Annotated in this window: 106 protein-coding genes and 3 pseudogenes (2 of these 109 running past the window's edge); 56 read left to right on the top strand and 53 right to left on the bottom strand. The window is 69.3% G+C overall.

Annotated elements, in window-relative coordinates:
* Window positions 1-698: the 5' portion of an LVIVD repeat-containing protein gene (locus ACWEOI_RS14695; RefSeq protein WP_433666189.1), read on the bottom strand. It extends 880 nt beyond the left edge of the window; 698 of the gene's 1578 nt are visible here — the first part of the coding sequence; the start codon lies at window positions 696-698; its stop codon lies beyond the left edge, outside the window.
* 264 nt (window positions 699-962) lie between these two features.
* On the opposite strand from ACWEOI_RS14695, the gene ACWEOI_RS14690 reads away from it, so the two are divergent.
* The 5 genes from ACWEOI_RS14690 to ACWEOI_RS14670 all read left to right on the top strand — a co-directional run bounded on the left by ACWEOI_RS14690 (window position 963) and on the right by ACWEOI_RS14670 (window position 4973).
* The gene (locus tag ACWEOI_RS14690; RefSeq protein ID WP_452359896.1) at window positions 963-1568 is read left to right on the top strand and encodes a DUF4232 domain-containing protein; all 606 of its coding nucleotides are present in this window, start codon (window positions 963-965) and stop codon (window positions 1566-1568) included.
* Window positions 1569-1665: 97 nt separating this feature from the next.
* On the top strand, window positions 1666-2802 hold the full coding sequence (locus ACWEOI_RS14685) for an FAD-dependent oxidoreductase (protein ID WP_433666187.1): 1137 nt from the start codon (window positions 1666-1668) through the stop codon (window positions 2800-2802).
* A gap of 186 nt (window positions 2803-2988) precedes the next feature.
* Window positions 2989-3636 carry a hypothetical protein gene (locus ACWEOI_RS14680; protein ID WP_433666186.1) on the top strand — a complete coding sequence of 216 codons (648 nt, stop codon included), beginning with the start codon at window positions 2989-2991 and terminating at the stop codon, window positions 3634-3636.
* On the top strand, window positions 3633-4355 hold the full coding sequence (locus ACWEOI_RS14675) for an alpha/beta fold hydrolase (protein ID WP_452359895.1): 723 nt from the start codon (window positions 3633-3635) through the stop codon (window positions 4353-4355). The genes ACWEOI_RS14680 and ACWEOI_RS14675 overlap by 4 nt, the downstream gene beginning before the upstream one ends.
* 33 nt (window positions 4356-4388) lie before the next feature.
* The gene (locus ACWEOI_RS14670; RefSeq protein ID WP_452359894.1) at window positions 4389-4973 is read left to right on the top strand and encodes a DUF1353 domain-containing protein; all 585 of its coding nucleotides are present in this window, start codon (window positions 4389-4391) and stop codon (window positions 4971-4973) included.
* Here ACWEOI_RS14670 and ACWEOI_RS14665 read toward each other — a convergent pair.
* Window positions 4873-5415, bottom strand: a complete 543-nt coding sequence (locus ACWEOI_RS14665) for a DUF6817 domain-containing protein (protein ID WP_452359893.1) — start codon at window positions 5413-5415, stop codon at window positions 4873-4875. The genes ACWEOI_RS14670 and ACWEOI_RS14665 overlap by 101 nt on opposite strands.
* A 143-nt stretch (window positions 5416-5558) precedes the next feature.
* Between ACWEOI_RS14665 and ACWEOI_RS14660 the strand changes: the two genes are divergently transcribed.
* Window positions 5559-6059 (top strand): hypothetical protein, encoded by a 501-nt coding sequence (locus ACWEOI_RS14660; protein ID WP_452359892.1) that lies wholly within the window; start codon window positions 5559-5561, stop codon window positions 6057-6059.
* Between the two features lie 176 nt (window positions 6060-6235).
* Here ACWEOI_RS14660 and ACWEOI_RS14655 read toward each other — a convergent pair whose 3' ends face one another.
* Both ACWEOI_RS14655 and ACWEOI_RS14650 read right to left on the bottom strand, forming a co-directional pair.
* Window positions 6236-6640 carry a hotdog fold thioesterase gene (locus ACWEOI_RS14655; protein WP_433666180.1) on the bottom strand — a complete coding sequence of 135 codons (405 nt, stop codon included), beginning with the start codon at window positions 6638-6640 and terminating at the stop codon, window positions 6236-6238.
* A gap of 74 nt (window positions 6641-6714) precedes the next feature.
* Window positions 6715-7338: a hypothetical protein gene (locus ACWEOI_RS14650; RefSeq protein WP_452359891.1), complete on the bottom strand. Its 624-nt coding sequence runs from the start codon at window positions 7336-7338 to the stop codon at window positions 6715-6717.
* Window positions 7339-7831: 493 nt separating this feature from the next.
* On the opposite strand from ACWEOI_RS14650, the gene ACWEOI_RS14645 reads away from it, so the two are divergent.
* Window positions 7832-8158 (top strand): hypothetical protein, encoded by a 327-nt coding sequence (locus ACWEOI_RS14645; protein WP_452359890.1) that lies wholly within the window; start codon window positions 7832-7834, stop codon window positions 8156-8158.
* Window positions 8118-8414: a hypothetical protein gene (locus ACWEOI_RS14640; RefSeq protein WP_452359889.1), complete on the top strand. Its 297-nt coding sequence runs from the start codon at window positions 8118-8120 to the stop codon at window positions 8412-8414. The genes ACWEOI_RS14645 and ACWEOI_RS14640 overlap by 41 nt, the downstream gene beginning before the upstream one ends.
* 99 nt (window positions 8415-8513) lie before the next feature.
* Here the strand turns inward: ACWEOI_RS14640 and ACWEOI_RS14635 are convergent, their stop codons facing one another.
* From ACWEOI_RS14635 to ACWEOI_RS14615, 5 genes are all read right to left on the bottom strand, one after another.
* Window positions 8514-10307, bottom strand: a complete 1794-nt coding sequence (locus tag ACWEOI_RS14635; RefSeq protein ID WP_452359888.1) for a C39 family peptidase — start codon at window positions 10305-10307, stop codon at window positions 8514-8516.
* A 414-nt stretch (window positions 10308-10721) separates the two neighbouring features.
* Window positions 10722-11621: a 3-methyladenine DNA glycosylase gene (locus ACWEOI_RS14630; RefSeq protein ID WP_433666176.1), complete on the bottom strand. Its 900-nt coding sequence runs from the start codon at window positions 11619-11621 to the stop codon at window positions 10722-10724.
* The gene (locus tag ACWEOI_RS14625; RefSeq protein ID WP_433666175.1) at window positions 11618-12682 is read right to left on the bottom strand and encodes a CNNM domain-containing protein; all 1065 of its coding nucleotides are present in this window, start codon (window positions 12680-12682) and stop codon (window positions 11618-11620) included. The genes ACWEOI_RS14630 and ACWEOI_RS14625 overlap by 4 nt, the downstream gene beginning before the upstream one ends.
* Window positions 12675-14051: a CNNM domain-containing protein gene (locus ACWEOI_RS14620; protein WP_433666174.1), complete on the bottom strand. Its 1377-nt coding sequence runs from the start codon at window positions 14049-14051 to the stop codon at window positions 12675-12677. Before ACWEOI_RS14620 ends, ACWEOI_RS14625 begins: the two co-directional genes overlap by 8 nt.
* A 359-nt stretch (window positions 14052-14410) precedes the next feature.
* Window positions 14411-15847, bottom strand: coding sequence for a GuaB1 family IMP dehydrogenase-related protein (locus tag ACWEOI_RS14615; protein WP_433666173.1), 1437 nt, complete (start codon window positions 15845-15847; stop codon window positions 14411-14413).
* Window positions 15848-15871: 24 nt separating this feature from the next.
* Between ACWEOI_RS14615 and ACWEOI_RS14610 the strand changes: the two genes are divergently transcribed.
* A complete protein-coding gene (locus ACWEOI_RS14610; RefSeq protein ID WP_452359887.1) occupies window positions 15872-16051 on the top strand; it encodes a hypothetical protein in 180 nt (59 codons plus the stop codon).
* An 80-nt stretch (window positions 16052-16131) separates the two neighbouring features.
* Here ACWEOI_RS14610 and ACWEOI_RS14605 read toward each other — a convergent pair whose 3' ends face one another.
* The 7 genes from ACWEOI_RS14605 to ACWEOI_RS14575 form a co-directional block, all read right to left on the bottom strand.
* The gene (locus tag ACWEOI_RS14605) at window positions 16132-16515 is read right to left on the bottom strand and encodes a cupin domain-containing protein (RefSeq protein WP_452359886.1); all 384 of its coding nucleotides are present in this window, start codon (window positions 16513-16515) and stop codon (window positions 16132-16134) included.
* A 213-nt stretch (window positions 16516-16728) separates the two neighbouring features.
* A complete protein-coding gene (locus tag ACWEOI_RS14600) occupies window positions 16729-18165 on the bottom strand; it encodes a DEAD/DEAH box helicase (protein WP_452360149.1) in 1437 nt (478 codons plus the stop codon).
* Window positions 18166-18409: 244 nt separating this feature from the next.
* Window positions 18410-19351: a M56 family metallopeptidase gene (locus ACWEOI_RS14595; protein ID WP_357085127.1), complete on the bottom strand. Its 942-nt coding sequence runs from the start codon at window positions 19349-19351 to the stop codon at window positions 18410-18412.
* A 43-nt stretch (window positions 19352-19394) separates the two neighbouring features.
* Window positions 19395-19796, bottom strand: coding sequence for a BlaI/MecI/CopY family transcriptional regulator (locus ACWEOI_RS14590; RefSeq protein ID WP_357200740.1), 402 nt, complete (start codon window positions 19794-19796; stop codon window positions 19395-19397).
* Window positions 19797-19874: 78 nt separating this feature from the next.
* Complete coding sequence (locus tag ACWEOI_RS14585) at window positions 19875-20666, bottom strand: ABC transporter ATP-binding protein (protein WP_452359885.1); 792 nt, start codon at window positions 20664-20666, stop codon at window positions 19875-19877.
* A 37-nt stretch (window positions 20667-20703) separates the two neighbouring features.
* A complete protein-coding gene (locus tag ACWEOI_RS14580) occupies window positions 20704-21729 on the bottom strand; it encodes an iron chelate uptake ABC transporter family permease subunit (protein ID WP_433666170.1) in 1026 nt (341 codons plus the stop codon).
* Window positions 21730-21854: 125 nt separating this feature from the next.
* Window positions 21855-22892 carry a FecCD family ABC transporter permease gene (locus tag ACWEOI_RS14575; protein ID WP_452359884.1) on the bottom strand — a complete coding sequence of 346 codons (1038 nt, stop codon included), beginning with the start codon at window positions 22890-22892 and terminating at the stop codon, window positions 21855-21857.
* 134 nt (window positions 22893-23026) lie between these two features.
* Here ACWEOI_RS14575 and ACWEOI_RS14570 point away from each other — a divergent pair, with 134 nt between their 5' ends.
* On the top strand, window positions 23027-23731 hold the full coding sequence (locus tag ACWEOI_RS14570) for a hypothetical protein (RefSeq protein ID WP_452359883.1): 705 nt from the start codon (window positions 23027-23029) through the stop codon (window positions 23729-23731).
* A 209-nt stretch (window positions 23732-23940) separates the two neighbouring features.
* On the top strand, window positions 23941-24978 hold the full coding sequence (locus tag ACWEOI_RS14565; protein ID WP_452359882.1) for a helix-turn-helix domain-containing protein: 1038 nt from the start codon (window positions 23941-23943) through the stop codon (window positions 24976-24978).
* A 4-nt stretch (window positions 24979-24982) separates the two neighbouring features.
* On the opposite strand, the gene ACWEOI_RS14560 is transcribed toward ACWEOI_RS14565, so the two are convergent.
* Entirely contained in the window at window positions 24983-25942 is a 960-nt protein-coding gene (locus ACWEOI_RS14560; RefSeq protein ID WP_433666166.1) for a helix-turn-helix domain-containing protein, read from the bottom strand.
* A gap of 915 nt (window positions 25943-26857) precedes the next feature.
* On the opposite strand from ACWEOI_RS14560, the gene ACWEOI_RS14555 reads away from it, so the two are divergent.
* From ACWEOI_RS14555 to ACWEOI_RS14520, 8 genes are all read left to right on the top strand, one after another.
* Complete coding sequence (locus ACWEOI_RS14555; protein WP_452359881.1) at window positions 26858-27697, top strand: helix-turn-helix transcriptional regulator; 840 nt, start codon at window positions 26858-26860, stop codon at window positions 27695-27697.
* A gap of 61 nt (window positions 27698-27758) precedes the next feature.
* Window positions 27759-28727 carry a hypothetical protein gene (locus ACWEOI_RS14550; RefSeq protein WP_452359880.1) on the top strand — a complete coding sequence of 323 codons (969 nt, stop codon included), beginning with the start codon at window positions 27759-27761 and terminating at the stop codon, window positions 28725-28727.
* Between the two features lie 95 nt (window positions 28728-28822).
* Window positions 28823-29293: a hypothetical protein gene (locus ACWEOI_RS14545; RefSeq protein WP_452359879.1), complete on the top strand. Its 471-nt coding sequence runs from the start codon at window positions 28823-28825 to the stop codon at window positions 29291-29293.
* Between the two features lie 350 nt (window positions 29294-29643).
* Complete coding sequence (locus ACWEOI_RS14540) at window positions 29644-30033, top strand: hotdog fold thioesterase (protein ID WP_433673388.1); 390 nt, start codon at window positions 29644-29646, stop codon at window positions 30031-30033.
* Window positions 30034-30160: 127 nt separating this feature from the next.
* Window positions 30161-30463, top strand: a complete 303-nt coding sequence (locus tag ACWEOI_RS14535; RefSeq protein ID WP_357277307.1) for an urease subunit gamma — start codon at window positions 30161-30163, stop codon at window positions 30461-30463.
* Between the two features lie 6 nt (window positions 30464-30469).
* Window positions 30470-30781 (top strand): urease subunit beta, encoded by a 312-nt coding sequence (locus ACWEOI_RS14530; protein ID WP_433666162.1) that lies wholly within the window; start codon window positions 30470-30472, stop codon window positions 30779-30781.
* The gene (locus ACWEOI_RS14525) at window positions 30781-32502 is read left to right on the top strand and encodes an urease subunit alpha (protein ID WP_452359878.1); all 1722 of its coding nucleotides are present in this window, start codon (window positions 30781-30783) and stop codon (window positions 32500-32502) included. Before ACWEOI_RS14530 ends, ACWEOI_RS14525 begins: the two co-directional genes overlap by 1 nt.
* 67 nt (window positions 32503-32569) lie before the next feature.
* Window positions 32570-33241, top strand: a complete 672-nt coding sequence (locus ACWEOI_RS14520; protein ID WP_433666160.1) for a class I SAM-dependent methyltransferase — start codon at window positions 32570-32572, stop codon at window positions 33239-33241.
* A gap of 4 nt (window positions 33242-33245) precedes the next feature.
* Here ACWEOI_RS14520 and ACWEOI_RS14515 read toward each other — a convergent pair whose 3' ends face one another.
* On the bottom strand, window positions 33246-33788 hold the full coding sequence (locus tag ACWEOI_RS14515) for a PadR family transcriptional regulator (RefSeq protein ID WP_452359877.1): 543 nt from the start codon (window positions 33786-33788) through the stop codon (window positions 33246-33248).
* 89 nt (window positions 33789-33877) lie between these two features.
* On the opposite strand from ACWEOI_RS14515, the gene ACWEOI_RS14510 reads away from it, so the two are divergent.
* Together ACWEOI_RS14510 and ACWEOI_RS14505 are read left to right on the top strand one after the other, a co-directional pair.
* On the top strand, window positions 33878-34285 hold the full coding sequence (locus tag ACWEOI_RS14510) for a hypothetical protein (RefSeq protein ID WP_452359876.1): 408 nt from the start codon (window positions 33878-33880) through the stop codon (window positions 34283-34285).
* 4 nt (window positions 34286-34289) lie between these two features.
* The gene (locus ACWEOI_RS14505; protein ID WP_452359875.1) at window positions 34290-34700 is read left to right on the top strand and encodes a YchJ family protein; all 411 of its coding nucleotides are present in this window, start codon (window positions 34290-34292) and stop codon (window positions 34698-34700) included.
* A gap of 148 nt (window positions 34701-34848) precedes the next feature.
* Here the strand turns inward: ACWEOI_RS14505 and ACWEOI_RS14500 are convergent, their stop codons facing one another.
* Both ACWEOI_RS14500 and ACWEOI_RS14495 read right to left on the bottom strand, forming a co-directional pair.
* The gene (locus ACWEOI_RS14500; protein ID WP_433666156.1) at window positions 34849-37200 is read right to left on the bottom strand and encodes a sulfatase-like hydrolase/transferase; all 2352 of its coding nucleotides are present in this window, start codon (window positions 37198-37200) and stop codon (window positions 34849-34851) included.
* A gap of 231 nt (window positions 37201-37431) precedes the next feature.
* The gene (locus ACWEOI_RS14495; protein WP_452359874.1) at window positions 37432-38100 is read right to left on the bottom strand and encodes a TetR/AcrR family transcriptional regulator; all 669 of its coding nucleotides are present in this window, start codon (window positions 38098-38100) and stop codon (window positions 37432-37434) included.
* A gap of 127 nt (window positions 38101-38227) precedes the next feature.
* Between ACWEOI_RS14495 and ACWEOI_RS14490 the strand changes: the two genes are divergently transcribed.
* Entirely contained in the window at window positions 38228-39727 is a 1500-nt protein-coding gene (locus tag ACWEOI_RS14490) for an MFS transporter (protein ID WP_452359873.1), read from the top strand.
* Here ACWEOI_RS14490 and ACWEOI_RS14485 read toward each other — a convergent pair.
* Window positions 39724-40563 carry a hypothetical protein gene (locus tag ACWEOI_RS14485; protein ID WP_433666153.1) on the bottom strand — a complete coding sequence of 280 codons (840 nt, stop codon included), beginning with the start codon at window positions 40561-40563 and terminating at the stop codon, window positions 39724-39726. The genes ACWEOI_RS14490 and ACWEOI_RS14485 overlap by 4 nt on opposite strands.
* Window positions 40564-40677: 114 nt before the next feature.
* On the opposite strand from ACWEOI_RS14485, the gene ACWEOI_RS14480 reads away from it, so the two are divergent.
* A complete protein-coding gene (locus ACWEOI_RS14480) occupies window positions 40678-41574 on the top strand; it encodes an SDR family NAD(P)-dependent oxidoreductase (protein WP_452359872.1) in 897 nt (298 codons plus the stop codon).
* Here ACWEOI_RS14480 and ACWEOI_RS14475 read toward each other — a convergent pair.
* Complete coding sequence (locus ACWEOI_RS14475; protein WP_452359871.1) at window positions 41563-42540, bottom strand: zinc-binding dehydrogenase; 978 nt, start codon at window positions 42538-42540, stop codon at window positions 41563-41565. The genes ACWEOI_RS14480 and ACWEOI_RS14475 overlap by 12 nt on opposite strands.
* 167 nt (window positions 42541-42707) lie before the next feature.
* On the opposite strand from ACWEOI_RS14475, the gene ACWEOI_RS14470 reads away from it, so the two are divergent.
* The 4 genes from ACWEOI_RS14470 (at window position 42708) to ACWEOI_RS14455 (ending at window position 45037) form a co-directional block, all read left to right on the top strand.
* Window positions 42708-42929: a hypothetical protein gene (locus tag ACWEOI_RS14470; protein WP_357277261.1), complete on the top strand. Its 222-nt coding sequence runs from the start codon at window positions 42708-42710 to the stop codon at window positions 42927-42929.
* Between the two features lie 61 nt (window positions 42930-42990).
* Window positions 42991-43623 carry an urease accessory protein UreF gene (locus ACWEOI_RS14465; RefSeq protein ID WP_452359870.1) on the top strand — a complete coding sequence of 211 codons (633 nt, stop codon included), beginning with the start codon at window positions 42991-42993 and terminating at the stop codon, window positions 43621-43623.
* Window positions 43624-43689: 66 nt separating this feature from the next.
* Complete coding sequence (ureG, locus tag ACWEOI_RS14460; protein WP_357085201.1) at window positions 43690-44397, top strand: urease accessory protein UreG; 708 nt, start codon at window positions 43690-43692, stop codon at window positions 44395-44397.
* Window positions 44387-45037, top strand: coding sequence for an urease accessory protein UreD (locus ACWEOI_RS14455; RefSeq protein ID WP_433673387.1), 651 nt, complete (start codon window positions 44387-44389; stop codon window positions 45035-45037). The genes ureG and ACWEOI_RS14455 overlap by 11 nt, the downstream gene beginning before the upstream one ends.
* Window positions 45038-45192: 155 nt before the next feature.
* On the opposite strand, the gene ACWEOI_RS14450 is transcribed toward ACWEOI_RS14455, so the two are convergent.
* From ACWEOI_RS14450 to ACWEOI_RS14430, 5 genes are all read right to left on the bottom strand, one after another.
* Window positions 45193-45441 (bottom strand): hypothetical protein, encoded by a 249-nt coding sequence (locus ACWEOI_RS14450; RefSeq protein WP_433666149.1) that lies wholly within the window; start codon window positions 45439-45441, stop codon window positions 45193-45195.
* Between the two features lie 188 nt (window positions 45442-45629).
* Window positions 45630-46622, bottom strand: a complete 993-nt coding sequence (locus tag ACWEOI_RS14445) for a hypothetical protein (protein WP_452359869.1) — start codon at window positions 46620-46622, stop codon at window positions 45630-45632.
* 120 nt (window positions 46623-46742) lie between these two features.
* Window positions 46743-48194: an FAD-dependent oxidoreductase gene (locus tag ACWEOI_RS14440; protein WP_433666147.1), complete on the bottom strand. Its 1452-nt coding sequence runs from the start codon at window positions 48192-48194 to the stop codon at window positions 46743-46745.
* A gap of 217 nt (window positions 48195-48411) precedes the next feature.
* Window positions 48412-49290 (bottom strand): tat pathway signal sequence, encoded by an 879-nt coding sequence (locus tag ACWEOI_RS14435; RefSeq protein WP_452359868.1) that lies wholly within the window; start codon window positions 49288-49290, stop codon window positions 48412-48414.
* A gap of 121 nt (window positions 49291-49411) precedes the next feature.
* Window positions 49412-49618: a hypothetical protein gene (locus ACWEOI_RS14430; protein WP_357277243.1), complete on the bottom strand. Its 207-nt coding sequence runs from the start codon at window positions 49616-49618 to the stop codon at window positions 49412-49414.
* A 178-nt stretch (window positions 49619-49796) separates the two neighbouring features.
* On the opposite strand from ACWEOI_RS14430, the gene recC reads away from it, so the two are divergent.
* The 5 genes from recC to ACWEOI_RS14405 all read left to right on the top strand — a co-directional run bounded on the left by recC (window position 49797) and on the right by ACWEOI_RS14405 (window position 61280).
* Window positions 49797-53147, top strand: a complete 3351-nt coding sequence (recC, locus tag ACWEOI_RS14425; RefSeq protein WP_452359867.1) for an exodeoxyribonuclease V subunit gamma — start codon at window positions 49797-49799, stop codon at window positions 53145-53147.
* Window positions 53148-53196: 49 nt separating this feature from the next.
* On the top strand, window positions 53197-56910 hold the full coding sequence (locus ACWEOI_RS14420; protein WP_452359866.1) for a UvrD-helicase domain-containing protein: 3714 nt from the start codon (window positions 53197-53199) through the stop codon (window positions 56908-56910).
* Window positions 56907-58793 (top strand): exodeoxyribonuclease V subunit alpha, encoded by a 1887-nt coding sequence (recD, locus tag ACWEOI_RS14415; protein ID WP_452359865.1) that lies wholly within the window; start codon window positions 56907-56909, stop codon window positions 58791-58793. Before ACWEOI_RS14420 ends, recD begins: the two co-directional genes overlap by 4 nt.
* Before the next feature lie 144 nt (window positions 58794-58937).
* Window positions 58938-59780, top strand: a complete 843-nt coding sequence (locus tag ACWEOI_RS14410; protein WP_452359864.1) for an alpha/beta fold hydrolase — start codon at window positions 58938-58940, stop codon at window positions 59778-59780.
* Window positions 59781-59834: 54 nt separating this feature from the next.
* The gene (locus ACWEOI_RS14405) at window positions 59835-61280 is read left to right on the top strand and encodes an NAD(P)-binding domain-containing protein (RefSeq protein ID WP_433673386.1); all 1446 of its coding nucleotides are present in this window, start codon (window positions 59835-59837) and stop codon (window positions 61278-61280) included.
* Window positions 61281-61292: 12 nt separating this feature from the next.
* On the opposite strand, the gene ACWEOI_RS14400 is transcribed toward ACWEOI_RS14405, so the two are convergent.
* Window positions 61293-62072, bottom strand: coding sequence for an ankyrin repeat domain-containing protein (locus tag ACWEOI_RS14400; RefSeq protein WP_452359863.1), 780 nt, complete (start codon window positions 62070-62072; stop codon window positions 61293-61295).
* Window positions 62073-62223: 151 nt separating this feature from the next.
* Between ACWEOI_RS14400 and ACWEOI_RS14395 the strand changes: the two genes are divergently transcribed.
* Window positions 62224-62724 carry a DUF2199 domain-containing protein gene (locus ACWEOI_RS14395; protein WP_452359862.1) on the top strand — a complete coding sequence of 167 codons (501 nt, stop codon included), beginning with the start codon at window positions 62224-62226 and terminating at the stop codon, window positions 62722-62724.
* Here the strand turns inward: ACWEOI_RS14395 and ACWEOI_RS14390 are convergent.
* Both ACWEOI_RS14390 and ACWEOI_RS14385 read right to left on the bottom strand, forming a co-directional pair.
* Window positions 62678-62953, bottom strand: a pseudogene (locus ACWEOI_RS14390) (EamA family transporter); the annotation flags it as partial. The gene ACWEOI_RS14395 and the pseudogene ACWEOI_RS14390 sit on opposite strands and share 47 nt — an antisense overlap.
* 307 nt (window positions 62954-63260) lie before the next feature.
* Window positions 63261-63536, bottom strand: a pseudogene (locus ACWEOI_RS14385) (EamA family transporter); the annotation flags it as partial.
* Window positions 63537-63900: 364 nt separating this feature from the next.
* Here ACWEOI_RS14385 and ACWEOI_RS14380 point away from each other — a divergent pair.
* A complete protein-coding gene (locus ACWEOI_RS14380; RefSeq protein WP_452360148.1) occupies window positions 63901-65136 on the top strand; it encodes a glycosyltransferase in 1236 nt (411 codons plus the stop codon).
* Between the two features lie 72 nt (window positions 65137-65208).
* On the opposite strand, the gene ACWEOI_RS14375 is transcribed toward ACWEOI_RS14380, so the two are convergent.
* Window positions 65209-65910 carry a TetR/AcrR family transcriptional regulator gene (locus tag ACWEOI_RS14375; protein WP_452359861.1) on the bottom strand — a complete coding sequence of 234 codons (702 nt, stop codon included), beginning with the start codon at window positions 65908-65910 and terminating at the stop codon, window positions 65209-65211.
* 89 nt (window positions 65911-65999) lie between these two features.
* On the opposite strand from ACWEOI_RS14375, the gene ACWEOI_RS14370 reads away from it, so the two are divergent.
* The 3 genes from ACWEOI_RS14370 to ACWEOI_RS14360 all read left to right on the top strand — a co-directional run bounded on the left by ACWEOI_RS14370 (window position 66000) and on the right by ACWEOI_RS14360 (window position 69636).
* Window positions 66000-67571 carry a succinic semialdehyde dehydrogenase gene (locus ACWEOI_RS14370; RefSeq protein ID WP_452359860.1) on the top strand — a complete coding sequence of 524 codons (1572 nt, stop codon included), beginning with the start codon at window positions 66000-66002 and terminating at the stop codon, window positions 67569-67571.
* A 34-nt stretch (window positions 67572-67605) separates the two neighbouring features.
* Window positions 67606-68433, top strand: a complete 828-nt coding sequence (locus ACWEOI_RS14365) for an SDR family NAD(P)-dependent oxidoreductase (RefSeq protein WP_433666137.1) — start codon at window positions 67606-67608, stop codon at window positions 68431-68433.
* 312 nt (window positions 68434-68745) lie between these two features.
* Window positions 68746-69636, top strand: a complete 891-nt coding sequence (locus ACWEOI_RS14360) for an SAM-dependent methyltransferase (RefSeq protein WP_433666136.1) — start codon at window positions 68746-68748, stop codon at window positions 69634-69636.
* An 18-nt stretch (window positions 69637-69654) separates the two neighbouring features.
* Here ACWEOI_RS14360 and ACWEOI_RS14355 read toward each other — a convergent pair whose 3' ends face one another.
* On the bottom strand, window positions 69655-69807 hold the full coding sequence (locus ACWEOI_RS14355; protein WP_433666135.1) for a hypothetical protein: 153 nt from the start codon (window positions 69805-69807) through the stop codon (window positions 69655-69657).
* A gap of 18 nt (window positions 69808-69825) precedes the next feature.
* On the opposite strand from ACWEOI_RS14355, the gene ACWEOI_RS14350 reads away from it, so the two are divergent.
* Entirely contained in the window at window positions 69826-70479 is a 654-nt protein-coding gene (locus tag ACWEOI_RS14350) for a hypothetical protein (RefSeq protein ID WP_433666134.1), read from the top strand.
* 123 nt (window positions 70480-70602) lie between these two features.
* On the opposite strand, the gene ACWEOI_RS14345 is transcribed toward ACWEOI_RS14350, so the two are convergent.
* A complete protein-coding gene (locus ACWEOI_RS14345) occupies window positions 70603-70818 on the bottom strand; it encodes a hypothetical protein (protein WP_379277067.1) in 216 nt (71 codons plus the stop codon).
* A gap of 424 nt (window positions 70819-71242) precedes the next feature.
* Here ACWEOI_RS14345 and ACWEOI_RS14340 point away from each other — a divergent pair, with 424 nt between their 5' ends.
* The 4 genes from ACWEOI_RS14340 (at window position 71243) to ACWEOI_RS14325 (ending at window position 77506) form a co-directional block, all read left to right on the top strand.
* Window positions 71243-72427 carry an SPFH domain-containing protein gene (locus tag ACWEOI_RS14340; RefSeq protein ID WP_433666133.1) on the top strand — a complete coding sequence of 395 codons (1185 nt, stop codon included), beginning with the start codon at window positions 71243-71245 and terminating at the stop codon, window positions 72425-72427.
* Between the two features lie 636 nt (window positions 72428-73063).
* Window positions 73064-74365 carry a hypothetical protein gene (locus tag ACWEOI_RS14335; RefSeq protein WP_452359859.1) on the top strand — a complete coding sequence of 434 codons (1302 nt, stop codon included), beginning with the start codon at window positions 73064-73066 and terminating at the stop codon, window positions 74363-74365.
* Window positions 74366-74386: 21 nt separating this feature from the next.
* Complete coding sequence (locus tag ACWEOI_RS14330) at window positions 74387-74887, top strand: hypothetical protein (RefSeq protein WP_433666131.1); 501 nt, start codon at window positions 74387-74389, stop codon at window positions 74885-74887.
* Between the two features lie 189 nt (window positions 74888-75076).
* Window positions 75077-77506, top strand: a complete 2430-nt coding sequence (locus ACWEOI_RS14325) for a sulfatase-like hydrolase/transferase (protein WP_452360147.1) — start codon at window positions 75077-75079, stop codon at window positions 77504-77506.
* Between the two features lie 57 nt (window positions 77507-77563).
* Here the strand turns inward: ACWEOI_RS14325 and ACWEOI_RS14320 are convergent, their stop codons facing one another.
* Both ACWEOI_RS14320 and ACWEOI_RS14315 read right to left on the bottom strand, forming a co-directional pair.
* On the bottom strand, window positions 77564-78424 hold the full coding sequence (locus tag ACWEOI_RS14320) for a putative protein N(5)-glutamine methyltransferase (protein WP_452359858.1): 861 nt from the start codon (window positions 78422-78424) through the stop codon (window positions 77564-77566).
* A gap of 57 nt (window positions 78425-78481) precedes the next feature.
* Complete coding sequence (locus tag ACWEOI_RS14315; protein ID WP_433666129.1) at window positions 78482-79342, bottom strand: YdcF family protein; 861 nt, start codon at window positions 79340-79342, stop codon at window positions 78482-78484.
* A gap of 283 nt (window positions 79343-79625) precedes the next feature.
* Between ACWEOI_RS14315 and ACWEOI_RS14310 the strand changes: the two genes are divergently transcribed.
* The gene (locus ACWEOI_RS14310; protein ID WP_433666128.1) at window positions 79626-80474 is read left to right on the top strand and encodes a tetrahydrofolate dehydrogenase/cyclohydrolase catalytic domain-containing protein; all 849 of its coding nucleotides are present in this window, start codon (window positions 79626-79628) and stop codon (window positions 80472-80474) included.
* A gap of 111 nt (window positions 80475-80585) precedes the next feature.
* Here ACWEOI_RS14310 and ACWEOI_RS14305 read toward each other — a convergent pair whose 3' ends face one another.
* Both ACWEOI_RS14305 and ACWEOI_RS14300 read right to left on the bottom strand, forming a co-directional pair.
* Window positions 80586-81332, bottom strand: a complete 747-nt coding sequence (locus tag ACWEOI_RS14305) for a L,D-transpeptidase family protein (RefSeq protein WP_433666127.1) — start codon at window positions 81330-81332, stop codon at window positions 80586-80588.
* 229 nt (window positions 81333-81561) lie between these two features.
* The gene (locus ACWEOI_RS14300; RefSeq protein WP_433666126.1) at window positions 81562-82200 is read right to left on the bottom strand and encodes a cyclodeaminase/cyclohydrolase family protein; all 639 of its coding nucleotides are present in this window, start codon (window positions 82198-82200) and stop codon (window positions 81562-81564) included.
* Window positions 82201-82369: 169 nt separating this feature from the next.
* Between ACWEOI_RS14300 and ACWEOI_RS14295 the strand changes: the two genes are divergently transcribed.
* Window positions 82370-83407, top strand: coding sequence for an LLM class F420-dependent oxidoreductase (locus tag ACWEOI_RS14295; protein ID WP_433666125.1), 1038 nt, complete (start codon window positions 82370-82372; stop codon window positions 83405-83407).
* A 102-nt stretch (window positions 83408-83509) separates the two neighbouring features.
* On the opposite strand, the gene ACWEOI_RS14290 is transcribed toward ACWEOI_RS14295, so the two are convergent.
* From ACWEOI_RS14290 to ACWEOI_RS14260, 7 genes are all read right to left on the bottom strand, one after another.
* Window positions 83510-83839 carry an STAS domain-containing protein gene (locus ACWEOI_RS14290; protein ID WP_452360146.1) on the bottom strand — a complete coding sequence of 110 codons (330 nt, stop codon included), beginning with the start codon at window positions 83837-83839 and terminating at the stop codon, window positions 83510-83512.
* 148 nt (window positions 83840-83987) lie between these two features.
* Window positions 83988-86297 carry a SpoIIE family protein phosphatase gene (locus ACWEOI_RS14285; protein WP_433666124.1) on the bottom strand — a complete coding sequence of 770 codons (2310 nt, stop codon included), beginning with the start codon at window positions 86295-86297 and terminating at the stop codon, window positions 83988-83990.
* A gap of 7 nt (window positions 86298-86304) precedes the next feature.
* Entirely contained in the window at window positions 86305-86958 is a 654-nt protein-coding gene (locus ACWEOI_RS14280) for a SpoIIE family protein phosphatase (protein WP_433666123.1), read from the bottom strand.
* The gene (locus tag ACWEOI_RS14275; protein ID WP_357085914.1) at window positions 86951-87364 is read right to left on the bottom strand and encodes an ATP-binding protein; all 414 of its coding nucleotides are present in this window, start codon (window positions 87362-87364) and stop codon (window positions 86951-86953) included. Before ACWEOI_RS14275 ends, ACWEOI_RS14280 begins: the two co-directional genes overlap by 8 nt.
* Entirely contained in the window at window positions 87354-87743 is a 390-nt protein-coding gene (locus ACWEOI_RS14270) for an STAS domain-containing protein (RefSeq protein ID WP_357085279.1), read from the bottom strand. Before ACWEOI_RS14270 ends, ACWEOI_RS14275 begins: the two co-directional genes overlap by 11 nt.
* Window positions 87744-87757: 14 nt before the next feature.
* Window positions 87758-88651, bottom strand: coding sequence for an STAS domain-containing protein (locus ACWEOI_RS14265; RefSeq protein WP_357284127.1), 894 nt, complete (start codon window positions 88649-88651; stop codon window positions 87758-87760).
* A gap of 165 nt (window positions 88652-88816) precedes the next feature.
* Window positions 88817-89317 carry a MarR family transcriptional regulator gene (locus ACWEOI_RS14260; RefSeq protein ID WP_433666122.1) on the bottom strand — a complete coding sequence of 167 codons (501 nt, stop codon included), beginning with the start codon at window positions 89315-89317 and terminating at the stop codon, window positions 88817-88819.
* A gap of 216 nt (window positions 89318-89533) precedes the next feature.
* On the opposite strand from ACWEOI_RS14260, the gene ACWEOI_RS14255 reads away from it, so the two are divergent.
* From ACWEOI_RS14255 to ACWEOI_RS14245, 3 genes are all read left to right on the top strand, one after another.
* Window positions 89534-91210, top strand: a complete 1677-nt coding sequence (locus ACWEOI_RS14255) for a fumarate hydratase (protein WP_452359857.1) — start codon at window positions 89534-89536, stop codon at window positions 91208-91210.
* 192 nt (window positions 91211-91402) lie between these two features.
* Window positions 91403-91840, top strand: a complete 438-nt coding sequence (locus tag ACWEOI_RS14250) for a M15 family metallopeptidase (RefSeq protein WP_433673381.1) — start codon at window positions 91403-91405, stop codon at window positions 91838-91840.
* Window positions 91841-91948: 108 nt separating this feature from the next.
* Complete coding sequence (locus ACWEOI_RS14245; RefSeq protein ID WP_433666120.1) at window positions 91949-92518, top strand: M15 family metallopeptidase; 570 nt, start codon at window positions 91949-91951, stop codon at window positions 92516-92518.
* A gap of 12 nt (window positions 92519-92530) precedes the next feature.
* Here the strand turns inward: ACWEOI_RS14245 and cynR are convergent, their stop codons facing one another.
* Entirely contained in the window at window positions 92531-93490 is a 960-nt protein-coding gene (gene cynR, locus ACWEOI_RS14240; RefSeq protein WP_433666119.1) for a transcriptional regulator CynR, read from the bottom strand.
* 90 nt (window positions 93491-93580) lie between these two features.
* Between cynR and ACWEOI_RS14235 the strand changes: the two genes are divergently transcribed.
* The 4 genes from ACWEOI_RS14235 (at window position 93581) to ACWEOI_RS14220 (ending at window position 96643) form a co-directional block, all read left to right on the top strand.
* A complete protein-coding gene (locus tag ACWEOI_RS14235; protein WP_379271526.1) occupies window positions 93581-94189 on the top strand; it encodes a carbonic anhydrase in 609 nt (202 codons plus the stop codon).
* 28 nt (window positions 94190-94217) lie between these two features.
* Window positions 94218-94688: a cyanase gene (cynS, locus tag ACWEOI_RS14230; RefSeq protein WP_357085320.1), complete on the top strand. Its 471-nt coding sequence runs from the start codon at window positions 94218-94220 to the stop codon at window positions 94686-94688.
* A 134-nt stretch (window positions 94689-94822) separates the two neighbouring features.
* Complete coding sequence (locus ACWEOI_RS14225; protein WP_452359856.1) at window positions 94823-96202, top strand: metallophosphoesterase; 1380 nt, start codon at window positions 94823-94825, stop codon at window positions 96200-96202.
* Between the two features lie 111 nt (window positions 96203-96313).
* On the top strand, window positions 96314-96643 hold the full coding sequence (locus ACWEOI_RS14220) for a hypothetical protein (RefSeq protein WP_452359855.1): 330 nt from the start codon (window positions 96314-96316) through the stop codon (window positions 96641-96643).
* A gap of 122 nt (window positions 96644-96765) precedes the next feature.
* Here the strand turns inward: ACWEOI_RS14220 and ACWEOI_RS14215 are convergent, their stop codons facing one another.
* The 5 genes from ACWEOI_RS14215 to ACWEOI_RS14195 all read right to left on the bottom strand — a co-directional run bounded on the left by ACWEOI_RS14215 (window position 96766) and on the right by ACWEOI_RS14195 (window position 106379).
* Window positions 96766-97968 (bottom strand): hypothetical protein, encoded by a 1203-nt coding sequence (locus tag ACWEOI_RS14215; RefSeq protein ID WP_452359854.1) that lies wholly within the window; start codon window positions 97966-97968, stop codon window positions 96766-96768.
* A 222-nt stretch (window positions 97969-98190) separates the two neighbouring features.
* Complete coding sequence (locus ACWEOI_RS14210) at window positions 98191-102597, bottom strand: SbcC/MukB-like Walker B domain-containing protein (protein WP_452359853.1); 4407 nt, start codon at window positions 102595-102597, stop codon at window positions 98191-98193.
* Window positions 102597-104039 carry a TIGR02678 family protein gene (locus tag ACWEOI_RS14205; protein WP_433666114.1) on the bottom strand — a complete coding sequence of 481 codons (1443 nt, stop codon included), beginning with the start codon at window positions 104037-104039 and terminating at the stop codon, window positions 102597-102599. The genes ACWEOI_RS14210 and ACWEOI_RS14205 overlap by 1 nt, the downstream gene beginning before the upstream one ends.
* Entirely contained in the window at window positions 104039-105589 is a 1551-nt protein-coding gene (locus ACWEOI_RS14200; RefSeq protein WP_452360145.1) for a TIGR02677 family protein, read from the bottom strand. The genes ACWEOI_RS14205 and ACWEOI_RS14200 overlap by 1 nt, the downstream gene beginning before the upstream one ends.
* A gap of 217 nt (window positions 105590-105806) precedes the next feature.
* On the bottom strand, window positions 105807-106379 hold the full coding sequence (locus ACWEOI_RS14195; RefSeq protein WP_433666113.1) for a heme-binding protein: 573 nt from the start codon (window positions 106377-106379) through the stop codon (window positions 105807-105809).
* 209 nt (window positions 106380-106588) lie between these two features.
* Between ACWEOI_RS14195 and ACWEOI_RS14190 the strand changes: the two genes are divergently transcribed.
* Together ACWEOI_RS14190 and ACWEOI_RS14185 are read left to right on the top strand one after the other, a co-directional pair.
* The gene (locus ACWEOI_RS14190) at window positions 106589-107743 is read left to right on the top strand and encodes a histidine kinase (protein WP_433666112.1); all 1155 of its coding nucleotides are present in this window, start codon (window positions 106589-106591) and stop codon (window positions 107741-107743) included.
* Entirely contained in the window at window positions 107740-108381 is a 642-nt protein-coding gene (locus tag ACWEOI_RS14185; RefSeq protein WP_452359852.1) for a response regulator, read from the top strand. The genes ACWEOI_RS14190 and ACWEOI_RS14185 overlap by 4 nt, the downstream gene beginning before the upstream one ends.
* Before the next feature lie 4 nt (window positions 108382-108385).
* Here the strand turns inward: ACWEOI_RS14185 and ACWEOI_RS14180 are convergent.
* Window positions 108386-109576 (bottom strand): annotated as a pseudogene (locus ACWEOI_RS14180) (acyl-CoA dehydrogenase family protein); the annotation flags it as partial.
* Entirely contained in the window at window positions 109524-109880 is a 357-nt protein-coding gene (locus tag ACWEOI_RS14175) for a phosphotransferase (RefSeq protein ID WP_452360144.1), read from the bottom strand. The gene ACWEOI_RS14175 and the pseudogene ACWEOI_RS14180, both read right to left, overlap by 53 nt.
* Before the next feature lie 470 nt (window positions 109881-110350).
* Here ACWEOI_RS14175 and ACWEOI_RS14170 point away from each other — a divergent pair, with 470 nt between their 5' ends.
* Both ACWEOI_RS14170 and ACWEOI_RS14165 read left to right on the top strand, forming a co-directional pair.
* Window positions 110351-110710: a DUF202 domain-containing protein gene (locus ACWEOI_RS14170; protein WP_433666111.1), complete on the top strand. Its 360-nt coding sequence runs from the start codon at window positions 110351-110353 to the stop codon at window positions 110708-110710.
* Window positions 110707-111033, top strand: coding sequence for a DUF202 domain-containing protein (locus ACWEOI_RS14165; RefSeq protein ID WP_452359851.1), 327 nt, complete (start codon window positions 110707-110709; stop codon window positions 111031-111033). The genes ACWEOI_RS14170 and ACWEOI_RS14165 overlap by 4 nt, the downstream gene beginning before the upstream one ends.
* 69 nt (window positions 111034-111102) lie before the next feature.
* Here ACWEOI_RS14165 and ACWEOI_RS14160 read toward each other — a convergent pair whose 3' ends face one another.
* Window positions 111103-111696, bottom strand: a complete 594-nt coding sequence (locus ACWEOI_RS14160; protein WP_433666109.1) for a TetR family transcriptional regulator — start codon at window positions 111694-111696, stop codon at window positions 111103-111105.
* A 191-nt stretch (window positions 111697-111887) separates the two neighbouring features.
* Here ACWEOI_RS14160 and ACWEOI_RS14155 point away from each other — a divergent pair, with 191 nt between their 5' ends.
* Window positions 111888-112236, top strand: the 5' end (the start) of a protein-coding gene (locus ACWEOI_RS14155; protein ID WP_452359850.1) for an alkyl/aryl-sulfatase. Its footprint extends 1724 nt past the window's final position; 349 of the gene's 2073 nt are visible here — the first part of the coding sequence; it begins with the start codon at window positions 111888-111890; the stop codon falls past the right edge of the window.

Here is a 112236-nt window from a genome sequence, read left to right as displayed (position 1 = left end):
CCGGGGGCGATGCCCGAGGCCCAATAGGTGCGCCCGTCGGGGGAGAAGCCGCCCTCGTGGGTCGTGATCGGCAGCGGCATCATCAGATTCGTGCCCGGGCCGGGGTTCAGCAGTCGCGGGTGCGCGCAGTCGGAGATGTCGTACACCGACAGGAATCCCGCGCCGATGCCGACCGGAACGCCGGTGCCCACCAGCAGTTTCCGTTCGGCATTGACCTTGAGCGACTCCCAGGTGCCCGCGAGCATGGCGGGCTCGGTGAGGCTGCCGGTCTCCACCGGATTCGCCGGATCCGACACGTCCAGCACCTGCACGCCCTGGGCGGGCCCGAGGATATTGCCCGGGAACAGCGATCCGGTGTAGGAGCAGTGGTCGTAGGTGGTCGAGGTGATGCCCGCGCCCTTGCCGACGTACCCGCCGACGAACGACATATTGCACCGATACCCCAGCGTGCTGCGCCCGCTGTTGCGGTCGTCGGCCGGAACATCGCCCTGCATACCGGTTTCCGGCAGCGAGTCCGGTCCGCAGTCGGCGCGCGGCACCGACGTCCGTCCGACATCGAGGAACTGCTGCACCTGATTGGCGATATCGGACTGCAGATCCGCCGACGCCCCGTGCATGGGCAGCACGGCCGCCCCCATCAGCGTCACCGCCAGCACCACGGCGGGCTTGGACCGCCGGATACTCGTGAACCGCCCCATCGCGGTACCCCCGTCTTCTCGCGTGCTCGACCGGCAGTGACCGGAGGCACAGTTCCTGTGCGATGTGGTCACGGTTACATCTCGAACGCTAACTCATAAACTGACCGCTCGGTAGATCTGGAGCGAAAATTGTCTGTGACAGTCGCTGCCAGTGGGTGCTCGGGTCCGTCGCGCGCATCCGAAACCCGTTGCCGCAGCGGTTAACAGAGCCGGTCGCCCAGTCGATCTTGAAAGGCTGCGATGATTCGACGACGGAGGTGGGCGATGCGCTCTACGGGATTCGCGATGCTCTTGGCCTGCACGGTGATCGCGGGCGTCACCGGCTGCACTGATGGGGCCACCCCGACCGCGAAGCCGAGCTCGGCGACCCCGGCCGTCTCACCCAGTGCCGGCAGTCCGAGTGCCGGAAACCCCGGCACTGCCCCCACCGGGAACCCCGCGCCAGCAGACACCCCGATCGCCGCCTGCGCCCCAGGACAGGTCGACGTCACCGCCACCGGGCTGGGCGCGGCGATGAGTCACCACGGCATCACCCTCACCTTCTCCATCGCCAATCCCGCGCAGGCCTGCACCCTGAAGGGCTACCCCGGGCTCGACCTCACCACCTCCACCGGTGAGGTCATCCACGCCGAACGCACCGCCTCCGGATACATGAGCCCGCAACCCTCCGGCGACCCCGAACCCACCGTGGTCGTCAAGTCCGGTCACCCCGCCAAAGCCATCGCCGAATCGGTGGCCTGTGGTGTCTACGGCAAACCTGAATCCAAGGTCGTCAAAACCCAAGTAACCCCGCCCAACTCGACCGACACCCGAGTGGTGGACGAGGCCCTCGACACCTGCAACTTGAAGATCCACCCGGTCACGGCTTAGGCCGCCAGGCTGCGTCATCGTCGGTGGTCACGGGCCGACAATCATGTACCGCAAATTCTGAGCACACGGTCGACGCGATCGGGCGCATACTCGAACGATGCACACCGTTCTGATCCTCGGTGCGGGGTTCGGTGGGCTCGAACTCGCCGCGGGTCTGTCCGGGTCCGTACCGGACGAGGTCCGGGTGACCTTGCTGGATTGCGCCGAAGGGTTCGTCTTCGGCTTCGCCAAGCTGGACGTGCTGTTCCGGGGGCGCACCGTCGACGAGGTCCGGACTCCCTATGACGCCATCGACCTTCCGGCCGTGGAGTTCCGGCGTGAAACGGTCACCGCCATCGACCCCGCCCGCCGCACGGTCACCACCGATCGAGGTGGGTACGCGCCGGACACGCTGGTCGTCGCGCTGGGTGCGGAGTACGACTGCGCCGCCACCCCCGGATTCGTCGAGGACGGTCACGAGTACTACTCGCTCGCGGGCGTCCACCGGCTGCGGCGACGCCTCGACGCCTTCACCGGCGGCACCATCCTGATGTCGATCCTGAGCGTCCCGTTCAAGTGCCCGCCGGCACCGTACGAAGGCGCGCTGCTGCTCCATGAGGAGCTCGTGCGACGCGACCTGCGCGAGGCCACCCGCATGCGACTGATCACCCCGATGGACTCACCCATTCCGGTGTCGCCGAGCTCCAATACCGCGATCCTCGGCGCACTCGCCGACCGTGGCATCGAGTACACGCCCGGAACGCGGGTGCGTGCCCTGGACCCGGCGACGCACACCGCGTCGACGCGGGCCGGGGACCTGCCCTACGACCTGTTCATCGGCATTCCCCGGCACCGGGTTCCGGAGGTCGTGCAGGTGTCCGGGCTGACCGCCGGGGGAGTGGACGGCTGGATCCATGTCGACGCGGCCACCCTGGCCACCCCCTACCCCGGGGTGTACGCACTGGGCGACTGCGCCGATGCCCCCGTGCCCCGCGCGGGCGTATTCGCCGAGACGGCGGCCCGAACCGTCGCGGCCGACATCATCGCCCGCCTGCACGACAGTCCCCGCGACGGCAGGTATCTGGGACAGGGCACGTGCCACATCGAGTTCGGCGGGGGCCTCGTCGGGAAAGTCGAAGCGGACTTCCTCTCCGGCCCAGCGCCCGTCGCCCCATTCCTCGGGCCATCCGCCGAATTCGCCGAGGAGAAAGCCGAATTCGCGGCCGCTCGGCGGCGGCGCTGGTTCGGTTCCTGACGCCGCGGGACCGGTGCGGCGGGCATGGCCCCCGCCGGATTCGTCCGGTCCGGAAACTCGGAAAAGCGGTGTGACCGCGTCTTTTTCGATGGTTCGGAATAAATGCGTGGTGGATCGGGGGCATCGGGTTCTACCTTCGTGATCGGCGGTGGGAGAGACCGCCGATCTGTACTGGGGGAGAACTTCATGACCGACACCTTGTTCGCTGACGTGTCCACTTTTCAGGCGCCCGTCAACGACGACTATCCGTACGAAGTGCTGTCGTTTCGCAGCAATGACGGCACATTCCGCGACGACCACTTCGCGCACAACTATCGATGGGCCACCGCCGCAGCCGATTCCGGGCGACTCGCGTGCTTCATCGTCTATTTCTACTGGCGTCCGAATTGGCAGGAGACGGTGCGGACCTGCATCGACATGGTCACCGAGGCGGGGGGACCGCACCCGCGGATGATCGTGATGCTCGATGTCGAACAGGGCGGCAATCCGTCCGGCGACCAATCCGACGGGGTCAATCGCGCCTATTGGGCGGCCGCCGACTGGCTCGGTGATCCGCGCCGGGTCATCGGGTACGCCAATGCCTCCGACTTCGCATCCATGTGGCCCACCCGGCCCGAGGGATTGCGTGTGGTGGCGGCGGGCTACGGCAACGATCCGCAACTGCCGGGACAGGTCGCGCATCAATACACCGACGGACAGGGGTGGGGTGGCGGACTGCCCGAGGGCTGCGACCCGTTCGGGCCGTGTGACATGAACAGCGCCGACGGTTTGTCGCCCGACGAATTGGCGGCCGCCTGCGGAATCGTCACCGCGCGAACCGGAGTGCGGTCATGATCGACGTTCTCATGGTGCCCGGCACATTCTGCCCGCACGGCGGTGACAACATCAGCGAGGAGTTCCTGCGCGACCTGGACCCCGCGGAATTCACCACCCGCATCGTCGACTATCCCGCCGAGTACGGCAGTCCCGGCACCTACGCGGACAGCCGCGCGGCGGGGCGTGAGGCGCTGCTCGGCGCGATCGGTGCGAGCCCGAATCCCGTTGTGCTCGGCGGGTATTCGCAGGGCGCGCAGATCGCGGGCGATGTCGCGGCCGAGATTTCGGCGGGACAGCATCCGGAACTGGATGTGCGCGGCGTGGCGTTGATCGCCGACCCGTCCCGTCCGCGCGGTCGCTGCGTCGGTATCGACCCGGGCGGCTGGGGGATCTCCGGCGAACGCGACACCGGCCTGCCGACCTGGTGGGTCGCCGCCGCCGGCGACCCGATCACGTCGCTCCCGGCGGGAAATCCCTTGCGCAGCTTGGCCGATATGACCGAGTTCTATTCGCTGAGTTCCCCCGAAGCCGCCACGCGCTGGGCGCAGCACATGATCGACACCGCGACGAACCGCAGCATGCAGCCGTGGTGGAACGTCGATCGATGGCAGGACTGGGGCGGCGCGCTGGCCTGGATGAAGGGCTACCTCACCGACGGCCGCCACACCACCGCCTACCTCGCCGAGGGCCACTGCAAAGCGCTCGCCGACGCTCTGAACCAGGAGCTGCCGCGATGACCGACCGCACCGCATCGTGGCGAGGAGGATTCGATGCCGTTCCTCGGTGAACAAGCCGTGGTCGTCGAGGAGGTCGACGCGCTCCGGTGGCGATTGCAAGCACCGCTGACCTACCGCGCGGCCGCCGACACCTTCAGCGTGCCAGTCGGTTTCATCACCGACTTCGCCTCTGTCCCCAGGCCCCTGATCTGGCTGATCCCCCGCTACGGGGCCTACACCCGCGCGGCGATCCTGCACGACTACCTGTGCGAGGTCGCGCCCGTCGGCCGTTCCGATGCCGACGGCATCTTCCGGCGCATGCTCCGCGAATGCGGTGTCTCGACGCCTCAGCGGTGGATGATGTGGGCCGCCGTCCGTTTCGGCGGGCGCATGGCGGGTGCCGGAGTCCGCGAATGGCTGCGCTTCCTTCTGATCGCGTTCCCCGCGGTGGCATTCCTGGCAGTCCCGTTCCTCATCGACTGCCTGTTCCTGCTGCTGTTCCGGCTCTGCACGGCACCCGCGACGGAAGCGCCTCGGATCACCGTGGCCCGAACCGGTTTCGCCACGCTTGCAGGGCCGCCGGCGACAGATGATCCGCCGTTCGCGCGAACAGCTGATACAGAGCGGCTCCGTGCATAGCGGCGAGCTCGGTGTTGTGCACCATGACATCGAGTTCGTTGGCGGCGGTGATCTCCAGGAACGCCTGTAGCGCGTCGTCGTCCACGTCGTGTTCCCGGCCGGTGAACCGGTCGGTGAACACGGTGGGCGTCGCGCCCAACCGCGGGTACACCGCGGACCGGTCACAACTGCCGTAAAGGTAGACCAGTTCCTCTGCCCGCGAACCGATCAGGGCGGCCAGCTTCGCCCGCTCCGACACCTCGAGCAGTGACCGATCGAATCCGTCGGTGCCGTACATCGCGTGACAGAGCCCCGCGTACTGGACATCAGCGTCCGCGCCCCACCGGGCCAGCAGGTCGGCGACCCGCGCGAGATGCGTCATCAGTGTGCCCCCGGGGTGCGGAATCTGTTCCGCGCCCAGATCGCGGAGGAAAAGCTCGACCTGTTCCCGTTCAACCGCCACCGCTCCAACCTACCCGGGGTCGGTCGCGATGATCAGCGGCAATCATGAGGGTTCGGGCTGAAAGCGCCCCCTCGACTTGTTCCGGGAGCTTCTCCCAGTCATCTTGTGTGACGGAAGTATTCGGAATGTGTGAAGGATGTGTAGTGAAGCTCCGTCTGAGTGGACGTCTCGCCGTGGTGGCGTTGGCTGTCGTGACCGTGCTCGGTCTGTCGGCATGTGGCAGTGGTGAGAAGCACCCGGGCCACACCCCCGCCAAGTCCTCGACGTCGAAAACGGCCTCCGGACAGGCATACCCGCTCGCCCCGTCCGCCACGGAGCTGAACACCGCCATGCAGAAGGTCCTCGACCCCGCCGTCCCCGACGCCGAGAAGCTCGACCTCATGCAGGGCATGCAGGCCGACCCGAGCCTCCCGACCCGAATCATCGAGGCCTACAAGCAGAACAACGCCTCCATCACCGTCACCAACGTCGTCGACCTCGGCAACGGCACCCTCACCGCCGACGCCCAGGCCGCCATCGGCGGCGGCGCTCCCCAACAGGCCGTCGTCCCCTTCGTCGCCGAAGACGGCAAATGGAAAGTCCAGAAAGACTGGATCTGCAACCTCCTCTCCCTGGCCAACCAAACCTCCCCGGCCTGCGGCTGAACCCGGCTAGCCGAGCGGGCCGGGCACCACGCCCGGCCCGGTCTCACGCCTGGGCGTCGAAATCCGCGAGGGCGCGGCCAAGTGCAGGTTGTCGACGTCTCGCAACGGGGTGAGGTCGGGCATGTGCTGACCCCCGCCGCGGCAGGTGTCGGTTAGGTCCGACAAGAGCCTCGGGCTCAGTCGCGCACTTTAGCGGGGAAGACGGCGTAGGTGCCCAGGGCCTTGGCGACCAGGCGGCCTGCGTTTCGGATTTCCGATTCCAGGGTGATCACGCGTCGGCCTCGGTTGATCACGCGGGATTCGCATTCGACGACGCCGTCGCGGACGGCGGCGAGGTAGACGATTTTGATCTCGATGGTGGCGCAGGATTCGCCCTCGGCGAGCACGCAGTACACGGCCGCGCCCATGCCCTGGTCGGCCATCGAATACATCGCCCCGCCGTGCAGCACGCCGTGCGGGTTGAGATGCTGATCGGCGACGGCGATCCGGCAGACACTGCGTGCGCCGGGCTGATCGAATTCGACCATATCCAAACCGATGAGCGCGCCGAAGCCGCCGTCGAGATTCACAGGTTTCGTCATATCGTCGGGAGCTTACGCCCGGGACCGCGCGGGCTGAGTCGGCATAGTCGCGTTGGGCGCATCGAAGCTCGAGGCTACTGCCGGTCTCTCCGTCGCGGCTTGGACGTTTGTGCTCCGAGTTGGGCGAACGCGACTATGACCGCACCTACGGCGAAGATCGCGAATCCTGTTTGTCTGTCGCTGTCTGTGCCGCTGTGGTTCATCGAGGCCATCATGAAGAAGAAGCCGGAGAAGCCGATGATATAGCCGATCCAGATGAGTACTCGCGTCCAGTGCGGAGCCCTTGACAGGTCATCAGGGTCTGGGATGTCGACGTTGTTGTTGACGGTTTGGTGGTTGTCCCTGCCGACGGCGAAACCAGTGTGCACGGTCTGGGACACGGTGTGCGTCGAGTTGTCGATGTGTGCGATCCATGACCGTCCGTCGAGGCTGTCGAGCCTTCGCTGGATGTCACTCAGTTCCTGAGCGAACTTCTCGTCGGTTGCCGCTTCACGGGTGATCGCATCGGCAACCTGGTTGCGGGCCCTGACACTGTCGGGGTTCTCACGTAGCTGTGAGACAGATTGCCGCCCAATCTTCCGGATCACGGCGTCGGTCAGTGCTGTGAGCGCGAGATCGAAGTGCTTATCTACCCAGCGCCCGCCGGCGAGTCCGGCTGCACCCGCAAGGTAGGCGACGATTGCTGAAACCTCGATCATGCCGGCCTCCCCCTGTATCGACACAACAGCAACGTGCTCAGTGAATCGCTCGAACGGGTGGCGTTGTTTCATCCGAAAATCACGAGATCGTTTGTAAACAAACGTAATTCGTGAGCACCGCAACAACGAGACCGGTCGGCACACGGTCTAGTGCTCGGTGGTGAGGAGCTCGCGGAAGCGTCGAGCAGGCGGGTGCGGAGGAGGTCGTAGGGGCCGCCCTTCATGTCGAGTTCGCGGGCGGCGCAAGCCAGGCCGAGGCGTCGAAGTGGGTGCAGCGGAGCCGCATGGATTCGACGACGGCGTCGGTGCCGGAGGGGCTCATGCGGAGGGGACTGGTGGCGCGACCAACGCCGTCAAACCTGCCCGTCGATCGTGTTATGTTGCGCCCCTCCCCATTTCACTCGCCAATTATGGCGATACCGGCCCCATGCTAGAGCGAGTTCTAATTTCTGGTCGAGCAGTGAGGCATGGCGTAGGCGGTAGTCTCGCGCGCGTGTCGATGCATGAGATCGAGGATCTGGTCGAGCGGTCGGTTCGGGTGTTGGATGCTCGGCATCCGGGGGCGGATCGGCGGGTTCGGGATTGGATCGGGGAGTTGTACTCGTTTCAGGGTGGGTATGACTGTTCGTTCACGCAGTTCAGGGTGATGGAGATCTTGCTGGGGCGGGGGTACTGCTTTCGGTTCGGGATCGAGGAGCATCCGGATTATCGGGGGCGGCGTGAGTTCTTCGATGGGTTGCAGGAATTCACGGCGCTGGCGGATATCGCGGTGGATGACGATGAGGACGGGGCGGGACTGGACGGGTGGCTCGAGTCGTGAGGTCGTGGTCGCGGCCGAAGCCGAGGGGGAGGTCGAGGTGATCGGCACGTGGCACGCGTTGGGGCCGACCGCTCTGCTGCCGGACTTCTATACCGAGGAGCCTTGGGAGATGCCCGCGCTCAGGGAGATTCGGGCGATCGCGGTGCGGACGGGAGCGACGACACTCGAGTTGCCCTCCGGGCTGCGCCCGCCGCCGGAGTACTACGAGGAGGACGAACTCCAAGCGTGGTGGATGGGGGAGGACGTCGCGCGATGACTGCTGAGTGACAGTGGGTTTCACCGGATAGCAGCGCTCGTGCGGGGCGGCCGCCGCCTCGGACGGCCGCCTCGCACGAGCAGTACTACGTCGTGCGCGTCAGGGTGTTTTGGTCGCCTTTCCGATCTCGGCGAGACCGTCGACAAGGGTGTGGCCACCCAGCTGTTCCCATCCATTGCCGGTAATGCCCATGAACTGGATCTCGAGGTCCCTGACCTGGTCGGCGATCCGGGAGGGGAAGGAGACCTGGGGTGGGCCGGGAGGAGGCGCGAAGCCGTCGATTGCCAGCTTCTGGCCGATGGCGGCCACGCCGTCGACCAACGTCCGCCCGCCCAACTGCGGCCAGCCGGTGCCGCCCACACCCATCAGCTGGATCCACACGTCGGGGATCTGCCCCCCGGCGCCGGTCGGGAAGGGCACATTGGTCGCACCGGTGGGAGCGCCGAAGCCGGTGATCTTCAGCTTCTGGCCGATGGCCGCGACACCGTCGACGAGGGTGTGGCCACCGAGCTGCGGCCATCCCGTTCCCGGTGTGAAGTCGTCACCGTCGCCGAAGAATTGGATCCACACGTCGCGGACCTGACCGTCGACGCCCACCGGGAACGGCACGTTGACCGCGGCGGTGGGAGCCGCGAAGCCGCTGATCTTCAGCTTCTGGCCGATCGCGGCGAATTCGTCGACGACGGTTCGCCCGCCCAGCTGGGGCCAACCCGTTCCGGGTGCGTTGTTGCCGCCGTCGCCGAAGAGCTGGATCCACACGTCTCCGATCGGCAACGTGGGCATCGGGGCCGCGGTAGCCGAGGTATAGCCCTTCGGCGGGATCAGTGTCGCGAGCTGATCGAAGCCGATCCAATACCCGTACGGGCTGAATCCGCTGTCGGCGACCCACACCGCACGCGGGAACGCGCTGTCATAGCCCATCAACGCGATGTAATGGAATACTTCACCGCCGCCGTAGACGGGCGATACCGAACCCTTGACGCCTTGCGGGTAGTTGTTCGGCGGGGCATCGATATTCGCGACCACACCGAAGCCGGCGTCGATCGAACTGACGATGTCGTTCCACAATCGATCCTTCTGAGCGCCGGTCGGCGGATCATCGTGCATGTACGTGTCGACATACTTCGCGGCGGGCAGAATCCTGTTCAACACCGGAGTGATCAAACCGACGTAATCGGTCCCGTTCTCGGTGGTCCCGATCTCGGTGGCCAAATATTGCTCGGAGAGATTCACCCCGCACGAATTGCACACGATCTGGGTCGCCGCCGGACCGCACCAGAAGAACCTCTCCTGCGGGACGATCGACCTGTCGTACGGGAGTTCCTTCTCCGTCGGTACCCCACCCGGCGATACCGAAGCCAGCCGGTCATAGATCTCCTGGGCGTCGGCCATGCGTTCGTCGTACCGATCGGGGAATGCCGACCGCTGCACTTCTTGGGCATACGAACCGGGTGAATCCGGACCGTTGTAGTCCAGCCTCGCGAGCCGCTCGTAGAACAGCCCCGCCGACGTGGTCGGGTTCATGCAGGTCGCGCAATCCGCCCACCAGTACTCGCCGTTGTCGCCCTGCCGGATTTGTTGCTGGAACACGCCCACCGAGTAGCCGTCGGTCCCCACGGCATCGTGTTCGATCTGCATGGACTCCGGCACCGCGGGATTCGCGTAGATCGTCAAGTTCGACTCGACGAGCCCTGTCGCCAGTGCGATCACGATGCCGCGCTGACTGATTCCGCGTCGCTGCCCCTCCGCAATAATCGCTTGGGCGACTTGATCCCGTGTCATAGCTTTGCCCCTCCTATGTCGAAAGCAGATGCGCACCCTTCGAGAATTCGCGTGATCGCGAAAAGATTCCGTTGCGTGCGTCGCCGAACGAGCATTCTGAATAAACGGCATGTCGCATATTCCGTTTATTGGGCTGCATTTCGAGGTGGGGCAGCACCTCGGAGCCCCCGTGATCCCCCCGTCGTTCGTGAACGATGCCAGTCGGTCTTCTAATTGGGCGTGAGCGCGCGCGGGCGACACCAGGAACTGTCGAAGATGACGACGAGTGTGACCGATCCGCCGACCTGGGACGGATACGTGGCACTATTCCTGTCAGATGCGCCGACCAGGTGCCCTATCCAACCCTGCCCCCCAAATTCCTTAGCCGTCCGAACCTGTAGTCGAATGTGCCAATCGGCCAGCGTGCAGTCGAGATTTTCTGATAATAGTGCACGTCAGCGCCATTCGGAAGCCGGACTAATCTGTCACACCGGTCACGAATATCATTTGTTTGCAAACGCATCGAATCCGGGATGTCATTCGCGGCTATCTGCTCAGCAGCTGTCGGGCGGCGTCGAGCAGGCGAGTGCGCAGGAGTTCCGATCGAGCCGCGATATCGGCTTGGCCGCGCACGTATTCAGCTCTGCCGGAAGGTGTTTCGATGCGAATGGGCTCGTAGCCGTAGTCCAGCAGGTCGTAGGGGCTGGCCTTCATGTCGAGCTCGCGGGCGGCGCACGCCAGTTCGAAGGCGTCGAACAGCAGATCCGAGCTGATCAAGGGGGTCAGCTTGAAGCCCCACTTGTAGATGTCCATATTCGCGTGGAGGCAGCCGGGTTGCTCGCGGGCGATCTGGGAGTCGCGGGTGAGCGGCTCGATATTGAGGGGGACGGCCGCGGGGGTGAAGAAGCGGAAGGCGTCGAAGTGGGTGCAGCGGATCTGCATGGATTCGACGACGGCGTCGGTGCCGGAGGAGCCCAGACGGAGGGGGACCTGCTGGTGGCGGACATCGTCGGTGCGGTAGACCATGGCCCACTCGTGGAGGCCGAAGCAGGACAGTTGCGCGGGGCGGGCCGCGGTCGCGGAGAGCAGTGATACGACGAATTCGACCGTGTCGCGGCGCTTTTCGAGGAAGGCCGGGTCGGCGGTCCAGCCGGTCACGGGCGGACCGTCGGGGGAGTCCACCGAGATCTGGCGGTAGCCGCGAGACCCCGTGTACTCCTCGGCATCGGTCAGCGCCACACCGAAACCAGGATGCCAGCGCTTCAGCTGCGCGGGCTTGTTGCCGTAATAGGTGAACAGGAAGTCGATCACCGGGTGTTTGGTGCCCGCCGCGCGCCGGTCGAGGTACGGCCCGAGCAGCGCGTCGACGCGGGCGCGGTGGGCGGCCGCCCGGTCCCGCCACGCGGGACCGGACAGCACGGAGCAATCGATGCGGGCGTTCATCATTCGGCGAGACGGTGGGTGGCGTCGCGGACGGTGCCCACGAACTCCTCCACCAGATCCTCCAGCGCCACGATGCCGACGGTATTGCCGCGACTGTCCACCGCACGACCCAGATGGGAGTTGGTGCGGCGCAGCCGGGCCAACGCCTCGAACAAGGTGGTGCCCATGCTGACGGTGGGCAGCGGACGGATATCGGTGCGCGGGATCGGGGTGCCCGGCCCCGCGTCCTCGTCGGCGGTCAGGTCGAGCACATCCTTGACGTGGAGGTAGCCGACCAGCGAACCGTCGTCCGCCCGAACCGGGTAACGGGAGAACCCGGTCTCGGCGACAGCGGATTCGATGTCACCGAGGGTGGTCCCGTCGCCGCGCAACGGCACCGAGCGGGCCTTGGCCAGCGGCACCATCACATCGGCGACGATCCGGTCGCTCGAGCCCAACGCCTGCGTGAGGCGACGATGCTCCTCCTCGTCCAGCAGACCCTCGGAGCGCGATTCACCGAACATCTCGGCCAGCTCGTCCGACGACACCGTCGAATCCAGCTCGTCCTTCGGCTCGATCCGCAACGCCCGCAGCGAGATATTGGCCGCGAAGTTGTAGACCGCGATCAGCGGCTTGGCCAGCCGCAGCCACATGAGGTGCAGCGGAACCAGCAGCAGCGCCATGCGCTCCGGACCGGCGAGCGCGATGTTCTTCGGAATCATCTCGCCGAGCAAGATGTGCAGGATCACCACGATCGTCAACGCCAGCGCGAACGAGACCGGATGCAGCAGCGAATCCGGCACGCCCACCAGATCGAACGGCTTCTCCAGCAGATGCGCCACTGCGGGCTCACCCACCCGGCCCAGCAGGATCGAGCAGATGGTGATGCCCAGCTGCGCCGCCGCCAGCATCATCGACAGGTTCTGGCCCGCCTCGATGACGGTATTGGCGCTGCGCTTGCCCTGCGCCGCAAGCGCTTCGAGCCGGTCGCGGCGCGCGGAGATCAAGGCGAACTCCGCGCCGACGAAGAACGCGTTGCCCAACAGCAGCAGGAACGTCAACAGGACGGCGTACAGGTCACCCATGAGTCTGCTCCCAGATCGCGAGGGCCTCGGCGTCGATCGGCCGGATCAGGACGCGGTCGATGCGCCGCCCGTCCATGCGCTCGACCGTGGCGATCCAGCCGCCCCGGGTGTGGGTGTGCTCGAGCTGGCTGTTGCCGGGTTCGGGCAGCAGCACCTCGTCGCCGGTTTCGGGGATCCGGCCCAGACGGGTCAGGACCAGGCCACCCAAGGTTTCGTATTCACCCTCGGGCGGGTCGTATCCGGTGGTGCGGGACACCTCGTCGATGCGCATCAGGCCCGAGCAGTTCCAGCCGTTGGCCGTGCGGCGCACATCGAGTTCCTCCTCGTCGTGCTCGTCGCGCACGTCGCCGAGGATCTCCTCGATCAGGTCCTCCATGGTGACGATGCCCGCGGTGCCGCCGTACTCGTCGACCACCAGCGCCACCTGCATGCCGTCGCGGCGCACCCGCTCGAGCACCTCGTCGCCGTCCAGGCTGGCCGGCACCACGGGCACCTGCTGCGCGATGGACTTCAAGGTGATCTGGCGGCGGTCCTTCACCGGATGCACGAAGGTCTGCTTGATGTGCACGAACCCGAGCGTGTTGTCGAGATCGCCGTCCACCACCGGGAACCGCGAGTACCCGGTTTCGCGCGCGGCGTCGATCAGGTCGGCGAGAGTGCAGTCCTGATCGAGGGTTTCGATGGTCATGCGCGGCGTCATCAACTCCTCCGCGGTGCGATCACCGAACTGCAGCGACCGATCCACCACCTGCGCGGTGCGCTGATCGAGCGCCCCGTGCAGTGCGGAAGTCCGCACCAGCGAACCCAATTCCTGCGGTGAGCGCGCCGACCGGAGTTCCTCGGCCGGTTCGATCCCCATTCGGCGCACCGCCCAGTTGGCGGCCCCGTTCAGGAAATTGATCATCCACTTGAAGACGCTGGAGAAGGCGATCATCGGGCCCGCGGTCCAGCGCGCGGTCTCCAGCGGGGAGGCGATGGCGATGTTCTTGGGCACCAGCTCGCCGTAGATCATCGACAGCGAGGTCGCGATGATCAGCGCCAGCGCCAGGGAGATGCCCTTCGTGGTCCCGATGCCCAGCCCGAACGCGCTCAACATCGGCTCCAGCAGCCGGGCCAGCACGGGCTCGGCGATGTAACCGGTGATCAGGGTGGTGATGGTGATGCCCAGCTGAGCGCCCGACAACTGGAACGAGAGGGTGCGATGCGCCTGGCGCACCTGCCGGGCCCGACGGTCGCCGTCACGGGCGTGGGCCTCCACGGTGGAGCGTTCCAGAGCGGTGAGCGAGAATTCCGCGGCCACGAACAAGGCCGTGCCGGCAGTCAGAGCGATGAATCCGAGCAGACTGAGAATGGTGAGCAGAACCGACACGGTCAGCACCACCCGGCCGTTTCCGAAGCCGGTATTGCGGGGAAGCCGGGTTTGTCACCCGGCTCGGTAGAGGAGCCCTCCTGTGAAGCGCCCTTGGACGCGGGTGACAACTGGTTCCTTTCGCAGGGGTTGCTGGCGGAGTACGCCACGGATACCCAGTGCCTGGGTCCGGTCAGGCCATGCTACCGGGCGGCTTCGCCGGTTTCCGCACAGCGGGGCCGTATCACAGTGGACGGTCGCCGGGAATCATCCGGCGCCGACCCGGCGGTGACACGCGGAAAGGGGGTCCGCACACGCGAAACCCGGCGGATCCGAGCGGACCCGCCGGGTTCGGGCTGTGCAGTACTAGCGGGAGACGATCACCAACCGGAGGGCAGCGGACGGCCCTCGGCGAAACCGGCGGCCGACTGGATGCCCAGCAGGGCGCGCTCGTGGAACTCGCCGATGGTGCGCGCGCCCGCGTAGGTGCAGGAGCTGCGCACACCGGAGGTGATGTGGTCGATCAGGTCCTCGACACCGGGACGCTCGGGATCCAGCCGCATGCGCGAGGACGAGATGCCCTCCTCGAACAGCGCCTTGCGGGCCCGGTCGAACGCCGAGTCGGTGGCGGTGCGGGCGGCCACGGCCCGCTTGGACGCCATGCCGAAGGACTCCTTGTAGCGGTTGCCGTCACGGTCGACACGCAGGTCGCCGGGCGACTCGTAGGTGCCCGCGAACCAGGAGCCGATCATCACGTTCGAGGCGCCGGCGGCCAGCGCCAGGGCCACGTCGCGCGGGTGGCGGACGCCGCCGTCGGCCCACACGTGCTTGCCGAATTCCGCTGCGGCCGCGGCGCATTCGGCGACGGCCGAGAACTGCGGGCGGCCGACGCCGGTCATCATGCGGGTGGTGCACATGGCGCCGGGGCCGACACCGACCTTGATGATGTCCGCGCCCGCCTCGATCAGGTCCCGGGTGCCCTCGGCGGCGACCACATTGCCCGCGACCAGCGGCACACCCAGATCCAGGGTGGCGACCGAGCGCAGCGCCTCCAGCATCTTCTGCTGGTGGCCGTGCGCGGTGTCCATGACCAGCACGTCGGCGCCCGCGTCGACCAGAGCCTTGGCCTTGGCCGGGATGTCGCCGTTGATGCCGACGGCCGCGGCGATGCGCAGCTTGCCGTCGGAGTCGGTGGCCGGGGTGTAGATGCCGGCGCGGATGGTGCCGGTGCGGGTCATCACGCCCGCGAGGGTGCCGTCAGGGTTGACCAGCACCGCGAGGTGCGCGTGCCGGGCCTCGAGCAGGCCGAAGACGTCGCGTGGGGAGGCGTCGGCGGGGGCGGAGACGAAGTCGTCGTTGGCGACGGTGCTCAGCCGGGCGAAGCGGTCCACGTCGGCGCAGGCCGCCTCGGTGACGACGCCGACCGGCTTGCCGTTCTCGACCACGACGACCGCGCCGTGGGCGCGCTTGTGGATGAGGGCCAGCGCGTCGGAGACCGACTGCTCGGGATCCAGCACGACGGGGGTGTCGGCGGTGAGCGAGCGGCTCTTGACGAAGGCGATGGTGTCGGACGCCGCGGCGATCGGCAGATCCTGCGGGAGCACCACGATGCCGCCGCGGCGGGCCACGGTCTCGGCCATGCGACGGCCGGCGACAGCGGTCATGTTCGCGACCACGAGGGGGATGGTGGTGCCGGTCCCGTCCGAGGTGGACAGGTCGACATCGAAACGGGACGCCACATCCGTCCGGCGGGGGACGAGGAAGACGTCGTCGTAGGTCAGGTCATAGGGCGGGGTCTGCCCGGGAAGAAACTGCACGTTGGACCATGGTAGCTGAATGCTGTGCGTTCGCCAGCGACTTGCCAAGAAATTCCGATTGCCGCGGGCAACCAGCTCATCGAGATCACCGGCGACACCGTGCCGGCGCACGCCGACGCCATCGCCGTGCACGTGAAGACCGATGCCACCGGCGGCACCACCGGTGGTTCGTCGGCCGCTGCGTGCTGGGGTTGCGGCGACTGAAAAAGACTGTCGCATGGACTGTTTCGAATACCGGTCGAAGGTCTTCGACGGCAACGCCGACCTGATCTGATCCCGTCGGTTCAGGACGAGGTGGGGATGAACAGCGCCTCGAACGGCGGTGCCCCGACCGCGACGGTCGTATGACCGAGGCCCTCGGTGTCTTCGGCCAGCACCAGGTCTCCGGGTGCGAACCGCCGGCGCTCGCCGTCGGTGGTGGTCACCTCGATCGCGCCCCGCAACATGACCACCCATTGCCTGGTCGGTGCCGGATGCGGCGCGCTGTCGAAGCCGCCGCTGCGGAGATAGGACACGCCGGGGATCGAGGGCACCGCGCCCACCGCCATGGCGGGCACGCCGGCGGCGAGAGTCCGATCGGCCAGCGGGATTTCGGCATCGGTGAAGGCCGATCCGCCGTCCGGGGTGGAGGTGATCACGGTGTAGCGCAGGGTGTTTCGCTCGGGCATGGTCTCGATGCTCGCCGTTCGCCGCCTGGTGCGCGATTCCCCGCAGGGAATGGAGAGGGCGATTCTTGCGGCACTCGACGGGCCCTATTGTCGTTTGCCAGAAATTTGCCGAGCCTGCTTTCCGGCTCCGAGTTATCTCAATCTCGTCGGATTTGCCGGAAAGGTCGTGCCCTTTGTGCCCGCGTGTCGTAGGAACCTACAAACGTGTCGCCCTCATCGGGACGAACGGCGGGCCGCGCCCGGCTTGCGCTTCTTGTTGTGCACGCGGCTCTCGCCCTGCGGCCGCTGCTGCCGGAAGCGCGGCTGCTCCTTGTCGGCCTTCCGCTCGGGTGCGGGCGGAGCCGAGGGATCGGCGATCGGACGGCCGCTCGGGCGGCGGGCTCCCGTGATCTCGACGAGGCGGCGATCACCAGGGCGCACCTCGACGTCGGTGAGGGTCACCGAGGCGCGCTCCGCCAGCCGGGCCGCCTCCTCGCGGTCGTCGGGGGTGACGATGGTGACGACCGTGCCCGACGCGCCCGCTCGGGCGGTACGGCCGGTGCGGTGCAGGTAGTCCTTGGGATCCGCGGGCGGATCGACATGCACGACCAGCGAGATGTCGTCGATGTGCAGCCCACGCGCGGCCACATCGGTGGCGACCAGCACCGGGGCGGTTCCGTCGGCGAAGGCCGCGAGCATGCGAGTGCGCTGGTTCTGCGCCTTGCCGCCGTGCAGGGCGACCGCGCCGATCCCGATCTCGCGGAGCTTGCGCGCCAGCTTGTCGGCTCCGTGCTGGGTGCGCACGAACAGCAGCGTCCGGCCTTGCCGCGCGGCGATCTCACTGACCACCGCGCGCTTGTCGGGTCGCCGGACGTGCAGGGCGTAATGCGCGATCGTCGGTCCCGCGGCGACTCTCCCGAGGTCGCCCGTGACCGTGCCAACCGGCAAGTCCGCCGCCGACCCGGTGCCCGGTGTGTTGTCTCCCGTGCTCGAGGTGGCCGAACCTGTGACCAGCGCCGCCGAATGCGCGCCCGACGCGGAATCCGCCGCGAGCGCGTCTGAATCCCGGCTTGCCGCAGCCGTATTCGCCACGTTCCCCGTGGTCGCGCCGATCGCGTGGGTGGCGGGATCGCGGAGATACTTCTGCACCAGCCCGTCGACGGTCTCGTCCAGCGTCGCCGAGAACAACAGCTGCTGCGCGTCGTCGGGCACCTTGTTCAGCAGCGCCGTGAGCTGGGGGAGGAAGCCGAGTTCGGCCATGTGGTCGGCCTCGTCGACGGTGACCACGCGAATGTCGGCCAGCTGCACCGCTTTCCGCCCGAGCAGGTCGGTCAACCGGCCCGGCGTCGCGATGACCACGTCCACGCCGCGCGCCAGCCGCTCCTCCTGCTTCTTGATCGGGAGCCCGCCGACCGCGGTGGCCAGGCGCAGGCCCAGCGACAGCGCGGGTTCGTCCAGTGCCGCCTCGATCTGGATCGCCAGTTCCCGGGTGGGCGCGAGGATCAGACCACGCGGCCGCTTGGGGGCGCTCGGCGCACCGAACAGCCGCACCAGCATCGGCAACCCGAACGCCAGCGTTTTGCCCGACCCCGTCGCGGCCCGGCCCAGCACGTCGCGGCCCGCGAGAATATCGGGAACGACCGCGGCCTGAATCGGGAACGCCGTATCCATCCCGCCCCGCCGCAGCGCCTGCACCAGCACCGGTGGCAGACCGAGATCCGCGAATCGGGTCGGCGCCGCGGTGGATGTCGGTGCGGATGTCGGGTCGGTGTGGATGGTGGCCTCCGGATCGGGATTCGGCGTCGCCGCGGGCCCGCGGCGGATGGATGTCGGGTTCGGCGTGCTGCCGGAGCGTTCGGCGGGCACGGCGGAACCGTCCGCGCCCGAGTCGGATTCGCGGGCGGGTGGAGCGGGTTCAGGCACGGCTGACCAGGCGGCTGACCTCGACCAGCCAGGGGATCGCGACGGCGAGGGTCGGCACCACGAGGATGGCGGCGGCGGCCAGGTAGGCGGCGACGGCGATGCGCAGGTCGCCGATGGGACCGGCGAGGCGCTGGATGCGGATCAGGGTGCTGGGTCCGCCCGCGGCCATCGCGCCCTGCGGCGCGGGTGAATTCGAACAGGCCACCAGCGCGCGGGCCAGCGGGGTGGGGCCGGTGACCTTGACCGCGGAGTCGTCGGCGAGTAGTTCGATGAGCAGTTTCACCGAGTCCAGCGCGGACTTGGAGCGGACCACGCGGGGGAAGGCCTCGTGCGCGGCGGTGAAGGCTTCCAGCACCAGGTCGTGGCGGGCGCGCAGGTGCGAGCGTTCGTGACTGACGATGGCGGTGAGTTCCTCGTCGGTCAGATTGGTGACCGTTCCCTGGCTGAGCACCACGCGGCGGCGCAGCCCGGGCAGACAGTAGGCGATCGGTTCGGTGGCCGCTAGCACCCGGATATCGGCCGATTTGCGTTGCACGCTGGACTGATCGAGCAGGTCGACCAGCATGCGGTGGCGGGCGCGGCGGCGACGGGTGTGGATCCCGACCCGGATCACCGACCAGATCAGCCGCGCCCCGACCAGCAGGGTGAGCGCGAACACCAGCACCAGGCCCAGCCACAGCGGCAGGCCGAGGACATCGATTTCCTTGCTGGGGGTGGTGGTCGGCCGGCCGTCGGGGCCGGGGACCAGCAGGCGGGAGGCGATGGCGAGGCCGGAGCCGAAGGCGCTGAGCACCGCGGCCAGCGCGATTGCCTGCCAGAGCACCAGAGCGGCACGGGGACTGCGGAAGGGCCAGGTGGCCCGGGAGAGCAGCGCTGGTACCGGTCCCGCCAGTAACAAGGCGAGACCGGCGAATACCGGCGCTGTCCAGTCCATGTCCTCAGCTCACTGCGTTGTGGGGCTCGGGCCGAGGGTACAGCTATTTGGACTCGGGTTTGTCCTTGCGCGCCACCTCGGTGGCTTCGAGCTTAGCGAGTGCTGCCCGCAATGCGTCAGCCTCGTCGGCGCCGACCTGCTCGACGAAGTGCACGAGCGCGGCGCGGCGGCTGCCCACCTCGTCCGCCTGCTGCAGGGCGTCGAACATGAGGCTGGCGACGAGTTCGTCGCGGGTGTGCACGGGTGCGTACCGGTGTGCGCGGTCGTCGCGTTGCTGGACCACCAGGTTCTTCTTCGCCAAGCGCTGTAGAACGGTCATCACCGTGGTGTACGCGAGTTCACGACGCTCAGCGAGGGCTTCATGGACCTGCCGGACCGTTTGCGGTTCGTCGGCCGACCACAACTGGTCCATGACCGCTTTCTCGAGTTCACCAAGACCTGCCATCCCACCAGCTTACGGAGGCAACGACAGCAATGCGTACTACAGATCGTCGTAACCGGCGGGTTGCTGGTGTGGGATTCCTCATACGATGACGTGACGATTGCCGATCGGCACGATCATGGGCCGCCCGGACACCGGATCCTCGAGCACCTCGGCCCGCAGATTGAACACATCCAGCAGCAGCTCGGCATTGATGATGTCCGCCGGCGCGCCCTGGGCCTCGATGCGGCCGTCGCGCATGACGATCAGGCGGTCGCTGTAGCGGATCGCCAGGTTCAGGTCGTGCAGCACCATGACCACGGTCCGGCCCAGGTCGTCGTGCAGGCGGTCGACCAGGTCCAGCACCTCGAGGGCGTGGGTGAGATCGAGGTAGGTGGTCGGCTCGTCGAGCAGCAGGATGTCGGTGCCCTGGGCCAGGGCCATGGAGATCCACGCGCGCTGGCGCTGGCCGCCGGAGAGCTCGTCGAGCGTGCGCCCGGCCAGGTCCGCGATGCCGGTCTGTTCGAGCGCGGCCAGCACTTCGGTCTCGTCGTCGGCGGACCACTGCCGCAGCCAGGACTGGTGCGGGTGGCGACCGCGGGCGACCAGGTCGGCGACGGTGAGACCCTCGGGCGCGACCGGCGTCTGCGGCAGCATGCCGACCACGCGGGCGATGTCCTTGGTCTTCATGGTGGCGATGGCCTTGCCGTCCAACAGGACCCGGCCCGCCTTGGGGCGCAGCAGCCGGCCCAGGGAGCGCAGCAGGGTGGACTTGCCGCAGCCGTTGGGGCCGATGACGGTGGTGATGAGACCGGGCTCGATGTCGACCGAGAGTCCGTCGACAATGATCCGCTCGCCGTAGCCGAGAGTGAGGGATTCCGCAGCGAGAGTCACAGTGCCACCTTAGAAGTCGCGGGAGCCGACGTCGAAGTCACAGTGTCGCCTTCCGGTTGGTGCGAACGAGCAGATACAGCAGGAACGGTCCGCCGACGGCCGCGGTGACCACACCGACGGGCAGCGACACCGGAAACGCGGTGCGCGCGAGCAGGTCCGCGCCCACCACCGCGATGGCCCCGACCAGCGCGGACGCGATGACCGGTTCACCGGGTGTGCGCAGCAGCCGCCGCGCGATCTGCGGCGCGGCCAGGCCCACGAAGCCGAGCGGGCCGACCGCGGCGGTCGCCAGTGCGGTGCAGCCGACCGCGGCGGCGATGAGGATCGCCTGCTGGGTCTGGATGCGGACGCCCAGAATGCGGGTGGTGTCGGTGCCGAACCGCAGCGCGGCCAGCGTGCGCGCCGACCCGGCGGTGACGAGCAGCGCCACACCCAAGCCGATCGAGGCGGGGATCAGGCTCGACCAGTCGGCCATGTTCAGCGACCCGGTCAGCCATTGCTGGGCATGCGCGGCGTCGGTGAGCGTCGCCCGCGTCAACAGCCAGCTCACCACCGACAGCAGCGCCGCGTTGACGCCGATGCCGATGAGCACCAACCGGAATCCCATCACCCCGGCGTCCCCGGACGCGGTCCGTCCCCAGGCCAGCAGGTAGATGAGCACCGCGGTCAGCAGCCCGCCCGCCAACGCCGCCCCCGAAACTCCGAGTGCCGCAGCCGTCCCCGTCCCGGCCCCGCCGAGTCCGACCAGCACCGCGACCGCGCCGACGCTCGCACCCGAGGTGATCCCGAGCAGATCCGGGCTGGCCAGGGGGTTGTGCAGAATCGACTGCGTCACCGCGCCCGCCAGCCCCAGCGCCGCCCCGACCACCACGGCGGTCAGCGCGCGGGGCAGCCGCGAATCCATGATCACGAACCGCTGCGCCCGAGTCCCCCCGCCGCCCAGCACATCCAGCACGCGCCCGACCGGAATCCGGAACTCGCCCACCGCGATGTCCAGCGCGAACAATCCGAACAGCAAGGCCGCCAGCGAGATCACGGTGATCAGCGCCATCGGACGCAGCACGGACGAGAATCCGCCCGCCCGGACGGCGGGTCGAACCGCCCGCAATCCGTCCGCTGCTGCGGGGTTTGCCGGTGAGTCGCCCGAGCTCACGGCGTCGGGGGCGGTATTGGGAGGTGTCGGGAGTGTCACAGGCTCACCAGCTTTCGGCGGCGGACGAGCAGGAGGAAGAAGGGTGCGCCGAGGGCGGCGAGGGTGACTCCGGCCTGGAGTTCGCCGGGGCGGGCGATCAATCGGCCCGCGGTGTCGGCCAGCAGCAGGACGATCGCGCCGAGCAGCGCCGAGTAGGGGAGCAGCCAGCGGTAGTCGGGGCCGGTGAACGCCCGGGCCAGGTGGGGGACGATCAGGCCGAGGAAGGCGATGGGTCCGACGGCGGCGGTGGCCGCGCCCGCGAGCAGGACGACGGCGACCAGGCCGAGGGCGCGGCTGCGGGTGATGTCGACGCCGAGACCGCGGGCCACGTCGTCGCCGAGGCCGAGCAGGTTCAGGGTCGGGGCGCAGGTCAGGGCCAGGATCGCGCCGACCACGAGGAACGGCAGGACCTGCCGGAAGGTGGTGGCGTCGTGCCCGGCCACATCGCCGACCACCCAGTAGCGGTAGGTGTTGAGGGCCGTCCCGTCCAGCAGGACAACGATATTGGTCATGGCCTGCAGGAACGCGGTCACGGCCGCGCCCGCGAGGACCAGGCTCAGGGGGCTGGCCTTACCGCCGCCGAGGGCGGAGATGCCGAAGACGACCGCGCCCGCGAGCAGCGCCCCCGCGAAGGCGAACCAGATGTACTGCGCCGGGCTGGTGAGGGCGAGCAGGTGGATGCTCAGCGCCGCGAGGAACGCCGCGCCCGCGTTGATGCCGAGTAATCCGGCGTCGGCGAGGGGGTTTCGGGTGTAGCCCTGGATGAGCGCTCCGGCCATGCCGAGCGCGAGTCCGGTGATGAGGGCCAGTCCGGTTCGGGGGAGCCGCAATTCGCGCACGATCTGGGCGGCGGTGTCGGTGGCCGGGCACGAAAGCGGCAGTCCGCCAGGGCAGGTGAGGGCGTCGTAGACGGTTCCGAGTCCCAGATTGCGGGTACCCAGGGCGATGCTGGCGGCCAGCGCGCCGAGCAGGAGCACGGCTAGAACGAGAAGTCCGGACAGACGTCGCCGTCTGGTGGTGACTACGGCGGGCACGGTGACGAACTACTCCTGACACGTTCTATGGTCGATAAGTCTGGTAAGCCTAACCTATCTTCTCGTACGCGTTGTCCATGCTCCACGCCTTTGGTCCCCACATTGGCCGAATAGTCGATGAATGAGGAGGTTCGATGCTCGAACCCGTAACCGTGTGCCCGCCGCGCGATTCCAGGCTCGCCTTCGGGACGGCCTGCCACCGCCTGCGCGCCCTGCAACCCGACCACCCGCGTGTCTACGCCGTCGCCGCCATGGTCGACCAGGGCAAACGCAGATGGTGGCGACTCGCCGACGGCATCCGTGAGGGCCGCATCGAGCTGATGTACCGGCGCCACGCCGCGGAGATGAGCAATGCCGACATCGCCGCCGAGGTGGTGGCCACCGCGCTGATCCACGCGGTGGTGGGCCGGGTGATGGCCATGGTGGTGTCGGAGGGCCGTGCCTGGGATCCGGGCCTGGAGAACCTGTGGATCCACACCGACAACGACGGCGGCATCGACTGGGCCGGTCTGTCCGACACCACCATTCGTGTGCTGGACGGCGACCGGCTCGTCGGCGAGGACGGTGTGGTGGCGCTGCCGTGCGAGCCGGCGCTCTACGTCTGGCTCGCGCACCGCTGCTTGCCCGCGCTGACCCTCATCCAGGAGGCGATGACGCACTGCTCCGGGCTGAGCGTGCGGCGCTTCTGGGGGCTGGTCGCGGAATCGGTGGTGGGTGCGGCGACCTACGTTCCGGCCCTGGCCAATACGTCCTCCACCGAGGGCGCGCGTCGTGGCCAGGCCATGCTGGCGGCCTTCGAGGACCGGGGTCTACCGGTGCGCCGGGTGTGCGTCAGGTAGGCCTGCCGGTCCGCCCGAAAGCCACGCCACCGGTTTGCTGTAGCCGTCGATTTGATCATGCATCGCGCCCGCCGGGGTCTCGCAAGTAGACTGTGCGGCAATCGATCTTGATGCATTGACGGTGCAATTCGTGGACCGTGGCCGAGGGCGGGCGGGCAATCTGCACGATGGTGTGCTGCCCACTTGCTGCTGCTACTGTTCCGACCGCGGTGCGGGTATCCCGAGGGGTGCCCGCACCGCGTCGTCGGATCGAACTGGTGGAGGCGTGGATGGCGGTCGTGTTCGATACCGCGGCATTGGCCCGGCACGAGCGCGCGGACGCCCTGGCCGCCGTCGCCTCGGAGACCGTGGCCGCCGCCGACGTCCGCTTCGCCGATCGCGGCCGGGCCCACGGGCGCATGGAATCGTGGCTGTTCGGGCCGCTGGAAGTCTTGCGGGCCGAGACCACGGGGCTCGACGTGCTCCGGACCCCCAAACATGTCCGGACCAGCCCGGCGGGCCTGTTCTCGGTGACCAGACAGGTCGGCGGCACGCGTATCCACGAGCATTTCGGCATTCAAGAGGCGCTGGCACCGGGGGATTGCGGGGCTGTCGACCATGACAACCCGTTCGTATCGGTGATGCGCGGCGCCTCGATCAGCGTGAGCTTGCGCATGTCGGTGGACGAGCTGGAGCTGCCGGGCGACATCGTGCGCAGCGCGGCGTTGAGTCTGCGCCGCAGTCCGCTGTGCTCGCTGGTGTCGTCATTCATGGCCGATCTGGTGGCACGCGCCGACACGATCGAGAACGACCCGGGCGCTGTCGATCTGGGGCGCGCGGGCGTGGATATCACTCGCGCACTGCTGTTGTCGGCGGCCGGGGCCGAGCCGGTGGAGGGGATCGGGGCGGGACTGCCAGCTCCACTGCTGCTGCGCCAGATGGAGACCTACCTGCGCCTGAATCTGCGCCGTCGCGACCTCACCGCGGCGGAAGTCGCCGCCGCGCACCACATCTCGGTGCGCCGGATGTACCGGCTGTGGGCGGATCAGGGGCTGTCGATGCAGCAGTGGATCATCGGGGAGCGCCTGGAGCTGACGCGCCGCATGCTCGCCGATCCGCGGCACGCGGAGCGCACCATCGGCTGGATCGCGCGCGCTTCCGGATTCCGCGACGCGAGCCACTTCACCCGCCGTTTCCGCGCCGCCTACGGCGTCGGCCCGAGCGAATGGCGGGCCGAGGCGCGGGGTGTCGGCGGGTCGGTGAGCTAGCCGCTCAGGCGGTCGCGGCGGCGTAGCGCCAGTCGCGCGGGGTCATGCCGTACGCCGCCCGGAACCGGCGAGTGAAATGCGTGGCGTCACGGAAGCCGACCGTGTGGGCGATGGCGCTGATGGTGCGTCCGCCGTGGGCCGGATCCACCAGCAGGGCGCGGGCCGCGGCGAGGCGTTCGCCGATGATCCACTGCTCCAAGCGGATTCCGGCGGTCGCGCACAGCCGGTACAGGTACCGGGCCGACATGTTGTGGGCCGCCGCGATCTGCTCGACCCGCAGGTCCGGATCGTTGAGGTGGCGGCGCACATAGTTCTGCACCTCGCGGACCACGGCCTGCTGATGCGCGGGAGTCTCGTCGCCGGTGGCGGGTCCTGACGCCGAGAGCAGCAGCGCCCGCACCATTTCCACGCAGCACTGGCCGACCATGACCGCGGCCGGGTCGCGTTCCAGGGCTTCGGCGCCCTCGATGAGCTCGGTGATCTGCCCGGCGGCCATATCGTGGAGGGGGCTGTGCCGCAGCCGTCCGGTGGCGGCGGCGAGGGTTTCGGTGGACAGTCCCAGCCGATCCCGCGGCACCGCGATGCACCAGGATTCGCCGATGCCGTCCCAGCCCACCTCGAAGGGGGTGGCGAAGTCCCACAGGGCGCATTCGCCCGGGGCGGTCACGGTGTGGCGGCCGTTCTGGTAGTGATGCCGGACCGCCTGCTTCTGCAGGACGACCGCGACCGCGGACGACGGTGTCCGATGGACGTGCGCGGGTGTACGCCGCACACGGACCGCGGAGATCTGGATCCGGTGCAGGGTGGCCACGCCCAGCCGCCACTTCTCGTGGCGGGTGATGACGCGTTCGGGTGGATCGAGCAGTTCGGCGTCGACCTGGAGAGCGACCGATTTCGCGAGGTCGGTGACCAGGCCGTGCCGATTCTCGATCGGATACGACTGCGCGTCCAAAAGGACAGCCATCTCAACTCCCCTCGGAACCCGCCCCTCCCGAGTCCCAGTTTCGTGCTGAACAATTGCGAACCGCCTGATTTTAGAAAGTTCACGGCAAACTCCATGCATGCGTGAGAGGGGCATTACGAGGACCGCAGTGCTGAAAAGTCGTGCAAAAAGGACCTGCCGGTCAATCGACCAGTGAATTCGCGCCGGAGAATCGGCTCTCGGTGCCACGTGCGCGGCACGCAGAGGCGACAATCGTGCGCCCACAGCAAAACTGCGGGCCGCGTCCGACGTGTCGAAATATGCGTCAGCTAACGCTTGGCGAGCCTTCGATTCGCGTGCGCTGTGGGTCGATTCGAGGCAGGCAGGGCACGCCCGCCGCGCGGTCCGGACCGGGGACGCCCGAGCGACCGCAGGGCGCGCAGCGGCCCCTGTTCCGGATGATGATGGGGCCGAAGTACGGCGGGTTGATCCGTGAGGATCGTGCTGTGCCGGTGAGGAACTCGATCGGTTCGAGTGCTTCCGCGGGATCCGGAGGCCCGACCAGGTCGGGCCGATGTCAGGGCGTCGATGCCCGCCGCGTGGAGAACATTCCACGCGGGGTTCTTCTCGCGGCCGGCCGGGTGATGGACCCCTGCAGGTGGGTTTTCACCGACGGCCGGCCGCGGGGGTGGAACCGGGCGGGGAGGCGGCTCACTGCGTCGCCCGCCCGGATTCGACCCTAGGGTTCGCGGCCACGGGTGCCCATGACCGTCAGTGCACAGATTTCGACTCAGAGTGTCTGCGCGCCATCCGTTTCCCCAGCCGCGCCCGGTGTCAAACCGTTCTGTCGCTCTCAGCCGATTGGCTGGCACGTACAGCACCCTTTCCTCCCGGGGCGTGCACATAACTTGGTTCGTGGTCGGGGTCACAGTCATGGCCGAGAGAAGCGGGAGAAGCATGGCGAACAGGCAAGGCGTAGTGGCCATTTCGATCGAGCAGCCGGAGCTGCGGGGCCTACTGGTATCGGATGTCGACCGCGCCGCTGTGCAACCGCCCAGCTTCGGTGCGGTGCTGCGGCGGTTGCGGGACGAACGCAGGGTGTCACGGGAGCGGCTGGGTATGGCGGCGGGCGTCAGCGCCAGCTACATCACCCACCTGGAACTGGGCCGCCGCGGTCGGCCCACCCAAGCCGTGGTGGAGGCCCTGTTCGGCTGCCTGAATCGAGTCCACCCGGTCTCGCACCGCTCGCGGCGTTTCCTGTTCGACCTGGCCGGATTGCCGGACCCGGCCGCGCCGGAACTCGACGAGCTGCGTGCGGCCATCACCCCGGCGAAGCTGCGCCGGCTCGAGCGGCTCGGACCGGATCCCGCCGGATACTTCGACGCCCGCTGGCATGTGCTGGCCTTGAACGACGCCGCCCGCCAGGCCTTTCCGGGACTGACCGTCGGCGGCAACTGGCTGACCTGGCTGCTGGCGGACCCCCGCGCCAGGACCGCCCTGCTGGATCGGGATGCGGCGGCGCGTGCCTCGGTGGGGGTCCTACGGGCCCGCCTCGCGGCGTTCGACGTCCCCGACTGGTCGGGGGAGTTCCTCGCCGAACTCGGCCGGAGCCCGGAATTCCGGCGGTTGTGGTCGCAATCCCAGGACCTCGAGTCCCCCGGTGACCGCATCGTCCGATTACGTGATCGCACGGATACGTCCATTCCCGTCGACGTCCAGCTCTACGACGTCGAGAGCGCCCGGTACCCCGGCTGGATCCGCATGCTCTGGGGCATGACCGACCTCGACGCCGACTAGGGCGTGGCTGGCAAAGTCTTTGGTCCAGTCGATGACCGCGCGTGCTCGATACAGTGCTCGAATGCTCATTTCCGCTGACGTGCTCGACATCCTGGACCCGATGTCGGGTCTCGTTTTCGCCGGCGAGGCGGGCGGGCGTCCGACTTTCGCGGTGTGGCGAGACGGGGCGGTGCGTCTGCTCGACGACAGACTCGCCGAGAACGCGCAGCGGGTGCTCCCTCTGGAGGGTGACGTCCGCGTCCTTGCGGCGTCCGGACTGGATCTGCTCGTACTCTCCTCCTCCGGTGGGCTCGTCATCGCCGGAGGTGAAGTCGTCACGGTGGCCGGAATACCCGCCGACGCGGCTGCGCTGCTGGGCGGTCTACTCGTCGTAGCTGTCCCGAACGGCGAGAGACACCGGCTGCTCGCGCTCGATCCCGCGACCGGGGCGATCCTCGACGACCAGGCGATCGACGCCGATGATGCTCGCGCTTTCCTGCATCCTCATCCAGTCGAGGACACGGCGATTCTCGAGCTCGCGATGGGGCAGGATGGCGTTCTCGCTTATCGCGTCGATGTCGAGGGTTCGCGCCTACATATGACCGAGATCCTCGCAGGAGAAGACCCGGTGATCGGGGGCTTCAGCCCCTCGGGCGCAAGGCTTCTCATCACCCCGTATCCCAGTGATCCGGAGACCGTGCGGATGCTGTCGTGGCCGGATCTGAAGGAGATCTCACGGCTCGAGGCGAGTGATGTCGACGCCGAGTGCGGTTTCGGGCTCGCCGGATGTTGGATCAACGACGACCGAGCCGCCGTGTACGCGACCGAGGACGCACTGATCCTCACCGACGAGAACCTCGGCTCGCCCGAACGCATCCCACTGCCGATCGACTTCGTCGACGAGGGAGAGATCGAGAGCTTCACCCCTCTGGGTTCGGGGAAAGTCGCCATCGGCGCGTGGACGCCCGCCGGCCGACTCACTCTCGTCGTATCGATCACCGATCGCGCCCACGGCGGACACGACGCCGGATCGGCACGCCCCGGGAAGTAGGGGCAACCCGATTTATTGAAATTAGAGCTTTTCACTTCCTGTGGGGATAGCTTTCTTCGGACTCGTCGTTCGAGGTCGAAGTACAGGAGGCGCAGATGACTTCACGTGTTGGGCTGGACCGCCGGATCGGTTGGGGCGTTAGGGCTTTGGCTGCGGTATCGGCCCCGGTACTGGTGTTCGCCGCCCCGGCCGCGGCCGGATCCACCATGGGGGAGGTCACCATGAAGCAGTCGAATCTGCAGGTCGGATGCGCCTACGAGGTGAACAGCGGTTCCCTGTACCGGTTGCGCGCCGGTGACCAGGCGAGGGACAACTTCGTGGGTGGCGGCCTTACGGTCACCTTCTTCGACGATGGGGTCACCATCGGCACCGGCACGGTGGGTGGCGACCCGAACGGGTGGGGTCAGGCGAAGGTGTCGTGGACCCCGAAAACCGCTGGGCAGCACGTTCTCACCGGAACGGCGCAGAGCGGCCCCCTCTCGGAGCCCTTGGTGCCGTTGACCGTGCAGGTCGGCCCGGCCACGAGTACAGGCAGCTTCGGCTGCTTGCCCAGCATCTTCGGCTGACGCGAAAAGAACTGGCCGGCATTCGAGATGCGTCAGTTCCCCGGGTAACGCTTCGGATGGCCGGGCTCAGCCGCCACCCCAATACGAAGGTGGTGGGCTCTGTCGACCGATCACTCTCGACAGAACCCACCACCGGCAGGGGATCGGGGGCCACCGCAGCCCTCGGGGCCTCCCGCGATCCTGACGCCGCAACCGAGTATAGGTCAGGCTTACCTAACTAGCAAGCGGCTCTAGTTGCGCCCGAGCCCGGGGTCCCCGGTAGCGGGTGGGTCGCGCGGATGTGCAAATGTGTGCATATGAGCGACGACTTCTCTTCGATCAAATCGCTGGCTGATGTGACGCCCGAGCTGATGAACAAGCTCAGTGAGGGGACGTTCACCGACCTCATCGGGCTGAAGTTCACGGAGTTGAGCGGGGATGGGGTGGCGGCGGAGTGGGTGGTTACGCCGCAGCTGTATCAGCCTGCGGGGATCGTGAACGGTGGCGTGTACTGCACGGTCATCGAGACCCTGGCGAGTGTGGCCGGTGGCGCGTGGCTGGGGGATCGCGGGACCGTGGTCGGGGTCAACAACAACACCGACTTCCTGCGGGCGGTGCGCGAGGGGAAGTTGACGGGGGTCGCGACGCCCGTTCATCGGGGGCGGTCGCAGCAGTTGTGGCAGGTCGTCATCACCGATGAGCAGGAGCGGACGGTGGCTCGCGGGCAGGTGCGGTTGCAGAACCTCACTCCGCAGAACTGAGTCGGGCGCAGCCGGATTCGGCGGTCCGGACGCGGGACGGAAGATCGTATATCTCCGAAACATGCTGGTAACGCGGGTCGTGCCAGAATGACCGACGATCCGTCCCCGTGATTGCCGAGGAGCCCGCATGCGACTGACGCCGCACGAGCAGGAACGCCTGCTGTTGAGTTACGCGGCCGAGTTGGCGCGGCGGCGGCAGGCGCGCGGGTTGAAACTCAATCATCCCGAGGCGATCGCGCTCATCACCGATCATGTGCTCGAGGGGGCGCGGGACGGGCGCACGGTAGCCGAACTGATGGCCTCCGGGCGTACCGTGCTGACTCGCGACGACGTCATGGACGGGATTCCCGAGATGATCCACGACGTGCAGGTCGAGGCCACCTTCCCCGACGGCACGAAGCTCGTCACCGTCCACCACCCGATCGGATGACGCGCGATGATTCCTGGTGAATACCTTTGTGCCGAGGGCACGATCGAGCTCAACGCCGGCGCGGATCGCGTCGAACTCGATGTCGTGAACACCGGTGACCGGCCGGTGCAGGTCGGGTCGCACGTGCATTTCCCGCAGGCCAACTCCGCGCTCGAATTCGACCGCGACGCCGCGCACGGCCACCGCCTCGACATCCCGGCCGGTACCGCGGTGCGGTTCGAACCCGGTCTGGGGCAGCGGGTTTCGCTGGTCCCGCTCGGCGGCGACCGCGAAGTGCACGGAATCAGCCTCACCCCTCCCGGAAAGCTGGATGCCTGATGGCCGAACTCCCTCGCGCCCGATACGCCGAACTGTTCGGGCCCACCGTCGGCGACCGCATCCGGCTCGCCGACACCGACCTGCTGATCGAGATCACCGAGGACCGCAGCGGCGGACCGGGACTCGCCGGTGACGAGGCCGTGTTCGGCGGCGGCAAGGTGCTGCGCGAATCCATGGGCCAGGCCCGCGCCACCCGCGCCGAGGGCACCCCGGACACCGTCATCACCGGTGTGGTGATCGTCGACCACTGGGGAATCATCAAGGCCGACATCGGTATTCGCGACGGTCGCATCGTCGCCATCGGCAAGGCCGGGAACCCGGACACCATGAGCGGTGTGCACCCGGACCTGGTGGTCGGTCCGTCGACGGAGATCATTGCCGGCAATGGCCGCATCGTCACCGCCGGAGCCATCGACTGCCACGTGCACTTCATCTGCCCGCAGATCCTCGACGAGGCCATGGCGGGCGGCATCACCACCCTGGTCGGCGGCGGCACCGGCCCGGCCGAGGGCTCCAAGGCCACCACCGTCACCCCGGGCGCGTGGCATCTGGCCCGCATGCTGGAGTCCACCGACTCGTGGCCGGTGAACATCCTGCTGCTGGGCAAGGGCAATACGGTGCGTGAGGACGCGCTGTGGGAGCAATTGCGCGGTGGCGCGGGCGGTTTCAAACTGCACGAGGACTGGGGCACCACCCCGGCCGCCATCGACCGCTGCCTCACCGTCGCCGACGCCTCCGGCGTGCAGGTGGCTCTCCACTCGGACACCTTGAACGAGGCCGGTTTCGTGGAGGACACCCTGGCCGCGATCCGCGGCCGGGCCATCCACTCGTATCACACCGAGGGCGCGGGCGGCGGCCACGCGCCCGACATCATCACCGTCGCTTCGCATCTCAATGTGCTGCCCAGTTCCACCAACCCGACCCGGCCGCACACCATCAACACCCTCGACGAGCACCTCGACATGCTCATGGTGTGCCACCACCTGAGCCCGTCCATCCCCGAGGACCTGGCGTTCGCGGAGTCCCGCATCCGCCCCTCGACCATCGCCGCCGAGGACCTCCTGCACGACCTGGGCGCGATCTCCATGATCGGCTCCGACGCCCAGGCCATGGGCCGCATCGGCGAGGTCGTCATGCGCACCTGGCAGACCGCGCACGTCATGAAGCGCCGCCGCGGCTCCCTGCCCGGCGACGGCGCCGCCGACAACAACCGTGTGCAGCGCTATGTCGCGAAATACACCATCTGCCCGGCGGTGACGCACGGCCTCGACGCCGAGATCGGTTCGGTCGAGGTCGGCAAACTGGCCGACCTGGTGCTGTGGGAGCCCGCCTTCTTCGGCGTCCGCCCGCACGCCGTCATCAAGGGCGGCGCGATCGCCTGGGCCGCCATGGGCGACGCCAATGCCTCCATCCCGACCCCGCAACCGGTCCTCCCGCGCCCGATGTTCGGCGCCGCCCCGAGCGTGACGGCCTCGACGTCCCTGCACTTCGTCTCCGAGCAGGCCATCGAGGACGGCCTCGCCGACCGCCTGCGCGTCAACCGGAAACTGGTCCCCGTGGCCAATGTCCGCCGCCGCACCAAGGCCGACCTCCCCAACAACGAGGCCATGCCCCGCATCGAGGTCGAACCCGACACCTTCACCGTCCGCATCGACGGCGAGGTCTGGAGCGAGCAACCCGCCACCGAACTCCCGATGGCCCAGCGCTACTTCCTGTTCTGAGGACGGGTATCCCTCGGCGTGATCTCAATCCTGGGCAGCCGAGGGAACTGCTGGCAGACTGCGAGGTATGACGACTGCCGATTGGGCCGGAGTGGATCGCTACCTCGTCGAAACCCTGGTGGGGGACGAGGATTCGGGGACGTTGCGAGCCAACGCGGCGGCGGGGTTGCCCGCCATCGACGTGTCGCCGCCGCAGGGGAAGTTCCTGTATCTGCTCGGGAAGTCGGTGCGCGCGCGGCGGGTGCTGGAGATCGGGACGCTCGGCGGGTACAGCACCACGTGGCTGGCGCGGGCCGTGGGGAAGTCCGGGCGGGTGGTGACGCTCGAATTCGAGCCGCTGCACGCGGAAGTCGCGCGGGAGAACCTGGATCGGGCCGGGGTGGGGGATCGGGTGGAGATTCGCGTCGGCGCGGCGCTGGACTCGCTGCCCGAGCTCGAGGCCGAGCGGCCCGAGCCGTTCGATCTGGTGTTCATCGACGCCGACAAGGTCAACAACACCAACTATGTGCGGTGGGCGTTGCGGCTGACCCGGCCCGGGTCGGTGATCGTCGTCGACAATGTGGTGCGCAACGGCGGGATCGTGGACGCGGATTCGGGTGACGCGGCGGTGCGGGCCAGCCGGGAGGTCATCGAATTCATCGCCGCCGAGCCGCGATTGGACGGGACCGTGGTGCAGACCGTCGGCGGCAAGGGCTGGGACGGGTTCGCGTACGCGGTCGTGGTCGGCGACGACGACTGATCGGTCACGGCCGCGGATCGGGGTTCGCGGCCAATTCCTCCCAATAGTCCACGTACGCCTGCTCGTGCATGATGCCCAGGCGCAGGATACGGGCCCGCGAGGTGGCGCGGACGCTGTCGGTGGCGTCGATCTCGTCGTAGAGCGCCCGGTACAGGTCCAGCCAATGCCGGTGCTCGGCAACCTGATTGCGGGCCAAGGCCACCACGGCGCCGGGCTCGCCCAGATCGGCGAAGAACAGTTTCAGCTGCGCCGGGTCGCGGGTCTCGGGCTGGGGTGAGGTGGGATCGCCCAGCCAGCGGGTCAATTCGGCGCGCCCGGCGTCGGTGAGGTGGAAGATGCGCCGGCGGCGGCCGGACTCCTCGGCCTCCTCGCGGAGCAGGCCCTGATCGGCCAGGCGCGGGGGGACGCGGTAGAGCTGCGCGTGGGGGATGGGCCAGAACTTGTCGACGCTCTCCTCCAGCCGCGCCTTGATGTCGTAGGGGGTCAGCGGTCCGTGGCGGGCGATGAGCCCCAGCACGATGTGGTCCTGCGGGCCTAGCTCGGCCATTCGGAATCCCCTCTCTCGTTTGACACCGTATCGCTGAGACTATATCTTGGTGCCAGTCATACGGTATCAATGAGACTATTGGAGTGGAAATGCGCGACTACGCCATCGACCTGTTCGACCGCTGGACCCAGATGTGGAACGGCGACCTCGTGTTGGCCGACGAGATCATGGCCCCGGCATTCACCCTGCGCTACGCCCAGCCGGGCGCGGACGCCTACGACAGCGTGAAGGACCGCGCGACCTTCGCCGCGGCCATCGACACCTTCCGGGCCGAACGGCCGGGCCTCGAGTTCTCCACGCAGGGCACCCCGGTCGTCGAAATGGACGACACCCGAACCGGAATCATCGCCCGCCCCTACGGTGCGCGGATCACCGCGCCGGATGGAACCATCGTGCGCGAACTCAGCGGCACCGACATCCTGCGCGCCGAGAACGGGCAGATCGTGGAGGTGTGGTCGGTGTCCGGCGGGGCCGAAGGACGCAGCTTCTACGCTTAGGCCCATGTCGAAGCGCCGCGAGAACCGTCCCGCGCCCGAGGCCTGCCCGTGCGGGCTGCCCGCCGCCTACGCCGATTGCTGCGGGCGGCTGCACCGCGGCGAACGGGCCGCCACCACCGCCGAACAACTGATGCGGTCGCGATTCAGCGCCTTCGCGGTCCAGGACGAGGCGTACCTGCTGCGCAGCTGGGACCCCGAAACCCGGCCCGCCGAGGTCGATTTCGATCCGGGCATGCACTGGGATCGGCTCGAGATCCTCGGCACGACGGGTGGGGGACCGTTCCACACCGAGGGGACCGTGGAATTCCGGGCCCACTACCGCGCGCATGGGGCGGCGGGGGAACTGCACGAGAACAGCCGATTTCGCCGGGACGAGGGGAAGTGGGTATACCTCGACGGCGACATCGAGCGCTGATCGAGCCGTAACTCCTTGCCGCCCCTGCGTATTCGCACACCGCGTGACTGTGCACGATCGGCAATCGTGCACAGCGTGCCACGACGGCTGCGCTCGGGGCGGCGACCAGCGGAAAGTTCCGACGGGAACACCGCCCCGAGCGCGCGGCTCAGTCGCGCGAGAACGCGGCGGCCGCAGCCATTTCCAGATCCCGGTACGGCTTTCCGGTCACGTCCTCGATCACCTGGTGCATGGTTCCGCCGGTGAACGGGAACGGTGAGTGGTACCGGGCCGACACGGACTGCCCGGTGTCCCGGCCGACCCGGACGCCCTCCCCGACACCGGAGAACACGGTCGGCTGGATCCGCATGTCATCGAGTGAACCCACCGGGTTCTCGTCGATGTAGAGGACGGCCTCACCCGTGGGCGTGTAATGGTCGGGCCGGGTGCCGTGCCGTTCGTAACGCACCCCGAGGATGTGATCGCCGAGCGGTATCCGGCAGTCGGAGACGATGGCCTGCTCCTCCTCGCCGAGGAAGTTGTAGACGTAGCAGAGGTGACCGTCCTGGACGAACAGGGCGTGCCCGCCGAGCCGCCCGCCGTGGGCGAACAGCACGCCCTCGGCGTCCGGGCTGACGATCGTCGTCTCGGCCAGCAGCGCGAATGAGCGGCCCAGAATCTCGAGCGCCGCACCCGGCCCGACCTCCGCGCTGTCCGGGTAGTAGACGGCACGGTCCATGCCCCTGGCGTATGTCGGCCGGAAGCGCACCAGCGCGGAGACGATGTCGAGATCATTGAGCGGCATCCCGTTGTACTTCTCCGCCTCGGAGAACCACAGCGCCTTCATTTCCTCCAGCTTCTCGGGATGCTCCGCGGCCAGGTCGTGCATCTGGCTGCGGTCCTGATCGATATGGAACAGCTCCCAGCGGTCCTGATCGAAGTGTCCCCAGCCGGACGGGCAGGCCGCGTGCACGGTGTCGGCGAACCAGCCGCGATGCCAGATGCCGCGCGTGCCCAGCATCGAATAGAACTGGGTGTGCTTGCCGACATCGGCGTCGGCGTCCTCGAACAGGGCCCGGAAGCTGACCCCTTCGAGGGGGCGCTGCGGCACGTTCTTCACCGTGTCCGGCGGCGTGATGCCCAGCAGTTCGTAGACGGTGGGGGTGACGTCGCAGACATTGAGGTACTGGTGGCGGATCTCGCCGCGGGCCGGAATGCCCGCCGGCCACGCCATCAGACAGGGATCGGCGATGCCGCCCTCGTGCGAGGCGTACCGCTTGTACAGCTTGTACGGGGTGTTGAAGGCCATCGCCCACCCGATGCTGTAGTGGTTGTAGGTGGTCGGCAGGCCCAGCTCGTCGAGCTTGACCAGGCTGTCCTCGATCGTGTCGATGTAGCCGTTGAAGAACTTCATCTCGTTGACCGAACCGTTGGGGCCGCCCTCGCCGCTGGCGCCGTTGTCGGAGAAGGCCACGATGATGGTGTTGTCCAGCTGACCGGTCTCCTCGAGGTAGTCCAGCACCCGGCCGATCTGGGCGTCGGTGTAGGACAGGAATCCGGCGAACACCTCCGCCTGGCGGGCGAAGAGCCGTTTCTCGTTCTCCGACAGCGAGTCCCAGGCGCGTACCGTGTCCTGCGCCGGCCACGGCTTGCCGTCGGCGCTGGTGACATCGCTGTACGGGTTCATGGGCGACAGCTCGGTGTTCTCCGGAATCAGGCCCATGCGCTTCTGGTTGTCGAGCACGATCTCGCGGTACTTCTCGTAGCCCATGTCGAACTTGCCGCGGTACTGATCCGCCCATTCCTGGGCGACGTGGTGCGGGGCGTGCCCGCAGCCCGGGCACAGGTACATGAACCACGGTTTGTCAGGGGCGATCACCTTGGCGTCGCGAATGAACTCGATCGACTTGTCGGCCAGGTCCTTCGACAGGTGATAGCCGTCCTCGGGCGAATACGGCTGCGCGATCGGGTGATTGTCGTAGACGAGATTCGGATACCACTGGTCGGCCTCGCCGCCCAGGAAACCGTAGAACCGTTCGAATCCGCGCCCCAGCGGCCAGTGCCGCTTCGATGCCGCGAGATTCTCCTCCTCCAACGGCGTCATATGCCATTTGCCGACGGCGTAGGTGTTCCACCCGCGTTCGCCGAGCACCTCCGAGCACAAGGCGGTGTCGGCGGGGATGCGTCCCGACAGGCTCGGGAATCCGTCACTGAATTCCTCGATGGTCGCCATGCCGACCGATGACGCGTTTCGCCCGGTCAGCAGGGAGGCGCGGGTGGGTGAACACAGTGCGGTGGTGTGGAATTGCGTGAACTGCACGCCACTGTCGGCGATCCGCTTCATGTTCGGCATGTCGACCAGGCCGCCGTAGCAGTCCCAGGTGGCGATGCCGATGTCGTCCCACACCAGATACAGCACATTGGGCGCACCCGGCGGGGCGGTCGGTTCCGCGTACGGTCCCCAGTCGGCGACCGAATCACGAATATCGAGGGCGATATGTCCTTCGAACTTCCTGGCCATTCATTCACCTCGGAAAAGGAGAATCGTTGGTAGGGACCCAGCTCCGGCGTGACCGCTGGGAGTTCATCGACGCGTCGGTGACCACGCGGTTCCGGGACTCGGCGTCCGGAACCCGTGCGGATCACCCACCTTTCGCACCTCTCAAAGAGTACCGACCGGAATGTACTTGTGGCGGGGGTTGAACGAGCCCGATACCGAACGGTTTTCGAGCGGACAACGGTCTCGGTCGGGTCAGAGCGCGGCGCGCGCCTCGAAACCGTCGCAGAGTGCGGTGAGCCCGGTGTCGAGCAGGTGCTCTGGATCCAGCAGGGCGATGTCACCGCTGCCGACGAGACCCGCCAGCGAGGGCGGGGTGGGCCAGCGCGGGTCACCGTCGAGCAGGGCGGTGAGCCCGGAGCGTTCGTCGGCGCTGCTGTCACGGCCCTGCAGCAGCCGGGCGCTGACCTCCTGCAGGGCGACCCCGGCGATATAGCTCCACACCGACAGCGACATGCGGGTCGCCTCGCGGGCGTCGACGCCGAGTTCGGCGAAGCCCTCCACCAGCCAGCTCAGCACCGTGAGGCTGTGCTCGCCGAAGTTGTAGCGCGGCACCGCGAAGGTGAACAGCACCCAGGGGTGCTGCTGATAGAGCCGCCAATCCACCTCGGCGGCGATGCGCACCCGGTCACGCCAGGTCCAGCCCTGTCCCTCGGCCGGGGGGTAGGGGTTGCGGCGGGCGACCTCGTCGGTCATGGCGGCGAGCAGGGTGTCCTTGTTGGGGACGTGCCGGTAGAGCGACATGGCCCCGGCGTTCATCCGCTCGGCGATGCGGCGCATGGACAGCGCGTCGAGTCCGGACTCGTCGGCGAGGGCGATGGCGGTGTCGACGATGGCGGCCCGGGTGAGCTTGGCCTCGGTCATCGGACGAATTGTTCCCTTCCGGCGCGGGGTGTGCGTACACTGTACCCGCGCTCGAGCGTACGTTGTACGCCCGGGCGCATTCCATGGACAGGGCCCGGTGGGCCCCGAGCAGCCCGAAGGATAGGTCATGACGAGTACCCTCGCGCGCCCCGGCGCGAAGACGCCGCGCCGCGCCTGGGCGGGTCTGGCCGTCCTGCTGCTCCCGGTGCTGCTGGTCTCGATGGACATGTCGGTGCTCTACCTGGCCATGCCCACCCTGACCCAGAACCTGGATCCGTCCGCCACCCAACAGCTCTGGATCCTCGACATCTACGGCTTCATGATCGCCGGCCTGCTCATCACCATGGGCAATCTCGGTGACCGCATCGGGCGACGCAATATCCTGCTGGCCGGGGCCACCGTCTTCGGAATCGCCTCGGCGCTGGCCGCTTTCGCCCCCAGCGCGGGCGTGCTCATCGCGGCGCGGGCGCTCATGGGCCTGGGCGGCGCGACCCTGCTGCCCTCCTCGCTGGCGCTGATCTCCACCCTGTTCCCCGAGGACCGCTCCCGCGCCACCGCGATCGGCGTGTGGACGGCGTTCTTCGCGGGCGGCTCGGCGGTCGGGCCGATCATCGGCGGCGTCCTGCTGCACCACTTCTGGTGGGGCTCGGTGTTCCTCATCAACGCTCCGGTCCTGGTGGTGCTGCTGGTCTTCGGGCCGCTGCTGCTCCCCGAACACCGCGCCGCCGCGCGCGGACCCCTCGACTGGGTGAGCGTGCTGCTGTCGATCGGCGGCATCCTGCCGATCGTGTACGCCATCAAGCGCCTGGCCGCCGAGGGCTTCGACCTGCCCGCGGTGGGCATCGGCATCGTCGGCGCGCTGCTGCTGACCGCGTTCGTCCGCCGTCAGCGCCACCTCGACGAACCGCTCCTCGATCTGAGCCTGTTCCGGCGCGGACTGTTCTCGGTGGCCATCGGCTCCAGCACGGTCGGCATGCTCGCTCTGGCCGGGATGAGCTACCTGACCAGCGTGTACCTGCAATCGGTGACCGGCCGCGACCCGCTGGCCGCGGCGCTGCTCGGGATTCCCGGCGCGGTCGTGGTGTTCGTGTTCTCCATGAGCGGCGCGCGGATCGGGCGCGTGTTCGGCACCAAGACCACCTTCGTGCTCGCCCTCGGCATGGCCGCGCTCGGCAACCTCATGCTGCTCGGAGTCGGCGTGAACGGCGGAATCGGCTGGTATGTGGCCGGATCCGTGGTCGCGGGCGCGGGCTTCGGCATCGCCTTCACCCTGGTGTCGGAGGTGGCGGTGTCCTCGGTGCCGCCCGAACGCGCCGGATCGGCGGTCGGCATCTCCGAGACCAGCTTCGAACTGGGCAACGGCCTGGGCCTGGCGCTGCTGGGTTCGCTGGCCGCGCTGGTGTTCCGGTCCGGCGGGGACTTCGGATCCACGCTGGGGGAGACCGTCGCCGAGGCCGGGGGCGACACCGCCCTGATCGATTCGGCGCGCGAGTCGTTCGTGACCGGCATGCACGTGGCCACGACCACCGGCGCGGTGCTGCTGGCCGCGATGGCCGCGGTCGCGTTCTTCGCCAAGACCGGGACACCCGCGAAAGACGCTGCGGTGAAAGCCGGTTCCGCGCACTAGCCGAACAGACCGGTCCACACCTCGGTGATCCGGGCGCGCCACGGCATGATCACCCGCTGATACAGCCGGCGCACCGGATCGGCGAGGGCCCGCCACGCCCGGGCGATGGCCGCGAACAACGGTCGCAGGACCGCGCGACGCAGCCATCGGCAGGGAGCCACCACCGTGACCGCGACGACGGCGGTGGCCACCCGCCAGCCGAACACGATCACCGCGACGATCGCGTAGGCGAGAGGCCGCAGCAGCCGGCGCCACAGCTGCTTCGCGGGCCACACGATCAGCCACTCGACCAGCGGCTCGATGACGGCGGTCACCAGCCAGCGGCCACCGGGGCTCAGCACATACCGCCACAGCGCCGAGAGCGGCACCGCGACAAGCCATTTCCAGAGATTCGCCACGGTCCAGACGATGGCCTCGGCAATGGGTTTCACGAACGTGCGGAACAGCCACGGGATGCCGGGCTTCAGCACCCGCCGCCACAACCATTCCTCGATGGCGCGCTGGATCGGGCGCAGGAAATACGCCAGCAGGAACGCGCCGATCGGTGTGAGCACCATGCCGAACAACAGCTGCTGGATCAGCAGATGCCACAGGTAATCGCGCACGAAATTGCGCAGCGGCCGGAACACCCAGTCCCGGAACAGGATCGCGAGCGGTTTCGCGAGATGATCGGTGAACAGCCGGAACGCCGCCGCGATGAGTCGCGGCAGGCGGGTGATCCCCTCCCACAGCAGTCGCGGCGGCACGAACACCACCAGCACCACCGCGCGGGCGCACCAGCCCCAGAACGTCACCTGCTCCGGCGTCGGCCGCTCCGGCGCTCGAGTAGTCGTCATCGGTTTCCTTCCCCCGGGATTTGGTCCTCATCCTGGTGCAGGAATCCGCAGTGCGGCCAGGGTATTTCCACTCATTCGCGATCACATACCGGTCCGGCGGTTAGGCTCGGAAACGTGGCTGAGCACGACGCCCCGAACCAGCCGGCCGAGCCGAACGGCCGACCGCTGGCCGAACGCGTGGCGACCCGAATCTTCTACCCGACCTCCCGGCCGCGTGAGAAAGCCCTGCGCGAGGCGGTATCGGGCACGGTGATCCTGGTGACCGGAGCCTCGCACGGCATCGGCAAGGCGGCCGCCCGGAAACTGGCCGCGGCGGGCGCGACGGTCCTGCTGGTCGCGCGGTCGCGAGAGGACCTCGAGGACGTGGCCGCCGAGATCGCCGCCGCGGGTGGGATCGCGCACGTCTACCAGTCCGACATCACCGAATTCGACGCCGTCGAAGAGCTCGGCCGCCAGGTGCTGGCCGAGCACGGCCGCGTGGATGTGGTGATCAACAACGCGGGCCGCTCGATCCGCCGCCCGATCGACGAATCCTATGACCGCTTCCACGATTTCACCCGCACCATGGACGTCAACTATCTGGGCCCGGTGCGGCTGTTGTTGACCCTGCTGCCCGGCATGCGCGAACGCGGCCGCGGGCACATCGTGAACATCTCCACCTGGGGCCTGCGCATGCCGCCCGTGCCCCGCTGGTCGGCATACGGCGCGTCGAAGGGCGCGTTCGACATCTGGCTGCGGACGGTGGCCACCGAGATCGCCGCCGACGGCGTCACCACCACCTCGGTGTACATGCCGCTGGTGCACACCCGCATGAGCGCGCCCACCGACTTCTCCGGCGTGCCCGGGCTGACCGCCGACGAGGCGGCCAACCTGGTCTGTCACGCCGTGGTCGCCCGGCCCCTCGAGATCTCGCCCTGGTGGACCGGCCCGGTGCAGGCCTGGACGGATCTGCGCCGCGGGGCCGCGCAACGGTTCATGGAACGCAGCCTCGGGCGCAGGTCAGGGGAGTAGCACCACCTTGCCTGTGGTCGCCCGGGTCTCCAGGGCGTGGTGCGCGGCCGCCGCCTCGGCGAGCGGGAATGACTGCACCGCCGGACGCAACCGGCCCGCCGCGGCCTCGGCCAGCGCGCGAGTCTCCAAGGCGCGCAAGCCGCCCCCGCGTTGCAGCAGCGGCGGACCGAGCACGACCTGCGAGGTGATGCCGCGCGCGGCCAGGGCCTGCTCGTCGAGGTCGATCTGACCGCCGGACCAGCCGAACACCAGGCGCACGCCGCCGTCGGCGAGCAGCTCGGCCGCGGTGCGCGCGACGTCTCCGCCGATCCCGTCGAACAGCAGGGTCGCGGGCCGGTCCCCGTACTTGGCGCGCACGGCCTCGGGCCAGGACGGATCGAGATAGTCCAGGGCGAGATCCGCGCCGTTCTCGTACACCTGGTCGGTCTTCACCGGGCCGCCCGCGAGCCCGATGACGGTCGCGCCCGCCGCGACCAGATACTGCACCAGCAGGGTGCCGATGCCGCCCGCCGCGGCCGGAACCAGAGCCACCGTCTCCGGGCCCACGTCCGCGAAACTCAGAATGCCCAGTGTGGTCCGGCCGGTGCCGATCATCGCCACCGCCGCGCCCGCGTCGAGGCCGTCCGGAATCGCGTGCAGCCGTTCGGCTTCGGTGACCACGAGCTCGGCGTACCCGCCCGGCGCCTGCCCGATGTGCGCGACAACCGCACGCCCGAGCCAGCTTTCGTCGACGCCGGGCCCGACCCGGTCCACGGTCCCGGCGATCTCGCGGCCCGGAATCGTGGGCAGCTCGGGCAGGGGCAGCGGGCCGCCCGCCACGCCCTGCCGAATCGAGGTGTCCAGCAGGTGCACTCCCGCGGCGCGGACGGCGATCCGGACCTGCCCGGCCCCGGGTTCGGGGTCCGCGACGGTCTCGTACCGCAGGTTCTCGGCGGGCCCGAACTCGTGAAGACGGATGGCGTGCACGGCGACTCCTCTACCTCGTTGACGTTCTGCCCGCCCAGTCTGCAACCTCAACTAATGTTCAGGTCAAATCACGCATTTTGAAACAAACACCGTTCACACCTGTGGAACGTGGGTTAGTCTCGCTGCGATCACATCCTGTGAGGATGCTGTGTGAGAAAGGGATATTCATGAAAAACGTTGCACTGAAAGCCTTTGCCGTCGCCGCCATCGCCTCCGGCATCGGTGCCGCCCCGGCCATGGCCGCCCCGGTCGAGCTGGTGCCCGTCACCGACACCGGCGCCGCCCCGGTCGCCGGACTGGTGCCCATGACCGGCTCGGCCGGGCTGTCCAACTCCATCACCTGTGCGCTGCAGAGCATCTCGGCGGCCATGCCCTGCCTGCTCACCTAGTCGACACCGCCGCGCCGGGTGCCGCTTAGGATCGACCCATGCGACACCCGGACGTGCGGCGATGAGCCTGGCCACCCTGCTGACCCTCGCCGACTCCCGGCTGCCGATCGGCGGGCACGTGCACTCCGGCGGCGTCGAGGAGGCCATCGCCTCCGGACTGCTGCGCGACGTGCCCAGCGTGGAATTGTTCCTGCGGCGGCGCATCCGCACCTCGGGACTGGTGGCGGCCTCGCTGGCCGCGGCCGTCTGCGCCGGCACTCTCGATCCGCAGCGCGCCGAACTCGAGGCCGACGCGCGGACCCCGTCCCCGGCCGCCCGCACCGCCTCCCGTGCCCAGGGCCGCGGCCTGTTGCGGCTCGCCAAACAGGTCTGGCCGCACGCCGAGTGGCGCGCGCTCGGCGCCCGCCCCCATCTGTCCACCGTGTTCGGCGTGGTGGGCACGGTGTGCGAGGCCACCCCCGCCGATATCGCCGCCGTCACCGTCTACACCACCATGACCGGGGCGGCCACCGCCGCGCAGCGCCTGCTCGCCCTCGATCCGGCCGCCGTGGCCGCCTGCACCATCCGCCTCGCCCCGGTGTGCGACGCCACCGCCCGCGCCGCCACCGAATCGCTGGCCGCGCTCTCCGACCCGCTGCAGGACGTGCTCGCCGAACGTCACCCCCGCCGGGACATGCCGCTGTTCGCGTCGTAGCCGGTCACGGGCCAGGTAACACCCGGTTTACGTGACTGGGTCAGGATGGGGGTGAAAGGAGCGCACATGCCACCTCACCTCATCGACGGGGAACCGCACGATCACAGTCACGACCGCCCCAAGCGGGAGCGGACGCCCGGGGAACCGGTGCGGATCGGGATCGGCGGTCCGGTCGGATCGGGCAAGACCGCGCTGACCGCGGCCCTGTGCCGGCAGCTGCGCGACGAGCTGTCGCTGGCCGTCTTGACCAACGACATCTACACCACCGAGGACGCCGATTTCCTGCGGCGCAACGCGGTGCTGCCGGACGAGCGCATCACCGCCGTGCAGACCGGCGGCTGCCCGCACACCGCCATCCGCGACGACATCACCGCCAACCTGGATGCCATCGACGATCTGATCGAGGCCAACCCGCCGCTGGATCTGATCCTGGTGGAATCCGGCGGCGACAACCTCACCGCCACCTTCTCCTCCGGCCTGATCGACGCCCAGATCTTCGTGGTGGACGTGGCCGGCGGCGACAAGGTGCCACGCAAGGGCGGCCCGGGCGTCACCTGGTCGGATCTGCTGGTCATCAACAAGACCGATCTGGCCCCGATGGTCGGCGCGGATCTGTCGGTCATGGAACGCGATTCGACGACCGTGCGCGAGGGCCGGCCGTTCGTGTTCACCTCCCTCACCCAGGACCCGGCCGCGACGCCGGTGCTGGCCTGGGTGCGCGAGCAGCTGCGGCTGGCCGCCGAACAGGATGCGGGCGTTGCCCATTCGCACTGAGCTCCGCATCATCGCGTCCGCCGGGACGCTGCCGCGCATCCACGCGGTCGGCGGCCTGGCGGCGCGGCACACGGGCCCGGACACGGTGCACCTGATCGGCACCGCCGCCACACCGCTGGGCGGTGACGTCCTGGACATCACGATCTCGGTCGGCGCGGGCGCGCTGCTGCGGGTGCGGTCGGTGGCCGCGACCATCGCGCTGCCGGGCCGTGAGACCCGGAAGTCGGTGGCGCACTGGCGTTTCGAGGTGGCCGCGGGCGGGGAGCTGGACTTCGATCCGGAACCGACCGTGGTCGCGGGCGGCGCGGAACACGACACGTTCACCACGGTGCGTCTGGAAGACGGTGCGCGGCTGCGACTTCGGGAACGGGTGCAGATCGGCCGCACCGGCGAGGATCACGGTCACTGGACCGGGGAGTTGATCGCGGATGTCGGTGCGATTCCGCTGCTGCGGCACCGTCTGGAACTGGGCTCCGAGGCGATCACCGACGACGCGCTGTCGGAGCCGCGGGCACTGGAGAGTGTGCTCACCTATCCCGACGATCGCCCGGCGGATACGGCGGGCCTGGATCAGGCGCTGCTGCCGCTGGCCGCGGGCGGCACACTGTTCACGCGGACCGGTCGACTGCTGACGGCCTGACCGGCACATCGGAAATCGCTGTCGCGCAAGAACTTCGAACCCTGTGCACAGCCATCCGCATGCGGCGGGTCGCGTTCGCGGCGGGAACCAACCTCACCGCCGGTTCCCGCCGCGTGCGCACATCTACCTGGTCGAGCGGCCTCGTCGAGGAGGGATCAGTCGCCGACGACGCGGGGCGGTGCGTTGAATCCGTTGAACGCGATCACATTCGGGGACGCCGCCGCCGGCCACTGGGCCTTGGGCGCGTCGTCACGCTGCGTCACTCCGGGAGCGATCTCGGACGGGGCGGCGTTGGCGGCACCGGATCCGACGATCGCCATGACTAGCGGGACGGCACCCGCTGCCACCACGTTGCCGACCTTGTTCCGGTGCGGGTTGAGCGCGCGGTGCTTACCTCCGGCCATACATGACCTCTCTGGTCAGGGGGAACATCGGGACGACCGACATTCGAACCCACCGACCACCTGGATTGGTGAGCTGAATGGACGACCGAGAATCCGTTAGATAACCGAAAAGTAGCCATTCAAGCGGGTTTTGAATAGCGAAGAGGCCGGAATCCTGGTGATGGATTCCGGCCTCGCTAGCTCGGCGATCACTCCTGAACGGACGCCTCATCGGCGTTCGGCGCGTCGGCCGGGGTAGCACCGTCGATGCCGGTCGCCCGGTCCGCGACACCCGGGGTGGCCGGAGCCAGGTACCCGTTCACCGCGCCGACGGCGCCGCCGATGACGGCCCCGACGGTCGCCGCCGGCACCGCGATCAGGCTCGCGGCGGCGGTCGCGCCCGCGGCCGGGCCGAAGACCCAGCCCGCCGGAGCGAACGGCGTGCCCGCCATCGCACCGATGACACCGCCCATGACCGCACCGGCGACCTCGAGCGGGGCGGCCACGCCCACGCCTACCGCCGCGCCCACGGCGGCGGAACCGACCGTCGCGGCGGCCATGCGGTCCGACCGGCTCGGCTCGAAGCCGGCCGAGTCGTAGGTGCGGGCCAGATCGGCCTCGGCGCCCGCGGCGAGCGCGTTCACCTGGGCGGCCTGGTCCGCGTCGAGCCAGACCGGGATGTCGAGCTGGGTGTCGCCCAGGCGCAGCTTGCCCTCGGGCGCCGCGATCGGCGCCACTTCGGGGGCGGCCAGCGGGTCGCCCAGGCGCAGCTTGCCGTTGTCGACGGGGGTCAGCGGCGCGTCGGGGATGTCCCGCAGGCCGGTGGTGGCGTTGCGGCCGACCCGCACGGGGAGGACGACCTCGGCGGCGGGCTCGATCAGCTCGTCCGGGCCGACCTCGGCCGCGGCGGCGGACAGGTAGGTGTGCGCGCCGTCGGCCATGGCCTGCGGCATCGGCACGGCCAGCTTGCCGAACGGGGTGTCGACGACCACGCCCGGCTGGGTGTCGGCGCCGCCCGGCAGCGTGGTGCCGGGCTGGTTGTCGACCACCGCCGGTTGGGTGTCGTCGGACGAAACCGGTTCCGCCGCACTGGTTCCGGCGGCGGCGAGAGCGGCGACCAGCGGCAGCGCGCCCGCGACCGCCAGTGTGCCCAGGCGCCGTCGCCGCGGCGAAACAGTATCGACCGGTTGGCGTTTGCCCATGAATGACCTTTCTTCCGAATATCGACAGACGCCGAACATTCGGATCCGGCCGGTGCGCCGGATTGGTCTGGACACGCCGCCCGGTCAGACCCTCATTCGAAGGACGGCCGGGCCGAGTCGTCAGCCCGCGCGCTGTTCGGTGGATTTCGCCGATTCGGAATTCGCCACGGATTTGCCGTTGCCGGAGGCGTTTTCGGCCGCGCCGATCTGCTTGGCCAGTTCCAGCGCCTCGGCGGGATCGTCGAGCGCCTCGAGCGCGAGCCGCGCGAACACCCACTGCTCGGTGGCCGCCATCTGACCGCGGTGGCGGCCCAGGAACGACACGAACCATTCCAGCACCGTGACGAAGCGGCTGCGGAAGCCGACCAGGTACCACAGGTGCAGACCCAGCCAGGCCAGCCACGCGAAGAAGCCGCTGAACTCCAGCTTGCCCACCTGGCAGACCGCGCTGAACCGCGACACCGTGGCCATCGAGCCCTTGTCGAAGTACTTGAAGGGCTTGCGGTCCTCGACCTTCTGCTTGCCCTCGGTCTCGGCCTTGATGGCCTTGGCGGCGTAGGTGCCGCCCTGGATCGCGCCCTGGGCCTGCCCGGGCACGCCCGGCACCGACATCAGGTCGCCGACCACGAACACGTTCGGGTAGCCCTTGATGGTGAGGTCCGGTTCGACGATGACGCGTCCGGCCCGGTCCACCTCGGTGCCCTTGGACTTGTCGGCCAGGATCTTGCCCAGGCCGCTGGCCTGCACGCCCGCCGACCACACCTTGCAGGCGGATTCGATGCGGCGCTCGGAGCCGTCCTTGTCCTTGACGGTGACCCCGCGCGCGTCGACATTGGTGACGATGGCGTTGAGCTGGATCTCCACGCCCATCTTCTCGAGCCGCTTGTGCGCCTTGGCGCCCAGCTTGGGGCCCATCGGGGCGAGCACCGCGCCCGCGCCCTCGACCAGGATGACGCGCGCGTCGCGGGTGTCGATATTGCGGAAGGTGCCGTCCAGGGTGCGGTCGGCGAGTTCGGCGATCTGCCCGGCCAGCTCGACGCCGGTGGGGCCGGCGCCGACCACGACGAAGGTCATGAACCGGTCGCGGGTCTCCTGGTCGGTGGCCAGCTCGGCCTCCTCGAAGGAGCCCAGGATGCGCGCGCGCAGTTCGAGGGCGTCGTCGATGGTCTTCATGCCCGGGGCGTAGGTGGCGAAGTGGTCGTTGCCGAAGTACGACTGCTGCGCGCCCGCGGCCACGATGAGGCTGTCGAACGGGGTGACGTAGTCCCGGTTGAGCAGGCGCGAGGTGACGGTGCCGCCCTCGAGGTCGACATCGGTGACCTCGCCCATGATCACCTGCGTGTTCTGCTGCTTGCGCAGCACGATGCGGGTGGCCGGGGCGATCTCGCCGACGGACAGGATGCCGGTCGCGACCTGGTACAGCAGTGGCTGGAACAGGTGCGTGGACGTCTTGGAGATGAGTGTGATGTCGACGTCGGCCTTGCGCAGGTGCTTGCAGGCGAACAGTCCACCGAACCCGGACCCGATCACCACCACCCGATGGCGCTGCGCGACGGAATTCTCGGCGTTCATCTAGTTCCTGCTCCTCGCCAGACGGTGAAACTACGACAACTCACGCACAACGGTAATGCAGTGTGAGTAGCGCAGCCCAATCAGGACCGACCGAAAACAGACCTTCCAGACAGCTGACCCGAAAATACAATATGGGCGGTCGTTCAGTGCGGATTGGCGCGAGCCCGGTGGCGGGCGGCCGGGGCGGCCGCCCGCGCTCGTGATCGGGGGAGGCGGCTCAGCGTCCCTGGAAGAGCAATTGCGCGACGCGCGTGGTGGTTTCGGAGCCTTCGAGATATCCGCCCTGGTTGCCCTGCTCGGTCATGATCGCCAGGGTGTAGCGCTCACCGGGTCCGGCGAAGCCGACCGAGTTGACCACCCAGCCGCCCTGCTCGTCGGACCAGCCGTTCTTCAGGCCCGGGTTCATGGCCGCGCCCGCGCCCCACACGCCCCAGTGCTGGTTGGTGTCGACGCGGCGCATGCGGTCGAGCAGGTACGCGCGGTCGTCGGGGTGCATGCGGGTGAGGATGTTGTCCATCAGCCGGTCCAGGTCGGCGGGCGAGCACTGCTGGAAGCCCCAGTCCGGAAACAGCTTGATCTGCTCGATGGAGGTGGTCGGCGGCAGCGGGATCAGCCCGACCATGCCGTTGGCCCGGAAGGCGTTGTTGAACGCCATGCGGTCGAAGCCCGCGAACTTGTTCCACAGGATGTCGGCGGCATTGTCGTTGGAGGTTGCCAGCATCGACTCCATGAGCGCGCGGTCGTCGGGACCGAGCATGATGGCGCCGACCCGGGCGCGATTCAGCAGATCCTCCGCGATCGCCAGCTTGATGGTGGACGCGGTCCAGAAGTTGGTGTCCGCGTTGCCATTCCGGTAAATGCCGCCGGTGACGCGATCGCGCATCACATAACCGGTGACGCCGGGGCGGGTGGCGAGATAGTCGTCGACCGCGGCGATGCGTCTGCTCATATCCGCGTCGAATCCCGTGATCGGGCCCTGCGTGTGCGCGGGGACCGCGCCGGCGACGGGAATGAGGACGGGCGCGGCCGGAATCAGGGCAGCGGCCGCGAGGACACAAGCGGAGGAGGCCACGCGCCGGGCCTTGGGGGAACGCACGAGGGATCACAATAGAGGGGACAATGCCCGATTCGCACGTCTTGCAGGTGATCGGGTTGTCTGTTATCGAATCGACACTGTCGCACGGATTTTCGTGTACGGCTTGCGAGTTTCGTCCGGATCAGCGAAAAGCTGCCCGTAGCTCTTCGATCCCGCGGCCATTGAGCCGGTAGCAATGCTCGAAGGCCTCGGTGTGGCGGTCGCGCGGCCAGGACTGCAGCACCACGCCGCGTCCGTAATGTCGGGAGTTGACCAACTCCCAGCGCTCTCCCACCCGTCGCACCGTGAACCCGGTTCTGGGCACCAGGGGAATCACCGACGCAGACATGTACGCGGACCAGCCTTTCAGCGAGAAATGAGAACCACCCCGAAAGGCACTGTCGCATACCACACTCGAAATTCGCAGTGACGCGCCCTAGCAAATATCCGGCGTGTGGCAGGTGTCACCCGGCGAGCCGCACAGCCCGGTGTTTGCATGTCGTTCGCCGACTGTATAAACACAGGTCGTGCACATTCACCGGGCGGAACGAGCGGACACGCTCGCCGACGCGCTCGCCGGGCTACTGATCGAACCGCTCGGCGATCCGTTCACCCCGGAAGTTGTCGCGGTTCCCGCCAAGGGGATCGAGCGCTGGCTCACCCAGCGGCTGGCCACGGTACTCGGCGCGGGCGGCGGCCCTGGCCGCGGTGCGGCCGGTGGGCTCGGTACCGACGGGATCTCGGCCAATATCGACTTCGCGGATCCGGCGGCGCTGGTGTCGGCGATCCTCGCCGAGGCGACCGGCGTGGATCCGGAGCAGGATCCGTGGTCGCCGGAGCGACTGGTCTGGACCTTGTTGCCGGTCCTCGACGACGTGCTGTCCGAACCGTGGAGCGCGGTGCTCGCCCGCCACCTCGGCCACGGCGACGCGGGCGGGCACCGGGTCGGACGGCGGTACGCGACGGCGGCGCGGATCGCGGCCCTGTTCGACAGCTACGGCACCCAGCGCCCGGCCATGATCACCGAGTGGGCCGCGGGCGGCGACACCGACGGCGCGGGGCACGACCTCCCGCCGGATCTGGTGTGGCAGGCGATGCTGTGGCGGCGGGTGCGCGGCGTGGTCGGGGTGCCCAGTCCCGCCGAGCGGCTGGCGGCGGCGTGCGCGCGGCTGCGGGCCGAGCCGTCGATCGTGTCGGTGCCGGAACGGATTTCGCTGTTCGGGGTGACGCGGCTGACCACCGATCAGCTGGAGGTGCTGTCGGCGCTGTCGGCCGGGCGGCAGGTGCACCTGTGGCTGGTGCACCCCAGCCCGGCGCTGTGGACCAAGCTGGCCGACGCCGAGGTCATCCCGAATTCCGGTGTGCGCGTGCGGCATCCGCTGCTGGCGGCACTGGGACGCGATGTGCGGGAACTGCAGGAGCGGCTGGCGGGCTACGACCACATCGACACCTATCACCCCGGACCGGACGAGATCGGGCCGCGCACGCTGCTGTCGGAGCTGCAGTCCGCGGTGCGTCAGGACCGCTGGTCGCTCATGCCCGACCCGGGCCTGGCCGACGGGACGGTCACCGTGCACTCCTGCCACGGGCCGTCGCGGCAGGTGGAGGTGTTGCGCGACGCGCTGCTGAGCGTGTTCGCCGCCGATCCGACGCTGGAACCGCGCGATGTCATCGTGCTGTGCCCCGACGTGGAGAGCTACGCGCCGCTGGTGCGGGCGGCGTTCGGGCAGTGGTCCCTCGACGGGGCCGAGCCCGGGCATCCCGCGCACGGGCTGCGGGTGCGGCTGGCCGATCGCGCCCAGCGCGCGGTCAATCCGGTGCTGGACGTGGTGGGCACGCTGCTGGAGCTGGCCGACGGCCGCGTCACCGTGACCGAGGCGCTGGATCTGTGTGCGTCCGAACCGGTTCGGGTGCGCTGCGGGTTCGACGACGACGATATCGAGCGGCTGCGGGAGTGGGCGGCCGAGACCGGGGCGCGCTGGGGGATCGGGCAGCGGCAGCGGCAGGCGTTCGGGCTGGGCGACTTCCCGCAGAACACGCTCAATGCCGCGGTGGACCGGATCCTGCTCGGGGTCGCGGCGGGCGAATCCAGTGAGGACTGGCTGGATCTGGTGCTGCCGCTGGACGACGTGGACAGCAATGACATCGATCTGGGCGGCCGGTTCGCCGAATTCGTGGACCGGCTCGCGGTGTGCCTGCGCGACCTGCGGGGCTCCACCCTGGACGAGCCCGCGGGCAGCGCGCGGCCCGCGTCGGAATGGGCCGCCGTGCTGGGACGCGCGCTGGATCTGCTGACCGAGGTGCCGTCCGGTCAGGGCTGGATGGCGGTGCAGGCGCGTCGCGAACTGGCGACGGCGCTGGAACCGGCGGGTTCGATTCCCTTGCGGCTCAGCGATATCGGCGCACTGCTCACGGCCAGGCTGGCCGGGCGGCCCTCGCGCGCCAACTTCCGCACCGGGGAGCTCACGGTGTGCACCATGGTGCCGATGCGGTCGGTGCCGCACCGGGTGGTGGTGCTGCTGGGTCTCGACGACGAGGTGTTCCCGCGCGCGGGCGGCGTGGACGGGGACGATGTGCTGGCCCGGCACCGGTGCCCCGGGGATCGGGATCCACGCAGCGAGGACCGGCAGCTACTGCTCGACGCGATCATGGCGGCGGGGGAGCGGCTGGTGTTGCTGCACACCGGATCCGATCCGGTCTCGGGCGCGCACCGTCCGCCCGCGATCCCGCTGGCCGAACTCCTCGACACCGTGCGCGCGCACATCGGCGCGGGAGCGATGGACCAGGTGGTGACGCGGCATCCGTTGCAGCCCTTCGATCGCCGCAACTTCCGGCCGGAGAATCCGTTCAGTTTCGACACCGTCGCGCTGGCGGGGGCGGTGGCGGCGGGCCGTGCGCCGGAGCCACGGCCGCAGTTCCTGCCGGCCACGCTGCCGGCCCGCGAGCCCGGGGATGTGGAGCTGGCCGATCTGGTGTCCTTCGCCGAGCATCCGGTGCGGGCGTTCCTGTGGCAGCGCTTGGGAATTCGGGTGCCCGAGGACGAGGAGGAGATCGCCGACCGGCTCCCCATCGAACTCGACGGGCTGACCAAGTGGAATATGGGCGAGCGCATGCTGTCGGCGCGGCTCACCGGCGTGGATCCGAATGTGCTGCGGGCCGCGGAGTGGCGGCGTGGGACGCTGCCGCCGTTCGGGATGGGCGCGGCCGTGCTCGACGAGGTCGAGGGGACCGTCGACCAGCTGGTGCGGGTGGCGCGGCCGCTGCACGAGATCCCTTCGCGCACTATCGATATCGCGGTGGATCTGGGTGACGGGCGTCGGCTGACCGGCACCGTGCCCGATGTCCACGACGACGCGCTGCTGCGCACGACGTTCTCGCGGCTGGCCCCGAAGCATCGGATGGCGGCGTGGATTCGCCTGCTGGCGCTGGCCGCCACCGGGACCCATCAGTCGTGGCGCGCGATCACCATCGGGCGCGGCAAGCATCATCGTCCGGCCTGGCAGTCGACGCTCACCGCGCCGCCCGCGCCCCTGGCCCGGGGGCTGTTGCGGGAGCTGGCGTCGTTGCGCGACGAGGGTCTCACCGAACCGCTGCCGATCGCGCCGTCGGCGTCGGCCACCTATGCCGAGCGTCGGCTCGCGGGCGCGTCGCCCGAGGACGCGCTGCACGCGGCGAGCCAGGACTTCGACGATCGCTTCGGCGAACACACCGACCGCTACTTCCGGCACATTCTGGGCCGGTCGCCGCGCTTCGATCAGCTGACCGAGGCCGCGGCAGCCGTGTCGCCGGGTGTCGAATCCGAACCGACGCGTTTCGGTGAGCTGGCGCGTCGCCTCTGGAATCCCCTGCTGACCAACGAGAATCAGGGTCAGCCATGACCACCCCGAGGAGGACTCTCCTGCCCGTGACCGTCCCCGGGAGCCCCGCATGACCGACGACCTGTTCTCGTTCACCGATCCCGACCTGGCCCCACGGCCCGCGCCGCGCAGGCTGCTGCGGGCGGAACCGACACTGCCGGGCGGGCTGGACTCCGGTGCCGACGTGCGCGAAACGGTCTCCGAGGAGGCCGATTCCGGCGGGGCGCAGGGGCTGTGGGCCGCCGCTCCCGAGGCGACCGGCCGGCAGGAATCGCACCTCGCTGATCCGTCGGAGCCCCACCACGATTCGGATGCCGTGGACGCTAGCGTCTCTCCGGGTTCGGGTGATGAATTAGCAGGACAAGGGTTGTGGGACGACGCCTCGGCGGCGCCGCGTTCAGACGCCGGTGCGGTGCCTGAGGGCGCTAAGCCCGGAACCGCCGACGCACCAGGGACTTTCGCGGATTCGGGGAACCGATTCGAGCTGACCGGGCCGCTGCCGACGGGGACGACCGTCCTCGAGGCCAGCGCGGGCACCGGAAAGACGTACGCCATCGTCGGATTGGCGGTGCGATTCGTCGCCGAACTGGGCGTGGATGTCTCGGAGCTGCTGCTGGTGACCTTCAGCCGGGCCGCGACCCAGGAATTGCGGGAGCGCACCCGGGACAGGTTCGTCGCGGTGGCGGCCGCGCTGGCCGAGCCGGATCGGGCGCTCGCGTCGGGCGACGAGCTGATCCGGCATCTGGCGCAGGGCAACCCGGGCGAGATCGCGACCAGGCGGGAGCGGCTGCTGACGGCGCTGTCGGACTTCGACGCCGGAACCATCGCCACGACGCACAGCTTCTGCCAGCGAATGCTCGACGAACTGGGGCTGTCGGGGGAGCAGGACCCGGGCGTGCGGCTGGTCGAGAGCGTCGCCGATGTGGTGTCCACGGTCGCCGACGACCTGTATCTGAGCCGGTACGCGCGCAGCGGATCGGTGTTCGGGCCCGCCGACGCGCAGCGGCTGGCCGCGGCGGCGGTCGGCGACCCGCACGCGCTCCTGATGCCGGAGGCCGAGAGCGACGACGATCCCGCCGCCGAGCGGGTGGCGTTCGCGTCGGCGGTCCGGGTGGAAACCGCTCGGCGCAAACGGCTTTCGGGCTTGCGGGACTTCGACGACCTGCTGGTGCTGCTGCACGAGGTGCTCGCCGATCCCGAGCACGGCCCGCGCGCCTGCGCGCGGATCCGGGACCGGTATCGGGTGGCGCTGGTCGACGAATTCCAGGACACCGATCCGCTGCAGTGGGACATCCTGCGCCGCGCCTTCCACGGGCACGCCACCCTGGTGCTGGTCGGCGACCCGAAGCAGGCCATCTACGCCTTCCGCGGCGCGGAGGTGCTCAGCTACCTGGACGCGGTGGCGCACGCCGACAGCAAGCGGGAACTGACCACCAACCGGCGCAGTGACGCGGGCCTGCTGGCCGCGCTCGAGCATGTGCACGGCGGTGCGGCCCTGGGGCACAAGGAGATCACCGTGCACCGGGTGGCGGCGACGCGGCCGTTCTCGCGGCTGTCGGGTGCGCCCGAGCGGGTGACGCCACTGCGGCTGCGGTGCCTGCCGCGTAGTGGGGCGGGACCGCTCAACAAGTCCGGGTATCCGACGGTGGGTCGGCAGCGGGAGCGGGTCGCCGTCGATGTGGCCGCCGATATCGTCGGGCTGCTCGGGTCCGGGGTGCTCATCGATGCCGGGACTCCCCGCGAACGGGCCATCGGGCCCGGCGATATCGCGGTGCTGGTGCGCAATCGCGCGCAACTGGAGATGGTGCGGACCGAGCTGGAGGCGGCCGGGGTCGCCTCGGTGCTGGCCGGTGGCGCGAGTGTGTTCGGGACGCCCGCGGCCACCGAATGGCTGTGGGTGCTGCGGGCGGTGGAGCAGCCGCATCGCGGGGACCGGGTGCGGCTGGCGGCCGGGACGGCGTTGCTCGGGGTGAGCGCGGCGGACATCGACGCCGGGGGCGCCGATCTGGTGGGCCGGCTCAGTGCGGATCTGCGCGACGCGGCCCGGCTGTTCGCTCGCGCCGGGTTCGCGGCGGTCGCCGAGAAGCTCAGTGCCGAAACCCGATTGGCGCCGCGTCTGCTGGCCCTCGAAGGCGGGGAACGGCAGCTCACCGATCTGCGGCAGATCGCGCAGCTGCTCGACGACGCGGCCCTGCGCGAGGGCCTGGGCCTGTCCGCGCTGACCCGCTGGCTGGCCGATCGCGTGCGCGACCCGGCCTCCGGAAGCGTCGCCGATCGCAGCCGTCGGCTCGATCGCGACGCCGCCGCCGTGCAGGTGGCGACCGTGCACGCCAGCAAGGGGCTCGAATTCCCGGTCGTGTACCTGCCTTTCGCGTGGGACGCGGCCAAACTGCGCAATCCGCCGACGCTGCTGTTCCATGACGAGCAGGGCCGCCGCGTCCTCGATGTCGGCGGCTCCGACGCGCCGGGCTACAACTCCCGGCGGCTGCGCGCCGAAACCGAGGAGCAGGCCGAGGAACTGCGGCTGCTGTACGTGGCATTGACGCGGGCGGGCGCACAGGTGGTGGCGTGGTGGGCGCCGGCCTACGACACCCAGACCGCGCCGCTGCACCGCATGCTGCTGGGGCGCGAACCGGGCAGCCCCGCCGTCGCGGACAAGGTGCCGGTGCCCGCGGATTCGGTAGTGCTGGAACGCATCCGGGACTGGGCGTCGACCGCCGAACCCGGCGTCATCGCCGTCGAGCCGGTGCGGGAGATCGCCCGCGCCCGGCTGCCGCACGACGATACGACCACGGCCTCCGAGCCCTTGGCCGCCGCCCGCTTCGACCGGGCGCTCGATCAGGCGTGGCGGCGCACCTCCTATTCGGCCTTGACCGCGGGCGCGCACGACGCGCTGCCCGCCGCCGATCTGCCCGAGGGCGGCGGTGTCGCCGACGAACCGGCCGACCAGGCGGTGCTCGCCGACGATCTGAGCGCGTTCGCGGGAGCCGCGCCGTCGCTGATGAATTCGCTGCCCTACGGCGCGGAGTTCGGCACCTTGGTGCACGAGGTGCTGGAGTACGTCGACACCGACGCCGCCGACCTGGCCGCCGAGATCCGGGCCCGCTGCCTGCACGCGGTGAACGAGCAGATGTTCGACGCGGACCCCGAGGTGCTGTCGGGGGCGCTGCTGGCGGTCATGCACACGCCGATCGGGGACGGGACGCTCGCCGGGTTCTCGGCGCGGGATCGGTTGAGCGAACTCGATTTCGAGCTGCCGCTCGCCGGAGGCGACGATCCGGTCGCCGCGCGAGTGACCGTGCCGCGCATCGCCGATCTGCTGCGTCGGCACCTGCCCGACGACGACGTGTTCGCGCCCTACGCCGACCAGCTCGCGCACCTCGACGACACCCCGTTGCGCGGCTACCTGACCGGCAGTATCGACGCCGTGTTGCGGACGGACGGGCCGCGATTCCTGGTCGTCGACTACAAGACCAACCGGCTCGGCGTCGGTGATCTGACGGTGGCGCACTACACCCGCGAGCGCATGGCCGCGGAGATGATGCGCTCGCACTATCCGTTGCAGGCGATCCTGTATTCGGTTGCGCTGCACCGGTATCTGCGGTGGCGGCTGCCCGGCTACGATCCGGCGCGGCACCTGGGCGGCATCCGGTACCTGTTCGTGCGCGGCATGGTCGGGCCCCACACCCCGGACGGCTGCGGCGTTTTCGACTGGCATCCGCCCGCCGCCCTGGTCGAGGACCTGTCGGCGCTGCTCGCCGGTGACACGGGAGTGGTGCGATGACCTCGATTCAGTTGGCGCAGCGCGGCACCGGACTGCTGCAGGTGTTCAATGCCGCCGGGGTGCTCTCGGCGGCGGACGTGCACGTGGCGTTGCGGCTGGCGCGGCTCGGCGGGGAACGGTCCGAGGCGGTCGTGTTCGCGACCGCGCTGGCGGTCCGCGCGGTGCGATCCGGGTCGGTGTGCCTGGAAGTACGGCGCATGCACGAGATCGGCGTGGACGCCGAGGGGACCGAGGAATCGGCCATCGATCCGGCGACGCTGCCATGGCCCGAAGTCGAGTCCGTGATCGCGGCGCTGCGGGTGAGTCCGCTGGTGACGGGTAGTCCGGCGGGGCCGTTGCGGCCGTTGCGGCTCATCGACGCGCCGGGTGATGCCGGGCCGCTGCTCTACCTCGACCGGTATTTCCGGCAGGAGGAGACCATCCGGCGGGTGCTCACCGAGCGGGCCGCCTCGCATCCGATGGTGGACGCGGAACTGGTGCGGCGCGAACTGGATCGGCTGTTCCCGGATCACAGCGGGCCCGGCGAGCCGCCGGATCGGCAGCGGCTGGCGGCTGCGCTGGCCACCACACAGTGGACGACCGTGGTCGCGGGTGGGCCCGGTACGGGTAAGACCCACACCATCGCCCGGGTGCTGGCGCTGCTGGTGGCGCACCAGCAGGCCGTGCCCGGCGCCCCCGCCTTGCGGATCGCGCTGGCCGCGCCGACCGGCAAGGCGGCGGCACGCATGCAGGAAGCGGTGCGCGAACAGGCCGGGGAGATCGGGTTGCCCGAGCTCACGGCCGCGACGCTGCACCGATTGCTGGGCTGGCAGCGCGGCGGCGCGGGCCGGTTCAAGCACAACGAGTTCAATCGGCTGCCGTACGACGTGATCGTGGTGGACGAGACCTCCATGGTGTCGCTGACCATGATGAGCCGGCTGCTGCCCGCGGTCCGGCCGGACGCGCGGCTCGTACTGGTCGGCGACCCGGACCAGCTGGCATCGGTCGACGCGGGCGCGGTGCTCGCCGACCTGGTGGCCGGACCGGTTCCGGGACAGGCGAATCCGGCGCTCGATCGCATTCTCGGCGGGGACCTGCGGGCGACGGCCGCGCATCCGGACGCGCTGTCCGGGCGCGAACGGGAACGGCTGCGCGGCGGCATCGTCCGATTGACGCGCGGTCGCCGCTTCGGTGGACGGATCGCGGAGCTGGCGGTCGCCATTCGCGCGGGTGACGCCGACGGCGCGCTCGCCCTGCTCGCCGACGGCGGTGACGAACTGTCGCTGCACGCGCCCGACGACATCGCCGGCGTGCGCGCGGACGTGCTGCGGGCCGCCCGCGAAGCCACCGACGCGGCGCTCGAGGGTGACGCGACCGCCGCGCTCACCGCCCTCGAATCGCATCGACTGCTGTGCGCGCACCGGCAGGGTCCGGCCGGTGTCGAACGCTGGGACCGGCTGGCCGCGGGCTGGGTGATCGGGGCGGGGATCAGCGCCGATCCCGGTGCCGGGCACTGGTATCCGGGGCAGCCGCTGCTGGTCACCGCCAATGACCACGAGGCACGGATCTACAACGGCGACACCGGTGTCATCGTGCGCGTGCCCGACGGGACGCTGCGCGCGGCGCTGCAGCGCGGCACCGAGCCGTACCTGGTGCATCCCACCCAGTTCCCCGGGGTGACCACCGTGTACGCCATGACGATTCACCGCAGCCAGGGCAGCCAGTACGACACCGTGTCGACGGTGCTGCCCGGGCCCGAATCGACGCTGCTCACGCGAGAGCTGCTGTACACGGCTGTGACCCGGGCCCGGAAGCATGTGCGGATCCTCGGGACCGAGGAATCCATCCGGTCGGGCATCGCGCGCCGGGTCCTGCGGGCGAGCGGCCTGCGCAATCGGGAGTGATCCCGGGCCGGGACACGCTGCGGGGGTGCGAAGTTTCCCCGGGCGTGGGCGCGGCGGCCGGGGCGGCGTAGCGTGAGCGGTGCTCGATGCCGCTGTCGCCGTGGTCCTTCTGAGCCGGGCGGCCCGACAAGGGGAGGGCTTGTCATGGTCGATTTCGACGCCGAACCGAGCGTGGACTCCGTGGTGTCGGAGGACGGGACCCGGATCACGTACCTGAGCAGGGGCAGCGGGCCCGCCGTGATCGTGATTCCGGGAGTGCTGGCCCTGGCGAGCGGATACGAGTGGTTCGCGACGGCCCTGGCCGGCGCGTTCACCGTGCACACCATCGAGCGGCGGGGGCACGGGGAGAGCGGGCCGCAGCGCCCCGGGCACGGGGTCGAGGACGACTGCGCGGATGTGCGAGCGCTCCAGGACAAGACGGGCGCGGCATTTCTGGTCGGGCACAGCTACGGGGGATTCGTGGCGCTCGAGGCGGCGCGGAAGAACACGGGGATCGCGAAGGTCGCGGTGTACGAGCCGGGACTGTCGGTGAAAGGGTCCATGCCGTTGGGATGGATGGACGCCTACGAGAAATACCTCGCCCAGGACAAACCCCTCGAGGCTTTCATCGAGTTCCTGCGGGCGATCGGGCCGGATGCCGTCCGGAAGACGCCGCGGTGGATGTTCCGGCGCATGATGCCGATCATGATGAAAGCGCCCGAGAAGGACGAGGTCATCGCGCAGCTCCCGCAGAATCTGGTCGAGCATCGGCAGTACGAGAGGTTCGACAGCACGTACCGGAATTACGCGGAGATCAGCGCCGAGGTGCTGCTCGTCTACGGGGACAGGGACCGGCGGGCATGGACCGCCTCCGACGAGGAGCTACTCGCCTCGGTGATCCCGCACAACGAGCGCGTCACCGTGCCCGGGCTGGACCACTTCGGTATCGACAAGGGGGCGCCGGACCGGGTGGCGGGCGTGATCGGGGAATTCTTGTCGCGTTCGTAGCGGCATCGGGCACTGCGCTCGCGGCGGGGAGAATACGCTGGGGGAATGGCCACCATGCCGGAGCACGTCGACGTGCTCATAGTCGGGGCCGGGCTGTCCGGCATCGATGCCGCCTACCATGTGCAGCGCGCCTTTCCCGGGCGCACCTACGCCGTGCTGGAGGCGCGGGAGGCCAGTGGCGGCACCTGGGACCTGTTCCGCTATCCGGGCATTCGCTCGGACTCCGACATGTTCACCCTCGGCTATCGATTCCGTCCGTGGCTGGGGGAGAAGGCCATCGCCGACGGCGACGACATCCTGGCGTACCTGCGCGACACCGCGGCCGAGAACGACATCGACCGCCACATCCGATACCGGCATCGGGTGGTGCGGGCCGAATGGTCCTCGCCGCGCAACCGGTGGACCGTGACCGCCGACCACGACGGGGAACCGGTCACCCTGACCGCGGACTTCCTGTTCAGCTGCTCGGGCTACTACCGCTACGACGAGGGCTACACCCCGGATTTCCCGGGCACGGAACGCTTTTCGGGACCGATCATCCATCCGCAGCATTGGCCGGAGTCGGTCGACGTGGCGGGCAAACGGGTCGTTCTCATCGGATCGGGCGCCACCGCCATCACCCTCGGTCCCGCGCTGGTCGAGCAGGGCGCGCACGTGACCATGCTGCAACGCTCCCCGTCCTACATCATCTCGATGCCCGCCCGCGACGGCCTGGCCGACCGCGCCCGCAAACTCCTGCCCACCCACGCCGCGTACGCGGTGGCCCGCGCCAAGAACGTCGCCCTCAGCACCGCGATGTATCAACTGTCGCAACGCTATCCGACGCGTATGCGCGCGTGGATCCGCGGCTGGCAGCAGCGCTGGCTCCCCGAGGGTTTCGACATCGACACCCACTTCAACCCCAGCTACAAGCCGTGGGACCAGCGGCTGTGCCTGTCACCCAACGGCGACTTCTTCCGGGCCATCCGCCAGGGCAAGCTGGACCTGGTCACCGACCGCATCGCCACCTTCACCGAATCCGGTCTGCGCCTCGAATCCGGCCGCGACATCGACGCCGATATGGTCATCACCGCCACCGGCCTCAATCTGATCCCCTTCGGCGGTGTCGCCCTCGCCGTGGACGGCCACGACATCAACCTGCCCGACACCATGGCCTACAAGGCGATGATGCTCTCCGGCATCCCCAATTTCGCCTTCATCATCGGTTACACCAACGCCTCATGGACCCTGAAAGCGGACTTGGTGTGCGAATACGTCGTCCGCCTGCTGCGCCATATGGACGCCGAGGGCTACACCAAGGCCACCCCGGTCCGCGACCCCGCCGTCGGCCCGGCCCCCTTCCTCGATTTCGAGCCCGGCTACGTGCTCCGCTCCCTCGACGTCCTCCCCAAACAGGGCACCCGAGCCCCCTGGAAGCTCCACATGAACTACCTCCGCGACCTGCCCGCCCTCCGCTACGGCAAGATCACCGACCCCGCCATCCACTTCGAGCGCGCCTAGTGTCGTGTGGGGTCACCGGGGTTTCACCAGTGCCGCGATCTCGGTGAATCCGCGACGCACCGCGTGGTCATAAGCCGTGCGGCCCTTGGCATCACGAATCGAGACGTTCGCGCCATTGTCCACCAGCGCCCGGACGATATCGCGGTACACGGCGCTGCCATTGCCGTAGTAGACGGCTTCGAGGAGCGCGGTCCAGCCCAGATCGTTCACGTGATCGATGTCGATATCGGTCTGCCGCAACACCTCTCGCACATAGTCGAGATGCCCCTTCTCCGCGGCCGGGATCAGCGCGTTGCCGCCGAACCGATTCCGCAATGTCAGATCCGGCTGCGCGGGCAGCAGCAACTCCATCATGGCGACGCTGCCGGTGACCCCGGTATTCACCCAGGGGCTCTCCCCGCGATCATCTTTCGCGTCCGGATCCGCCGCGAATTCCATCAGCACCTTGGCCACCGGCACATTGTCATCCAGCACGGCGATCATCAAGGGAGTCCGCCCCGACCCACCCCGAGTCTCGACCTGCGCCTTCTGATTCAACGCCGCCCGAACCCCGTCCGCGTCCCCGTCCTTCGCCGCCTCGAGCAACGCCTTGTTCGCCTGCTCCACCGGCACATCGACCGGCCCCGAACCACTGTTGTCCGACATCATCACCGATCCGTTCTGCGTCTGCCGACTCGTCTCCGCGCCATCCTTCGCCCCCGGCTCAGCCGAGCACGCGGCCACGACCACCGCCCCGGCCACCACCGCCACCCCGACCCGGACTCCCCGAGCACGCCACCACAAGGTCCCCATCACCGCAGCTCCATCCGTCGACCGAATCGCCTTCCCCTCCCATGCTCCGCACCCCCACCCACCCCCGAATCGGTGCACCGGCTCCTTCTCCCACCCCCATCCGGCCGACACCCGCGTCAAACGATCGGCTGACCCGCCTACGCTTCCTGTCGTGACCAGCTCCACTTTCACCTGCACCTGCTGCGATGAACTCCACGACGGCCCGCCGCTCAGCTTCGCCTTTCCCGCGCCGGCCTACTGGAACGACGAAGTAGCCGAAGCGCCCGGCAGTGTTCTGGGTGACGAGCAGTGCGTCATCGCCGGCGAACACTTCTTCGTCCGTGCACGCATCGTCCTGCCCATCCTGGGCAGCGACGACGAATTCGTCTGGGGCGTCTGGATTTCCCTCAGCGAACAGAACTTCCACCGCATGTCCGAACTATGGGACGACCCCGCCCGAGTCGACGAACCGCCCTATTTCGGCTGGCTCTCCACGCAAATCCCCATCTACGCCCCGACAACCATCAACCTGAAAACCAAACTCCACACCCAGCCACTCGGAACCCGACCCCTCGTCGAACTCGAGCCCACCGACCACCCCCTCGCCGTCGAGCACAGAACCGGCATCACCCGCGCCCGGGTCCAGTCGATCGCCGAACAACTCCGCCACTGACACCGCCGACCTGCACCGCCGTCGCGCCGATCACCATGATGACCGCGCCGATGACCTGGGCCGGGTGGAGGGATTGGCCCAGGAGTAGCCACGCCAGGACGGCGGCGGCCAAGGGCTCGACCACGGCCAGCACGCTGGCCGCGATCGGAGTCAGCTCCCGGAGGGCTCGGAGCCCCGCCAGGTAGGGCACGGCGGTGCCGAAGGCGGCCAGGATCAGCAGGACCAGCCATGCGGGCGGGTGCCGGTCGCCGAGCGCGGTGGGGGGCTGTGAGCAGGTCGAAAGGGACGGCCCACGGAGGAGCGATCACGGACACCGCAACAGCTCCGACCAGCAGCCCGGTCGCGGTGAGCCCGGACGGGTCGGTCCGGCGGGCGCCGTACTCACCGAGAAGAAAGTAGGCAGCCGAGCACATCGCCGAACCGAGTCCTGCCATGAGGCCGACGACATTCAGGCTGGCCGACTGCCAGGGTTGGGCAACGATGGCCAATCCGGCAATGGCGAATGCGATTCCCGCCCATACCGACCCGCGCAGGCGCGCGCCGCGGGCGATGCGCATCCACAAGGCGATGAATGTGGGGGCGAGGTTGACGAGAACGATCGCCACTCCGACCGGGATTTCGGCCACCGCGACGAAGAACAAGAGCTGAACGCCCGCAACACCGAGCAGCCCATAAGCGAACGGTAGCCAGAGGTCCGACCGTGGGAACCGGAGCGCGTGCGGACGCAGCCAGGCCACAATCGGCAACAGCAGCGCCGCGGCCAGGACGATTCGCGCCGATGTCACGGCCGCCGGGCTCCAGCCGGACACCATCATGGCTTTGGCAAAGGGGCCCGAGCCGGCGAACAACACCCACGACAGCAGGCTCCACCCGGTCGCCTGAACGCGGATCGAAATCCGGCCTGTCCTTTCCGTGATGGCCACGGCTGGATTGTGAACCCGGCACCACGAGCTCGGCCAGTGGATTTCCAGGGGTGCTCGTCGTCCGCGGATACCCCCGCCAGGGGTACCGGCGGCGAGCGGTGGACGGGCCGGTGGTGGCGGGTTCCAGATGCGCGCATGACTGGGGCGTTCGATCAGTTGCCAAGTGGCAGTGCGCATTCGATATTCGAGGGGTGAAATCGATCGGGTCTCGTCGGGCAGGAGTTGACGCGTGAGCAAGTTGGTAATTGCGGCGATGGGGACCCGGGGGGACGTTGCGCCACTGTTGGATGTGGCGTTGCGGTTGCGGGATGCGGGGCATGAGGTAGTGGTTGCCGCGCATTGTTTGTTCCGCGAGTTGATTACCGAGGCGGGGCTCGAATTTCGGCTGATGGGGGCCGATGTCAAGGTGGACGAGTCGGATCCGTTCAATGTGGATCTGAGCGGGCACGAGGATCTGGTGGTGCCGGAGAAGCTGGCCTGGCCGGAGGGGCAGCGGTTTCTGGGGAACGGATTGATCGAGGCGCTCATCGACGAGCCGATGGATGCGCTGCTGCTCAGTCCGATCACCGAGTTCTCGGGATTCCAGCTCGCCGAGGCGAAGGGGATTCCGGCGATCGGATTGCGGCTGTTCCCTTTGTCGGCGACCACGCAGCATCCGCCGAGTCTGGTCGGGGACAAGGACTTCGGGGGGTTCCGGAACCGGCTGACGGCCGACGTCGGGGCATGGGTCTTCGACACCGTGTATCGCGGCCCGGTCGCCGACTTCCGGCGGGATCTGGGGCTGCCGAAGGTGTCCGCCCGCACGCTGCGGCGTCGGCGCACCGCGTCGGAATGGCCGGTGCTGCACGGCTATTCGCCGAGTGTGTCACCACGGCCCGCGGACTGGCGCCCGGGGCTCGAGGTCACCGGCTATTGGTGGCCGCCGCGGCCCCTCGACTGGGAGCCGCCCACCGAACTCGTGGACTTCCTCGAAGCCGGACCGCCCCCGGTGTTCGTCGGATTCGGCAGCACCACCGAAGGTCGCGACCGTCGCGCCGAATTCTCGGAGCTGCTGAACGAGACGCTGCGGCGGTTCGGCGGCCGCGCCCTCGTGCAGACAGGCTGGATGAACCTCGACATCAGCGGTGACGACGTCATGACCATCGGCAGCGTGCCCTACGACTGGCTGTTCCCGCAGGTCGCCGCCGCCATTCACCACGGTGGCGCCGGAACCACCTCGGCCAGCCTGCGCGCGGGCATGCCCTTCGCCGCCGTCCCCGGCCAGGCGGACCAGGGCTTCTGGGCGCGGCGGATGCGCGACCTCGGCGTCAGCCCGGCGACCATCGCACAGCGGGACCTCTCGGTCGACGGCCTGGTCGCCGCCCTGCATGCGATGACCACCGACAGCTTCTACCGCGACAACGCCACCCGGCTCGCGGAACAGATCGCCCAGGAGGACGGCGCGGGCACCGCGGTCAAGGCCATCGAAGCCCACCTCGACGCCTACTGAACCCGCTTCGAATCGGTTCAGTGCGTACGTCATTCGACCGCCGGCCCGGGTCAACCAACGAGATGGCCCGGATCAGGCGGATTCGAACAATCCTGGAACGGTGAGCGCGTACTCGACGTCCTGGCGGGTGCCGAGCGTGGTGAGTACGGCGCGAATCATGGTCAGCCGGGCGGCATCGATGGTGGCCTGATCGGGTTCGCCGTGGGGGGCGGCCGCGGAGATGCGGAAGACGACGTACTCGCACGTGTGCAGCGCGGTATCGAGATCGAGGTCCGTAGGTGCGGGCCGCCCCAGCCCGGTGATCTTGTTGCGCACGAGAACCCGAATGTCGTCGACCACCCGATTCCGGTACTCCGACACCGGCGAACTCGGATCGTGCAGCTCGGCGAACAACGGAGCCAGCATCGAGCCGTGCCCGCCCGCCCAGTGCAGATACGCCTCGATCATGTTGATACCGAGCTCGACCGGCTCCTCGGTGCGCTCCAGGGCCGACCGGATACCCCCGACGAGGTCGTCGTTGGAGACGGTGAGCACCGCGTGCAGCGGTTCGGTGGCATTGGCGAAATACCGATAGAAGGTCGGCCGGGCCAGTCCGGCCTGCTCGATGATGCGGGCCACGCTCAGCCCGCGAGACCCGTGCGCGGCGAACACCTCGGCGGTTGCCAGCACGATGCGGGCGCGCACCTGGTCGGCCTGCTGCTCCGTCTGCGGGGGGCGGCCGCGGCGGGCGGGGGTGGCCTTGTCCGCCGAAGGGCTTGACATCGCATGCGTCACGTCTATTAATCTAACACTGGTGTTCATGTAACACTGGTGTTCAGTTAATAGTGAGCTCCACCGGATCCGACTCTTCGAGAGGGCGACCAATGACGACTGCCCCGCAGCTCGCCACTGCCGATGCGCTGCCTTTTGACCTGGTCCAGCGCCTGCTCGGCCATGCCGTCGCGGGCGGTGCGCCCTCGGTCGAGGTGTTCGCGCCCGCAACCGGCGCCAAGATCGCCGACCTGCCGCAATCCTCGGTCACCGATATCGAGGCCGCCTTCGCCACCGCGCGCGCCGCGCAGGCCGAATGGGCGAAGGTGCCGGTCGGGGAACGGGCGGCCCTGCTGCGCCGCATCCACGATCTGGTGCTGGCCGAGCAGGACACCATCCTCGACATCGTGCAGCTCGAGACCGGCAAGTCCCGGGTGCACGCCTTCGACGAGGTGTCCGATGTCGCGGTCAACTCCCGCTACTACGCCGCCGAGGGCAAATCGATTCTGGCGCACCGCAAGCCGCGCGGCGTCATGCCGGTGCTCACCCAGGTGGAGGTGCGCAACCGGCCCAAGGGCGTGGTCGCGGTCATCTCGCCGTGGAACTACCCCCTCGCCCTGGGCGCCTCCGACGCGCTGCCCGCATTGCTCGCCGGTAACGCCGTCATCGGGCGACCGGACAATCAGACCGCGCTGACCCTGCTGTGGGCCATCGACATCGCCGAGCGGGCGGGTCTGCCCAAGGGCCTGTGGCAGGCCGTGCTCGGGCGTGGCGCGGTCGTCGGCACCGAGGTCATCGCGCGCGCCGACTACGTCGACTACACCGGGTCCAGCGCCACCGGCCGCACCATCGCCCAGCAGGCGGGGGAGCGGCTGATCGGCTACTCGCTCGAACTGGGCGGCAAGAACCCGCTGCTGGTGCTCGAGGACGCCGATGTCTCCACCGCCGCCAAGATCGCGGTGCGCGCCTGCTTCGCCTCCGCCGGGCAGCTGTGCGAGTCGATCGAGCGAATCTACGTGCACGACAAGGTGTACGACCAGTTCGTCCGCGAATTCGCGGGGCACACCAAGGAGCTGACGCTCGGCAAGACCCTCGACTTCGGCTACGAGATCGGGTCGCTGACCTTCCCGCGCCAGATCGACAATGTCTCCACGCACGTCGACGACGCCGTCGCCAAGGGTGCGACCGTCCTCGCCGGCGGCAAGGCACGCCCGGACCTGGGCCCGTACTTCTACGAGCCCACCATCCTCGAAGGCGTGCGCGAAGGCATGACCGTCTACCGCGAGGAAACCTTCGGACCGGTCGTGTCGCTGTACCGCGTGCACAGTGACGACGAGGCCGTCGCGCAGGCCAACGACACCGCCTACGGCCTCAATGCCAGCGTGTGGAGCCGCGACATCGCCCGCGGCCGCGAGGTGGCTGCCCGCGTCAACGCCGGATCGGTGAACGTGAACGAGGGCTTCATCGCCGCCTGGGGTTCGGTCGCCGCGCCGTCGGGCGGGCTCGGCATCTCCGGCACGGGTCGCCGCCACGGACCCGAGGGCCTGCTGAAGTACATCGACACCCAGACCATCGCGGTGCAGCGGGTGCTGCCCATCGCGCCGCTGCCGGGCATGTCGGAGCAGCTGTGGGCCAAGACCATGACGCTCTACCTGAACGTCATGAAGGCACTGCGGCAGAAGTGATTCCGCCGACCATTCGACAGGGGAACAAGGGGTTATGAAGACCGTTGCCGGAAAGCGGGTCCTGATCACGGGCGCCGCCATGGGTCTGGGCAAGTCGTTCGCGCAGCGGGCGGTGGCCGAACAGGCCGCCGACGTGGTGCTGTGGGACATCAACGAGGTGACGCTGAAAGAGACCGCGAAAGAGCTCGCGGCCCTCGGTGGCAGCCGCATCCACCACTACGTGGTCGACGTGTCCGACCGTGACGCCATCACCGAGGCGGGCGCGGCGGTGCGCGCCGAGGTCGGCGGCATCGACGTGCTGGTCAACAACGCGGGCATCGTGCGCGGCAACGGTTACTTCTGGGAAACCGACAACCGCGCCGACATCGACAAGACCATGGCGATCAACTCCCTCGCCCCCATGTACATCGCCCTCGAGTTCCTGCCCGCCATGGTCGCCAACACCGGCGTCGAGGCGCGCGTGCTCAATATCGCCTCCTCCGCGGGCCTGGTCTCCAACCCGCGCATGAGCGTCTACGCCGCCTCCAAGTGGGCGGCGCTGGGCTGGTCGGACTCGGTCCGCCTGGAACTCGAGCAGTCCGGCACCGACCACGTGCGGTTCACGACCGTCTGCCCGACCTACATCAACACCGGAATGTTCGACGGCGCCAAGGGCTTCTGGTTCACCCCGATCCTGGAGCAGGAGGAAGTGGTCGACACCTCCTGGTCGGAGATGAAGAAGGGCTCCGCCCTGGTGGTCCTGCCCTGGACCTCCCGCCTCAACCGCGCCATCTCCGGCCTGCTGCCGCTGAAGCTGCGCGACTTCTACCTCAACACGGTGGGCGTCTATCACTCGATGGACGAATTCACCGGGCGCAAGTAGGGATTCGCGCCGAACGACGAACGCGCTGCGGCGCGACGCACCGACACCACCCGTCCGTCAGGTCGGGTGGTGTTCGCTATCAGGTCCCGGTATGGATCGATACGGAACGCACCCGGGCCTCGCACGCCTCCCATCGTGCAGATTGCCAGAATATTGCTGAATTCCGTATCGGATCGCACGAGATCTGGCTGCGGTGGGTGTCCAGTCGGTTGCCGGAGCTTCCGTATGGGCGCAGAATCGACTGGGTGGTGATCGGGCGATGCCTCGCCCGGGCTAGTTCGGACGATCTCTGACACCAGTGGGGTGACCTTGATGCGAACCGACGGGGACAGCTGGGACATTGTGACGAGCGTGGGCCTGACCGCCTTGGGCGTCGCCACGTTCCGCGCGCTCGAGACGATCGATCCCGAGCCGATGATCCGCGACGACTACGCGGCCTGGTTCGTCGAAGCGGCCGGTGAACCGCACTTTCTGGGCATCCTGGCCGACCCGGAGTCGGTGGGCGATGTCCGGCGGTTCGGGCGGTTCATGGGTGTCCGGACCAGGTATTTCGACGAGTTCTTCGCCGCGGCGTTCCAGGAGGGTGTGCGGCAGGCGGTGATCCTGGCGTCCGGTCTGGACGCGCGGGCGTACCGGCTGGATTGGCCCGCGGGCGCGGTGGTCTTCGAGATCGATCAGCCTCGGGTGCTGGAGTTCAAGGACCGGGTCCTCGCCGAGCACGGCGCGGTGGCCAAGGCCGATCGCCGCGTGGTTGCGGTCGATCTGCGCGACGACTGGCCCGCCGCGCTGACTGCCGCCGGATTCGATCCGGGTCAGCCGACGGCGTGGTCGGCCGAGGGGCTGTTGCCGTTCCTGCCGGGTCCCGCGCACGACGCGTTGTTCGAACGCATCGACGCGCTGTCCGCGCCCGGCAGCAGCGTGGCCACCGACGACTTCGCCCGCACCGTGGACCCGCAGAACTTCGCCGATACGGAGGAGAAGTTCTTCGGCAGCAACCCGTTCGGCAGCCTGGACGTCAGCGACCTCTTGTACGACGACGCCCGCGCCGATCCGTGCGACTGGCTGGCGCGGCACGGCTGGACGGTCCACATGACCACACCGGTCGACCTCGCCGCCGACTACGCCCACCCGATCACCGACATGCCCGCCGAATTGCTCGACCTCATGCGCCAAGCGCACTACGCGCGCGCCGAAAAGCGGTGAACCAGAACGGTCTCGGCCCTATTCGGGGCGATCGTTGAGGCGGGCGTGGAGCCGGTCGCGGATCTCGTCGGGCGTGTAGGCGCGGCGTTTGCGTTCGGAGCGAACGATCACCACTCCGGTCGCGGCGACTCCCGCGGCTCCGGCCAAGCCGAGCACCTTCCACCATCGCATGCGCCTAGGCTAGCTGTTGTGTCACGCGAAGCGGTGTCGAGTATCGGTTTGGACGAAGCGGCGGAACTCACCAGGACCGGGGATCTGTGGTTGTTCCGTGGGCATTCCGGTGCGGACCGCGCGATCCGCGGACTGACCAACAGCCCCGTCAACCACGTGGGCATGGCGGTGGTCATCGACGACCTTCCGGCGCTGATCTGGCACGCCGAGCTCGGCCGGTCGCTGCCCGACGTCTGGTCCGGAAACAACCACCGCGGCGCGCAGCTGCACGACCTGCGGGCCGCGGTCATGCGCTGGGGCAACGACTATGAGCAGCAGGCCTGGACCCGGCAGTTGGATCGCCCGGTCACCCGCGAGATGGAAGACGCCGCGCTGCGCACGGTGGCCCGGCTCGATGGCATGCCGTTTCCCTCCACGACCGCGCTCGCCGGCCGGTGGCTGCGCGGCCGAGTCCCCCGGCCGAAACGATCCGGTACGCCCGAAACCACTGCGGGACTGGAGAACGCGTACTGCGCGGAGATCGTCGCCATGACCTACCAGGCCATGGGTCTCCTGCCGGAGAAGCGTCCGAACTGGTACGACCCGGGCAGGTTCTGGAGCGGAGACAACCTCCGTCTCGCCGACGGCTACCACCTCGGCGGCGAAATCGAGGTGAAGGTACCCACCCCCTGATCGCGCCCGCGCCACGAACGGGTCGCTGCCGCACGGTGTTCCGGCGGTCGCGGGTTGGTCCGGGAATGACGGCGGCCCGCTCGATCGGAATCGGGCGGGCCGTCGCAGGTGCGGCAGTCGGGGTTACGGCCAGCACCAGTCCAGGGTGGCGGAGCCGGGGGTCGGGATGTGGAGGCAGATGGTGATCGAGATGTAGGGGGCGTCGATGTTCTGCAGCGCCGCGGGCTGGGCGGGGGCCGGGGCAGCGGGCTCGGCCGCCGAGGCGGACGGGGCTGCGAGGGTCAGCAGCGGAACTGCGAGTGCGGCTACTGCTGCCGAGCGGGCGATGGATGCCAGCATCTGGGTTCTACTCCTCCAGGTCGCGACTATGGCGGCGCCAGATGGTTGCTGTCAGTGGCGTATGACAGGCCAAAAGGGCCGTGAGCGCTACGTTAACACCGGAAATATGGGTTGCTGAGAAGTTTCTCTGTCTCTTGTCCGTGTTGACACTCGCCAGTGTCTACACCGCGATCAACTGCGGGTGACAGGCCATCGGCGGGTATGCCCCGGCGAGGTGCTCGATCCGGATCGGCCGTGTCCGCGTCGACGCGCGGGCACTGATAGGCGACCCGGGTGGAAAGGGTGTGGGGCACAGGGTCGTACGGGATCATTAACGCTGCCCGTGGTTCGCTCGATAGCCACGTGACGGTGACTGGCGCGTCGCCGTCCTGTGCCATACTCGGCCGGGGCGGAGGGTCGCGCCCGAGGGAGGAAAGAGAACTCGATGGGTCTGTTCGACATGATTCGCGGCGAATTCGTCGACATCATCGAATGGCTGGATGACAGCCGGACCACGCTGGCGTGGCGGTTTCCGCGGTATGAGAACGAGATCAAGAACGGCGCGGAGCTGATCGTCCGGGAGGGGCAGCAGGCCGTCTTCGTGTATCGGGGTCAGCTCGCCGACAAGTACGGTCCCGGGCATTACACGCTGACCACCGAGAACATGCCGATCATGTCCACCCTGCAGGGGTGGCGGCACGGGTTCAACTCGCCGTTCCGGTCCGAGGTGTACTACGTCAATACCCGCGCGGTCACCGATATGCGGTGGGGCACACCGCAGCCCGTCACCGTGCGCGACCCCGACTTCCGGATGGTGCAGATCCGCGCCAACGGCACCGCGAACGTGCGGGTCACCGATATCGAGGTGTTCCTGCGGCAGATGATCGGCACCAATGCCGAGGTCGACGCCGAGGCGCTCAGCGAGCAGTTGCGGGCCAATGTCGCGCTGGCGTTCTCCGACATGGTGCTGGCCAGCGGGCTGGGAGCCATCGACCTGCAGGGCCGCCAGGTCGAATTGTCCGACAAGCTGCGCGAATTCGTGGGCCAGCGACTGTCCGGCTTCGGTGTCGGGGTCGAGGGCGTCACCATGAGCATCTCGCTGCCCGAGGAGATCCAGCAGGCCATGACGCGCGGCGTCGCGCGCGGTGTCGAGGCCGGCGGGTTCATGAACAATGTCGACCTCAACCGGTACCAGCAGATGCAGGCCGCCGACGCCATGCTCGCCGCCGCCCAGAACCCCGGCGGGGGAATGGGAGCCGCCATGCAGGCCGGCATGGGTGTCGTGCTCGGCGGGCAGATGGCGGGCGCCATGCAGGGCAGCATGCAGCCGCAGCCCGGCTACGGCCAGCCCCAGCAGGGCGGTTACGCCCAGCCCGCGCCGCAGCAGGCCCCGCCGCCGCTGCCGGGCCAGCAGCAGTTCCACTTCGATAATGGCGGCCAGGCCGCGGGCCCGTTCCCGATCGACCAGCTACGCCAGTACGTTTCGGGCGGACAGCTGACCCGCGACACCAATGTGTGGGCGGAGGGCATGCCGGGCTGGGCCCCGGCCGCCACCGTCCCCGCGCTGCAGTCGCTCTTCGCGACCCCGCCGCCGCTGCCCGGCACTCCGCCGCCGCTGCCCCCGCAGTAACGGCGACCACCGCACCCGGATCCGCCCGGACCACCCGTCGGCCCTGACAGCCGACGGGTCGGTTCGCCGTACCCGAATCCGGTCACCCGCCCGATCGAACGCCCGACGACTCGGTGCGTCCCGAAACACCTTCCACCGCAATGGCGTGACCGTCGAGTCCGCCGCACCGAGTGAGCGCACATGAACGACCACCAGCCCCCACAGCGCCCCGCGGGCCCGCCCCCGCTCCCCGGCGGCGACGCCGCCCCGCACACCGCCGAACCCCGCCAGTGGACCCCTCCCGTCGCGGCCGACCCCGGCGACGCGGCGACCCCGTCCGGCCCGCCGCCCCTCCCGGGCGCCGCACAGCCCGGACGGACGATGCCACCGCCGATGCCCGGCGCGGGAAACCCTGTGCCGCCCCCGCTTCCGCCGCGCGGCGCGACCGGTGTCCCGCCCATGCCCCAGGGTGCCGGGATGCCCCCGCACGGTGCCGTCGCCCCTCCGCCCCTGCCGGGGACAGCGGGATCCCCTGTGCCCCCGCCGCTTCCGAGCTCGGGAGTCGGCCACAGTGGAGTTCCGTCGATGGCCCAGGGGGGAGCGGTGCCACCGCCGCTTCCGGGTGGATTCGCGCCCCATGCGCCGATGCAGGCGCCGATGGGTGCGATGCCGCAGCCGATGGTCGTGGCTCCGGTGTTCGTTCCCGCGGTGGGCGAGCCCGAGCAGGGGGCGGGAGGTCCTGGGCCGCAGGCGCAGCCGGTGGCGCCGGATCGGGCCATGTTGCACGGCACCGAGATGACTCGGACGTATCCGTGTTCGGCGTGCGGGGCGCAGCTGGTGTTCGATCCGGCGGGCCAGGATTTGTTGTGCCCGAGTTGCGGGAACCGGTCGCCGGTGACCGCGCCGAACGTGCCGGTGCAGGCTCGGGAGTTGGGGCCCGCGATGGCGGCGCTGCGGGAGTTGCAGGGGCAGGCGGCGGGGCCGCGGGTGACCGGCGAGTGGGAGGTGAAGTGTCAGAACTGCGGTGGGACCACGGGATTCAATGGGAGTCTGACCGCCACTCGATGCCCCTACTGCGCGACCCCGATTCAGCGCGATGACGTGCACAATGCGCCCGCCCGGCTGCCGGTGGACGGTGTCGTGCCGTTCCTGGTAGGGGAGAAGCAGGCTCGGGAACTGGTCGAGAAGTGGGTGTCGAAGCGGTGGTTCGCGCCGTCGAACTTCCGGAAGTACCGGCGGATCGGGGCCTTCTCGAGTCTGTACACCGCGTACTTCACCTATGACGCCGATACCGCGAGCTGGTATCAGGGTGAGCGCGGCGACGACTATCAGGTGCGGGTCGGCACCGACGAGGACGGCGATCCGATCTACGAGACCCACACGCGATGGCATTCGGTGGCCGGTGAGGTCGGCAACGACTTCGCCGATCTGCCGGTGCTGGCCAACGAGAATCTGAACCGGGACCGGATCCGGTCGCTGGAGCCGTGGCCGGTGGAGCAGGCGCGCGCCTACTCGCCGGAGTTCGTGGCCGGGCACCTGTGCCGCACCTACGACAAGGACGCCGAGGAGTCGTTCCCGGAGGCGCAGCAGCGGATCGAGTCGGCCATCGAGTCGAGCGTGCGCGCCGACATCGGCGGCGACCATCAGCGCATCCACGAGCTGAACACCAACTGGAACTGGCTGGCGTACAAGCATGTGCTGCTGCCGATCTGGCTGCTGACGGTCGTCTACATGGACAAGACCTACCAGGTGTACATCAACGGCCTGACCGGGCAGGTGTCCGGCGACCGGCCGTGGAGCAAGGCGAAGATCATCGCCGCGATCGTGGCCGTGCTCGCGGTGATCGTCGCGGTGGTGGTGGCGTTCGCGGTCGCGCGCGGGCATCACACGCCGAGCCGTCATCCGAGCGGGCCGAGCCACTCCACCGTCGTGCCCACGCGCCCCACCACCCATCGATAACCGAGCAGAGCGGAACCGACCGTGTTGATCTTCGTAGCCGTCGCGCTGATCCTGATCGCGGCCGTGGCCGGTGGCATCGTCCTGGTGTCGCGCAGCCAGCGGGCCTCGACCGCCACCGCCAACCAGGTGGTGCCGGGCATGCCGACCCGCGCCCCGGCCTCGTGGGCGGGCTCGCACGACCCGGAGCCGCGCCTGCACCGTCGCCTGCGCGACGCCATCCGGGCCCTGCACACCGCCGACGCCCTCGACGACGCCACCACCATCGTGTTGCGCGCCGAACTCGAGCAGGCCGCACTGGCCTGGGACGACCGGTTGGTCGCCATGGCGGCCCTGCCCGCCGCCGCGCTGACCGAGCAACGGGCGACCGCCACCCAGGCCGTCGAATCCATCGAAGCCGCTGTGGCGCAATATGTTTCGGCCGCCACCCAGCGCACCGCGGCCGAGGTGAACGCGGGGTTGACGGCGGCGCGGGCGCAACTCGACATCCAGGCCGAGATCCGTAAATCCCTCGAGGCGGGCTGAAGCAGCGGACACACCGTCTCCAGCCGGGGACGACCATTGCACTACCCGAACCACCCGGTGTGCCTTGCACGCTTGCTTCCGATTCGCCTCTAGCCTGCAGTAATGCAGCCGAGCGATGAGGATCAGAACCCAGAGGTCCGATCTGGCCGCGAGACCGGGGATCCGGGCGCCAAAGTGTCCAGGCGCGGGATGCTGCGCGGTATCGCGGCGGCCGGGGCGGGCGCCGCGGTTGCAGGACCACTGCTCGCCGCCTGCGGCAACTCGAAAAGCGACGGGCCACCCGGATACGGGACCGGGATCAACGACGGCTTCGACGGCAAGATCGAACTCGACGTCCGCGACTCCACACCGGACTGGAAGCCGTTCGAGCTGCAGAAAGCCCCGGATGGCGCACCCAACATCCTGGTGATCCTGTTCGATGACACCGGTCTGGCGTCCTGGTCGCCGTACGGCGGGCGGATCAACATGCCGACCCTGCAGAAGCTGGCCGACAACGGCCTGACCTACACCCAGTGGCACACCACCGCGCTGTGCTCGCCCACCCGGTCCTGCTTCCTCACCGGCCGCAACCATCACGTCAACCGTTTCGCGTCGATCACCGAGGGCTCTACCGGATTCCCCGGCTCGGCCGCGCGGCTGCCGGCCCAATGCGCCACTATCGGGCAGGTCCTGCAGGACAACGGCTACAGCACCTTCTGGCTCGGCAAGGAACACAACGTGCCTATAGAAGATGTCTCCAGTGGTGGCAGCAAATCGGAATGGCCGCTGCAGAAAGGGTACGACCGGTTCTACGGCTTCCTCGGCGGCGAAACCAACCAGTGGTACCCGGACCTGGTCGAGGACAACCGGTTCATCGACCAGCCCTACAGCCCCGAGCAGGGCTATCACCTGTCGAAGGACCTCGCCGACAACGCGCTCCGCATGCTGCGCGACCAGCGGTCGACCAATCCGTCGAAGCCCTGGTACATGTGGTTCTGCCCGGGCGCGAATCATGCGCCGCACCAAGTTCCCACCGAATGGGCCGACAAATACAAGGGCAAGTTCGACGACGGCTACGAGGCCTACCGCGACTGGGTGCTGGCCCGGATGATCGACAAGGGCATCATGCCCAAGGGCACGGCGATGACCCCGATCAACCCATTACCCGAGGACGTGGCGGTTCCCGCGGACGCGATGCGGCCGTGGAACACCCTCAATGCCGACGAGAAGCGTCTGTTCTCCCGCATGGCCGAAGTGTTCGCCGGATTCTCCGAATACACCGACACGCAGATCGGGCGCATCATCGACTATCTGGAGCAGACCGGCCAGATGGACAACACCCTCATCTTCTACTGCGCGGACAACGGCGCTTCCGGTGAGGGCTCGCCGAACGGCTCGGTGAACGAGAACAAATTCTTCAATGGCTATCCCGACGATCTCGCCGAGAACATGGCGCTGCTCGACCAGTTGGGCACCCCGGCCACCTACAATCACTACCCGACCGGCTGGGCGGTGGCGTTCTCCACCCCGTTCAAGATGTTCAAGCGCTATTCGGAGTACTCCGGCGGCACCTGCGACCCGCTGATCATCCACTGGCCCAAAGGAATCAAGGCCAAGGGGCAGATCCGGCACCAATATCATCACGCGATCGACATCACGCCCACGATCCTGGATGTCATCGGACTGGAGATGCCGAAGGAATACCGTGGTGTCAAGCAGTACCCGCTCAACGGTGTCTCGATGCGGTACACCTTCGACAACGCCGACACACCCACCACCCGAAAACGTCAGTACTACGAGATGCTGGGCACCCGCGGTATCTGGGAGAACGGCTGGCGGGCATCGGCGCTGCACGCGCCGATCAGCGACAAGGGGCACTTCGACCAGGACAAGTGGGAGCTGTACCACGTCGACGAGGACCGCTCGGAATCGAAGAACCTCGCCGATCAGCATCCGGACAAGCTGAAGGAGCTGATCGCGGCCTGGGACGAGGAGGCCAGGGACAACTTCGTCCTGCCCCTCGACGATCGCACCGCGACCGAACTCCTGGCCGTCGAGCGGCCGAATCCGGAGCCGCCCCGCGACACCTACACCTATTACCCCGATGCCGCGCCCGTGCCCGAGGCCATCGCGGTGAATATCCGCGGCAAGTCCTACAAGATCGTCGCCGATGTCGATCTCACCCCGCAGTCCGAAGGGGTGATCTTCGCGCACGGTTCCCGGTTCGGTGGGCATGTGCTGTTCGTCAAGGACGGTGTGCTGCACTACGTCTACAACTTCCTCGGCATCCCGCCCGAGCAGGATTTCGTCTCGCCACCGCTGCCGACGGGCAAACACACGGTGGGCATGGAATTCGTGCGGGACAAGGCCGGCCAGCACGGCGAATCCTTGGGCACCACAACGCTCTACGTCGACGACAAGCCGGTTGCGACCGGACCGATGCGGGCCCAGGCCGGCACCTTCACCCTGACCGGCGACGGGCTCTGCGTCGGTTACGACAGCGGGGACAACGTCTCCCAGCAATACCGGCACCCAGGGACGTTCACCGGAGGCACCGTTTACCGCGTCATCGTGAGTGTCGGCAAGGAGTCCTACAGCGACCTGCAGCGCGACGCGGCCAGAGCATTCGAAACCGACTGAGCGACGAACGGATCCGGGCCGAACGACACCGCCGGCCGGCGGCCTGTACGTCGCCGGCTAGCGTTTCATGGCCGGATCGGTTGCCGAACGCGGTGCCCGGGTGCCGATGACCACGGTCGCGCCCATGTCTTCGCACTCCGCGATTCGAGCGGTGAGGCCGTGCTCTCGCATGATCACCGCGGCGGCCGGAGCCTGCTCCTCGCTCTCCTCGACCAGTAGATGGCCGCCGGGAGCGAGCCAGTCGCGCGCGACGGTCGCGATGCGTCGCAGGACATCCAGCCCGTCCTCGCCGCCGTCCAGGGCCCGGCGAGGTTCGTGATCCCGGGCTTCCGGCGGCATCCCGGCGATGTGCTCGGAGGGCACGTAGGGCGTGTTCGCGAGCAGGATGTGGACGCGCCCACGAAGATCCGAGGGGACCGCGTTGAAGAGGTCGCCTTCGACCACGCGTGCGCTGACCGTCGCGAGGTTCTCCCGCGCGCAGGCCACGGCCGCCGGTTCGATATCGGATGCGGTGAGGTCGACCCGAATCCCTTGCTCCGCGAGCTCTCTCACGAAGGACATGCCGAGCGCCCCACAGCCGCAACACATATCGAGCGCGATCAGCGGCTCGTCGGCAGCGGCGCCGACTCGGTCGGATCGGATGACGGTGCGGCCCAGGGCTACTGCCTGTTCGACGAGGAATCCGGTGCGCTGGCGGGGTACGAAGACGCCCGGGGCGACGGCGACGCGGAGGCCGCGGAACTCGGCCCAGCCGAGCAGGTGTTCGAGGGCGAATCCGGCGATGCGTTGGGCGACAAGCGCTTCCAGGTGGTCGCCGTCGGTTGCCGCGCCGAGCAGGAGGGCGGCCTCGTCCTCGGCGAAGACGCAACCGGCCGCACGCAGGCGTGCGACCAGGGTGTCGGTGTCGGAAGCGGTCACCGCGTCATTGTGCACGTCCGGACCCGCGCGGCGCGCGAGCGGGTCCGGACGGGAGGGTCAGCGTTCGGTGGGGATGCGCAGGGTCCGGGTGGTGTCGAGGTAGATGCCGCGCTGCCCGCTGCGGGCGGGCGGCGGCAGCTGGGAGACGAGCTGCTCGAGGGAGGTGGTGGCGCCGACGACCGGCATGCCCGCGACGATGAAGTCGGCGACCGCGCGGCGGATGTGGTTGGGGGAGGTGACCACGATGGCGCTGGTCGCGCCCGCGTCGCGCAGCATCTGCACGCCGAACAGCGCGTTCTGGACGGTGGAGCCGGCGCGGTGGTCGGTGAGGATGCGGTTGGCGGGGATGCCGTGGCCGATCAGCCAGCCCTGCATGGCCGCCGCCTCGGTGACGCCGCTCTGCGGGTTGCCGCCGGTCACCAGGATGGGGGAGAAGGGGGAGGCGAGGGCCTGTAGCCAGGCGGCCTGGAGGCGGTTCACCAGTTCGGGGCGCATGGCCCCGTCGGGGAGCAGGCCGTAGCCGAGCACCGCGATGCCGGTCTGCGGGCCCGCGATGGCCGGGATCGGGTTGGGCAGGGTGCCGACGGCGGCGCCGATGGCGCGGAACAGGTTCCGGGTGCCGTCGGCGAGTCGCCCGTCGACGCCGTTGAGGCGGTTCATCGCCAGCTCGCGGGTGATGATGTCGCCGGCGTAGTCCGACCAGATCGCCTGCAGGGCCAGCGCCTGCGCGTCATCCGGTGATTCACCGAGCAATTGGCGCAGGTCGGCCAGGCCGGCCGCCTCGTTGCCGCTGGTGAAGTTGTCCTGTGCGGAGTTGAACAGCGCCGCGGGATCCGCGTGCGCGGTGCCGGTGCCGAGGATGGCGATGGTCGCGGCCGCTGCCGCGAGCAGGGTGGGAAAGCGCCTGGCGATCTGCACTGCTGTCGACCTTTCGGAGGGTGTCACGCATGCGTTTGCTGGCAAATCAATGAAGTAGCTAGTTATTGGCCCAGTGCTGGATGGAGACACGATACGACTGAACACGGCGGTTGTCGGGTATTTGCCCATTTGAATTCGCGAGTTCGGTCCTGGCGGGCCCGGGAACGCGCCGCCCGCGCTCCGGACAATGCGGACGCACCAGACCGGACATATCGGCGTTCCGGGCGGACATTGCGGACACGTGGGACGGGGACGGTCCCGGCGCCGGATAAGCTGTGCACCCGTGGATACGACTTCGCTCATCGGCAAGGAACTCGCCGCCGCCATCAACGCCGACACCAAGCAGCGCGCCGCCGCCCTCGCCGAGCAGGGCGCCGCACCGCGCCTGGCGCTCGTGATCCCGAACGACGACCCGGCCAGCGCCTGGTACGTGAAGTCGCTCAACCGCGCCGCCGAGCGCAATGGAATCACTTGCGAGAACATCGATCTCGGCGTCGACGCCACCGCCGAGGAGATCCGCGCCAAGCTCATCGAGCTCTCCGGGGACGCCTCGGTCGACGCGATCATGCTGCAGACCCCGCTGCCCAAGGGCGTCGGCCTCGACGACGTCAGCTCCGCCATCGCCGCTGGCAAGGACGTCGACGGCGTGAGCCCGCTGTCACTGGGCCTGCTCGCCGCCGGTCTGCCTGGCTTCCCGCCGGCCACCTCCGAGGCGGTCGTGGAACTGGCGAAGTTCCACCAGGTGCCGCTGGAAGGCCGTCACGTCGCGGTGGTCGGCCGCTCCAACGTGGTCGGCAAGCCGCTGCTGCAGCTGCTGCTGGCCGAGAACGCGACCGTCACCATCGCGCACTCCCGCACCACCGACCTGCCTGCCGTCACCTCGGCCGCGGATGTCGTGGTCGCCGCGGTCGGCCGCGCGGGCCTGATCACCGCCGACCACGTGCGCGAGGGTGCGGTCGTCATCGACGTCGGCACCAACGAGGACGACAACGGCAATATCACCGGCGACGTGAACGCCGAGTCGGTCACCGGCAAGGCCGCGGCCCTGAGCCCGGTCCCCGGCGGCGTCGGCCCGGTCACCACCGCGCTGCTCATGCGCCACGTGGTCCAGGCCGCCGAATCCGGCCGCTGATCCCGGACGGAAGCCGCTGATCCCGGATAGAAATCAGGGAGCGCCCGGCGCGGGAATCGGTCCGATTCCGCGCGCCGGGCGCTCCCTGAACTCGTTTCTAGAGGTGGTGCCTCACCAGTGGGTGGTGACGGGGTCGCCGACGGAGACGTTGTCGTAGTACCACTCGGCGTCGGCGGGTGCGAGGTTGATGCAGCCGTGGCTGACGTTCGAGTTGCCCTGCGAGTCCACCGACCAGGGGGCGGAGTGGACGTACACGCCGCCGGAGGTCAGCCGTTCGGCGAACTCACCGGTGATCAGATAGCCCTCGGGATCGTTGAGCGGGATGCCGATGGTCCGCGAGTCGAAGGTGACCGACCGCTCGCGCGACATCACCGGGAAGGTGCCGACCGGGGTCTCACGGCCCGGCTTGCCCATGGACGCGGGCATCGTGCGGGCCACGCCGTTGACCCACACCGTGAACGTGTGCGCCGACATGTCGGCGTCCGCGGTGGTGCCGCCATTGGTCTGGAACTTGATGTGATCGTGACCTGCCGAGACCGTGATCGGCGAGGACACGGGTAGATAGCGCGTGGGGGTCCACACCAGTTGCCGGTCGTCGAGCCAGGAGAACTGTCCCGCGAGGGAATTCTCGGCCTTCACGTCGACCGAGCGTTCGGCCTTGGCGCGGTCGGTGACGGCTTCCGCGAACTGGACTGTCACGGGAGCTGCGATACCGACCACCTGGCCGGGGCCCGGCGAGATCGCCTGGACCGCTGGGAGATTGGATGCCGGGAGGGCCGCGCCGGCGGCTCCGGAACCGAACGCGGCCGCCGCGGCGACAAGGCTTGCGACGAACAGAGAGCGAATCGCTTTCCGCATTCTTCCGTCCCTTCGAGAGGGTGTGGGGCTTGGTTACTCAGACTATGACTTGATCTTGAGTTCCATCCGGAAATGTTTCCGGTTCGTGACAATTGTACCGGCGTGGGTATTTTGTCGTTTTCGGGTAGGGGGGTAGTGGAGGGTCCGGAAGCAACCGCGCAGGTGGCGCAACGAAACGGTGCCCCGTTCCGGCTCGGAACGGGGCACCGCGACAGGCGGATCAGCGTGATCAGCGGGTGATGGCCGCCACAACGTCGTCGTGCAGCGCGTCGGCGCGCGCGATGACTTCCTCGATCTGCTTCAGCACCGGAGCGAACTCCGCGCCCGCGCCCGGGTCGAGCGAAGCCACATTGATCGCGATGTTCAGCTGCGAGCTGGCGGCCGCCGAACGCGCGCAGTCGGCCGCCGCACCGATATCGGTCACCACGTTCGGGTTGCCGATGGGCAGCAGTTCCGTTGCGAGGGAGACGATCTCGTCAGCCTCGGTGACCACGGCGGCCGGCACCCGGGCGGCCTGCAGCAACGCGGCGGTGATCGCCTCGCCGCGGGCGGCCTGCTCGGCCTCGGACTCCTTGGGCAGCTTGTAGGCCGCCCCGACCGCGGTGAAGGCGGCGGCGTCGGCGTCGGCCAGCGCCAGCGAGCGCTCGCGGGCGGTGTCGGCCGCGGCGATGATCCGGTCGATGACCGGGCGATTGTCGGCGTCCTTGGCCCGGGTGGTGTAGCGCGCCACCATGGCGACGAGGGCCGCGCCCTGGGCCGCGTGCAGCGCCGCGACCGCGCCGCCGCCGGGCGCCGGCACCTTGGCGGCCAGCTGGTCCAGGTACCCCCGCAGTGTCGAGTCACCGAACGTGGTGGTGTCCTGAGTCATGCGGGGTGGCCTCCCTTGGCAGTCCTGCTGGCAATACCCGGAATTCGGGTGATTTCGCCGCCCACGCTACCGGCCGCCGCGCCACCGTCGGCAACCCGCCCGCTGTCACTTCGCCAATACGGCGACCCGCCCGCTGGGGGTATGCAAATAGTTGGGTATTGTCCGGACCATGCGTATCGGACTGTCGATCAATTACACCGACGGCTTCAAGGAGATCGCCGCCGAGGTCGCCGACCTCGAGCGGGCGGGCCTGGACATCGTGTTCGTGCCCGAGGCGTATTCGTTCGACGCGGTGAGCGCGCTGGGCTACCTGGCCGCGAAGACCGAGCGGGTGCAGCTGGCCTCCGGCATCCTGCAGCTCTACACCCGGACCCCCACGCTGACCGCCATGACCGCGGCCGGCCTGGACTACGTCTCCGACGGCCGCTACATCCTCGGCCTGGGCGCCTCGGGCCCGCAGGTGATCGAGGGCTTCCACGGCCTGCCCTACGACGCGCCGATCGGCCGCACCCGCGAGGTGCTCGAGATCTGCCGCAAGGTGTGGAAGCGCGAGCGCCTGGAATACAACGGCAAGTACTACAACATCCCGCTGCCCGAGGGCGAGGGCACCGGCCTGGGCAAGCCGCTCAAGCTGATCAATCACCCTGTGCGCGACAACATTCCGGTGCTGCTGGCCGCGCTCGGCCCGAAGAACGTCGAGCTGGCCGCGGAGATGGCCGAGGGCTGGCAGCCGATCTTCTTCCTGCCGGAGAAGGCCGACGCGGTCTGGGGCGACTCGGTGAAAGCCGGTCTGGCCAAGCGTGATCCGGCGCTGGGCAACCTCGACATCTACGCCGGTCCGGCCCTGGCCATCGGCGACAATGTGGATGGCTGGCGCGACGGCATCAAGCCGCACCTGGCGCTCTACATCGGCGGCATGGGCGCCAAGGGCAAGAACTTCTACCACGCGCTGGCCACCAAGTACGGCTACGGCGCCGAGGCGGACCGCATCCAGGAGCTGTACCTGGCGGGCCGCAAGGAAGAGGCCGCCAAGGTGGTGCCGGACGATCTGGTCCGCGACGTCAACCTGATCGGCTCGGCCGGGTTCGTGAAGGAGCGGGTCGCCGCGTTCCGCGAGGCCGGCGTCACCGTCCTCAATGTGGTGCCGATGGCGGGCACCCCCGCCGAGCGGGTGAAGCTCATCGAGCAGCTGCGCGAGCTCCTCTGACAGCTCCGTATGAACAATGAAGCCGAGTCCGGGTGATCCGGACTCGGCTTCGTCGTTTCGGAGGAGGGGTGCGCCCGCGCCACACACGCCGGACGCACCGGCTCAGCGCAGCGAACCCAGCGCGTCGTCGAGGGTGGAGTGCAGCGAGAACACCTGGTCCAGGCTGGTCATCTTCAGCTGCCGGCTGGTGGCGGGCCCGTCGGCCACCACGACCAGGCGGGTGCCGCCGGCCCGCTTGTGCACGCTGACCAGGACCGCCATCCCCGCCGAGGCGAGGAAGCTGACGGCGGTCAGGTCGATCACGAGGGCGGCGGGCGCGGCGGCCAGGGCGGTGTCGAGGGCGCTCTCCAGTGCGGAGGCGGTCGCCAGGTCGACTTCGCCGGTCACGGTGAGGACGGTGGCCTCGTCGGTGCGGGTGACCGAGGTGGTCATCGTTTCGGCGAAGGGGTGGCCGTCTGCGGAATTAGTGGTCACGTTGTTCAAATCTGCCATGATCCGTCCGTTCGTGCTGCATCGTTTGCCACATCGGCACTGGCTCGCAGGTGGGCCGCCTGCCGAAGGCGTGACGGCAGGCCCTGATTCACATTCTCCCGGCCGCGGAGAAGGACGCGGCCACGAGTCTCACCGACATCCGGACCAGCGTGCCCGGCCCGGAATGGTCGATATCGAGCTGATCGGTGAGCGCCCGCATCATGGCGATCCCGCGGCCGCGGTTGCCCGGGTCCGCGGGCAGCGGCCGCCACACGCCGGTGTCGGACACCTCGATGGTGAGGGTGTCCACGCCGCTGTCGGCGCACAGCCGGACCCGGCCGGGCTCGCCGCCCAGGTACGCGTGCTCGATGCTGTTGCTGCACGCCTCGTTCGCCGCGGACACCAGGTCCACGGCCAGATCGTGCGGAACGGCCGCGGCGGTCAGCCAGGTGCGCAGCGCGCGCCGCAGCTGCGACAGCTCCCGGGCGTCGGCGGGCACGTCCAAGCGCAGCGGCTTGGGCGGCTGCCGGTACACCACCATGGCGACGTCGTCGTCGTAGCCGCCGGTGGGGCGCAGCCGCGACAGCACCGAATCGGACACCTCGCGCGGCAATTGCGCTGCCACACGCGACAATTCGTCGGCCAGTTCCACGAAGCGGTCGTCGATGTCGACGCCGCGCTGCTCCACCAGACCGTCGGTGAACAGCACCAGCGTCGCGCCGGGCGCCATGGCGGTGGTGGCCTCCGGGCGGCGCGGAATGTCGAAGGTGGCCAACGGGAACGCGCGCCCGCCCTCCAGCAGCCGGCCCTGTTTGCCGGGCTCGGCCAGCACCGGCGGCATGTGCCCGGCATTGGAGTAGCGCACCAGCCCGCGCACCGGATCCAGGATGGCGGCGCACACCGTCGTGCACATGGCCCCGGGAATCCGGGCGGCCACGGTGTCGAGTTCGGCCAGCAGCTGCGCCGGGCCCGCGCCGCGCAGGAGCAGGGCTCGTGCGGCGGTTCGCAATTGGCCCATCACCACCGCCGCGGACAGGCCACGTCCGACGCAGTCGCCGACCACCACGCCGATCGCGCCGTCCTCCAGCCGCACCACGTCGTACCAGTCGCCGCCGATCTCGAGCGGCGGCAGCGCGGGCTCGTAGTGCACCGAGAACCGCGGCGGCAGTTCGATCGGGCCGAGCATGGCGCGTTGCAGGGTCAGGGAGGTGGAGCGGGCCTGGTCGAAGTTGCGGGCCCGCTGCACCGCCAGGCTCAGATGCCCGATCAGCAGCGAGAACAGCGCCCAGTCGCCGGGCGTGATCACCCGCGGCGCGGAGAAGCGCAGCCACAGCGCCGAATCCGCGCTCTCGCCCAGCGGCGCGACGATGCCCTCGGAGCTGGACACGTCCTCCGGGATCGCGAACATGCTGCGGCCGGGCTGCAATCGGGCCCGGTCGAGCAGGGCGCGGGCGCGGGCGTCGAGCACGCGGCGCGACTCGGCGCCGCCGAGAGTTTCCGCGTCGCCGCTGCCGGGCCGCCGGATGGGCTGGGTGATGTGCGGGGCCAGGCCCGTCGCGGTGTACTGATTGTCCTCGGACACATACAGTTCCGGTCCGGTGTGGTGACTGGGCCACACCGAGACGACCGCGGCCTCCGCGCCGACCGCGCGGCGCAGCTCCTCGAGCCCGACGGTGAGCACCTCGACCACGCTGGTGGCCGCGCCGACCGCCGTGGCCAGCCGCGACACCGCCTGATCGCGGGCCTGGGCGTCGTGCTCGGCGGTGACGTCACGCAGCGTGCCGACGAAAACCCGTTCCCCGTTCTCGGGTTTCACCAGTGAGGACGTCGACACCGCCAGCCACAGCTGCCGCCCGTCCCGGTGCCGGATGGGCATCACGAACCGGGCGGCCTCGGTGCCCAGGTCCGGGTAGCGCGGCGACTCGGGGACGGTCCAGGGATGGGGGAGCGGGTACGGGATGCCGTCGGGGCCGTAGCCGGTGAGCGCGCCGAACGCCGAATTGACCTCGATCAGCGTGCCTTCGGCGTCGACGACGAAGAACCCGTCCTGCAGCGACTCCACCAGCGCGGTCCGGAAGGCGTCGCGGCCCGCGAGATCGTCGGCGCGCGAACGCTGTTGCTCGTAGCGGCGGGTGCCGTCGAGGAAGCCGCGGGTGGCCACGTCGAGCGCCGCCATGGTCTGGAGCAGGAACTCCAGGGCGGCCTCACCGCGATCGGTGCCGTCCGGCGCGGGACCCAGCCCCTCCTGTTCGAGCAGCCGGTAGTGGTGCTCGGTGAGGTCGAGGATGCTCACCCCCTCCACCAGTGCGCGGCGGCCGAGCTCGTAGCCCTCGGCCAGGGTGTTCTGATCGGGGGCGCGCAGGTGCAGTCGCAGCGCGGCGGCGTACGCCTCGCGGAAAGCGGCCAGTACCGCGCTCACTACGGCCTCATGGCTTCACACTCGGAATGGGTTGGGAGGGATGGGATTGCCCGCGGTGGCGGGCCGCCAGCACCAGCGCGTCGTCGGTGTCCTTGGCGTGGCGGGCCAGTATCTCGGCGGTGATCTCCGAGGTCGGCTTGGACAGGTCGACGGCGTCGGCGAAGTTCGAGGTGATGCCGTCGGTCGACATCAGCAGCAAGTCGCCGGGTCGCACCGGCACCGTCTGCGGTTGCAGGTTCGGCGGCAGCAGATAGCCGACGATGCCGCCCGAGAGCAGGACCGTCGCCCGGATGGCGGGCTTGCCGGGAGCCGCGGCCACGATGCGGGATTCGACATTGCCGACCCCGAGCCAGTGCACCCGGTCGCGAGAATCGAACAGCGCCAACGAGACCGCCGCGCCGCGGGTGTCGCTCATGGCCCGGTGGCACAGCAGCATCAGCACGTCCAGGGGCTCGGCGCGGTTCTCGGAGAGCACCTGCGCGGCCCGATCCGAGGCGTCCGCCGCGGCCGCGCCGTGGCCCAGACCGTCCAGCACGGCGAAGAGCACGGAACCGCCGCCCGCGTCCAGCACCACCGAGCGGTCGCCCGAAACCCGTTGCCCGGGTAGGGCGCGTCCGGCGACGGCCCATTCGACCGCGCCGACGTAACCGTCCTCACGCACCGTTGGGCACCCACTTCCACATCTCGACGAGGGTGCCCTGGCCGGGCTGGGAATTGATGACCATGCCGTCCATCAGGCGCCGTGAGCCCGGAAGGCCCAGGCCCAGACCGCGTCCGGTGGAATAACCGTCCTCCATGGCACGTGGAATGTCGGGAATGCCGGGACCATTGTCTTTGGCCTGCACCACCATCGAGCGCCGGCCGTCCCGATCCTGTACGGCCAGCCGGATCTCCCCGGTGCCGGCGTAACTGGTGATATTGCGCGCCACTTCGGAAATGGCCGTCGCGATCATGGTGCGATCGGAGAGCGAGAAGCCGAGTTTGGCAGCCAACTCCAGCCCCGCTTGCCGAGCGGTCACGATGTCGTTGGACACGGTCACCGCGATCACCACGTCGTCAGCGGCCACGATCACGACCGTCTCGTTGACCTCTGCCCTTGATTTTGTCGTTCAGCCAGAACAAGCCCTCTTCGAGGTCCAGCGCGGTGTGCATGCCCTCGAAGGTGAGTCCCAATTGCACCATGGCGAAAGCGACTTCGGGTTGCAGGCCGACGATGACCGTCTCCGCGCCGCGCAGCTTGGTCATGTGGGCGATGGTACGCAGCGATCTGGCGGCAAAGGAGTCCATTACGTCGATTGCGGTGACATCGACGATGATGCCCTGTGCGCGATATCTGCTGACATAGGTCATCAAATCGTCTTGCAGGCGTTCGGTATCGGCATCGGTGAGCGCTGATTGCACCGACGCGATGAGATAGGTGCCCTGCTTCAGAATGGGTACCGGCATGTGCCCCGCCCTGGTTACCGTCCGTCGCGGTCGGTGACGCGCGACACTTCGTAGCCGAGCAGCCGCTCCGCTTCCTCGATGCCACCCTGGAGGTCACCGACGGCATTCATCTTCGACAGATCCAGGCCGATGGTGACCAGGGTAAGCGCGATCTCCGACGACAGGCCGGTAATGATGACATTGGCGCCCATCAGGCCCGACGCGTCGACGGTCTGCACCAGGTGGTTGGCCACCGTGGAGTCGATCGCGGGCACACCGGTGATGTCGATGACGACGACCTTGGCGCGGTTGGCGCGAATGGCGCGCAGCAGCTGCTCGGTGAGCTGCCGGGCGCGCTGCGAGTCCAGCACACCGATGATGGGGAGGATGAGCAGCTGCTCACGCACCTGGAGCACCGGGGTGGACAGCTCGCGAATCGCCTCCTGCTGCTGGCGGATGACGCGCTCGCGCTCCTGCACGAAGGACACGGCCACGGTGTTGGCGATCCGGTTCGCGGCGGGTTCGTAGGCGTCGAGCACCAGCTTGAGCAGCTCGAAGTCGGACTGGTACTTCTCGAAGAGGCTGCGCGCCAGCACGTCTCGCAGCAGGAGCACGATTCCGACGACCTCGTCGGTCTCGACGCCTCGTGGGATGATGCGTTCGGACAGGTCGCGCGCGTAGGCCTGCAGCGCCTCGACGCTACCGGTCTCGAGCACCTCGACGTAGTTGTCGTAGACCGAGGTCGCTTCGGAGAAGATCTCCTCGGGGGTCATGGCGGTGAGCAGCTGGGCATCGGTGATGCGACGGGCCCACTCCTCGCGCAGTTCGGTGCGGTTCTGCCGCAAGTGCTCGACGAGCTGCGGGAGCAGATTGTCGACGGAATTCGCGGGCAGCGAATCCGCCGAGAGACCGATGGACACGTCGGACATGGAAACTCCTGCCCCTTTCGCTAAGGCCAGGTCGGGTGCTCACTTCCACGACCGTAGCCAGCCGTGTGCTCGGTGCCGACCCACATGGGAAGCCGGTGCCGAGCCTAGTCTTACCCACTACCCGATGGGTGCCAAACCAAACCGAGGTGGGCAGGCGATTTCGTGTCAGGTGTGCTGCTCACGGGTCTCGGCCCGGCCGAGTGAGGGTTCGGTGCCGCGATGATGGGCCAGCAGGGTGTCGTAGATGTCGGCCAATGCGGCCAGCTGGCCACGATCGAGCACATCCACCATGTGGCGGCGAACACTGTCCACGTGCGCGGGCGCGGCCGAATCGAGCACGTGCACACCCTTGTCGGTGAGCACCGCCGCGGTGCGGCGCGCGTCGTCGGGAATCGACTCGCGCGCCACCAGCCCGCGCTTCTCCATCCGCGTGATCTGATGCGACAACCGGCTCTGCGACCACTCCAGCACCGCCGCCAGCTCGGCGAAGGAGCGCCGGTGATCCGGGGCGTCGGCGAGCCGGGCCAGCACGGTGTACTCCACATAGGTCAGATTGGATTCGCGTAGGGAATCGCGTCCGACCGCGGCGGCGATCAGATCGCGGGTGAACACGAATCCGAGCCACGCGCGCATCTCGACATCATCGAGCCAACGGGTCTGCGCCACAGTTCCACTCCAGGGTTCCGCCACCATGCTAAGTCCTCCCCGCCGCCGACAAGCACATCATGGACAGGTAACACCTGCTCGGTTGAAGGTGCAACCTGTACCTGTGCGGGGCCCGCAACCCGTACCTGTCGGCGGGGGCGCGGCGGGTGCTGGATAGAGTCACTGTGCTTGAACCGTCGGCTGACCAGCCCCAGCCCTGCTCGAGGAGTCCGATTCGTGACCGCGCCTGATTTCCTGTACTCGGATCTGCTGCCCATCGGTAAGGACGACACGCCGTACCGGTTGCTCACCACCGAGGGCGTGAGCACGTTCGAGGCGAACGGGCGCACCTTCCTGCAGGTCGATCCCGAGGTGCTGCGGATGCTGACCGCGGAGGCGATGCACGACATCAGCCACTACCTGCGGCCCGCGCACCTCGCGCAGCTGCGCAAGATCATCGACGATCCGGAGTCCAGCGGCAACGACCGGTTCGTGGCCTTGGATCTGCTGAAGAACGTCAATATCTCCGCGGGCGGGATCCTGCCCATGTGCCAGGACACCGGCACCGCCATCGTGATGGGCAAGAAGTCCGAGGGTGTGCTCACCGGAGTCGATGACGCGGAATGGATTTCGCGCGGTGTGTTCGACGCCTACACCAAGCTGAACCTGCGCTACTCGCAGCTCGCGCCCATCAATATGTGGGACGAGAAGAACACCGGCAACAACCTGCCCGCGCAGATCGAGCTGTACTCCAACCAGGGCGATCCCGCGCAGCCGTCGTACAAGTTCCTGTACATGGCCAAGGGTGGCGGCTCGGCCAACAAGTCGTTCCTGTACCAGGAGACCAAGGCGATCCTGAACCCCGATCGCATGCTGGAGTTCCTGGACGAGAAGATCCGCTCGCTGGGCACCGCGGCCTGCCCGCCGTACCACCTGGCGGTCGTGATCGGCGGCACCTCGGCCGAATTCGCGCTGAAGACGGCCAAGTACGCCTCGGCGCACTACCTGGACAACATGCCCACCGAGGGCTCGATGGCCGCGCACGGCTTCCGCGACCTCGAGCTCGAGGAGCAGGTCTTCAAGCTGACCCAGTCCTTCGGCATCGGCGCGCAATTCGGCGGCAAGTACTTCTGCCACGACGTGCGTGTCATCCGCCTGCCGCGCCACGGCGCGTCCTGCCCGGTCGCCATTGCCGTGTCCTGCTCGGCGGACCGTCAGGCGCTGGCCAAGATCACCCCCGAGGGCGTGTTCCTGGAGCAGCTGGAACGTGAACCGGCGCAGTACCTTCCGGAGCAGACCGACGCCATCCTCGGCGGCGACGTCGTCAAGATCGACCTGAACCGGCCGATGTCGGAGATCCGCGACGAGCTCTCCAAGTACCCGGTCAAGACCCGCCTGTCGCTGACCGGCCCGCTGGTCGTGGCCCGCGACATCGCGCACGCCAAGGTCAAGGAGCGCCTCGACGCGGGCGAGCCCATGCCGCAGTACATGCGCGACATGGCCGTCTACTACGCCGGTCCGGCCAAGACCCCCGACGGCTACGCGTCGGGCTCGTTCGGCCCCACCACCGCGGGCCGCATGGACTCCTACGTCGACCAGTTCCAGGCCGCGGGCGGCTCGCACGTCATGCTGGCCAAGGGCAACCGCTCCGCGCAGGTCACCAAGGCGTGCAAGGAGCACGGCGGCTTCTACCTCGGCTCCATCGGCGGCCCCGCCGCGCGCCTGGCGCTGGACTGCATCAAGTCGGTCGAGGTCCTCGAATACCCTGAGCTCGGCATGGAAGCCGTGTGGAAGATCGAGGTCGAGGACTTCCCCGCCTTCATCGTCGTCGACGACAAGGGCAACGACTTCTTCGCCGAGACCTCGAAGCCGATCGCGTTGCGCGTGCGCGAGCGCTCCAAGGAGCGCGTCTAACCAGCAGGAGGCAGGCGGATGCGGTATTCGGACAACCTCGAGCCCCGGTGGAACACCGCCGGGCGCACGGCCACCGCACCCGCCGCCCTCGGGCCCCGATCCTTCCGGCGCGGGGCCACCCTGCTCGGGTGCGCCGCCGCGCTGACGGTGGCGGCGCTGACCCCGGCGGTCGCCCACGCCGCCCCGGACGACATGACCGCTCCCGCAGGCGTTGTCGCGTCGTCCACTACATCGGTCGCCCCGGTCGCGGCGGAGACCGACGGTCTCGATCCGCTGCTCGCGTTCGCCTACCGGCTCGCGCAGGGCGAGGCACAGGCGCAGGGCGTGCCCTTGTGGATCGTGTCGGGGTATCGGACGCCCGCCGAGCAGGAAGCGTTGTGGGAGGACGGGATTCGGACCTACGGGAGTCCGGAGGCCGCGCGCCGGTGGGTGCTGCCGCCGAACGAGTCCACACACGTGAGCGGGCAGGCCATCGATGTCGGGCCGCGCGAGGGCGCGGCGTGGCTGGAAGCCAACGGGAATCGGTGGGGGCTGTGCCGGATGTACGACAACGAGTGGTGGCATTTCGAGCTGGCGACCGTGCCCGGCTTCGGCTGCCCCGCGCGGCTGCCCGACGCGAGTCAGCGCTGAATCGCGGAATCGACTGGCGGGTAGGAAAATTCGCGAAGCGATCGAACCGGATGGCTGGTTCGGGTATACCCGAGGTTGAACTTCGAACCTGGAGGCGTGTGGATGCGAGTGGCCGGTCCTGACCTGGTCGAGCGGCGGCGACGGCCCGCCGGAACCCGCCGGGCGGCGGCCCTGGCCGTGCTCGCCGGCGCGGGACTGGTCGGCGGTTCGGTCACGGTGGTGACCGCGACCCGCGCTGCCGCCGAGCAGCTTCCGGACCAGGCCCTCGAGGGCATCCCGTCCGCCAAGGCCGTCGCGGCGGGCACCGAGGGCCTGGACCCCCGGCTGGCTGCTGCCTTCGCCGCCGCCGCGCGCGATGCCGACGCCGCCGGCGTCACCCTCTGGATCACCTCCGGCTACCGGACGCCCGGCGAGCAGGAAGCCCTCTGGGAGGACGGTTTACAGACCTACGGCAGCCCGGAGGCGGCGCGCCGCTGGGTGCTGCCGCCCGGCGAATCCACCCATGTCACCGGCCAGGCCATCGACGTGGGCCCGATCGAGGGCGCTGCGTGGCTGGAGGCCAACGGTTCCCACTGGGGCCTGTGCCGCATGTACGACAACGAGTGGTGGCATTTCGAACTGGCCACCGTCCCCGACGGCCCCTGCCCGGCCCGTCTGCCGGACGCCAGTCAGCGCTGACCGAGGCTTCCCTCAGCGGCTGGTGTCGTTCTGCTGCTGCGGAATTCGCGGCGGTGGCAGCCGGTCGCGGACCCACGCGGTGGTCAGCCGGGTGAACGCGCGCGTCGCGGCCGTCCGGTAGGCCTGGTCGCGGCGGAGCAGGGCGACGGTGCGCGTCGGCATCGGGGGATCGAGGTCGATCGCGCGCAGGCCGGGGTAGGCCGCGGCGATGGCGGGTGGCAGCACCGTGGCCAGGGCGGTGCGGCGGACGATCTCGATCACGGACTGGACGGCATTGGCCTGCACCGCGATGCGCGGGGTCACGCCGTGGGCGCGCAGATAGTCGTCGATGTGTCCGCGGGTGGCGAAATCGCGGCTCAGGAGCGCCAATTCGGCGTCGGCGAGGTCGGCGATCGGCATCGGGGAACGGGCGGCATCGTGCTCGCCGACCACCAGACTCAGATCCTCCTCGAACAGCGGGGTGGCCTCGACGCCGGGTGGGGTCGTGCCGAGAAAGGCGATGCCGAGGTCGATGTCATCGGCGAGAATCGCGGATTCCATGGCCTCCTGGGCGTTTTCGCTGACCTCCAGGGTGATGCCGGGGTGGAGGGCGCGGAATTCGGCGATGAGCGGGCCGACCAGGTAGGGGGTGAAGGTCGGGGTGACCGCGAGGCGCAGGGTGCCACGGGCGAGGTCCTCGACATCGTGGACCGCGCGGTCGGCGGCGGTCAGCTCGCGCAGCGCCCGGCGGGCGTGCTCGGCGTACACCGCGCCCGCGTCGGTGAGGCGGACCGACCGTCCGGTGCGGTCGAGCAGTGGCACCCCCACCAGGCGTTCGAGCTGACGGATCTGCTGGGAGAGTGTGGGCTGGGACAGGTGCAGGTCCTCGGCCGCGCGGGTGAAGTTGCCGTGCTCGGCGACGGCGAGCAGGTAGCGCAGATGCCGGAGTTCCGGGGTCACAGCACGACTATAGATGACAGCAATGATGTCCATCGATATCAAGTCTTGGACACTATAGCCACAGGTCGGGCAGGGTGAATGGCATCGGCCCGAACGGGGCCGCCGCACTCGGAAGGAGTTCCCATGCCGAACCTCGCAGACGGTCTCGGACGGTTCCAGCGCGATGTCTTCCCCGGCAAGGCGGGGCTGTTCGCCCGCCTGGCCGGCGACCACCGCCCGGGTGCGCTGTTCATCGGCTGCTCCGACGCCCGCGTGGTGCCCGAACTCATCACCTCCGCCGAAGCGGGTGAGCTGTTCGTCATCCGCAATGCGGGCAATCTGGTCCCACCGCACACGCCCGGCGCGGCCAGCGGCGTGGTCGCCAGCATCGAGTACGCGCTGGGCGTGCTCGGGGTCAGCGACATCGTGGTGTGCGGTCACTCGGCGTGCGGTGCGATGACCGCGCTCGCCGAGGGCCAGGACCTGTCCGGTCTGCCCGCGGTCGCGGGCTGGCTGCGGCACGCCGACGCCGCCCGCGCGGCCGTCGATCCCGAGATCACCGGCGCCGCAGCGGTATCCGCGCTGGTTCGCCACAATGTGGTGGCGCAACTGGCCAATCTCGCCACCCATCCCGCGGTGGCCCGGGCCCTGGCCCGGCGCACCCTCACCCTGCACGGCTGGGTGTACGACATCGGCTCCGGGCGCGTCGAGGCGCTCGATGCCGCCGGCGAATTCTCCACTCTCGCCGCCTGATTCCCCTCCCTTCGAAAGGAAACCTCCCATGGTGCACGCACAGTTCGATCCCACCGCCCGCGAAGCCCTGGCCGACGCCGCCGTCGCCGCCAAGATCGCCAAGGACCTGACCTGGCAGCAGATCGCCGATGCCGCCGGGCTCTCGCCCGCCTTCACCACCGCCGCCATCCTGGGCCAGCACCCGCTGCCGGAGAAGTCGGCGCTGGCCGTGGCCGAGCTGCTGGACCTGGACGCCGACGCGGCCCGGCTGCTGCAGACCATCCCGCTGCGCGGCTCGATCCCGGGCGGTGTCCCCACCGACCCGACCATCTACCGCTTCTACGAGATGCTGCAGGTCTACGGCACCACGCTGAAGGCCCTGGTGCACGAGCAGTTCGGTGACGGCATCATCTCCGCCATCAACTTCCGCCTGGACGTGAAGAAGGTCGCCGACCCCGAGGGCGGCGAGCGCGCGGTCATCACCCTGGACGGAAAGTACCTGCCGACCAAGCCGTTCTGACGCTCGACGTCCCCGTTGCCGGGACATGGCCTGAATGTCCGGAATCGGAAGCCGTTCGGTCATGTCCGGGCATCTGGCGGTTCAACTGGCCGCCTTACCGTCGTCCGTGGGGGAGCACAGCGGACGGAGATGTGATGCTGGAACCGCGACTTCGAACCATGTGGCTGGCCAATGCGGCGAGCGGGGCGGCGGCGGTCGCCGTGCGCACACCGCGCCCGATCTTCGCCGACCGGATCCGGACACCGCAGGAGACGGTGGTGGCCTCGGATCTGGAACTGGTGACGGTGACCGCTGATTCGGCCATCCTGACCTGGACCACCCGGGCCCGCAACCGCGCCGGGCGGCTGCGGCCGGTCCCCGCCGACACCGAGGTGCGCCTGGCCCCCGCCGACGGACGCGGGGAACCGCGCACCTGGTTGTCCGAAGGGCGCCGGACTCCCTACCACTACGCGGAGATCCGGGGCCTGGAACCGGGCCGCGCCTATCGGTTCGAGGCGTACTCCGACGGCCGCCGGGCCGTGCCCGCCCGCACCCTGGTGACCCGGCGTTCCGGAACACCCGAATCCACCGGTGTTTTCACTACCGCCACCCCGCCGCCCGGGCGGCTGATCCGCACCATCGCCCTCGCCAACGACCTGCACTACGGCGAACCGGCCAGCGGGCTGTTCGCGGGCCTGTTCGAGGGCCTGCGCCACGGCACCGACGAATATCCGGACTTCATGCTCACCGCTCTGCTCGAGGATCTGCGCCTGCCCGACCGGGCCGCCGATCAGCTGGTGGTGGCGGGCGACCTGACCGATTCCGGCACCGCCGAGCAGTCGCGGGGCGTCCGCGCCCGCCTCGACGAATGGGGCGAGCTGGGCCGGGACTACTTCGTGTGCCGGGGAAATCACGATGTCCGGCCGCCGGAGGAGCCCGACCACTGGGGCGAGGTCTTCCAGCCGCGCGACCGGCTGGTCGAGTACTTCGCGGGCGGACTGCGGCTCGTCGGCCTCGACACCACCCGGGTGCGCGGCGCGGGCGGCACCCTCGCCGCGCCGCAACTGGCCCACCTGCGCGAACTGCTGCGCGGTGAACCCGACCGGCCGACACTGATCTTCGGCCACCACCCGGTCACCCGGCATGCGGCCGTGAGCAATCCGGGCGGGCCCGGGTTCGTGCTGGACCGCTCCAACGCGGCCGCGCTGCACGCCCTGTACGCGAGCGCGCCCGGGGTGTTCCTGCACCACAGTGGGCACACTCACCGGAATCGGCGCACCCGCCCGGATTCCGGGATCGGCGTGGAATTCCTGGAAGTGGGTGCGGTGAAGGAGTATCCGGGTGGGTACACCCTGATCCGCGTCTACGAGGGCGGCTACGCGGTCAACTTCTACAAGACGCGGTCCGAGGCGGCGCGGCGTTGGAGCACTCGCACGCGCAGCCAATATCTTGGACTGCACCCGGATCACGCGCTGGGCAGTTGTGCCGATCGTAATCACGTTGTCCTGCGCGATTTTTCGGGATTGTCCGGTTAGCTGGGAGCAATCCGTCCGACGCACCGGAATATTCGGTCATTACGACCCGAATGTTCGTTCTGTTCGGCATACTGCCTGGTGCGAGTGCGCACGGCGACGGCTCGTTCACCGGTGTACGCACGGCGCGGGCTCGACATCCTGGTTCGGCACTTCTTCAGCAACGGAGGCACGGTGGGCAGGCAGGGCAGGCAGTACCGTTCGAATCACGGCACGCTCCGGCACCAGCGCCCGCCCGTCCACATCGCTCAGCGACCCGTTCACCCGTGGAGAGACATCTTCTTCGCCACCAGCTGGCTGTTCTTCGAACTCCCCACCGCGGTGCTGCTCGCGGTCTTCGTGGGCACCGGCTGGCTCGGGTACCTCCAGCACGTGGGCACCCCGGCCCAGCCGCGTTCGGCGGTCGTGGTGCCGGTCGATCCGGCCCGGCCGGGCGGGCACTGATCCGATCGGCGGGATCCCGATCATCCGATCCACCTGATCCGCAAGAGAATCGACCCCGGCGCCGCATCGGCGGTACCGGGGTCGATGTCGTTCGTCAGGTCACGAGCGCGGTCGTTCGCGTCTCAGTCGTCGACGGCGGCGCCATTGCGGGGGCGCGACGCGGCGCGAGCCCGGCGGCGGGCGGCCTGCAGTTCGGCGAGTTCCTGCTCCAGGGTCTCGGCGATCCGGAACTGGCCGGTGTCATAGACATTCAGCGGAGGGACGGGATCGGTCAGATCGGCGAGCGGTGACCGTTCGTCCTCGTCGGGCTTGCGACTTTTGCCCGTCGCCGAGCGACGCTCCTTGTCCGCAGACTTCGCGGGTTCCGCCTGGCTTTCGGCCTTGGCGGTGGGCCGAGGTTCGACCACTTGTGCTTCTGCGTCAACGGTTTTCTCGGCCTCGGCGGGTCCCGCGGTCAGCGCGGCGGGTCCGGTGGCGGTGCCGCCGGCCGACGGCGGCGTCGGGCGGGTCGGCCAGGCTACGACGGTCGGCATGGCGCGCCGGATCTGCTCACCCGGATCGGGCAGGTCCCGGATCTGGTCGGTGGCGCGCACGATGGCCAGACCGTACCGGGAGGCCGCGGCATTGTGGATCAGCAGCGCCACACCGATCATCACCGGCGCGATGGCGTGCACGGCCACGTCGTACCAGCTGCCGTTCTTCAGGTACGGGTAGGTGTTGAGGATGACGGTCAGGCTCAGCAGCGCCATCTCGGCGACCACGACCTGGCGGCGGCTGTCGATCACGCCCCACTCGGCGACCTTGTTGGTGCCGATCATGATGATCACGAGGCAGACCGAGATCATGCCTTCGAGCAGGTAGCTGAACCAGTAGAGGGGATCGGAGGGGCCGCCGGGGGCGATGTTGTGCTGCACGTTGACCGCGGACCAGAGCATGCCGGCCGCGACGACACCGGCGAGCGCGCGCTGGCTCCACGCCCGATGCTTGTACAGCGACGCCAGTTTGGCGTGCGGGCTCGATTCCCGCCGTTGTGCGGCGATCGCCTTGCGGGCGAGCAGCAAGTCGCGAATGTCGGCCTTCTCAATCTCTGTGGTGGTCTGGCGGGCGCGATCCGCCGCGGCCGCGGTGGCTTCGGCGTACTTCCAGCGCTGCGCGCGCTCTTGTTCGCGAATGCGTTCGGCCAGCTCACGCTCGGCGACGAGTTCGTTCTCCGAGAGCGCGTCGGTCAGCGCGGGATCGTATTGGTAGGCCAGCCGGCCGCGGGCCTTCTCGACCCGTAGGGCCAGCTGGGTGACGTCGTCCTCGCGCGGGTTGTCGATCGTCAATTGGTCCCCCGTCCAGGGACTCCCGATGGCTGGCACGTGATTCCGGTAGGCACGGAAGACATTTCTAGTCGATACACGCCCAACCGCGAAACTGTTGGTTTGCCGTTGGTCCAATCCTTACGGCGCGCCGCACTGCGACACGCGGATTGGGGTGTCCGTCCGGGCAGGACGAACCAGCCGCTGCGGCCGGTGTCCAGTGGGGTTGCCGACGCCCGGATCGGGTCAATCGGTCAGCTCGAGCTCCTCGTCCATCGGGATCGCGCCCTCCAGGCCGTGTGGCAGGCGCCGTCGGTTGGGGGAGCCGAGCGCGGAGGTGAGGTCGGTGCCGTCGTGCTCGGCCAGCAGATCGTCCGAATCCCACACCAGCAGTGTGGCGCTGACGGTGTTCTCGGCCGCCGAGTGCGCGAGATCGTAGTGCGCGCAGGCGGGCACGTGCGGGTAGGTGATCCAGAGGTCGTAGCCGGTCATGAAGAGGTCGAGGTCGAATTGCACCGAGAGCCCGAGCAGTTCGCTGCGGCCGTTGTCGTCGACGCCCGCGAACGCCTCGTCCAGCGCCAGCAGGCGCGGCGCCTGCGGGTCGGCGGAGTCGAGCATCACATGCGCGGCAGCGAACAGCGGAAGGTGCAGCGAGACCGACTGTTCGCCGCCCGACAGCGCGCTGTGGCGGGCCACGGTCAGGCGGTCCTCGGTGCCGTCGGCGGTGAGGATGGTGAACGAGAACACCCGCCAGGTGCGGTAATCGAGGGTGGCCGCGAGGATCTCGGGGAACGAGCGCTCCGGGTGCGCGGCGCGGGCCGTGCGGATCTCGGCCGCGAAATAGGCGCGGACGGTCGACAGGTCCTCCGGCGTGAGATCGGCGGAGTCGCGGTCGAGCAGCTTGCACACCGCGCGCGCCGGCTCGGACAGGTTGTCGGCCAGCACCCAGTGCACGCCGATGGTGTTGCCCGAGGACATGCGGCGCTGCTTCATCTCCGCGCCCATGCGGGAGATGAGATCGCGGGCGTCGGAGGTGCGTTCGTGGATCTGCTGGGCCAGCCCGGTCAGCAGCGCGTCCTCGAGGATGCGGCGCTCGGCGTCGGTGAGCAGCAGTTCCTGATCGCGCCGGGCCCCGCCGATGCGCTCGGCGAAATCGGCCAGCGAGGACAGTCCGTGGTCGTCGTGCACCTGCACCACGGTGAGGCCGTCGGCGGCGTCCCAGTGCAGGCGGTAGTCCTGGCGCGCGGCTGCGAGCGCGGCGTCGAACTCCTGCAGGGCGGTGGTGACGGCGCTGCGGGTGGCCTTGCGGGCCGCCTCGCCCGCGCGCACCGAAGCGGTTGCGGTGGCGAGGTTCTCGAACAGCGCGGCCACCTCGGCGGGCAGCACGGCCGGTTCCTGCTCGGGATCGCCGTTCTCGATGCGGTACAGCAGCTGCTCGGGGGTGGACCAGGCGGCGTCGCTCGCGGGCCAGCGGCTGTCGGCGGGCGCGCCCAGCAGGCTGAGCAGGTCCGGGCGCGCGTAGGGGGCGAGATGGCGGACGTCGGCGAGCAATTCGGTGAGCGCGGTGCCCAGGGTGTCGTGGGCGGCGCGGTGCGCGCCCTCGGCGGCGCCGACCGCTTCGATGGCCTCGGCGGCGGCCTTGCGCGCGGCCTTCTGCTCGGCGCGGGCGGCGTCGATGCGTTCGCGGGCCAATTCCAGTTCGCGATCGATGTCGGCGGCTCCGGCGCCCAGCGCCTCGCGCAGGGTCTCCAGTTTGCGCAGCTGCTCTTCGTATCCGGAGCGGGCGGCCTCGGCCTCCTCGGCGAACGCCTCGGCCAGATCCTTGGATTCGTCGAGGCGGTCCCCGGCCTCGCGGGCCCGCTCGTGTTCGCGCTGATGGTCGCCGCGCAGACGCAGCAGCGCGGTTCCGGCGTTCTCGAAGTGCCGCACCGCGGCCGCCAGCGCGTCCAGCTCGACCGGATCGCGGGGCGCGCGGTGGTCGGCGGCGATGGCCCGGACCTTCTTGTCCGCGTTGGTGTATTCGGCCACCGCCTGATCGAGATCCCGCTCGGCCTGCGCGGCCGCCTCCGAGCGCGAGCGCAGCATGCCCGCCGCCTCGGCCACGCCGCGCAGGGCGGCGGTCACGGCGGTGGTGCGCGGAAGCGCCTTGGCGGCGGCCGAAATCCGGCCCAGCTCGGCCGTGGCGGCCTGCTCCTCGGTCTGGGCGGTCTCGGCCTCGGCGACGGCCGTTTCGATGGCAGCGGCCAATTCGGCCAGCCGCGATTCGCGGCGGCGGGCGCGGGCGGTGGTGCCGACGAATTCGGCGTCGGTCTTGACGTGCCGACCCGACTGGACGCCTTGGCGATAGCGGCCGTCGGTGGCGATGGTCAGCTGCCCCTCGACGCCGACCGGTTGTGCGGCCGCGCCGGAGACGATGTGCGCCTTGTCCGCTCCCGCGCCGATGGCCGCCGCGTGCGGAGACTCGTAGAGGGCGATGGAGGCGAGCACCCCGGCGACGGTCTCCCGGGGAACCGTCAGTGACGGTGAATCGTCCTCCACGACCAGTACATCGGCGAGCGTGCGCCCGCCGGGCCGTTGTTCGGGCGGCAGCGGCACCAGAAACTGGTCGGACGCGTGCGGCGGCAGCTCGGTCTCGGCGCAGACCCACGCGTCGAGCAGGTTCGCGGCCTGCAGCGCCGCCTCGAGCCCGGCGGCCTGCTGCGGCGCGACACCGTCGGCGAAGCGGACCAGACGCCACAGCGGCGCGCCGGGACGCTCCGCGCGCGCGTCGGTACGGGCCGCGAAAGCCGGTGGCGCGTCGTCGCGTTCGGCCGCCACCCGCTCCCGCTCGGCCCGCAGTTCGCTCGCGCGGGCGGTGGCCTGGGCGGCGCGGGCGCGCGCCTCCTGGCGGCGGCCGCGGATCTCCTCGGTGAGCGGTTCGGTGCGCTCGGCCAGCACCTCCGCCGGGGTGGCGGGGACGGGGAGGTCTTCCAGCGCGGCCTCGGCACCCGGTGCGGCCCCGGCGGATTCGCCGGTCGCGGTGGTCTCGGTGCCGGACGTGTTCTTGGTCTTCTTGGCGCGGCCGTTCGGTGCGCCGCCACCGCGGGTGAGCGGTTCGGTGCCGACTTCACCGAGGGCCTCGTTGAGCGACTCGAACAGCCCGGTGCGGATGGGGGTGTACACCTCGCGATGGGTGTCCCACCAGTCGCGCAGGGTGATGGCGGTATTCGAACGGGCCAGCGCGACAGCGGCTTCGGCCTCGGCGAGCTCGGCCGCCGCGGCATCACGCAGTTCGGCCGCGCGGCCGGAGGCGCGCTCGGCGCGGGTGCGTTCGGTGCCCGCCTGGTCGACCAGGGTGAGCGCCCGCCGGACCGCGCGGACGTCGCCGTCGCGTTCCTCGGCGTGCGAGCGGACCGTGGTGGTGAGATGGTCGGCGCGCGCCGATTCCGGCAGCGTGGTCCAGGGAATGCCGGCTTCCTCGGCGACCGCACGCAATTCGTCCTCGCCGCGCGACAGCGCCGAGCCGGCATGGGCGACCGCCGCCTGCGCCCGCTCGGCCTCCTCGAGCCGCTGGTCCACGGTCTGACGGGATTTCAGCGCCTTGTCGTGGTGGACCGCTGCGGAGGTCTCCAGGCGACGCACCGCGTCGGCGAGGTCGTCGAGCTGCTGTTTGCCCTCGTAGGCGCTGGAGCGCTGCAACGTCTCGCGGTCGGCGAGGGCCTGTTCGTAGGCGCGGTCGGCGTCCTCGGCGCGGGTCTCGGCGGCGCCGCGTTCGGTGTCGCGGCGGGTGCGCAGGGCCGCCGCGGCGTGCAGGGCGGTGCCCGTGTGGGTGACCGTGTCCAGACGCGTCCGCACCTGGTCGACGTCCGTCTTCGCCTGCACGGCCAGGTATTTCCGGTAGACGGTGACGAAATCGCGGGTCGCGGTGTCGGCCTGCACCAGCCCCTCGAGGGTGCGCCCGACCTCCTCCATATCGCTGAAGGAGCGGGCGGCGTCGAGGATCAGCTGTTCGTCGAGCGGGCGCAGGCCGTCGGTGAGGGCCTGCGAGAGTCCGCGCGGGTCCAGGTTCTTGGCCAGCTGCGGGCGGCGCAGCGTCAGGATCAGATTGATCAGCTGGTCGTAGCGTTGCTGCCCGAGCCCGAACATGCGGGCGTCGATGGCCGCCCGGTACTCGACCGGCCGGTCCACGATGGTGTCGGAGCCGATCTGCTCGGCCAGCTGCTTGCGGGTCAGCGGCCGGTCGTCGGGGCCCAGCAGCGAGAAGTCCACGCCAACACGGCCGTCGGCGACGAAGTACCAGCGGGTCACCTTGTCGTTGGAGCGGGTGGCGCGCATGCCGATGCCGATGGTGACGGTCTCGGGGGAGCCCCAGTCACCGCGCGCGAACTCCATCCACACGTACGAGTAGGCCGATTCCTGCTTGCGGTACAGCAGGTTCGACTTCATGGTGCGTTCCTCGCCCGCGAACGGGTTGAGGCGGCGCGGCTCGATGCGGCCGTCCAGCACGAACGGGAACAGCACCTCGAGGGCCTTGGTCTTGCCGGAGCCGTTGGGGCCGCGCAGCACCAGGCGGCCGTCGGCGAAGCAGAATTCCTGGTCGCGGTAGTCCCAGAGGTTGATGATGCCCGCCCGGGTCGGGACGAAGCGCACTCCACCGTGAATGTGGTCGGCCATCAGTTCCCCGATCCCTTCGCTGTGCTGTCGGGCGCAGTGCCCGCGGTGCTGTCGGTGGGCGCGTCGTCCGCGCCGAGTTCGGTGGGGGAGAGGAACAATTCGGACTCCGCGCGGGTGCGGATGGTCACGATCGCGCCCCGGTAGCGGGCCAGCGCGGGCAGGATGAGCAGCCCGCCGTCGACCAGCTCCACCAGGCGTAGCCGTTCCAGCAGCGACACCACCTCGCCGGTGAGCCCCGCGACATCGGCCTGCCACTGCGCGGCGAAGGTATTGCCGTAGCGGTCGGTGAGCATCTTCACGGTGTCGCGGATCCACGAGGATTCCAGGAACGGGAACTCCGGGATCTCGGGCTCCTCGGCGGGCTCGTCCGAATCCTCCTGGGCGCCGAACACATCCAGGGGATCGGCGAGCGGCGCGAAGACCGTGCTGGCGGGGATGGCGCTGTCGAGCTGTTCCACCAGATCGGTGTACGGACGCTCGGGGCGCGGCCTGCGCTCGACCGGATTGTCGATGTCGAGGACCAGGTCCGCGATCTCACCCGCCAGCAGCAGCGCCACCTGGGCGAGGGTGCCGGTGCCGGGGAAGCGCACATCGGAGAGCCGGCCCGAACTGTCGATCAGCGCAACGCCTTCCGCGCGCCGCTCGGCCTTCAGCCCGGTCAGGGACTCGACCTCGGTGACCAGTTTCTCCTGCGCCAGCAGCGACCGTTCGGGTTCGTCGAGTTCGTCGGCGTAGACCACCGGCTTCTCGACCAGCGCCCGGCGCACCCGGCGGGCCGCCGCGGCCTGTGCGGGGGAACGGGTTTCGGCTCCGCCGCCCGCCGCCTCCGACAGCAGCCCGGTCACGCTCTGCAGGTGCTGGAGCGCGCGTGGCGGCCGGAACAGGGCGAACACGATGGACCGGTCGATGTCGTAGAGCGCCTCCCCGGCCTCGGGGTCGCTGGCCCAGCCGCCCGCGTCACCGTCGGCGAGGGTGACCGCGCCGCGCGCCGCCAGCCAGCCCACCGCGTCGACGAAGGCGTCCCGATCGGCGGCCCGGTCCGGCGCGAGCTCGAGCCCGTCGACCCGTTCGGTGTAGGCGGCCACCTGATCGGCCAACTCCGACAAGGTGATCTGATCCCCGGCGCGGCCCAGCGCGGCCAGCGCCAGCGCCAGGTACGCGTAGCGGCGGCGGTCGAAGACGCGGTCGCCGGTGGTGCGGGCGGGACGGCCCGCGTCGAGCTCGTCGAGGACCGGGAACAGACGCGCCGTGGTCTCGGTGACCTCGAGGCGATAGCCGAACAGTTCGGCCAGATCCTCGCGCAGTTCGGTCGCCCACCGCCGCAACAGCGGCAGCGCGATCCGATCGGGGTAGGTGCGGGTGACCAGATGGTTGGCCAGGATGACCCGGGCGGCGCGCTGGTAGCTGTCCAGAGCCAGTGAATCGATGGTGCGCGCGTGCATCAGCGGACCTCCCCGCCCTGGCCGCCGGGCTCGTCGCCCGGTGGCGGTGAGTCGATCCGATCCTTCTGCGCCGCAGGGGATTTGCGTCCCCGCAGGGAGGCCGTCTCGCGCACTTCCAGGCGTCGGTTGTTCAGGTAGAGCACGCCCTTGGAGGTGCGGACCAGCGTGGACCCCTCGTGTTCGGAGACGGTGAGGGTGACGCCGTTGTCGGAACCGGAGGTGCCGGGCACCCGGCCGCTCACCGGCACCCACGCGGTGGAGGCGGCGTCGAGCAGTTTCAGCAGGACCTCGGTCTCGCCCTCGTCGAGTTCGCGGTCGTAGAGGTCGGCGGTGGCCAGCGAGCGCGCGGCCTCGGCGCGGGCGCGCTGAGCGTCCAGCTGGGCCTGGCGCAGCCGCCGGATGCCGGCGTCATTGCGTTGCAGCCGCGCGGGCGCGCCCGGCGTGGGCGGCCGCCCGGTCTCGGCGAGGGTGCGGGCGATCTCCAACGGCGGTGCGTCCCACCAGGATCGGATGGCCGGGATCACGTCGGCGTCGGGATGCTGCATGGCCAGGTGCCGTGGTCGTCCCAGACCGAACACCGCGTCGTAGAGGGCGTGCGCGGCGTCCGCGCTGGGGGCGGCGGTGAACCAGCCCGCCAGGTGCCGCAGCGCGGATTCGCGGCTGACGCCGCCCTTGCGGGTCTCGGTCACCCGGCGCAGCAGCGACAGCACGGCGGCGATGGCGCTCATGGTGGCCTCGCGCAGCCGCTCGCATTCGGTGAGCCCGCCCTCGTCGTCGCCGATGAACCAGCCGCGCAGGCCCTGCCAGCGGGCTCGCCAATCCGCTTGGCGTTCTTCGGGGTCGAGCAGCACCCGTTCGTCGCAGCGGGCGGCGCGTTCGATGAGGTCCTCGACTCCGGTGTCCTCGACCTCGCGGATGGCGGTGGCCAGCCGGGGCGCGAAACGCGCCAGGTCCATGGAGAATTCGCGCATGTGCGCCAGCAGCGCGTCCTTGTGCGCGAGGAACGCCTCGGGGGTGGCCTCGGTGGTGCGGACCAGATCGCCCAGGGTCAGATAGAAGTGCGCGGCTCGTTCGGCCAGATCGGTGAGCGCCCGGTCGAGCCGGTTCAGCACCCGGTAGACGCGCGGGGCGTCGGCGCTCTTGTTGGCCTCGGCCAGGGTGTGCAGATCCGCGAGCAGTTCCGGCAGCACCAGCCGCGAGAGCGCGGCCTCGTCGAGCCGGGCGTCGAGCACGTCGGACACCGCGCGGAAGGCCTGATATCCGGCCTGGGAGAACTGGTAGACGAAGTGCCGGTTCCGGTACTCGGCCAGGGTGGCCGCGCGGGTGCCGTCGTAACTGCGTTCCAGCACGCCCCAGTGATGCAGCTGTTCGAGCAGCGGCCCGACCTCGGTGGCGGTGAGCGCGGGCGCGCCCGGGCAACGTTCGAGCGTGTCGGCCACGTCGGAGGCGTGCAGCAGCACCACATAGGCGGCGCGGGCGGTGTCGAAGGCCCGGAGAACCCACAGGTAGTCGGCCCGCTTCTCGGCGGTGGCGAAGGAGAACAACCGCAGCCGGTCGACGTCGCTCCGCCTCTCCGCGCTTGGAATCTCCTCGGACCCGGCCCCCTTCGGGTCGGGCAGCAATCCGTCAGCGGACTCGGTCACCGGGAGAAGGTTAGTACCCCCTGCCGACCGGTTCGGAATCGTGCCGAGTGTCGGCGCGCCCGATCCGGCCGGGGTGACCGGTTCCGCTGCTCACGGTCCTGATGGCGAGGTGTGAACCGGAGGATCAGTTGCCCAGCGCGGCGACGCCCGCCTGCGCGAACTTCTCGTCCAGATCGCCGCTCGGCGCGCCCGCGACTCCGATGCCCGCGATCGGCGCGCCGCCCTTGGCGGTGACCGGCGCGCCGCCGCCCAGGAACAGGGTGCCGTCGATGTCGGCCAGGTGCGGCGCGCCGTCGAGACGCTTGGCCAGCACCGAGGTCGGGGCGTTCCAGGACACCGCGGTGAACGCCTTCTGCTGGGCGGAGGTGTAGGACTGCGGGCCCGCGCCGTCGCCGCGCAGCGTGACGACGGTATTGCCGTCGCGGTCCACCACCGCGACTGTCACGTGCTGGTTCTCCTTGACCGCGGCGTCCAGGGCGGCCTGCGCGGCCTTGGTGGCGGCGGCGATGGTCAGGTGGGTGCTCTGCGCCAGGTTGCCATTGGCCACATCGGCCGCGACCGGGGTCTTCGTGCCCGGGTCGGGATCCTGGGCGTTGACCGACACCACGCCGATCACCCCGGCCGCCGCGACGGCCGCGACCGCGCCGCCGATGATCAGGCGCTTGCGAGTGGGGTTCGCGGGCTGCTCGGGGGTCATGACATCCTCCTGGGATTCCGGTGAAAGCTGTTCGCTCGGTTCGTCATCCAGCGTGCGGCCCGGAACGTCCCGGCACATCGGCGCACCGGCTGGGATTCGGCGCGCGGTCCGGCCGAACCCCGTATCAACCGATCGGATGACCCGGACGGCCGCGCGTGCACGGCAGAATGAGGGTGTCTGCCCGTCGCTGTCGCCGAGGAGGTGTTCGCATGCCGTCGTCCCGTGACGACACCCGGCTGCTGGGCACCATCGTGCACAGCGCCTTCTATGTGCTGCTGGCCGCGTCGCTGCTGCGATTCGTGCTGCGGCATCCCGAGAGTCCGCGCATGCCGTGGGTGATCGGGCTCTCGCTGGCGCTGGCCGTGCTCTACGTGGTGAGCGAACTGCGCGCCTCCGAACGGCTGGTGTGGTTCGCGCTGCTGGTGTCGGGCTGGGCGGTACTGGTCGTGCTCGCACCGAGTTTCGCGTGGTGCGCGGTCCCGCTGCTCTACACCGGGCTGCGGATCCTGCCGGTGCGGGTGGCGCTGGCCCTGGTCGCCGGGCTGACTGCGTTCGTGGTGTGGGCGCAGCTGAAGCTCGCGGGCTGGATCGACCCGAACCTGCTGCTGGCCCCGCCCGCGGTCGCCGCCCTGACCACCGCGCTGTTCCTGGGCCTGCTGCGCACCACCGAACGGCAGGCCGCGCTCATCGACGACCTGCGCGCGACCCGCCGCGAACTGGCCGCCACCGAACGCCGCGCGGGCACCCTCGCCGAACGCCAGCGCCTGGCCATGGAGATCCACGACACCCTCGCGCAAGGGCTTTCGAGTCAGCGCATGCTGTTGCAGGCCGCCGACCGGATCTGGGACAGCGACCCGGGCGCGGCTCGCGAGCACGTGCGCGGCGCGGCCGGGGTGGCCGAACACAATCTGGCCGAGGCCCGCCGCTTCGTCCACGACCTCGCGCCGACCGACCTCGCCGCGGGCGGCTCCCTGGTCGCGGCACTGGAGGCGATGGCGCGGCGGGAGGGCGGCGACACCCTCACCGTGCGCGTGCACGTCGAGGGCGCGGCGGTGGGCCTGCCCGCGGGGGTGGAGGCGGCGCTGCTGCGGATCGCGCAGGGCGCGCTGGCCAATGCCCGCGAGCACGCGGACGCGCACACCGTCACCATCACCCTCACCGATCTCGGCGACCGCCTGGTCCTCGACATCGCCGACGACGGAACGGGTTTCGACCCGGCGACGCTGCCCATCGCCGCCGACCGCGGCCACGGCCTGCCCGCCATGCGCGCCCGCCTGCGCCAGCTCGGCGGTGTCCTCACCGTCGAATCCGCCCCCGGGGACGGCACCGTCGTCTCCGCCGAAGTCCCCTTGGAGCGGCCGTGACCGACGCGAAAACCCCTGTCCGCCTGGTGCTCTGCGACGACCACGCGGTGGTCCGGGCGGGTCTGCGCGCCCTGCTCGGCAGCGCCTCCGACATCGAGGTGGTCGGTGAGGCGGGCAGCGGCCCGGAGGCCGTGGCTCTCGCCGAACGCCTGCACCCCGACGTCGTCCTGATGGACCTGCAGCTCGGCGGCGACATGGACGGCATCGAGGCCACCCGCCGCATCACCACCACCGTGCGGCCCGCCCCCTACATCCTGGTCCTCACCACCTTCGACACCGACGCCGACATCACCCGCGCCATCGCCGCGGGCGCGACCGGCTACCTGCTCAAAGCCGAACGGCCCGAAGAACTCTTCGCCGCCATCCACGCCGCCGCCCAGGGCCGCACCGCGCTCTCCCCGCCGATCGCCGACCGCGTCCTCAACCGCATGCGCAACCCGCAGCCCGCGCTGACCGCCCGCGAACTCGACATCCTCGGCCAGCTCGCCCAAGGTCTGGGCAATCGCGAGATCGCGCGCGCCCTGCACGTCAGCGAGGCGACGGTGAAGACCCACCTGGGCCGCATCTACGACAAACTCGGCGTCGACACCCGGGCCGCGGCGGTCGCGGTCGCCAACGAACAGCGGCTGCTGAAGTAGCTTGTCAGACGCCCTTGGGGGCGGACTGGCGCATGAAACCGAACAGGTAACCCGCGACGCGGCGCATCTGAATCTCCTCGCTGCCCTCGGTGATTCGATACCGGCGGTGGTGGCGGTAGATGTGCTCGAACGGGGTGTGGCGGGAGTAGCCGAGGCCGCCGTGGATCTGAATGGCGCGGTCCGCGGCCTCACAGCACAGGCGGTTGGACCAGTAGTTGCACATGGAGACCTGCGCGGATTGCGTGAACGGCCCGTACCGATCCATGGACCAGGCGGTCTTGTGAATCAGGGTGCGCAGCATCTCGCACTGGGTGCTCAACTCCACCACCGGGAACTGGATGGCCTGGTTGGCGGACAGGGGAGTGCCGAAGGTGGTGCGCTGGTTGGCGTAGGCGATGGACGCGTCGATGCAGTACTGGGCGGCGCCCAGACTGGATGCCGCTTGGCGGAGCCGGTTCTCGTTGAAGAAGTGCTGGACCACGGCCAGGCCGCGACCCTCCCGGCCGAAGACGGCCGTATCGGGGACTCGGACATCGTCGAGGACGACGTGGGCGTGGTCGGTGGGCATATTGAAGGTCCACAGGAATTCGGCGACCGTGAAGCCGGGGGTGCCGACCGGGACCAGGAAGGCGGTGATGCCGGTGGCGTCGCCGGGACTGCCGGAGGTGCGGGCGAAGATCAGGTCCGCCTCGGCGTGATGCATGCCGGTATTGAAGGTCTTCTCGCCGTGGAGAATCCAGTGATCGCCATCGCGCACGGCGGTGGTCTCCATGAAGGTGGCGTCGGAGCCGTGGGCGGGTTCGGTGATGCCGAAGCCGAAGAACCGGTCGCCGGTGGCCAGACCGTCGATCCACGCCGATTTCTGTGCGGGCGAACCGTATTCGTGCATGAGCAGCAGACCCACATTGTTGGCGACGACCGCGTGCTCGGTCTGCAGATCACAGTGCAGGCCCAGGCCGCGACGGGCCAGATGCTCCCGGATCACGGCCATATCGAGATTGGAGCCGTCCCGGCCGCCGTACTCGGCGGGACAGGCGTAGCGCAGATGCCCGGCGGCGTCGGCGCGGTGGCGGGCCTCGGCCAGCAGCGCCTCCCATTCGGCGCTGGGCAGGCCGCCGCGCTCCCAGTCGGTGCGGGCGTCCTCACGACGGTGGTCGAAGAAGCGCCTGTTGTCGCCGGACCGTTCCAGCGGCACCCTGCGCCAGAAACGCTTCCGCGGGACGGCCGTCGGGGTCGTCGGGCAGGGCGGGGGAGGCCCGCGCCGGGTCGATCGCGTGCAGCAGCGCCATCGCCGCACCCAGCTGCCCGGCCACCTGGTCCCCGATCCCGGCGTCGTGGACCAGGCGCAGCACCCGCCGTGGCACGGTCTCACCGTCGAGACGCTCGGAGAGCAGGAACGGCTCGGCTGTATAGCCGGTATCGGTACACACCGCCAGCACGTGCGGGATCGGAACGCCGTGCTCGCGAGCCACTTCGCGGACGCCCGCCTCGACCTCCACGGGCACGCGTCGTAACCGGGTTTGGCGACGGCCAGATCGGCGCGCACCACGGGAACCAGCGCGGCCCACAGCGCCGCGTCGTCGAACTCGTCGACCGGAGTGTCGGATTCGGGAGGCGGCGCGAGGGTGAGCTCCCGTTCCAGCACGCGGGCCAGATGCGCACCGACCCGGGCCTGATGGCGCAGCTCCGGCGGCAGGGCGGGTAGCAGCCTCGATTCGAGGAGCTCCGCGAGCGCCGTCAGCACTTGCGGTGCGGTGGGCCGATACTGCATGGCGTGCCTCCGCCGTGAAATCCGTTGTTCGGCAGGTAAACCGGGATCGTACGGGATCGCGACGCGCCCCGGCCCCGAATTGCGGGCGAATGCCCGCAGTTGCGGTGTCGTCGTTTTCGCCCCGATTCGTGTCATGATCGGGTCGGCGGCGGGCTCGTGCGCCACGACCGCGACAGCGCTATCGGACAGGTGGTGAGGGTGGAAGACCAGGGCCAGCCGGCGAGTGAGGCGGAGCAGCCGCTCGACTACCGCTTCACCCTCGCCAACGAACGTACCTACCTCGCATGGATCCGCACCTCGCTCGGGCTGCTCGCCGCCGGCGTCGCGGTCCACACCCTGGTGCAGTCGTTCCACCACGCCGGGATCCGGCGCGCGCTCTCGCTGAGCTGCATCGTGCTCGCGGTCACGCTGGCGGTCGGGGCGTACACGCACTGGCGGGACGTGCAGGCCCGCATGACCCGCGGCGACGCGCTGGGGAACACGCTGCTGGTGCCGATCCTGGCGGGCGGCATCGCCATCGTGTCGATCTTCGCGGCCGTCGCGACGGTGTGGACATGACCGAGGCACCCACCTTTTACTCCGAGCGCACCGCGCTGGCCTGGCGGCGCACCGCCATCGCCGCCATGGGCACCGCCGGCTTGTTCGTGAACCACGCGGTCGTCAGCGGCTGGCGGCCGGCGGCCATCGGTCCCGTGCTGGCGGCGGTCGGGCTGCTGTTCCTCGCGGGGATCAGCTTCGCGCGCAACAACTCCCTGCACCACGGGCATCGCGAGCACGGGCCGCGCGCCATCGCCATGGCCACGGTGGTGGTCCTGATCGTGTGCGTGGTGTCCGTGTTCATTGCGTTCTTCGTCCCCGGCGCACCTCCGGCTATCACTTAGGCAGGTGGGGCGAGACCACTCGGGCGGGGGCGAAACCTGTTCGGACGCCACGGAATCCGAACGGTCGGTTCAGTTTGCTGGTGTGAGCAGGGTGGCGAGGGTGCGGCGGACCGCCTCGGACGCGGCCCGCGCCGACAGCCCGCGCCGGTCGATCAGGTGGTGGCGGTAGGGCCAGCCGATGGTGGCGTCGAGCAGGTCGAGCAACTGTTCACTGGTATCGGCGGCCAGTTCGGGGGCGAAGCCGCGGGCCAGCGCCTCGCGAATCCGCTTGTCGGTCAGCCGCATCCGTTCATCGACCGCCGGCGTGCGCAGTGACTCGATCAGGCCCAGCACCCGCGGCTCACGCTGCAACCGGAAGATCGCCTCGCCCTGCCGCACCACCGCGTCGATGCGCTGCTCCAGCGGCCGGTCCGGATCGATGTCGGCGATCAACGCCTCGACCTGCTCGGATTGCTGGTCGACCGCGGCCGTGAGCAGCGCGGTCCGGGACGGGAAGTGCACGAAGATACTGCGTTCGGACACCCCGGCCCGTTCGGCGATATCGCGGGTGGTGGGGTCGAACTCGCCCTCGTGCACCGCCGACAGCAAGCCCTCGATGATGGCCCTGCGGGTCTGCGGCGGATTGCGCCGGCGCCGCGGGCCGTCGCCTTTGCCCTCGCTCATGGGGGAATCCGATCACATCGGGCCGGGCCACTCACGCGCAGGTCCCGGCGTATGGGTCAGGTCACACGGCCATGATATTGCAGTGTTACTGCAATAGCGAGGTAGGCTGAGGCTCGGGCCAGAAGATTGGCGAATATTCAGCTAACCGATCTTGCCACGCACGTCAGCCGGATGGAGACAGGAGCGCGCCGATGACCGAGAACAACCGCACGGACCACGGGGACACCACGCAGGGCCGATTCACGGTGTCCCGACGCGGGGTATTCGGGGTAGGCGCGGCGGCGCTGGCGGTGGTCGGTGTCGGCGCGGCCGTGACCGGCTGCGACAGCAACAGCGACAACGGGTCCGCCGCCGAGAAAGCGTCCAAGAATTCGGTCGATCCCAGCGGTCACATCACCGATCAGCACTCGAAGGCGCAGTCCTCGCTGCCGTTCTCCGACACCCAGGATTTCGCCGACACCGACAAGGGTTTCATCGCCAAGCTGCAACCTGACCGGGTCACCGACGCCAAGGGCAATGTCGTCTGGGACAACGATTCCT

The sequence above is a fragment of the Nocardia sp. NPDC004340 genome (genome assembly GCF_053602575.1).
Note: the sequence above shows the minus strand (reverse complement) of the source record. Positions and strands in the feature narration are given on the sequence as shown.

Excerpts from the sequence above, each read along its gene's own strand:
- ACWEOI_RS14690 (WP_452359896.1), top strand. The coding sequence starts at position 963 with ATGCGCTCTACGGGATTCGCGATGCTCTTGGCCTGCACGGTGATCGCG.
- ACWEOI_RS14685 (WP_433666187.1), top strand. The coding sequence starts at position 1,666 with ATGCACACCGTTCTGATCCTCGGTGCGGGGTTCGGTGGGCTCGAACTC.
- ACWEOI_RS14680 (WP_433666186.1), top strand. The coding sequence starts at position 2,989 with ATGACCGACACCTTGTTCGCTGACGTGTCCACTTTTCAGGCGCCCGTC.
- ACWEOI_RS14675 (WP_452359895.1), top strand. The coding sequence starts at position 3,633 with ATGATCGACGTTCTCATGGTGCCCGGCACATTCTGCCCGCACGGCGGT.
- ACWEOI_RS14670 (WP_452359894.1), top strand. The coding sequence starts at position 4,389 with ATGCCGTTCCTCGGTGAACAAGCCGTGGTCGTCGAGGAGGTCGACGCG.
- ACWEOI_RS14655 (WP_433666180.1), bottom strand. The coding sequence starts at position 6,640 with ATGACGAAACCTGTGAATCTCGACGGCGGCTTCGGCGCGCTCATCGGT.
- ACWEOI_RS14650 (WP_452359891.1), bottom strand. The coding sequence starts at position 7,338 with ATGATCGAGGTTTCAGCAATCGTCGCCTACCTTGCGGGTGCAGCCGGA.
- ACWEOI_RS14640 (WP_452359889.1), top strand. The coding sequence starts at position 8,118 with ATGAGGACGGGGCGGGACTGGACGGGTGGCTCGAGTCGTGAGGTCGTG.
- ACWEOI_RS14635 (WP_452359888.1), bottom strand. The coding sequence starts at position 10,307 with ATGCCGTTTATTCAGAATGCTCGTTCGGCGACGCACGCAACGGAATCT.
- ACWEOI_RS14630 (WP_433666176.1), bottom strand. The coding sequence starts at position 11,621 with ATGATGAACGCCCGCATCGATTGCTCCGTGCTGTCCGGTCCCGCGTGG.
- ACWEOI_RS14625 (WP_433666175.1), bottom strand. The coding sequence starts at position 12,682 with ATGGGTGACCTGTACGCCGTCCTGTTGACGTTCCTGCTGCTGTTGGGC.
- ACWEOI_RS14605 (WP_452359886.1), bottom strand. The coding sequence starts at position 16,515 with ATGCCCGAGCGAAACACCCTGCGCTACACCGTGATCACCTCCACCCCG.
- ACWEOI_RS14600 (WP_452360149.1), bottom strand. The coding sequence starts at position 18,165 with ATGGATACGGCGTTCCCGATTCAGGCCGCGGTCGTTCCCGATATTCTC.
- ACWEOI_RS14595 (WP_357085127.1), bottom strand. The coding sequence starts at position 19,351 with ATGGACTGGACAGCGCCGGTATTCGCCGGTCTCGCCTTGTTACTGGCG.
- ACWEOI_RS14590 (WP_357200740.1), bottom strand. The coding sequence starts at position 19,796 with ATGGCAGGTCTTGGTGAACTCGAGAAAGCGGTCATGGACCAGTTGTGG.
- ACWEOI_RS14570 (WP_452359883.1), top strand. The coding sequence starts at position 23,027 with ATGCTCGAACCCGTAACCGTGTGCCCGCCGCGCGATTCCAGGCTCGCC.
- ACWEOI_RS14560 (WP_433666166.1), bottom strand. The coding sequence starts at position 25,942 with ATGGCTGTCCTTTTGGACGCGCAGTCGTATCCGATCGAGAATCGGCAC.
- ACWEOI_RS14555 (WP_452359881.1), top strand. The coding sequence starts at position 26,858 with ATGGCGAACAGGCAAGGCGTAGTGGCCATTTCGATCGAGCAGCCGGAG.
- ACWEOI_RS14550 (WP_452359880.1), top strand. The coding sequence starts at position 27,759 with ATGCTCATTTCCGCTGACGTGCTCGACATCCTGGACCCGATGTCGGGT.
- ACWEOI_RS14545 (WP_452359879.1), top strand. The coding sequence starts at position 28,823 with ATGACTTCACGTGTTGGGCTGGACCGCCGGATCGGTTGGGGCGTTAGG.
- ACWEOI_RS14540 (WP_433673388.1), top strand. The coding sequence starts at position 29,644 with ATGAACAAGCTCAGTGAGGGGACGTTCACCGACCTCATCGGGCTGAAG.
- ACWEOI_RS14535 (WP_357277307.1), top strand. The coding sequence starts at position 30,161 with ATGCGACTGACGCCGCACGAGCAGGAACGCCTGCTGTTGAGTTACGCG.
- ACWEOI_RS14530 (WP_433666162.1), top strand. The coding sequence starts at position 30,470 with ATGATTCCTGGTGAATACCTTTGTGCCGAGGGCACGATCGAGCTCAAC.
- ACWEOI_RS14525 (WP_452359878.1), top strand. The coding sequence starts at position 30,781 with ATGGCCGAACTCCCTCGCGCCCGATACGCCGAACTGTTCGGGCCCACC.
- ACWEOI_RS14520 (WP_433666160.1), top strand. The coding sequence starts at position 32,570 with ATGACGACTGCCGATTGGGCCGGAGTGGATCGCTACCTCGTCGAAACC.
- ACWEOI_RS14515 (WP_452359877.1), bottom strand. The coding sequence starts at position 33,788 with ATGGCCGAGCTAGGCCCGCAGGACCACATCGTGCTGGGGCTCATCGCC.
- ACWEOI_RS14510 (WP_452359876.1), top strand. The coding sequence starts at position 33,878 with ATGCGCGACTACGCCATCGACCTGTTCGACCGCTGGACCCAGATGTGG.
- ACWEOI_RS14505 (WP_452359875.1), top strand. The coding sequence starts at position 34,290 with ATGTCGAAGCGCCGCGAGAACCGTCCCGCGCCCGAGGCCTGCCCGTGC.
- ACWEOI_RS14500 (WP_433666156.1), bottom strand. The coding sequence starts at position 37,200 with ATGGCCAGGAAGTTCGAAGGACATATCGCCCTCGATATTCGTGATTCG.
- ACWEOI_RS14495 (WP_452359874.1), bottom strand. The coding sequence starts at position 38,100 with ATGACCGAGGCCAAGCTCACCCGGGCCGCCATCGTCGACACCGCCATC.
- ACWEOI_RS14490 (WP_452359873.1), top strand. The coding sequence starts at position 38,228 with ATGACGAGTACCCTCGCGCGCCCCGGCGCGAAGACGCCGCGCCGCGCC.
- ACWEOI_RS14485 (WP_433666153.1), bottom strand. The coding sequence starts at position 40,563 with ATGACGACTACTCGAGCGCCGGAGCGGCCGACGCCGGAGCAGGTGACG.
- ACWEOI_RS14470 (WP_357277261.1), top strand. The coding sequence starts at position 42,708 with ATGAAAAACGTTGCACTGAAAGCCTTTGCCGTCGCCGCCATCGCCTCC.
- ACWEOI_RS14465 (WP_452359870.1), top strand. The coding sequence starts at position 42,991 with ATGAGCCTGGCCACCCTGCTGACCCTCGCCGACTCCCGGCTGCCGATC.
- ureG (WP_357085201.1), top strand. The coding sequence starts at position 43,690 with ATGCCACCTCACCTCATCGACGGGGAACCGCACGATCACAGTCACGAC.
- ACWEOI_RS14450 (WP_433666149.1), bottom strand. The coding sequence starts at position 45,441 with ATGGCCGGAGGTAAGCACCGCGCGCTCAACCCGCACCGGAACAAGGTC.
- ACWEOI_RS14445 (WP_452359869.1), bottom strand. The coding sequence starts at position 46,622 with ATGGGCAAACGCCAACCGGTCGATACTGTTTCGCCGCGGCGACGGCGC.
- ACWEOI_RS14440 (WP_433666147.1), bottom strand. The coding sequence starts at position 48,194 with ATGAACGCCGAGAATTCCGTCGCGCAGCGCCATCGGGTGGTGGTGATC.
- ACWEOI_RS14430 (WP_357277243.1), bottom strand. The coding sequence starts at position 49,618 with ATGTCTGCGTCGGTGATTCCCCTGGTGCCCAGAACCGGGTTCACGGTG.
- ACWEOI_RS14420 (WP_452359866.1), top strand. The coding sequence starts at position 53,197 with ATGACCGACGACCTGTTCTCGTTCACCGATCCCGACCTGGCCCCACGG.
- recD (WP_452359865.1), top strand. The coding sequence starts at position 56,907 with ATGACCTCGATTCAGTTGGCGCAGCGCGGCACCGGACTGCTGCAGGTG.
- ACWEOI_RS14410 (WP_452359864.1), top strand. The coding sequence starts at position 58,938 with ATGGTCGATTTCGACGCCGAACCGAGCGTGGACTCCGTGGTGTCGGAG.
- ACWEOI_RS14405 (WP_433673386.1), top strand. The coding sequence starts at position 59,835 with ATGCCGGAGCACGTCGACGTGCTCATAGTCGGGGCCGGGCTGTCCGGC.
- ACWEOI_RS14400 (WP_452359863.1), bottom strand. The coding sequence starts at position 62,072 with ATGGGGACCTTGTGGTGGCGTGCTCGGGGAGTCCGGGTCGGGGTGGCG.
- ACWEOI_RS14380 (WP_452360148.1), top strand. The coding sequence starts at position 63,901 with ATGGGGACCCGGGGGGACGTTGCGCCACTGTTGGATGTGGCGTTGCGG.
- ACWEOI_RS14370 (WP_452359860.1), top strand. The coding sequence starts at position 66,000 with ATGACGACTGCCCCGCAGCTCGCCACTGCCGATGCGCTGCCTTTTGAC.
- ACWEOI_RS14365 (WP_433666137.1), top strand. The coding sequence starts at position 67,606 with ATGAAGACCGTTGCCGGAAAGCGGGTCCTGATCACGGGCGCCGCCATG.
- ACWEOI_RS14360 (WP_433666136.1), top strand. The coding sequence starts at position 68,746 with ATGCGAACCGACGGGGACAGCTGGGACATTGTGACGAGCGTGGGCCTG.
- ACWEOI_RS14355 (WP_433666135.1), bottom strand. The coding sequence starts at position 69,807 with ATGCGATGGTGGAAGGTGCTCGGCTTGGCCGGAGCCGCGGGAGTCGCC.
- ACWEOI_RS14345 (WP_379277067.1), bottom strand. The coding sequence starts at position 70,818 with ATGCTGGCATCCATCGCCCGCTCGGCAGCAGTAGCCGCACTCGCAGTT.
- ACWEOI_RS14340 (WP_433666133.1), top strand. The coding sequence starts at position 71,243 with ATGGGTCTGTTCGACATGATTCGCGGCGAATTCGTCGACATCATCGAA.
- ACWEOI_RS14335 (WP_452359859.1), top strand. The coding sequence starts at position 73,064 with ATGGGTGCGATGCCGCAGCCGATGGTCGTGGCTCCGGTGTTCGTTCCC.
- ACWEOI_RS14325 (WP_452360147.1), top strand. The coding sequence starts at position 75,077 with ATGCTGCGCGGTATCGCGGCGGCCGGGGCGGGCGCCGCGGTTGCAGGA.
- ACWEOI_RS14305 (WP_433666127.1), bottom strand. The coding sequence starts at position 81,332 with ATGCGGAAAGCGATTCGCTCTCTGTTCGTCGCAAGCCTTGTCGCCGCG.
- ACWEOI_RS14300 (WP_433666126.1), bottom strand. The coding sequence starts at position 82,200 with ATGACTCAGGACACCACCACGTTCGGTGACTCGACACTGCGGGGGTAC.
- ACWEOI_RS14295 (WP_433666125.1), top strand. The coding sequence starts at position 82,370 with ATGCGTATCGGACTGTCGATCAATTACACCGACGGCTTCAAGGAGATC.
- ACWEOI_RS14290 (WP_452360146.1), bottom strand. The coding sequence starts at position 83,839 with ATGACCACCTCGGTCACCCGCACCGACGAGGCCACCGTCCTCACCGTG.
- ACWEOI_RS14270 (WP_357085279.1), bottom strand. The coding sequence starts at position 87,743 with ATGCCGGTACCCATTCTGAAGCAGGGCACCTATCTCATCGCGTCGGTG.
- ACWEOI_RS14265 (WP_357284127.1), bottom strand. The coding sequence starts at position 88,651 with ATGTCCGACGTGTCCATCGGTCTCTCGGCGGATTCGCTGCCCGCGAAT.
- ACWEOI_RS14250 (WP_433673381.1), top strand. The coding sequence starts at position 91,403 with ATGACCGCTCCCGCAGGCGTTGTCGCGTCGTCCACTACATCGGTCGCC.
- cynR (WP_433666119.1), bottom strand. The coding sequence starts at position 93,490 with ATGGACATCATTGCTGTCATCTATAGTCGTGCTGTGACCCCGGAACTC.
- ACWEOI_RS14235 (WP_379271526.1), top strand. The coding sequence starts at position 93,581 with ATGCCGAACCTCGCAGACGGTCTCGGACGGTTCCAGCGCGATGTCTTC.
- cynS (WP_357085320.1), top strand. The coding sequence starts at position 94,218 with ATGGTGCACGCACAGTTCGATCCCACCGCCCGCGAAGCCCTGGCCGAC.
- ACWEOI_RS14225 (WP_452359856.1), top strand. The coding sequence starts at position 94,823 with ATGCTGGAACCGCGACTTCGAACCATGTGGCTGGCCAATGCGGCGAGC.
- ACWEOI_RS14210 (WP_452359853.1), bottom strand. The coding sequence starts at position 102,597 with ATGGCCGACCACATTCACGGTGGAGTGCGCTTCGTCCCGACCCGGGCG.
- ACWEOI_RS14205 (WP_433666114.1), bottom strand. The coding sequence starts at position 104,039 with ATGCACGCGCGCACCATCGATTCACTGGCTCTGGACAGCTACCAGCGC.
- ACWEOI_RS14195 (WP_433666113.1), bottom strand. The coding sequence starts at position 106,379 with ATGACCCCCGAGCAGCCCGCGAACCCCACTCGCAAGCGCCTGATCATC.
- ACWEOI_RS14190 (WP_433666112.1), top strand. The coding sequence starts at position 106,589 with ATGCCGTCGTCCCGTGACGACACCCGGCTGCTGGGCACCATCGTGCAC.
- ACWEOI_RS14165 (WP_452359851.1), top strand. The coding sequence starts at position 110,707 with ATGACCGAGGCACCCACCTTTTACTCCGAGCGCACCGCGCTGGCCTGG.
- ACWEOI_RS14160 (WP_433666109.1), bottom strand. The coding sequence starts at position 111,696 with ATGAGCGAGGGCAAAGGCGACGGCCCGCGGCGCCGGCGCAATCCGCCG.